Source organism: Pseudomonas sp. GW823-FHT05G12 (assembly GCF_058795575.1).
This window is the reverse complement of sequence record NZ_CM179501.1, coordinates 5,453,826-5,569,168: the sequence shown is the minus strand read 5'-3', so window position 1 is coordinate 5,569,168 and position 115,343 is coordinate 5,453,826. Positions and strand designations below refer to the sequence as shown.

Below are 115,343 nucleotides of genomic sequence, written 5' to 3'. Positions count from 1 at the left end.
GACGTTGTTGTCGCGCTGGCAGCAACAGCCCGCCCAGCGCGACGCACTGGATAACCTGCTCGACCAGATGACCACCCTGGGGCACGCCGCGCACCTGGCCGACCTGTGGCAGATGGATGACGTGTGCGAGGCGTTGCTGGACCTGTATGGCGCTGTGGAGGAGGGCAGCCTGCCTGCCGATGCCCGCTTCTTCAGCCAGGCGCAGCGGGCCCATGAAGCCTTGCTGGACATGCTGGACGAAGTGGCGGCCGGGCAGGATATTCCACCGCGCCCGGAGCTGGTCGACAGCCTGCGCAACCTGCTGGACCAGGCCTTGGCGCCAGATGCCACCGGCCTGGTGGGCATCGATACGGTCACACCACTGCACCCGGACATGGACCTGTCCGATACCTTGGGGTTGCCACGCCCGCCGTTGCAACCGCAGGTGGCCGAGCCGCTTGCCGAGGAGCCGGAAAGCCCCGGCGAAGAGCTGCTGGAAGTGTTCCTGGAAGAAAGCTCGGACATCGTCGAGAGCGCCGCGGCGGCCCTGGCGCGCTGGCAGGCCGACCCGCGCAGCAGCGTCGAGGTGGACAACCTGATGCGCGACCTGCACACCCTCAAAGGCGTGGCGCGCATGGTCGAAATCACCCCGATCGGCGACCTGGCCCACGAACTGGAGTTCCTCTACGAGCTGTTGGCTGCGGGTAGATTGCCGCCAAGCGCGCCACTGTTCGCACTGCTGCAGAACTGCCACGACCGGCTGGCGCATATGCTTGACGCCGTGCGCCTGGGGCAGCCGCTGCATGCCGCCACGGCGCTGATCGACTACATTCGCAACTTCAGCAGCGCCGCACTGACAGACACTGCCGCAGGCCAGGGGCCGCCAGAAGCTGCAACCGCCGAAGTTCCGGCAGCAGCACCAGAGCGGGCACCGGGTGACATGGTCAAGGTCGACGCCGAGCTGCTCGACGACCTGGGTAACCTGGCCGGCGAGCACTCGATCATCCGGGGGCGCATCGAGCAGCAGGTCAACGACGCGCAGTTCGCCCTCAACGAGATGGAAACCACACTCGAGCGCATGCGTGATCAGTTGCTGCGTCTGGATGTCGAGACCCAGGGGCGAATCTCCAGCCGGCAGCAGTTCGAAGGCGATGCCTATGACGACTTTGACCCGCTGGAAATGGACCGCCACTCCCAGCTGCAGCAGCTGTCACGGGCCCTCTTCGAGTCTGCCTCGGACCTGCTGGACCTGAAGGAAACCCTGGCTCAGCGTGCTCAGGAGGCCTACAGCCTGCTGCAACAGCAGGCGCGGGTGAACAGCCAGTTGCAGGAGGGCCTGACTGCCACCCTGATGGTGCCGTTCGAGCGCCTGGTGCCGCGCTTGCAGCGCGTGGTGCGGCAGGTGGCCAGCGAGCTGGGCAAGCAGGTGGAACTGGTGGTTGGCAATGCCGAGGGCGAACTGGACCGCAGCGTGCTGGAACGTATGGTGGCGCCGCTGGAGCATATGCTGCGCAACGCCGTTGACCACGGCCTGGAAAGCCGCGCAATGCGCCTGGCCGCCGGCAAGCCGGAGCAGGGTACCATTCACTTGAATTTGCTGCATGAGGGCGCCGATATCGTCATCGAAATGACGGATGATGGTGCTGGCGTGCCACTGGAAGCGGTGCGGCGCAAGGCCATCAAGCGCGGCCTGCTGGACCCGCAGGCGCAGTTGAGTGACCACGAGATCCTGCAGTTCATCCTGCGGCCAGGCTTTTCCACCGCCGAAAAGATTACACAGATTTCCGGGCGTGGGCTGGGCATGGATGTGGTGCACGAGGAGGTCAAGCAACTGGGTGGCTCGATGAGTATCGAGTCGGCGCAGGGCAAGGGGGCGCGTTTCCTGATCCGCCTGCCGTTCACCGTGTCGATCAACCGTGCGCTGATGGTGCACCTGGGCGAAGAGCAATACGCCATTCCGCTCAATACCATCGAGGGCATCGTCCGCGTGCCACCTGCCGAGCTTGCGGCGTGCTACCAGCTGGACTCGCCGCGCTATGTCTATGCCGGCCACGAATACGAGCTGCGCTACCTGGGCGAGTTGCTGCAAGGCCTGCCGCGCCCGGCGCTGCTGGGGCAAAGTGTGCCGTTGCCGGTGCTGCTGGTGCATTCCAAGGAGCAGTCGTTCGCCATCCAGGCCGACAACCTGTCGCCCAGCCGTGAGATCGTGGTGAAAAGCCTGGGGCCGCAGTTTGCCGCGGTTGCCGGGTTATCGGGGGCGACACTGCTGGGCGATGGCCGGGTGGTACTGATTCTTGACCTGCTGGGCCAGCTGCGCGGCCAGCAGCGACGGCTGGCCCGCCTGCCCGGAGGCGGTAGCCAACGCCAGTTGCTTGGCCCGGCACCGCGCCGTGCCTTGCTGGTGATGGTGGTGGACGATTCGGTAACCGTACGCAAGGTTACCAGCCGCCTGCTGGAGCGCCACGGCATGAGCGTGCTCACGGCCAAGGATGGCGTCGATGCCATGGCCCTGCTGGAAGAGCACCGGCCCGACGTGTTGTTGCTGGACATCGAAATGCCGCGCATGGACGGCTTCGAGGTGGCCACACGCATCCGCCGTGACGCACGGTTGAAAGACTTGCCGATCATCATGATCACCTCGCGTACTGGGCAGAAGCACCGGGACCGCGCCATGGCCATCGGCGTCAACGAATACCTGGGCAAGCCGTACCAGGAGTCGCTGCTGTTGCAGAGCATCGCCCATTGGAGCCAGGCCCATGCTTGAACTGATTTCCGGCCAGCGCAGCAGCCTGACCGGGCTGTTGCTACCGTTGGGGGACCGCACGCTGGTGTTGCCCAACGTGGCGGTGGCCGAGTTGAGCGGGCAGCGTAACCTGGTGTGCCAGCATGGCGACCCCGCCTGGCACCTGGGGTGGATTGACTGGCGTCAGCAACGCCTGCCGTTGATCGGTTTCGAGGCCGCGTGCGGTGGTGAGACGCCGTGCGGGGAGCGGGCTCGCGTGGTGGTGCTCAATGCTTTGGGCGATACCGGCTTGCGGTACCTGGCGCTGTTGCTGCAGGACATTCCGCGCTCGTGCAAGCTCGACAGCCAGCTGAACTACGTGGATGTGGCGCTGGGCAGGTTGGAGCTGGCGGCGGTGCAGGTGGGTGAGCAGGTGGCGCGGGTACCGGACCTGGTCGCCTTGGAAAGGCTGGTGCGTGACGCGGATCTGCAACCTGACCTTGGTTAGGATGTGAGGCGCAGGGCCTCTTCGCGGGTAAACCCGCTCCTACAATGGCTGCGCGCTCAGTTGTAGGAGCGGGTTTACCCGCGAAGGGGTCATCATCATCACAACAGGAACCCAGCCCACCTCAGGAGGTCTGTGTTTGCATGTATTACGGTGAACGCTTCAACGCCTGGACCCACCTGGTCGGTGCCGTCCTCGCTGCTATTGGTGCCATCTGGCTGATCGTGGTCGCGGGCCTGCAAGGCGACCCGTGGAAGATCGTCAGCTTCTCCATCTACGGCGGCACGCTGCTGTTGCTGTACAGCATTTCCACCCTGTACCACAGCACCCGTGGGCGGGCGAAAGTGATCATGCGCAAGCTCGACCACCTGTCGATCTATCTGCTGATTGCCGGCAGCTACACGCCGTTTTGCCTGGTCAGCCTGCGCGGCCCTTGGGGATGGAGCCTGTTCGGCGTGGTCTGGGGGCTGGCGATCATCGGCATGTTGCAAGAGATCAAGCCGCGCTCCGAGGCGCGGATCCTGTCGATCATAATCTATGCGGTAATGGGCTGGATCGTGCTGGTGGCAGTCAAGCCACTGCTGAACTCGCTGGGCACTGCAGGCTTCGCCTGGCTGGCTGCCGGCGGCGTGTTCTACACCGTCGGCATCATTTTCTTCGCCTTCGACAGCCGTTTCCGCCACTGGCATGGCATCTGGCACCTGTTCGTCATCGCTGGCAGCCTGATGCACTTCGTGGCGGTGTCGCTCTACGTGCGCTAGTTAAAAGTCGCCCCACAACTGCTGTGCCACCGACAGCGCCACCACCGGCGCGGTCTCGGTGCGCAGCACGCGCGGGCCAAGGCGTGCTGCGTGGAAGCCGGCGGCTTTGGCCTGCTCGACCTCGGCTTCGCTAAGGCCGCCTTCGGGGCCGATCACGAAGGCCAGGGTGGCGGGCTTTTCATGGCTGGTGAGCGGCTCGGCCACCGGGTGCAGGACCAGCTTCAGGTCAGCCTTGGTGCTGCTCAACCATTCGGCCAGGGTCACGGGTGGATGGATGACGGGCAAGGTAGAACGCCCGCATTGTTCACAGGCGCTGATCGCCACTTGGCGCCAGTGGGCCAGGCGCTTGTCGGCGCGCTCGTCTTTCAGGCGCACTTCGCAGCGCTCGCTGACGATCGGGGTGATTTCGTTGGCACCAAGCTCGGTGGCCTTCTGGATCGCCCAGTCCATGCGCTCGCCACGGGAAAGGCCCTGGCCCAGGTGCACATGCAGCGGTGAATCGGCCTGGCCGGCAAAGGCCTGGTCAAGGCTGACGCGGACAGTTTTCTTGCCCACCTCGAGCAACTGACCACGGTATTCCTGGCCGCTGCCATCGAACAGCTGCACGGCGTCGCCGGGTGCCATGCGCAGCACGCGGCCAATGTAATGGGCCTGGGCCTCGGGCAGGTCGTGCTCGCCAAGGCTCAGGGGGGCGTCGATGAAGAAGCGGGACAGTCTCATGGGTTTGCTCGGTAAATAGAGAGACGCAGATCCCCTGTGGGAGCGGGCGTGCCCGCGAATCAGGCGCCGCGGTGCCTGGCAAGGGCTTCGCCCTTGTTCGCGGGCTCGCCCGCTCCCACAGGAAAAGTGGTGTGGCGAATTGCCGGGCCTAGCCCGGGTCGCGGAAGTCGGGGTGGAAGTTGGCCGGTACTGCGACACTGACGCTGTCGCGGGTGGCGATATCGATGCCTTCGCTGGCCACTTCGGCAAGGAAGTCGATCTGCTCGGGGGTGATCACGTACGGCGGCAGGAAGTACACCACGCTGCCCAGCGGTCGCAGCAGGGCGCCGCGGGTCAGGGCGTGCTCGAACACCTTCAGGCCACGGCGCTCCTGCCAGGGATAGGCAAGCTTGCCTGCCTTGTCTTGCACCATTTCGATGGCCAGGGCCATGCCAGTCTGGCGTATTTCGGCAACATGAGCATGATCGGCCAAATGTGCAGTGGCTGTGGCCATGCGCGTGGCCAGGGCCTTGTTGGCCTCGATCACGTTGTCCTGCTCGAAGATATCCAGGGTCGCCAGCGCTGCAGCGCACGCCAGCGGGTTGCCGGTGTAGCTGTGCGAGTGCAGGAATGCGCGCAGTGTCGGGTAATCGTCATAGAACGCCTGGTACACCTTGTCGGTGGTCAGGCAGGCGGCCAGCGGCAGGTAGCCGCCGGTCAGGGCCTTGGACAGGCACAGGAAATCCGGGCGGATGCCGGCTTGCTCGCAGGCGAACATCGTGCCGGTGCGGCCGAAGCCCACGGCGATCTCGTCGTGGATAAGGTGCACGTCGTAACGGTCGCAGGCCTCGCGCAACAACTTGAGGTACACCGGGTGGTACATGCGCATGCCACCGGCACCCTGGATCAGCGGCTCGACGATCACGGCGCTGATCGAGGCGTGGTGTTCGGCCAGGGTCTGCTCCATGGCCTGGAACATGTTGCGCGAGTGCTCTTCCCAGCTCATGCCCTCGGGGCGCAGGTAGCAGTCAGGGCTTGGCACCTTGAGGGTGTCGAGCAGCAGCGCCTTGTAGGTTTCGGTGAACAGCGGCACATCACCCACCGACATGGCGGCAATGGTTTCGCCATGGTAGCTGTTGGTCAGGGTGACGAAGCGCTTCTTGTCCGGTTTGCCGATGTTCTGCCAGTAGTGGAAGCTCATCTTCAGCGCCACCTCGATGCACGACGAGCCATTGTCGGCATAGAACACCCGGTCGAGACCGGCCGGGGTCATGGCGACCAGGCGCTCGGACAGCTCGATCACTGGCTGATGACTGAAACCGGCCAGGATCACGTGCTCGAGCTGGTCGACCTGGTCCTTGATGCGCTGGTTGATGCGCGGGTTGGCATGGCCGAAGACGTTGACCCACCAACTGCTCACCGCATCCAGATAGCGTTTGCCCTCGAAGTCTTCCAGCCACACGCCTTCGCCGCGCTTGATCGGGATCAGCGGCAGCTGCTCGTGGTCTTTCATCTGGGTACAGGGGTGCCACAGGACCTTGAGGTCGCGTTGCATCCACTGATCATTGAGGCCCATGGGCACTTCTCCTGGCTTTGCGGCGTGGTTCGACCGCGTAAGCCTAAGCAATGCCGCAGGGCAGGACAACCGCTGCCGTTCAATGGCGGTGGGTGCCGGTCCATTCCAGCTTGCGGATATGCACGGTGCCGGCGTGCGAGGTGGAGATGGTCAGGCGCCGAAAGGGGCCGTCAATCACCTGGTAGTAGGGGTGTGTAGCGATCGGGCCCGGGCGAGCGTCCCGGAAGCCGCTACCTTCGAGGGTGAGCCAGTAAAAAATGCGAGGGGATGGCGCAACCAGGTCATAGTCGATGTTCTCGGCATCGAACAACATGTGCAGGTCTTCGCTCAGAAAGTCGCTGACTACGTAGTATTCCAGCCGCAGGGACTCGACCTCTTGAGCGAACGCAATCGAAATTTCGCTGTGTTCACCAATGACCAGCTCGGTACCGTCCTCGCCCTTGAAGGCTTCGTGAAAGCCGATCCAGGACGTGCTGCTGGCGTGGAAGCTCAGGCCTGAGGCTGTGCGAAGTGTCTGCCTGTGTAACAGAAGCTGCCGCTCCACTTGGTTGAAACGCTCCTCGAAGATCATGCGCAGCCCCCCCCTGGCGGGCTTTTGGCCATCTTCGCCAGCTTCGTCTACCACCCTGTGACATGGCTACTGGCAAAAATGTCAGTTGCCAAAAGGACTTGATGTCACTGCGCTGGCAGGGTGCTCGGACCTGACGTATTCTTAACGCATCTTCCTGGGGCATTCCTGCCTCTCCCCGTTTCTGTAACCTCTGACTCGGAGTTCGCCGACATGGCTGCTGCTTGGGTGCGCCTGTGCGCGTTGGTATTGATTGGTGTGTCCAGCGGCGCTGCGCTGGCAAAAGACAAGACGCCCACGGCGATTGTCGTGGGGGGTGGCCTGGCAGGCCTGACGGCAGCATACGAGCTGCAGAACAAAGGCTGGCAGGTGACCCTGCTGGAGGCCAAGGCGGGCATGGGCGGGCGTTCGGGCCTGGCCACCAGCGAGTGGATCGGCAACGCCAAGGCACAGCCGGTGCTCAACCAGTACCTCGACCGTTTCAAGCTTGAAACACTGCCGGCGCCCGAGTTCGTGCGTACCCCGGGTTACCTGATCGACGGCGAGTACTTCAGCGCCAGCGACCTGGCCACCAAGCAACCGGCCACTGCCGAGGCGCTCAAGCGTTACGAGAAAACCCTCGATGACCTGGCCCGCTCGATCGATGACCCGCTGAACCCGCAGGCAACCAGCACGCTGTTCGCCCTCGACCAGATCAACGTATCCACCTGGCTGGACAAACTGCAACTGCCGGCCACCGCCCGTCAGTTGATCAATCAGCAGATCCGCACCCGCTACGATGAACCGTCGCGCCTGTCGCTGCTGTACTTCGCCCAGCAGAACCGCGTCTACCGCGGCGTCAGCGACCGCGACCTGCGCGCTGCGCGCCTGCCCGGTGGCAGCCCGGTGCTGGCCCAGGCTTTCGTCAAGCAGCTGAAAACCATCAAGACCAACTCGCCGGTTACCGCCATTGTCCAGGACAAGGATAGTGTCACGGTAAAAGTCGGCAGCGTCGGCTACAAGGCGGACTATCTGGTCATGGCTGTGCCCCTGCGCGCGCTGGCCAAGATTCAGATGACCCCTGGCCTGGACAGCCAGCACCTGGCGGCGCTCAAGGGCACCAACTATGGTTGGCGCGACCAGATCATGCTCAAGTTCAAGAAACCCGTATGGGAAAGCCGTGCACGCATGTCGGGCGAAATCTACAGTAACGCCGGCCTCGGCATGCTGTGGGTCGAGCCGGCGCTCAAGGGTGGTGCCAATGTGGTGATCAACCTGTCCGGCGATAACGCTCGCCTGCTGCAGGCCTTTGGTGAAAAGCAGATGGTCGACCAGGTGCTGATCCGTCTGCATGCGTTCTACCCCCAGGCCCGTGGCGCGTTCACCGGTTACGAGGTCAAGCGATACAGTGCTGATGCTGGCACGGGTGGTGCCTACCTGGCCTACGGCCCAGGGCAGATCAGTAAATACTGGCGCCTGTGGGAACGTCCGGTGCAGCGCATGACCTTTGCCGGTGAGCACACGGATGCCCTGTACCCGGGCACCCTGGAAGGCGCCCTGCGCAGTGGCCAACGTGCGGCCAGCCAGGCACAGGACCTGTTGGCCGGCAAGTCGTTCGACCCGGCCAAGGCGCTGCCGGTTGCGGCGGCGGCAGGTGCGGCGGCCGCCAAGGAGAGCAAGGGCGGCTTCTTCTCCAATATGTTCGGCGGTTCGTCCGACAAGGGCGACAAAACTGACAAGGCGCCGGCCAAAGCTGAGCCCAAGCAGGCCGAAGAGGCCAAGCAGGACACGCAGGACAAGCCAGGCTTCTTCAAGCGCCTGTTTGGCGGGGCGCAAGCGCCAGAGGCGAAGGTTGAGCCAATTGCCAAGGCTGAGGAAGTGGCGCCTGCACCTGCGCCCGCTCCACAGGCAGCTCCGGCTCCTGCAGCACCTGCGCCTGTGGCCAAGGAAACGGCTGCCAAGCCTGCGGCAACCAAAGCCGCTCCCGCCAAGCATGCGCCCGCGCACAAGCCAGCCCACAAGCCAGCCCACAAGCCTGCCGAGACGAAGAAGGCGACAGCCAAGTCGGAGCCTGCGAAGAAGGCTGTAACCAATACCCAGGCCAAGGCGGGCTGATCGATCGACAGTGCCGGCCTGTTCGCCTGAGGGCCGGCACTGCAACCCCAACTCTCCTACTATCGTTAATGTTTTCTTAATGGTCAGCTAACAGAATAAATATCGGATTCCTCGATAATCCGAAGCAATTTTTTCCGCTTTTCTTCGATACGTTACGCGTTAGTCTGTGCATAGCTTTCACGGGGAAACACGCAACATGCAACTGCGCAATTCACCTTCTCGCTACGGCGTGGTCAGCATCATCCTGCACTGGGGCGTGGCGCTGGCAGTTTTCGGCCTGTTCGGCCTGGGCTTGTGGATGGTCGGCCTCGACTACTACAGCCCTTGGCGCAAAGCTGGCCCGGACCTGCACAAGAGCATCGGCCTGGTGCTGCTGGCGGTGATGCTGCTGCGGGTAGTCTGGCGTTTCATCAGCCCGCCACCACCGGCACCAACCAACCATGGTGCGGTCACACGCCTGGCGGCCACGCTGGGCCACCTGGCCCTGTACCTTGGGCTGTTTGCGGTGATGGTTGCCGGTTACCTGATTTCCACCGCCGACGGCGTCGGCATTCCGGTGTTCGGCCTGTTCGAAGTGCCGGCACTGATCAGCGACCTGCCTGACCAGGCAGATGTGGCGGGTGTGGTTCATTTGTGGCTGGCTTGGGGGCTGGTGATTTTTGCCGTGCTGCATGCCCTTGCCGCGCTCAAGCATCATTTCATCGACCGTGACGCGACCCTGACTCGCATGCTGGGCCGCAAAGCTTGACTCTCAACCTCAATTACACAGGAAGGAACAGGATGTTGAAAAAGACTTTTGCCGCTCTGGCGCTCGGTACCGCTCTGCTCTCTGCTGGCCAGGCCATGGCTGCCGAGTACAAGATCGACAAGGAAGGCCAGCACGCGTTCGTTGACTGGAAAATCAGCCACCTGGGCTACAGCTTCATCCACGGTACTTTCAAGGATTTCGACGGCAGCTTCACCTGGGACAGTGCCAAGCCTGAAGCCAGCAAGATCAGCGTCGACTTGAAAACTGCCAGCCTGTGGTCGAACCACGCCGAGCGTGACAAGCACATCGCCAGCGCCGACTTCCTCGACGTGAAGAAGTACCCGGACGCCAAATTCGTCTCCACCAGCGTCAAGTCGACTGGCGACAAGACGGCTGACGTGACTGGCGACCTGACCATGCACGGTGTCACCAAACCGGTGACGTTCAAGGCTACCTTCAACGGTGAAGGCAAGGACCCATGGGGTGGTGAGCGCGCAGGCTTCAACGCCACCACGACGCTGAACCTGAACGACTTCGGCATCAAAGGCCCAGGTGCTACCTCGCAGACCCTGGACCTGGATATCAGTGTCGAAGGTGTGAAGCAGAAGTAATTTCTGCCAGCTGAAAACCGAGGGGGCCGCTTTGCGGCCCTATCACGACACAAGGCCGCTCCTGCAGAGATCAAGAAATTCTCTGCAGGCGCGGCCTTGTGTCGTGATAGGGCTGCGAAGCAGCCCCCTCGGTACTTCTATCAGCCCTTGCGGGTCAGCAGCGCTGGGCGCTCACCGCGTGGGCGGCTTGGCAGGTCATCCAGTTGCTCAGGCGTCGGGAAACGGTCCAGTTTGGACTCCTTGCGAATGATCACTGGCTGTTTTTCCGGCTGACGCGGGTTGCGCACAGCCGGCTCTTGCCGGGCAGCATCGTCACGCGCAGGGCGACCACGGCCACCGCCGCCATCACGACGGGCACCGCCACCGTTGTTGGCGCGGGGCGGGCGTTTTTCTCCGCCACCACTGCGTGGCTGGCCGCCATTGCGGGCTTGGCCCTGGCCGCCAGCGTTGCTGCGTTGGCCATTGCCTTGCCCCTGACCTTGGCCAGCACCACCCGGGCGGCGGTTGCGGCCCTGGTTCTTGCCCTGGTACGGACTGACATAGTCGGCGCGGTTACCGAAGTTATCGAGCTCGTCGTCCAGGAATTCTTCCGGGTCGCGGTCTGCCGGCGGCTTCGGAACACTGTTACTGCTGGCCTGCTGCGGGCGTGGTTTCTTGTCACGCGGCTTGCGCGGTTGCTGCTTGTCGCCGCTCTTTTCCTTGTCGTCCGGCTTGGCCGCAGCTTGCTGCCTGGCTTTGCCTTTGTCCTTGCCTTTGTCCTTGCGGCCGCCGTTGCTGTCTTTAGCACCTTCGCCACGGGCTTGCTGGTTGCGGCCGCCGCGGCCGTTGTTCTGCGGGCGCTCGCGTGCTTCAGGCTTCTCGGCTTCTACCTGGCTGGCGTCGAAGCCCGTCAGGTCGCCATCCGCGATGCGCTGCTTGGTCACCCGCTCGATGCTCTTGAGCAGCTTTTCTTCATCTGGTGCGACCAGGGAAATTGCTTCGCCCGAACGACCGGCACGGCCGGTACGGCCAATGCGGTGGACGTAGTCCTCCTCGACATTCGGCAGCTCGAAGTTGACAACGTGGGGCAACTGGTCGATGTCCAGGCCGCGGGCAGCGATGTCGGTGGCGACCAGTACGCGCACGCTGTTGGCCTTGAAGTCGGCCAAAGCCTTGGTGCGGGCGTTCTGGCTCTTGTTGCCGTGGATCGCGGCGGCGGTCAGGCCTTGCTTTTCCAGGTACTCGGCCAGGCGGTTGGCACCATGCTTGGTTCGGGTGAACACCAACACCTGTTCCCAGGCGCCCAGGGTGATCAAGTGCGCCAGCAGGGCACGCTTGTGGCTGGCAGGCAGGCGATACACCCGCTGCTCGATACGCTCGACGGTGGTGTTCGGCGGGGTGACCTCGATACGCTCCGGGTTGTGCAGGAGCTTGTCGGCGAGGTCGGTGATGTCCTTGGAGAAGGTGGCCGAGAAGAGCAGGTTCTGGCGTTTGGCCGGCAGGCGGGCGAGGACCTTCTTGACGTCGTGGATGAAGCCCATGTCGAGCATGCGATCGGCTTCATCAAGTACCAGGATTTCCACGTGGGCCAGGTCGACCTTGCCTTGGCCGGCCAGGTCGAGCAGGCGGCCTGGGCAGGCGACCAGCACATCAACGCCTTTGGCAATGGCCTGGATCTGCGGGTTCATGCCGACGCCGCCGAAGATGCAGGCGCTGACCAGTGGCAGGTCACGGGCATAGACCTTGAAACTGTCATGCACCTGGGCTGCCAGTTCGCGGGTCGGTGTCAGGACCAGCACGCGAGGCTGGCGTGGGCCGTGGCGCTGCGATTTGTCGGGATGGCCGGCCGGGAACAGGCGCTCGAGAATCGGCAGGGCAAAGCCGCCGGTTTTACCCGTACCTGTCTGTGCGGCAACCATCAGGTCGCGGCCTTGCAACACGGCGGGAATTGCCCGCTGTTGCACGGGGGTCGGCTGGGTGTAGCCCGCAGCCTCGATAGCGCGGACAAGAGCCTCGGAGAGACCGAGGGAAGCAAAGGACATGGGCGATCCTGTTCTCGTGTGGGCTGGGCCCGTTGGGATGTTCTGCCTGGCGCGACGGGCATCGGTGAAATGCGATCGCGTCCGGTCCAGCTGGGCTTTCACTGCACATCCGGGAAACGGAGGCTGGACGCGAAGGGGCGTCGGTACCGATCGGGATGCCTGTTGCGAGGCCGAGCGTCCGGGCGTGAGCCGGGCGGGAAGGCCCGAGTATAACAGAGCTATCGCGCTGTGCTGCTTTCCTGCTGCTCAACGGCGTTGAGAATGTTTCCAGTGTCGCTTGTATAACGGTTGCTGATCGCTGCATAGGCCGGCTCCTGCTTGAACCGCTGCAGCTCTTCGGCAAAGGCCACGGCCAGTGCCTCGCGCCCAGGCTTGCGCACCAGGCCTAAATACTGCGCCTGGCGGCTGACTACCAGCGGCAGTTCTTCGACTTGCTGTTGCAGGCCGAGCTGGCGGAGCAGGTAATGCCCGACCCTGCGGTCGGTGATCGCCAGGTCGATACGGCCCAGCACCAGCTTGCCGAAGTTGGCTTCGTGGGTGGGTGCGGCTTCGCGCTTGAAGTGTGGGGCCTCGGTGAACGCTTTACCGTAGGCGTAGCCGGGCGATGTGCCGACGGTGAGGCCGGCGAGGTCGTCCAGGTGGGTGACGGCATGGCGGCGCGAGCGGCTTTGGAACAGGACGAATTCGACCTCCGACATGGGTTCGGAGCCATACACCATGTAGGGTTGGCGCGCGTCCGTCTGGAAGATGTCGAGAATGCCATCGGCCAGGCCCTGCTCAGCCATCGCCAAGCAGCGCTTCCAAGGCAGGAATTGCCACTCCACCTCGACGCCGAGGCGTGCGAAGACCTGGCTGGCGACTTCATAGTCGATGCCGCGCGGTTGGCCGTTGTGCTGAAACACATAAGGTGCCCAGTCGTCGGTTACCAGGCGCAAGCGTTCGCCCAGAGCCAACGGGCTCAGGCAAACGAGCAGCAGGATCCAGAACAGACGGGCGATATGTGGCATGGCCGGAGATTACGCGCTCGGCCGGTGTACGGTAAAGGCATGCATTATCGATGTGGGAGCGGGCGTGCCCGCGAACACCGGCGAAGCCGGTGTCAACGATCGGGTTGCTCTCTTCGCGGGCACGCCCGCTCCCACAAGACCGCGCAAGGCAATGAGTTTTGCGGGCACATCAGGCTTGGGTGGATCGCAGCAGATGCGCCTCGATATCCTTGCGCCGCTCGCCCAGCGATAGCCGTAGCCCCGGATGGCGCAGGCACTGACGCAGCCGCTCGGGCTCCACGTGGCCGTAGCGGTCATTGAGGTTTTCCAGGGCTTTGTCCCACCAGGCAGACGCACAGGCGCGATCGAACTCATTGGGGTAGGGGTAGCAGCCATAGAGCAATTCGCGGGCGAACTGGCGCTCGTGACTGGGCAGGGTCAGGCTCAACGCCTTGTAACCCAGGCGGTGCAGAGTGGGTGGCCGCGGCAGTTGGTCGTTGACCAGCGCAACGTCGGCCAAGGCCGAGGGGCTGAGTGGGTCGTGCTCGTGCTTGCGCAGCCAGGCCTGGATCTTGGCGCGGAACTGCGCCTTCCGGCTCCAGTAGTGATGAATGACATCGGTACACTCGGCCAGCTCCAGGTTGCGGTAGGCCGCTACTGCCAGGCAGAACTCCTCAAGGGTATAGGCCTCCCGAGCCAAGGGGTAGAATTCGTCCATCATGGCGATGGAGCGGTCCAGGGTGTCGCAGTTCTCGGCAGTGAGGCCGATAACGCCGGAATTGACGAGCGGCATCTGGCAGTCGGCCAGTCCCCGGGACTCGAGAATGGCCAGCAGGTTCTTGTACAACAGGCACTTCTGGTCAGCGCCGTAGCGCGTGCCGATGGCGTTGCACAGCAGGCGGTTGGGCGTCACACGGGCGAACAGATGCATCGGCGAAGTGCGGAAGAAGGTGTCGGTGTCGATCAGCACTGCCAGCGGGTGTTGCTGCAGTACCTGGCGCAGCAGCACATGCTTGCTGCGAAAGTGATAACCGTGCGGGGCATTCCATGCCTGGCGCGTGGCCTCGTCCAGCAGGTGGACGGTGACGGGCAGCCTGGCGTAGGGCTGCGCATTGTCGGTGTAGACCTGGATGTCCATGGCCTCGCCGGCTGCGCTGCCTAGCTGGGCGAGGGCGCTGACGATGCTGAAGCAGGCTTCCTGATGGTAGGTTGCCGGGCCAAAAGCCAGGTATACAAGCTGTGGGCGCGAAGGTTGGGTGTGCTGCATGGCAGGCAAGACCTGTTTAACCCGAAAATGAATAAGGCTTTAGTCTATGACCAAAGCCTTAATCATTTCTTAAGCAGACTTTGCCAAAAGATTTCAGCGCGGCAGCTTCAGGTTGTTCCAGATCGCCAGGCTCGGTTCGGCCTGGTTCAAGGTATAGAAGTGCAGGCCCGGCGCGCCGCCTTGCAACAGCTGTTCGCACATGCGGGTAATCACTTCTTCGCCGAACGCCTGGATGCTGGCGGTGTCGTCGGCATAGGCTTCCAGCTGCTTGCGGATCCAGCGCGGGATCTCGGCACCACAGGCATCGGAGAAGCGGGCCAGCTTGCTGTAGTTGGTGATCGGCATGATGCCCGGTACCACCGGAATCTCCACGCCCAGCTTCTGTGCACGCTCGACGAAGTAGAAGTAGCTGTCGGCGTTGAAGAAGTACTGGGTGATGGCGCTGTCGGCACCGGCCTTGACCTTGTGCACAAAGTTGGCCAGATCCGCCTCGAAGTTGCGCGCCTGCGGGTGCATTTCCGGGTAGGCAGCCACTTCCAGGTGGAAGTGATCAGCGGTTTCCTGGCGGATGAACTCGACCAGGTCACTGGCATAGCGCAGTTCACCACTGGCCATGCCCATGCCCGACGGCAGGTCACCACGCAGCGCGACAATGCGTTTGATGCCGGCGGCCTTGTACTCGGCCAGCAGGGCGCGCAATTCGGCCTTGGTGTCGCCCACGCACGACAGGTGCGGCGCGGCAGGTATCTTCACTTCGCTTTCCAGCTGCAGCACGGTATTGAGCGTGCGGTCGCGGGTCGAGCCACCGGCACCGTAGGTGCAGGAGAAGAAGTCCGGGTTATAGGTGGCCAGCTGGCGGGCGACGCCCATCAGCTTTTCGTGACCGGCATCGGTCTTGGTCGGGAAGAACTCGAAACTGTAGCGGCGTTCTTGTGACATCAGGCGTTCCTCTGGCAACAAGCGTCTGGCGGCAAGCTGCAAGTAAAAGCCAGATCGGTGATGGCCGGTCTGGCTTGGGCGTCGTTCAAGATCTGTGTTTCCGGAGCTGCAAGTGGCAACGGCACGGTATGCCTTTGCCTGCCACTTGCAGCTTCATGCTTGCCGCTTAGTAGCGGTAGGCGTGCGGCTTGAACGGGCCTTCGACGGTCACGCCGATGTAGTCGGCTTGCTGCTTGGTCAGCTGGGTGACCACGCCGCCGAAGCCGCGGACCATTTCCAGGGCCACTTCTTCGTCGAGTTTCTTCGGCAGCACTTCAACGGTCAGGCGCTCGGCTTTCTTTTCGGCCGGCAGGTCAGCGAACTTCTGCTCGAACAGGAAGATCTGTGCCAGAACCTGGTTGGCGAACGAGCCGTCCATGATGCGGCTTGGGTGGCCAGTGGCGTTGCCCAGGTTGACCAGGCGGCCTTCGGCCAGCAGGATCAGGTAGTCGTCGTTCTGCGGGTCGAAGCTGCCAGCGCCGGTACGGTGGATCTTGTGAACCTGCGGCTTGACCTCTTCCCAGGCCCAGTTCTTGCGCATGAAGGCGGTGTCGATCTCGTTGTCGAAGTGGCCGATGTTGCAGACTACGGCACGCTTTTTCAGGGCCTTGAGCATGTTGGCGTCGCAGACGTTGACGTTACCGGTGGTGGTCACGATCAGGTCGATCTTGCCCAGCAGGGCCTTGTCGATGCTGGCTTCGGTGCCATCGTTGATACCGTCGATGAACGGCGAGACCAGCTCGAAGCCGTCCATGCAGGCCTGCATGGCGCAGATCGGGTCAATTTCGGAGACCTTGACGATCATGCCTTCCTGACGCAGGGACTGGGCCGAGCCCTTGCCCACGTCACCGTAGCCGATCACCAGGGCCTGCTTGCCCGACAGCAGGTGGTCGGTACCACGCTTGATGGCATCGTTCAGGCTGTGACGGCAGCCGTACTTGTTGTCGTTCTTGCTCTTGGTGACCGAGTCGTTGACGTTGATCGCCGGGACTTTCAGCTCGCCCTTGGCCAGCATGTCCAGCAGGCGGTGTACGCCGGTGGTGGTCTCTTCGGTCACGCCGTGCACGCGTTCCAGTACCTGCGGGTACTTCTTGTGCAGCAGTTCGGTCAGGTCACCACCGTCGTCGAGGATCATGTTGGCGTCCCATGGCTGGCCATCTTTCAGGATGGTCTGCTCCAGGCACCACTCGTACTCTTCTTCGGTTTCACCTTTCCAGGCGAACACCGGGATACCGGCGGCGGCGATCGAGGCGGCGGCCTGGTCTTGAGTCGAGAAGATGTTGCAGGACGACCAGCGCACTTCGGCACCCAGGGCAACCAGGGTTTCGATCAGCACGGCGGTCTGGATGGTCATGTGGATGCAGCCCAGGATCTTCGCACCCTTGAGCGGTTGCTCGGCCAGGTACTTGCGACGCAGGCCCATCAGCGCAGGCATTTCCGATTCGGCAATGATGGTTTCGCGACGGCCCCAGGCGGCCAGGGAGATGTCGGCGACTTTGTAATCGGTAAAACCAGCAGGCATGTTTGCAGCGCTCATGAGAGCCTCCATTCGTAATGTGCGAATGGGCGCCGTTGTGCGTTAAGCGCTCGCGGGAGCGAGCAACGCCCCATCCGAGCCTGACAGGCCTAGCCTGCTGCAGCGCCCCTCGGACAGGTGGCGGGCATGGCACCGCTGTGGGCAACCATGTAAAACGGCGCAGATTATAGCTGTCCCCGCCGGCTTGCCCAAGGTTTTCCGTCGATTAATCGCGACGATAGTCGATGTTCAATGGAGCGAAGGCAGCCGCTCTGCCATCATTGCTACACGTTAGCCAAGCAGGTCAGGAGTACAGATGAACTTTCACACCCGCAAGTGGGTTAAACCCGAAGACCTCAACCCTAATGGCACCCTGTTCGGTGGCAGCCTGTTGCGCTGGATCGATGAAGAGGCGGCGATCTACGCCATCGTCCAGTTGGGCAACCAGCGTGTGGTGACCAAGTACATGTCGGAAATCAACTTCGTCAGTGCTTCGCGTCAGGGTGACATCATCGAGCTGGGCATCACCGCTACCGCGTTCGGCCGCACCTCGATCACCCTCAAGTGCGAAGTGCGTAACAAGATCACCCGCAAGAGCATTCTGACTGTCGACAAGATGGTGTTCGTCAACCTGGGCGAGGATGGCTTGCCGGCAGCCCATGGGCGCACCGAGATCAAGTACGTGCAGGACCAGTTCCCGGATTCGGCAGTCGAATAGACCCTGGTTGCCTGTGCCGGCCTCTTCGCGGGTGAACCCGCTCCTACAGGGGTACGCGCCCCCGTAGGAGCGGGTTCACCCGCGAATGGGCCGCAAAGCGGCCCCGGCATTCTCAAGGCTGGGCGCTGACCTTGCGCACCACCCGCCCAATGCTCAACCCCTGCACCAGAATCGACGACAACACCACGATGTAGGTGATCGACAGCAGCAGGTCCCGTTCATCGCCCAGCGGTAGCGACAGCGCAAGTGCCACCGACACGCCACCGCGCAGGCCGCCCCAGGTCAGCACCCGCACCGTGCCTTTGGGCACCGGGCGCCAGCGCCGCAGCAGCACGATCGCCGGGGCCACCGTCAACAGGCGCGACAGCAGCACTGCCAGCGCCAGCACGCCGCCGGCCGCCAGGTGCATCCAGTTGAACGGCAGCAGCAACAGCTCCAGGCCGATCAATGCGAACAGCAGGGCATTGAGCATGTCGTCGATCAGCTCCCAGAAACCGTCCATGTAACGGCGGGTCATGTCATTCATCGCCAGGTTGCGCCCCAGGTTGCCGATGATCAGGCCTGCCACCACCATGGCGATCGGTGCCGACACATGCAGCTCGTAGCACATCGCCGAACCACCGATTACCAGCGCCAGGGTCAGCATGACCTCCACCTGATACTGCTCGACACTCTTGATCATGCGGTAGGTGGCGTAGCCGATCAGGCCACCGAACACCACACCGCCAATGGCCTCGCGGGCGAACAGGATCGCCGTGTCGGCCATGCTCGGTGTTTCACCCAGCTGGATGATGCCCAGCAACACGGTGAATACCACGACTGCCGTGCCGTCGTTGAACAGTGACTCGCCGACGATGGTGGTTTTAAGCGGTTTGGGCGCATTGGCAGTACGCAGCGCGCCAAGCACTGCAATCGGGTCGGTCGGTGAGATCAGTGCACCGAACAGCAGGCAGTAGATCAGGGGCACCTGCCAGCCGAACAGGGCAAACACCCAATGCGCCAGGTAGCCGATGACCACGGTGGCGATCAGCACGCCCAAGGTGGCCAGCAGGCCGATCGGCCAGCGGTAGCTGCGCAGGTCGCTGAGGTTGACGTGCAGGGCGCCGGCAAACAGCAGGAACGCCAGCATCCAGTGCATGAGCAGATCGTTGAAATCGATCTGGTTCATCAGCCCTTCGACGCGCTCTTCCAGGCCGGGGAAGCCGACAAGGCTCAGGCCTTGCAATATCAGGGAAAACAACAGCGCCGTAACCATCACGCCGATAGCGGGGGGCAGGCCGATGAAGCGGTAGTTCACATAGGTCAGAAGTGTGGTGAGGCAGATAAAAGCGGCAACTAATTCAAGCATCCCGAATCCTGTAACAGTGGCTTCCAAGTCGTTACCCGAGTGACTCGGGCAGTTCTTTGATGACCTGGCACGGGGTTCGGGGCACAGGGTTTGACCGAATTAGTCCAAATCGTTCCCGTGACAGTCTGCACTGGTTACCCTGTGGGAGCGGGCGTGCCCGCGAACACCGGCAAAGCCGGTGCCATACACCGAGTTGCATTCTTCGCGGGCATGCCCGCTCCCACAAAGCCCCCCTGAACGCTATATATTCACAGCCATGAAAAGCCATAAGGACAAGAAGGCGTGTTGGCAACATCTCTGGTGCTGGTTGCCGCCCTGCTGCATGCAACCTGGAATACCTTGATCAAATTCAGTGGCGAGCGCTTGCTGGTAATTGCCAGCATGGACACGGTAGCGCTGGCCTTCGCGGTGCTGGCGGTGCCCTTCGTCGATGTTCCGCCTGCTGAAATCTGGCCCTGGTTGGTAGCTTCGGCACTGGCTGAGCAGTTGTACCGCTATCTGCTGATCAAGGCCTACCGCGTGGGCGACCTGGGGCTGGTCTATCCTCTGATGCGCGGGCTGTCACCGCTGGTGGTGCTGGGGCTGACCCTGGCCTTTGCCGGGGAATCGCTGAGCCAGCAGCAGATCATCGGTATCCTGTTGATCCCCTGTGGCATGGCCTGCCTGTTGTGGCAGGGCGGCGGCGGTGACCGGCTGCCATGGTCGATGCTGCCGGTAGTTGCCTTGATTGGCCTGTGCATTGGTTGCTACACCTGGTTCGACGGCCAGGCCGTGCGCCTGTGGGGCAAGCCGTGGGATTACCTGGTCTGGCTGACCCTGCTCAGCGCCTGGCAATTCCCGTTGTTGGCGGGCGTAGCGCGGCGGGCGCCATTCGTACTGTTCTGGCGAACCCAATGGCGCCTTGGGTTGGCGGTAGGGTTCTGCGTATTGTTCAGCTATGCCCTGGTGCTGTGGGCCATGCATCTGGGGTCAGTGGCCGAAGCGGCGGCACTGCGGGAGTTGAGCGTGATCCTGGTGGTGCTGCTGGGCATGCGCTACCTCAAAGAACCTTTTGGCGGGCCAAGACTCCTAGCTTGCGGGCTGGTGTTGGCCGGCATGCTGGTAATGAAGCTTTGAACTGAAGACTGAACAAGGAGTCCTGTCCATGACTGTTGCCCTGTGGTGCATCCTGATTGCGCTGCTGTTGAACCCGCTTTGTGCCTTGATCGCCAAGGCGAGCAGTGGCCGTTTCGGCCTTAAGGACAATCACGATCCGCGAGCCTTTCTCGATACCTTGTCGGGCCTGCCGCGGCGTGCTCATGCAGCGCAGCAGAATGGCTACGAAGCGTTTCCGGCATTTGCTGCGGCGGTGCTTGTGGCGGATATCGTGGGCAATGCAGAGCAGGTGACCCAGAATGTGCTGGGGGTGATGTATATCACCAGCCGCTTGCTTTACATCATCTGCTACCTGGCCGACTGGGCTGCCTTGCGGTCGCTGGTGTGGTTTGCCAGCCTGGCACTGATCGTGTCGTTCTTCGTGGTTTCCATCTGAAACCGGCTGGCCATCTTCGCGGGCAGCCCCCGCGAAGATAGCCACAACGATCAAGGTACCTTGGGTACCTCAGGCAGTGGCTGGCCCTTGGGCCATAGCATCCAGATCTGCCCTTGCTGCTTCATGTTCCCGGCCAGTTCGCCGGCTTCCGGCCCGGTGCCCCAGAACAGGTCGGCACGCACTTCGCCGGTAATCGCCCCGCCGGTGTCCTGCGCGCCAACCGGTCGTACCACCGGCGTGCCGTCCGGGCGTGTGGTAGACAGCCACAACAAGCTGCCCAGGGGAATCACCTTGCGGTCGATGGCCACGCTGTAGCCGGCGGTAAGCGGTACGTTCAGCGAGCCGCGCGGGCCTTCGTTGCTGTCCGGGCGGGTGCTGAAGAATACGTAGCTGGGGTTGCTGGCCAGCAGCTCTGGTACGCGCTGCGGGTTGGCCTGGGCCCAGGCATGAATGGCGCCCATGCTCACTTCTTCTTTTTTCAGCTGACCTTGCTCCACCAGCCAGCGGCCGATCGGCCGATAGGGGTGGCCGTTCTGGTCGGCGTAGCCCAGGCGCAGTTGACGGCCGTCCTCCAGTTGCACCCGGCCAGAACCCTGGATCTGCAGGAATTGCAGGTCCATCGGGTCGGTCAGCCAGGCCAGCACCGGTGCCTGGACGCCGTTACGGTTGATGACCTCGGCCGTGTCGTAGGGCTTGAGCACCCGACCCTCCAGGCGGCCGCGCAGGCGTTTGCCCTTCAGTTCGGGGTACACGCTGGCCAGGTCGACCACGATCATGTCATCAGGGATGCCGTAGACCGCCACATGGTTGGTTGCCGATTGGTTCAGGCTGCCTGGGTAGACCGGCTCGTAGTAGCCGGTAATCAGGCCGTTGGCATTGTTCTCTGCAGAGCGCAGGCCGTACACCTGCAGGTTCTGCTCAAGGAAGGTTCGCACTTGGGCGGCGCTGGCTGTGGCGCTGCCGGCCGCTTCGCAGGTGGCGGCCCACACCGCGTCGCGCTTGAGTTTTTCGCAGCCGTTGCGCCATGCATAAAAGCCTGCCAGCAGGTCTTCATCGCTGACGGCCGGCAAGTCTTTCCAAGTGGCCGGGGCATAGGTGGCGACAGCGTGGGGCTCGGGCTTGGCGCTCTCGCCGCCGTTGCAGCCGGCCAGCAAAGCCAGCACCGGCAGTGTCCAGGCCAGGTGGCGCAGGGCAGATTTCATGTGTGCATTCCTGTCATGAGCGAACATGAAGGTTCGCCCCTGTCTTTTATGTGGCTATTGGTGTTTGGCCCAGGGGCAGCGATACTGGCCGCCCATTTGCGTAGGCCGAAGTGAGCGTGATGTTGAAGCGATTGACCGTTGTTCTGCTGGCAGCACTTGCCCTGGGAGGGGCTCTGACGGGTTGTGACCGGGTTGACCCGAATTCGCCGCTGGGCAAACGCAAGGTGATCTTCAAGGACATGCTCAAGACCAGCGAGGACCTCGGCGGCATGCTGCGTGGCCGGTTGCCGTTCGACGGGGTGAAGTTTGCCGACGGTGCGCTGAAGCTGGACAGCCTGTCGCATCAGCCGTGGCAGCATTTTCCACAGGTGCGCGATGGTGGTGACAGCGCCGCCCGTGCCGAAGTGTGGGAGCGCCAGGCGCGGTTCCATGACCTGGCCCGGCAGCTTGAGGGCGTCACCGGCGAACTGGTCGATGTCACCCGCAACCAGCCACTGGATGCTGCGCAACTGAAGGCACCGATGGACAAGGTCGAGGCTGCGTGCAAGGCCTGTCATAGCGAATTTCGTAATCATTGAATGGCTGTGCTGTTTGCGCAAACCTTCGAGGCGTGTACAAATTCCACAAAGACCAGGCTTGCCGGCCAGATGCCTTAGCGGTCGAGAGCGTCGACCGCTTCCTGCAGCTCTTTACGCGACTCGGCCAGCTTGTCCTTGCGCTTGTTGATCTTCTCGGCGTCGCCTTTCTTCTCTGCCTTCTTCAAGTCCTTTTCCCGCTGCGCCACTTCGTGACGCGCATCGAGCACCTTCTGCTCACGTTCCTTGCGCAGGCTGGCGTCGGTGCAGTTGTCCACACCGCGCAGGGCTTCCTCCAGCCCTGCAACCTGGTCCCTGTTGCCGTGGTCACGGGCAATTTTCAGCTGGTTTTCGATGGCGCTGCGCTTGGCGGCGCAACCGGTCAGGCCGGCATCCGGCTGGGCAGCCTGAGCAGTGCCCGCGGCCAGGCCCAGTGTTGCGAGCAGGAAAAGAGTCGAAATACGTTTCATGAAAAGCCTCCCTAACGGGGCGGGGCAGCAAAAGTTGGGGGAAATCCTGCCTTGGTTTTGCCCATTTAGAAACCCTTGGTGAGGTTTTCTGCCGGAGTCTCGGGTTTTTCCTACGCACTATTTGGTAAAAAATCATTGCTCAATGCGCTGGGGTGGGGTCCGGAAACCTTCTATGCCGGCTTCGGCCAACTGTGCGGCAATGGCTTGCACCTCGGAGGCCGCGAAAAACTCCACAAGTTGGCGCGAGCGTTTTGCGCCGATGCCGGGCACGGTCTGCCATTGCCCGGCACTGCGTGAAGCCAGCGCCTGCCAGTCGCCAGTCAGTGGCAAATGCTTGCCAATGGGCACGCCAAGGGCGCGCAGCCACTGATCGAATGGGCGTGAGCGAGCTTCGTCGAAACTGCCCATCAGGTGTGCCGCAGTGAGCCTGCTGATACCGGGGGCCTGCTGCAGGCGCTCGGCATCGAGCTGCAGCCAGTCGGTCATGGACGTTACCAAGCCAGCTTCGACCAGCCGACGCCATGTGCCGGGCCCGGTGCGTGGCAAGGCCAGGCCCTGTTTACCGCCAAGCCAGGTGAGGCGGGCAATGAACTGCTCATCACAGCCCTCGCTGGCCTGCCAACAGCTGTGGGCATGATGCTGGTCGGGTGCTGGTGCGGTTATCGGTTGGCGCTCTACAGCGCGGTGCACGACGTGTTCGAGCCGGGGAATGGTCAGCCCGGCAAGGCTGACGGCCACCTGATCGCCGGGGCGAATATCCAGGCGTTGCCAGCGCGCCAGCGACCCAAGGCTGACTTGGGTAATGCGCCGGTCATCGAGGGTAACGGGTTGCAGGTGAAGAACGGGCGTGACCCTGCCAGTGCGGCCGACCCGAAAGCGCACGTCGCGTACTTCGGCCAAGGCTTGTGCATAGGGGTACTTCCAGGCCGCGATCCAGTAGGGCGCCTTGGCCTGCCAGCGCTCGGCAGGTGGCCGACTGCCCTGGCGCAGGATCACACCGTCGGTGGCGAAGGGCAGAGCAGAGCGATACCAGTGCTCGCGCCAGTGTGCTGCATCCTCCAGCGTATCGATGGCGATGCTGTAAAGCTGGCTATCCGGAAAACCCAGTCGTGCCAGCTGGGCGAGGCGTTCGGCCTGTTGCTCGGGGCCGTGCGGCCAGCCCCATACGAACAGGCCGATAGCGTTGCCTTGTGCGCCAGTCAGTTGCTTGCGTGCGAGCAGCCCTGCCACGGTACCCCGGGCGTTGGCGCTGCCTGCCTTGGCTTGCACATGTTCGTCCAGGCGCAGATACAGCTCACCTTGCAAGTGCAGGTCGACCGCCTCAGGCAACTGCCGGGTGACAGCGCCGAGCTGTGGGATGTGTCGGCTCCAGTCATGGCCGTGTACACCGTCCCCCCGGCTGGTCAGCTGCACCAATCGGCCCTGTTGGTAAGTGAGGGAAACTGCAACACCGTCGACCTTGGGCTGTACCCACACGCCGGTCTTGCCGGCCATCCATCGCGCCACGGCCTGGCGGTCTGCCAGCTTGTCGACGCCGGTATGCGGCACGGGGTGGGGGACCGGCCCGCGAGCACTGGCCAGGGGGGAGGGGCTGGTGCCAACCGCGAAGCACTGCTGCAGGTGGTTCAGGCGCTCGCGGCTCTGGTCGTACAGTTCGTCGGCCACCAGGGCTATGCCCTGGCGATGGTAGTGCTCGTCCCATCGGGCAAGCGTGGCGCGCAGTTGCGCAACTTCGGCCTTGGCCTGTTGCGGGTTCCAGTGTGGGCATGAGGCAGCCCTGGCCAATGGGGGGGTCAGCACAAATAGCAGGGCGAACAACAACAGGTACGGCATGGCCTGGCATCCTTGCATGGCGGGGAAGCGCTTAGCGTAGGCGGGTGGCGGGGCGGGCGGTGCGTGCAGTTGTCAGGTGATATTTCGCTGGTGTTCGTCTCCAAGCCCGAGGCGGAGCAAGAAACGAGCGCGGCGCTCGATCTGACGGGCGATGAACATGCCGTGACAGGCACAAAAAAGCCCCTGCCGATCGCTCGGCAGGGGCTTTCGTCTGGCGCTGCAGGAAGCTTACAGGCCGGCAGCGTCACGCAGCGACTGGGCGCGGTCGGTGCGCTCCCAGGTGAAGGTGGTGAAGGTGTCGTCGCCGACAGTCTTCTGATGCGGGGTACGGCCGAAGTGGCCGTAGGCAGCGGTTTCCTGATACATCGGGTGCAGCAGGTCGAGCATGGTGGTGATGGCGTACGGACGCAGGTCGAAGCACTCGCGCACCAGCTGGATGATCTTGTCGTCGGAGACCTTGCCGGTACCGAAGGTGTTGATCGAGATGGAGGTCGGCTGGGCCACGCCAATGGCGTACGACACCTGGATCTCGCAACGCTCGGCCAGGCCGGCGGCGACGATGTTCTTGGCCACGTAGCGGCCGGCGTAGGCGGCGGAACGGTCGACCTTGGACGGGTCCTTGCCGGAGAACGCGCCACCCCCGTGACGGGCCATGCCGCCGTAAGAGTCGACGATGATCTTGCGGCCAGTCAGGCCGCAGTCACCCACCGGGCCACCGATGATGAAGTTGCCGGTCGGGTTGATGTGGTACTGGGTGCCTTTGTGCAGCAGTTCGGCCGGCAGGGTGTGCTTGACGATCAGCTCCATCACGGCTTCTTGCAAGTCTTTCTGCGAAACCTCCGGGTTGTGCTGGGTCGACAGCACCACGGCGTCGATACCGACCACTTTGCCGTTCTCGTAGCGGCAGGTGACCTGCGACTTGGCATCCGGGCGCAGCCATGGCAGCAGGCCGGACTTGCGCGCCTCGGCCTGGCGTTCTACCAGACGGTGCGAGAAGCAGATCGGTGCAGGCATCAGGACTTCGGTTTCGTTGCTGGCATAGCCGAACATCAGGCCCTGGTCACCGGCGCCCTGGTCTTCTGGCTTGGAGCGGTCCACGCCCTGGGCGATGTCTACCGACTGTTTGCCGATGATGTTCATCACGGCGCAGGTGGCGCCGTCGAAGCCGACGTCGGAGCTGTTGTAGCCGATGTCGATGATGACTTTGCGCACCAGGTCTTCCAGGTCGACCCAGGCCGAAGTGGTGACTTCGCCGGCGATGATGGCGACACCGGTCTTGACCAGGGTTTCGCAGGCTACGCGGGCGTATTTGTCCTGAGCGATGATGGCATCAAGGACTGCGTCCGAAATCTGGTCGGCGATCTTGTCCGGATGCCCTTCGGACACGGACTCGGAGGTGAAAAGGGAGTATTCGCTCATCTCGAAGGTTCCTGAAATTTACCGATGGTGTATGTCGCCAGCCGTCCGCTGAAAATGGCGGACCTGGATCTGGAAACCGTTACGCAAGCCCACGTACAGGCTGTCCGCATGGGCCAGCCCGGCAGCGTTGGCCCAGCGCGCCAGGTCGTCCTGTTCGAAGCCCAGCCAGAGGTCGCCGCAGGCTTCGCGCGCCCACCCCTGGTCATGGCTGCACAGTTCGGTGACCAGCAGGCTGCCGCCTGCCTTCACCCGTTTGGCCAGCTGGCGCAAGGCCAGGGCCGGGTCGCTGAAATGGTGCAGCACCATGTTCAGCACAACGCAGTCGGCGGCCACATCCGTTGCACCCAGTGCATCGGCCAACTGCAGGTTCACGTTGTCGAGCCCTTCGCGCTGGCACACCTGGCGCGCAAGCTCGAGCATGGTAGGGCTGTTGTCCAGGGCGGTGACCTGGGCGAAGCGCCGGGCCAGGTCGGGCAGGAAGCCACCGTCGCCGGGGCCGACTTCCAGCGCGCTGGCGGCCGGGTCGAAATGCAGTTTGTCGAGCAGCGCCAGCAGGCTGTCGCGGTACTGCGGAAGGCCGGCGATCAGGTCCTGCTGGGCACGGAACTTCTCTTCCACGCGCAGGAAGAAGTCCTGGCTGGTGGCCGCCCGGCGCTGCTGGACATGGGCTATGCGCGCCTGCACATCGGGCGGCAGGGCCAGGTCGTCGACTTCTTCGAGCAGCGCCGCGTGCAGCCGGCCACCCAGGCGCAGGCCATCGGGCAGGGCACGGCGGTAGAAGATGGCGTTGCCTTCGCGGCGGGTTGCCACGAGGTCGGCCTGAGCCAGCACCTTGAGGTGATGGCTCATGCCCGACTGGCCGATGTCGAAGATCTGCGCCAGCTCCAGCACACCGAACGAGTCATTGGCCAAGGCGCGCAATACGTTCAGGCGCAACGCATCGCCACTGGCTTTGCACAGGGCGGCCAATGTTTCGCGTTGCTCGGGGATCGATTGCGCACGCAGATTCATGGGGCGGCAGTCTAGACAGGCATCGATGCCCTAGCAAGGCCAATATCAAAAAGTTTTGATATTGGCGATGAGCTGCAAGCCGAAAGCCTCAAGTTACACGCTTTGGGGCGCCCCGAGTCGCGCTCTGCTTCTTCAGTTGCGGCTTAAAGCTGGCGCTTGGCGCTTAAATGTTTGCCCCAAGCGCCCCCAGTGGGCGAAAATGGCCGCCTTTTTCGTGACACCACCTATTCAAGCCCCCTAGGAGATCAGCGATGCCCAGCCGTCGTGAACGTGCCAACGCCATTCGTGCCCTCAGCATGGATGCCGTGCAAAAGGCCAACAGCGGCCACCCAGGTGCCCCCATGGGCATGGCGGATATCGCCGAAGTGCTTTGGCGCGACTACCTGAAGCACAACCCGAGCAACCCGAGCTTCGCCGACCGTGACCGCTTCGTGCTGTCCAACGGCCACGGTTCGATGCTGATCTACTCGCTGCTGCACCTGACCGGCTACGACGTCACCATCGATGACATCAAAGGCTTCCGCCAACTGCACAGCCGCACCCCGGGCCACCCGGAATACGGCTACACCCCAGGCGTTGAAACCACCACCGGCCCGCTCGGCCAGGGTATCGCCAACGCCGTGGGCTTCGCCCTGGCCGAAAAAGTGCTGGCTGCCCAGTTCAACCGTGACGGCCACAATATCGTCGACCACAACACCTATGTGTTCCTCGGCGACGGCTGCATGATGGAAGGCATCTCCCATGAAGTCGCCTCGCTGGCCGGCACCCTGGGCCTGAACAAGCTGATCGCCTTCTACGATGACAATGGCATCTCCATCGACGGCGAAGTGCACGGCTGGTTCACCGACAACACCCCGGCGCGCTTCGAAGCCTACAACTGGCAGGTGATCCGCAACGTCGACGGCCACGATGCCGAAGAAATCAAGATGGCCATCGAGACCGCCCGCAAGAGCGATCGCCCGACCCTGATCTGCTGCAAAACCACCATCGGTTTCGGTTCGCCGAACAAGCAGGGCAAGGAAGACTGCCACGGTGCCCCGCTGGGCAACGACGAAATCGCCCTGACCCGCCAGGCCCTGAACTGGAACCACGGCCCGTTCGAAATCCCGGCCGACATCTACGCCGAGTGGGATGCCAAGGCCGCCGGTGCCAAGGTTGAAGCCGAGTGGAACCAGCGCTTCGACGCCTACGCCAAGGCCTACCCGGAGCTGGCTGCCGAGTTCAAGCGCCGTGCCAGCGGCGAGCTGCCGGCCGACTTCAGCGAAAAGGCCCAGGCCTACATCAACGAAGTGGCTGCCAAAGGCGAAACCATCGCCAGCCGCAAGGCCAGCCAGAACGCCCTGAACGCCTTCGGCCCGCTGCTGCCCGAGTTCCTCGGCGGTTCGGCTGACCTGGCAGGCTCCAACCTGACCCTGTGGAAAGGTTGCAAGGGCGTCGAAGCCAATGACGCCAGCGGCAACTACGTGTTCTACGGCGTGCGCGAGTTCGGCATGACCGCCATCATGAACGGCGTTGCCCTGCACGGTGGCCTGGTACCTTACGGCGCGACCTTCCTGATGTTCATGGAATACGCCCGCAACGCCGTGCGCATGTCGGCACTGATGAAGCAGCGCGTGATCCACGTGTACACCCACGACTCCATCGGTCTGGGCGAAGACGGCCCGACGCACCAGCCGATCGAGCAGCTGACCAGCCTGCGCAGCACCCCGAACCTGGACACCTGGCGCCCGGCCGACGCGGTGGAATCCGCTGTGTCCTGGAAAAGCGCCCTGGAGCGCAAGGACGGCCCATCGGCGCTGATCTTCTCGCGCCAGAACCTGCAGCACCAGGACCGCGATGCCCAGCAGATCGCCGACATCAGCCGCGGTGGTTATGTGCTCAAGGACTGCGCCGGCGAGCCTGAACTGATTCTGATCGCCACCGGTTCCGAAGTGGGCCTGGCTGTTCAGGCCTTCGACAAGCTGACCGAGCAAGGCCGCAAGGTGCGCGTGGTTTCCATGCCGTGCACCAGCGTGTTCGATGCCCAGGACGCTGCCTACAAGCAGTCCGTGCTGCCGCTGGAAGTCGGTGCGCGCATCGCCATCGAAGCTGCCCACGCCGACTTCTGGTACAAGTACGTCGGCCTGGAAGGTCGTATCATCGGCATGACCACCTACGGTGAGTCGGCGCCGGCTTCGGCATTGTTCGAAGAGTTTGGCTTCACCCTGGAGAACATCCTCGGTACTGCCGAAGAGCTGCTGGAAGACTGATTTAAAGATCTGCGGGCGGTGTCGCCTTCATTCGCGGGCAAGCCCGCTCCCACAGAGGTTGCATGAAACCCTGTGGGAGCGGGCTTGCCCGCGAATGCCACACCGCAAATTCCGCAGGCTGACGACAATTGAACTGTCTCGTGAGCCCCGAATGCCCCACCGTCCCTACAAAGTTGCACTCAACGGTTATGGCCGTATCGGCCGCTGTGTCCTGCGCGCGCTGTTCGAGCGGGGGGCAAAGGCCGGTTTCGAGATCGTCGCGCTGAACGATCTGGCCGATCAGGCCAGCCTCGAATACCTGACACGCTTCGACTCCACCCACGGGCGTTTTCCCGGCGAGGTCAAGGTCGACGGCGACTGTCTGCACATCAATGGCGACTGCGTGAAGGTAATGCGCAGTGCCACCCCCGAAGGCATCGACTGGGCTGCGCTGGGCATCGACTTGGTGCTGGAGTGTTCCGGTGCCTATAACACCCGTGCCGATGGCCAGCGTTTCCTCGAAGCCGGGGCGCCAAGGGTGCTGTTCTCGCAGCCCATGGCCAGCGAGGCTGACGTTGACGCCACGGTGGTCTACGGCATCAACCAGGACTGCCTAACCGGTAGCGAGCGCCTGGTGTCCAACGCCTCGTGCACCACCAACTGCGGCGTGCCGCTGCTGCGTGTGCTGGACCAGGCGTTTGGCATCGAATATGTGCAGATCACCACCATCCACTCGGCGATGAACGACCAGCCGGTGATCGATGCCTATCACCACGAAGACCTGCGCCGCACGCGTTCGGCCTTCCAGTCGGTGATCCCCGTGTCCACTGGCCTGGCGCGTGGCATCGAGCGCCTGCTTCCGGAACTTGCCGGGCGAATCCAGGCCAAAGCGGTACGTGTACCGACCGTCAACGTCTCGTGCCTGGACATCACCCTGCAGACCGCCCGCGACACCAGTGCGGCCGAAGTCAACCGAGTGCTGCGCGAGGCCGCGCTGGAAGGCCCGCTTAAAGGCTTGCTGGCCTACACCGAGCTGCCGCACGCCAGCTGTGATTTCAACCATGACCCGCATTCGGCGATCGTTGATGCCAGCCAGACGCGTGTTTCCGGGCCCCGCCTGGTAAACCTGCTGGCCTGGTTCGACAACGAATGGGGTTTTGCCAACCGTATGCTCGACGTTGCCGAACACTTTCTGCACGTCGTTCACCCAACCCGCAACAAACAGCCCTGAAGGACTGCATTCATGACCGTGTTGAAGATGACCGACCTCGACCTGCAAGGTAAGCGCGTACTGATCCGCGAAGACCTCAACGTGCCTGTGAAGGACGGTGTGGTAGCCAGCGACGCGCGTATCCTGGCAGCGCTGCCGACCATCAAGCTGGCCCTGGAGAAGGGCGCAGCGGTAATGGTCTGCTCGCACCTGGGCCGCCCGACCGAAGGCGAATTCTCTGCCGAGAACAGCCTCAAGCCGGTCGCCGATTACCTGAGCAAGGCCCTGGGCCGTGACGTGCCGCTGGTTGCCGACTACCTGGACGGTGTCGCGGTACAGGCCGGTGAACTGGTGCTGTTCGAGAACGTGCGCTTCAACAAGGGCGAGAAAAAGAACGCCGACGAGCTGGCGCAGAAATACGCAGCCCTGTGCGACGTATTCGTCATGGACGCTTTCGGCACCGCACACCGCGCCGAAGGCTCGACCCATGGCGTCGCCAAGTTCGCCAAGGTGGCCGCTGCCGGCCCACTGCTGGCAGCCGAACTGGATGCCCTGGGCAAGGCCCTGAAAGCCCCGGCCAAGCCAATGGCGGCCATCGTTGCCGGCTCCAAGGTTTCCACCAAACTGGACGTGCTGAACAGCCTGAGCAGTGTTTGCGACCAGCTGATCGTCGGTGGCGGTATTGCCAACACCTTCCTGGCCGCTGCCGGCCACCCGGTGGGCAAGTCGCTGTACGAGCCTGACCTGGTCGACACCGCCAAGGCCATTGCCGCCAAGGTCAGCGTGCCGCTGCCAGTCGACGTGGTGGTTGCCAAGGAGTTTGCTGAGAGCGCCGAAGCTACCGTCAAAGCCATTGCCGACGTAGCTGCCGACGACATGATCCTGGACATCGGCCCGCAAACCGCAGCCAACTTCGCCGAGCTGCTGAAATCGTCGAAAACCATTCTGTGGAACGGCCCGGTTGGCGTGTTCGAATTCGATCAGTTCGGCAACGGCACCAAGGTACTGGCCAAGGCCATCGCCGACAGCGCCGCGTTTTCTATCGCCGGTGGCGGTGACACCCTGGCCGCCATCGACAAATATGGCGTCAGCAAGGAAATCTCCTACATTTCTACCGGTGGTGGCGCCTTCCTCGAGTTCGTCGAGGGCAAGGTCCTGCCAGCTGTGGCAATCCTGGAAGAGCGGGCCAAGGCCTGATGACGTCGGCGCTTGGCAAAGGGAGTGGCCTGGTGGTCAAACAATTGCCTGTGATGATGCTGGCCGGTCTGCTGAGCGCTTGCGCGGGCAGCCCGGCCTCGGATACCGACCCGGCGCAGTCGCACAAGGGCGGTTGCTATCAGTCCGACTGGCAGGCCGAGACTGTGCCGGTCATCGGCAAGCGCGTGGGCCCGGAAGGCCTGGAAAAGTACGACGAAGACCACCAGCGCAAGGCGCCGGGTTGCCCTTGATCGGGTAATAGGCAACCTGAACGTTGATTTGTGGTCTTGAAGAAGGGGCCGCTGTGCGGCCCTTCGCGGGCTCGTCCGCTCCCACAGAGACTGCACTGTACCTGTGGGAGCGGGCGAGCCCGCGAAGGGCTGCACTGCAGCCCCAAATCGAGGAAACTGAATGAAAGCGCTTTTGGCCGTGACGGCCCTGGCGACACTGGCAGGATGCTCACTGCTGCAGCCGGCGCAACCGGCCCCGGCAGACAACTGGACCCGTTGGGTCTGCGACACCCAGGCTGAGGTGCTTTGGCGCTTCGCCGATGCGCAACGTGACCAGGTTGACGTGCGCCTTGGCGGCGGCGACCAGGTCTATCGGCTCAAGGCTGAACCGGGTGCCTCGGGTGCGCTGTACAGCGATGGCATGCTGGCCTTCCACACCAAGGGCGAAGAAGGCCTGGTGTACTGGGTGGCAACCAACGATCTGATTGGGCGGGGCTGCAAGGCACCGTGACTGAGGGGGCCGCGAGGGTGGCCCACACTACTTGAACAGCAACCGCCCCTGCGGCAGGCTTGCACGAAACAAACGACGCTTGTCGGGAGAGAGATACACAATGGCACTCATTAGCATGCGCCAGATGCTGGACCACGCCGCCGAGTTCGGCTACGGCGTACCAGCTTTCAACGTCAACAACCTCGAGCAGATGCGCGCCATCATGGAAGCGGCCGACAAGACCGACTCCCCCGTGATCGTCCAGGCTTCGGCCGGTGCCCGCAAATACGCTGGTGCGCCTTTCCTGCGCCACCTGATCCTGGCTGCCATCGAAGAGTTCCCGCACATTCCGGTGTGCATGCACCAGGACCACGGTACCAGCCCTGACGTCTGCCAGCGCTCGATCCAGCTGGGCTTCAGCTCGGTCATGATGGACGGCTCGCTGGGTGAAGACGGCAAGACCCCGACCGACTACGAGTACAACGTCCGCGTTACCCAGCAGACCGTTGCCATGGCTCACGCCTGCGGCGTTTCGGTTGAAGGCGAGCTGGGCTGCCTGGGTTCGCTGGAAACCGGCATGGCCGGTGAAGAAGACGGGATCGGCGCCGAAGGCGTGCTGGATCACAGCCAGATGCTGACCGACCCGGAAGAAGCCGCCGACTTCGTCAAGAAGACCCAGGTCGACGCCCTGGCGATCGCCATTGGTACCAGCCACGGTGCCTACAAGTTCACCAAGCCACCAACCGGTGACGTGCTGGCCATCGATCGCATCAAGGAAATCCACAAGCGCATCCCCAACACCCACCTGGTGATGCACGGTTCGTCCTCGGTACCGCAAGAGTGGCTGGCGATCATCAACCAGTACGGCGGCGACATCAAAGAAACCTACGGTGTACCGGTCGAAGAAATCGTTGAAGGCATCAAGCACGGCGTGCGCAAGGTCAACATCGATACCGACCTGCGTCTGGCCTCTACCGGTGCCATGCGCCGCCTGATGGCGCAGAACCCGAGCGAGTTCGACCCGCGCAAGTTCTTCGGTGAAACCATCAAGGCCATGCGCGACGTGTGCATCGCGCGTTACGAAGCCTTCGGCACCGCGGGCAATGCCTCGAAGATCAAGCCGATCTCTCTGGAAGGTATGTACCAGCGCTACCTGAAAGGTGAACTGGCCGCCAAGGTCAACTGATCGACAGGTAACCCTGAAAAACCCGCAGCGATGCGGGTTTTTTTATGGGCGATGGAAACCTGTACATAATTCCGGCAGACCGACCGTTAGTCGGCTACCGTACAGTTTGACCATTGATAGCGTTCTGATTGCATTGCGTGTTGCAGCCTCAGGTCTAGAGTACTAATGGATCCAACAGTATTTTGAAGTCGGTCACATAACAGAGAAGCAGCATGGATGGCGCTCACCCTCAACAGCAGCAGCCACTGGATGGCAGCTCAGTTCTTCTGGTGGTAGACGACTACCCCGAGAACCTCATCAGCATGCGGGCCTTGCTGGCCCGGCAGGATTGGCAAGTATTGACGGCAAGCTCTGGGATAGAAGCCTTGAGCGCGTTGCTTGAGTACGAAGTCGACCTGGTGTTGATGGATGTACAGATGCCGGAAATGGACGGCTTTGAAGTCGCCCGGCTGATGCGCGGCAATCAGCGTACCCGACTGACCCCGATCATTTTCCTCACCGCCAACGAACAGTCCGAAGCGGCCGTGCTCAAAGGCTACGCCAGCGGCGCCGTGGACTACATGTTCAAACCGTTCGACCCACAAATCCTCAAGCCCAAGGTCCAGGCGCTGCTCGACCAGCAGCGCAACCGGCGCATGCTGCAGCAGCTGAGTCGCGAGCTGGAGACGGCCAGGGCCTTCAATGCGTCCATCCTGGAAAATGCCGCCGAAGGCATTCTGGTGGTTGATGCCCAAGGCATCATCAGTTTTGCCAATCCGGCCATTTCCCGTTTGCTGGCGGCACCGGTGCAACACCTGCAGGGCACCCAATTGCTCGACGTTGTGCAACTGACCAGTACCAGCCTGTGGCGCGAGTCGGACTTCTACAAGGCCTACCAGGGGCGGCAGATCTACCGCGTACACGATGCCCAACTGCGTACCCAAGGCGGTGAGCTTGTGCCGGTGGCGCTGTCCTGTGCGCCGTTGCCGGCCGATCAACAGGCCATGGTGGTGACCGTGCTGGACATGTCGGCAGTGCGTAACTTGCACCAACAGCTGGAATACCAGGCCATTACTGACCCGCTCACCGGCCTGCTCAACCGCCGTGGTTTCTACCAGGCGGCTGAAGGTGCACTGTTGCGCAACGAGCGCTCGGACAAGGCGCAGGCGCTGATGTACATGGACCTGGATGGCTTCAAGCGCATCAACGACTCGCTCGGCCACGACGCGGGCGACCGGGTGTTGCGCTGGGTGGCCGAGCAGCTCAAGGACTGCCTTGGCAGTGAGGCCTTGCTGGCGCGTATGGGTGGTGATGAGTTCACTGCACTGTTCGACAGCTTGCCCTACCCGGAGCAGGCCGGGCGTTTTGCCGAGCGGTTGCTCGAACGTGTTTCCATCAGCCATGAGGTAGACGGGCTCGATGTGTGCCTTGGGGTCAGCATCGGCATTGCCACCTACCCGGACTGCGGCGCCAATGTCGAAGGCCTGCTGCGTTCGGCCGATGCTGCGATGTACGCCGCCAAGCAAGCGGGGCGTCAGCAATACCGCTTCTACGATCAGGAACTCAACGGACGGGCGCGCTCGCGATTGATGCTCGAGGACAGCGTGCGCACGGCCATCGAGCAGCAGGACTTTACCTTGGTGTACCAGCCACAGGTCGCCTTCCACGATGGCCGCCTGCGTGGTTTCGAGGCCTTGCTGCGCTGGCAGCACCCCAGCGTTGGCGATGTGCCGCCGGGGCTGTTCATCCCGCTGCTGGAAGAAGCGCGGCTGATCAACCGCCTGGCCAGCTGGATCTACCGCCAGGGGGCCGCCCAGCGGCAGGCCTGGTACGACAGGTTTCCGCCGGACCTTGTGCTCGGCATCAGTCTGAGCCGCGCGCAGTTCGTCATGCCTGGCCTGGTCGAAGAACTGCAACGGGTCATCCAGCTTTACCAGCTTGTCCCGACGCAGTTGGAGGTGGAAGTGGCGGAAACGTCGCTGATGTATAACATCGATGCGGCCGTCAAACAGATACACCGCTTGCGTGAGCTGGGCGTGAGGGTGGCCCTGGATGACTTCGGTGCGGGTGACTGTTCGTTGCGCATGCTGCGCGACCTGCCTATCGACACACTCAAGCTCGACCGTCATCTGGTGGCACGTCTGCCCGATTCGGCGGTAGATGCTGCGTTGGTTCGCAGCGTGATCGGCCTGTGCGCCGACTACCGTATCACGGTGATCGCCGAGGGGGTGGAGACCCCGGCGCAGGCAGCCTGGCTCAAGGCCAATGGCTGCGAATACGTTCAGGGTTTCCTGGTGGCTTATCCGATGACCGCGACTGACGCTAGCAGCTTCCCGGCAATTTTCTCCTGGCCAGGGCCGTGATTGGCTAGAATCGGCATTCGTTACGCCGAATACAGCGCCATGACCGTACTACGTTACTTGCAAGCCTACCCCCCGCACCTGCAGGAGCAGGTGCGGCAGATGATCGACAGCGACCGCCTGGGTGAATACCTGCAGCGCCGTTACCCTGACCGCCATGACGTGCAAAACGACAAGGCGCTGTATGGCTATGCCCAGGATTTGCGCCAACAGTACCTGCGAAGTGCGCCAAACCTGGACAAGGTGCTGTTCGACAGCCGCCTCGATCTGACGCATCGGGCCCTGGGCTTGAACACGGCGGTGTCGCGGGTGCAGGGCGGCAAGCTCAAGGCGAAGAAGGAAATCCGCATTGCCTCGCTGTTCAAGGAGGCCGCGCCACAGTTCTTGCGCATGATTGTTGTGCACGAGTTGGCGCACCTGCGCGAGCGAGATCACAACAAGGCGTTCTACCAGCTCTGCCAGCACATGGAGCCGGACTATCACCAACTGGAATTCGACCTGCGCGTCTACCTGACCTATCGGGAGCTGCCGGGCAACCTCTAAGGAACATGCAGCATGGAAGTGAGCAAGACCAAGAGCAGCTTCTACCGCCGCCTGTACGTGGCCTGGCTGATCGATAGCCAGACTGCGACCAGCGTGCCCGCCCTGATGGAAGCCACCGGCATGCCTCGTCGCACAGCTCAGGACACTATCGCCGCGCTGGCCGACCTGGACATCGTCTGCGAGTTCGAACAGCAGGAAGGCGCACGCAACCACGCCGGGCATTATCGCATTCATGACTGGGGGGCGATCGACAAGCAGTGGATCATCCGTCACTTGCGGCAGATCCGCGAAGTGCTGGGTTACCCCTGATGTGCAAAGCCCGCACAGGGTGGGCTCATCCCTTGCGCATTCCAATGGACGCGATGCCGTCCTCCGAAGACTCCTCGCCCACCACGGCAAACCCATGGCGGGCATAAAACGCCTGTAAATGCGCTGGAGCCGACAGATAAACCGGCACCCCCGGCCAGCAATGCTCCGCCGCTTCCAGCCCCTTGAGCAGCAAGCTTTCGTCGAGCTGCAAACCTCGCGCCTGCGGTGATGTCACCACTCGTCCGATCACCACATCCCCACCTTGTGACTGCGGATCCAGCAGGCGCAGGTAGGCCACCAGCTTGTCTTCCTGCCAGGCCATGAGGTGCAAGGTATCGCCAGTCAGGTCCTGACCATCGACTTCCTGGTAGGCGTGGCGCTGCTCCACCACGAGCACTTCAGTGCGTAGCTGCAAAATGGCATAGAGCTGCTCCTTGCCGAGGTCGGTGTGGTGCTTGCAGAGCCAGTCGATTGACATGGGCACGAACTCCTTGGATGGGGCTCGATCATCGCATGCTGCATGTGCTTCGGCCAAAATAGAGGCTAAATGACACTATTGGCCGCTGCCCTCGGCAAGCGCTTTGTGTAATCTCACTGGCAGTGTTGCCCTCCATTGCGAAAGGACGTGAGCATGCGGCCACTGCTTTGTGTTCTGGGATTGCTGACAACGATGCTGGCAACACCTGCCCCGGGTCACGACAAGCTACGCCTGGTGGCCGACAACTGGCCACCGTTCACCGATGCCAAGATGCCGGGCGGCGGCCTTGCGACCAGCATCGTTACCACCGCACTGGCCCGTGCCGGCTACGCCAGCGGCTATGAAGAGGTGCCGTGGGCGCGGGCGTTGCTGGGGGTAGGTGAAGGGCGCTACGACGTGCTGATCAATGCCTGGTACAACGACTCGCGCGCCAATATCGGGCAATTCTCCAGCGCCTACCTGAGTAATCGTATTCGCCTGCTGCAACGTAAGGGCGAGGCGTTCAGCTACACGCGTCTGTCTGACCTTTATGCCTACAGCATTGCGGTAGTGCGTGATTACGCCTATTCACCGGAATTCGACGGGGATCCGCGTCTGAACAAAGTGCCGGTGCGCAACTTTTCTTCTGCGGTACGCATGTTGGCGGCAGGGCGGGTAAGCCTGGCGGTGGAGGACGAGTACGTGGCCCGCTACAACCTGCAGCGCGAGCCGCAGGAAGTGCGTGACAGGGTGATGCTGGTGGATCCGCCGCTGGGGGAGAACACCCTGCATGTCCTGGTCAGCCTGAAGCACCCGGAGCACAAGCGGATCGTCGAGCGCTTCGAGCAGGCGATAGCGGCGATGAAGGCCGATGGCAGCTATGCCCGGCTGCTGCGTCAGTATGGCTTTTGAGCACAGGCAATAAAACGATCACGCCGGGGCATTTTCCTTGATCAGGTGTGCCGCCAGGGTCCGCAATGGCCCCAGCTGCCGGCATATCAACGCCAACTGCGTCTGCACCAACCGCTGATGCTCATCCAGATCTTCCGGCATCTGCTCCAGGGCATTGGCCAGCGCCTCTTCGGCATCACTGTGAATCGCCACCGGCAGCCGTGCGGCCAGGCCGTTGGCAATCTCGTCCAGGCTGCTGGCCAGGCTTTGCCCGGCGCCTTCGATCAACTGCTCCTGCACCTCCGCCGGCAACGCCGTGTCGCGGTGCGCGCCTAACCCCGAGAGGTAGCTGAGCAAGGTGTGCGACAGCACCAGGAAGCGAAAGCCAACGTCGGCCTCCTTACGGAAATGCCCCGGCTCCATCAGCATGTTGGCCAAGGTGGTGGACAACGCCGCGTCAGCGTTGTGGGCATTGCGCCGGGCCAGGCGGTAGGCCAGGTCGTCGCGCTTGCCGTGGGCGTACTGCTGCATGATCTGGCGCAGGTACACGCTGGCGCAGGCCAGGGTATTGGCCAGCGCCTTGTTCAGCCGTCGGCCCTGCCAGTCAGGCAGGAACAGGAACACTGCAAGAATGGCAATCAGGCTGCCCACCAGCGTATCGAACAGGCGTGGCAGGAACAGGCCGTAGCCATCGCCGATCTGGTTGAAGCAGAACAGCACCATCAGGGTGATCGCCGCAGTGGCCAGGGTGTAGCGGGTGGTGCGGTTGACGAAGAACACCACCCCGGCAACCACGGCGAACAACGACTGGATGACCGGGTTGGGGAACAGGTCGAACAAGGCCCAGCCCACGGTCAGGCCAACGGCAGTGCCGAAGATTCGCTGCACCAGCTTGCGCCGCGTGGCCCCGTAGTTGGGCTGGCAGACGAACAGCGTGGTGAGGATGATCCAGTAGCCCTGGGTCGGGTGAATCAGGTGCACCATGCCATAGCCGATCGACAACGCCAGCGGCAGGCGCAAGGCATGGCGGAACAACAGCGAAGTCGGTGTGAGCTGAGTGCGCAGGCGCGTCCACACGTCCTTCAGCGAGTGTGGCGAGCGGTCGAGCAGGCTGCTGTCGCTGGCGTCGGCCAGGCTATCCGGGTTGCTGGCGGCACTGAGCAGGCGGTCCAGCGTTGCCAGGTTGGCAGCCAGCGCCCGCAGCGACCGCAGCAGGCTGCGCCAGGCCGGGTTGCTCTGGATGCGCAGGTGCTCGAGCGAAGCGTTGAGGTCCTCGAGGGCTTCTGGATAACCGCTGGCCAGTACGAACGGTTGGCGCAGGCGGATCGAGCGGGCCAGTTCCTGGCAGGATGAACCCTGCTTACGCAACAGGCGCTGGCAGCGGAACATGACATCACTGTGGAAAAACGCCTCGGTCAGTGCGTTGTAGGGGTAGTGCGAGGCACTGACACGCTCGTGGATGTCCTGGGCCAGGAAGTACAGCTTGAGGTAGCGGCTTACCTTCGAGTTTGGCTGGCTGTTGCCCACCCGGTGCAGGATGATCTCCTTGGCTGCGTTCAGCGCGGCCACCACCTTGCCGTTCTGCTGCGCCAGTTCCAGGCGCCGTGCCTCGACGTCGAGCGTGCGGACCGGTTCAAACAGGCTGGCCTTGAGCTTCAGGTAGCTGCCCAGCTCGAAGAACAGTCTGGCCAGGCTCTGCTGTACCGGCTGGTTGGAAAACAGCGCCTGCCACAGCACCGACAACAACCCGTACCAGGCCGCACCTGCCACCAGCAGCAGCGGTTCGTGCCAGAAATCGGTGACCTGGCCGCCGCGCTGGTCCACCCCGATCATGGTGTAGACCGCAGTGATCAAGGTGGCCGAAGCGATGGCGCCGTAGCGCTCGCCCAGCGCCCCGAGCATGGTCAGGCCAAAGGCAGCCAGGGCCAGGGCAATGACGAAGATCCAGGGGTAGGGGAACAGCAACTCGACTGCCAGTGCAGCGATGGCGAAGCACACCAGGGTAACGGCCAGGGCGCTGAGGCGGCCCTGCCAGCTGTCGTCGGTTTCGGCCAGGGCGCTGGCGATGATGCCGAGGAACAGCGGAATCAGCAGGGCCATCTCGTTCTGGTACCAGCACAGGGCCAGGCTGCCGGTGAGGGCAATGGTGACCCGGATGCTGTAGCTGAACTTGTCTTGGCCCCACAGGCGACGCAGTGACTGACGGAACGAGCTCGATGACATGATGGCCTGCCAGGCGGTGATCAGAAGAATACCTTTCAGGGCCGGTTATTGGGGCCGCTTCGCGCCCCTTCGCGGGCACGCCCGCTCCCACGCATACGACACAGGGCCCTGCGGGAGCGGGCGCGTCCGCGAAGGGGCGCGCAGCGGCCCCAATAACGGCGCCAAGCACGGGCCAGCAAGAAGCGTTCCGTGCTGCTGAAAGGATTCTACTCTACACGAACTGCGCGGCGGCGTTCGCCGATGCCCAAGCCCACTGGAAGTTGAAACCGCCCAGGTGGCCGGTGACATCCAGCACTTCACCGATGAAGTACAAGCCGGGGCTTTTCAGCGATTCCATGGTCTTGGACGACACCTCGCGGGTATCCACGCCGCCCAGGGTCACTTCGGCGGTACGGTAGCCTTCGGTGCCGGCCGGTACAACTTGCCAGTTCGCCAGCTTTTCGGCGATTTGCGCCAGTTCCGCCGGGGTGTACTGCTTCATTGGCTTCGACTCGAACCACTGCTCGGCCAGCAAGTTGGCCAGCTTGCGGGTGAACACCTCGCCCAGCACGGTCTTCAGTTCGGCGTTGGCGCGTTCGGCCTGCATCTGTTGCAGCCAGGAAAGCGCATCACGGTCGGGCAACAGGTTGATCTCGACCGTGTCACCGGCTTCCCAGAACGATGAGATCTGCAAGATTGCCGGGCCGCTCAGGCCGCGGTGCGTGAACAGCAGGTTTTCGCGGAAGCTGGTGCCATTGCAGCTGGCGGTGCAGTCCAGCGAGGTGCCGGACAACTCGGTGCACATCGCCTTGAGTTGGGGCTCGGTGATGGTGAATGGCACCAGCCCAGCGCGGGTTGGCAGCAGGGTGTGGCCGAACTGGCGGGCCACCTGGTAGCCGAAACCGGTGGCGCCCAGGGTCGGGATCGACAGGCCGCCGGTGGCGATGACCAGCGACTGGCAGGCGAACTGGCCGCCGCTGGTCTGCAGCAGGTAGCCGCTTTCGGTCTTCTCGATCTGTTCGATGCTGGTGTGCATGCGGATCTCGGCACCGGCCTCGTCGCACTCGGCCAGCAGCATGTCGAGGATGTCGCTGGCCTTGTTGTCACAGAACAGCTGGCCGAGCTTCTTCTCGTGGTACGCCACGCCGTGCTTGCACACCAGCTCGATGAAGTCCCACTGGGTGTAGCGGGCCAGGGCCGACTTGCAGAAGTGCGCGTTGTGCGAAAGGAAGTTGGCCGGCTCGGTGTACAGGTTGGTGAAGTTGCAACGCCCGCCGCCGGACATGAGGATTTTCTTGCCTGGCTTGTTGGCGTGGTCGAGCAGCAGCACCCGGCGGCCGCGACGGGCGCTGAGCTGGGCGCACATCAGGCCGGCGGCGCCGGCGCCAAGGATGATCACGTCGGTGGAGTGCACGGTATGAACCTTCAGATTTGAAATGCTGAACCCTGTGGGAACGGTTTCACCCGCGAATGCGACGATGCATTTACTGCCGCGTTCGCGGGTAAACCCGCTCCTACAGGGGGCTTTGCCTGGCTTTAGATAATGCGGACTTTCAGGGCGCGACCCTTGATCTTACCGCTGTTCAGCCGCTGCATGGCCTGCTTGGCCAGCGCCCGCTCCACGGCCACAAACGCCTGGAAGTCGAAGATGGCGATCTTGCCCACTTGCTTGCCCGGGATGCCGGCATCACCGGTCAGGGCCCCCAGGATGTCGCCAGGGCGCAGCTTGTCCTTGCGGCCAGCGGCAATGCACAGTGTGGTCATCACCGGCAGCAGGGGCTCGCCGCCCTTGTTTTTCAGGCTGTCCAGCTGGTCCCAGCGCAGCGGGCTCTTCTGCAGCGCTTCGATGGCCTGGGCGCGGTGGCCTTCGGCCGGTGCCACCAGGCTGACCGCAACGCCTTTCTCGCCGGCGCGGCCGGTACGGCCCACGCGGTGCACGTGGATTTCGGCATCACGCGCCAGCTCCACGTTGATGACCATGTCCAGGCCATCGATGTCCAGGCCGCGCGCGGCCACGTCGGTAGCCACCAGCACCGAGCTACTGCGGTTGGCGAACATGGTCAGCACTTGGTCACGGTCGCGCTGCTCCAGGTCGCCGTGCAGGGCCTGGGCGACGATGCCCTTGGCGGTCAGGTGGGCGACCACGTCCTCGCATTGCTGCTTGGTGAAGCAGAACGCTACGCACGACTGCGGGCGGTAGTGGCCGAGCACGCGGGTGACGGCTTCCAGGCGTTGCTGCGGGTCAATCTCGATGAAACGCTGCTCGATCTGGTTGTCGGTGTGCAGGCTTTCGACCTTGACCTGCTGCGGGTTGCGCATGAAGTCGGCGGCCAGTTGCTTGATGCCGGCCGGGTAGGTGGCCGAGAACAGCAGGGTCTGGCGGCGCGACGGGGTCTTGCCGATGATGCTGGCGATGGCGTCGAAGAAGCCCATGTCGAGCATGCGGTCGGCTTCGTCCAGCACCAGGGTGTTCAACCCGTCCAGGACCAGAGTGCCTTTGTCCAGGTGCTGCTGGATGCGCCCTGGGGTGCCGACGATGATGTGCGCGCCGTGCTCCAGCGAAGCGATCTGTGGGCCCAGCGAAACGCCGCCGCACAGGGTCAGGATCTTGATGTTGTCCTCGGCACGGGCCAGGCGGCGCAGCTCCTTGGCCACCTGGTCGGCGAGTTCGCGGGTAGGGCAGAGCACCAACGCCTGGCAGCCGAAGTAGCGCGGGTTGATCGGGTTGAGCAGGCCGATGCCGAAGGCGGCAGTCTTGCCGCTACCGGTCTTGGCCTGGGCGATCAGGTCCTGGCCTTTCAGGATGACAGGCAGGCTCTGGGCCTGGATCGGCGTCATCGAGGCATAGCCGAGCGCCTCCAGGTTGGCCAGCATGGCAGTGGACAGCGGCAAGGTGGCAAAGGCGGTGGATTCGGTGGTCACGAGGCGGGCCTGCGGTGCGAAGCGAAAAATGCCGCATAGTCTACCAGCCTCGTGGCCATTCGCCCTACGACTCCATGTGTTGTTCCGGACGACGGGCACGCCTTCCGTCCGTCGGCGCCAGCTGCAGGAAGATCGCTGCTGCCAGCATGGCCATTACACCGATGGTGACGAAGGTCAGCTGGAACGCGCCCAGGGTGGTTTCCACGCCTTCGGCGCTGCCTGCCGCAGTAAAGCCGCCCAACAGTGCGCCGGCGCAGGCCACACCCAGGCTCAGCGACAGTTGCGCGACCACCGACAGCAGGCTGTTACCGCTGCTGGCGCTGGCGTCGTCGAGATCGATGAGCGTCACTGTGTTCATCGCAGTGAACTGCATGGAGTTCACTGCGCCCAGGAGGCCAAGCTGCACCAACAGCAGCCAATAAGGGGTCTGCTCGTCCACCAGGCCCAGGCTTGCCAGCAGGATGCCCAGCAGCAAGGTATTGCCGGTGAGGATGATGCGATAGCCGAACCGTTCGATCAGCGGTCGGGCAATGGATTTGGCCAGCATGGCCGCCGCCGCCAGCGGGATCATGCTCATGCCGGCCTGGGCGGGTGAGTAGCCCAGCGCGACCTGCAGCAGCAACGGCACCAGGAACGGCAGAGCGCCGCTGCCCAGGCGGGCGAACAGGTTGCCGAGGATGCCGATGGCGAAAGTACGCACGCGGAACAGGCTGGGCGAGAACAGCGGCTCCGGGTCGCGCCCGGCGCGCAGCCAGTACGCGGCCAGGCAGGCCATGCCGGCGAACAGCAGCAACATTACCCGCAAGTGCGGCAGGTGCAGCTCGCCCAGGCCTTCCATGGCAATGGTGATCAGTACCATCGCTGCGCCGAACAGCAGGAAACCAGGGCCGTCGAAGGTGGTGCGCTCGGCGCCGCGCAAGTCCGGGATGAACTTCCACACGGCAATGCAGCCAAGCAGGCCGACTGGCAGGTTGAGCAGGAAGATCCAGTGCCAGCTGAGGATTTCCACCAGCCAGCCACCGACCGTTGGGCCCAGCAATGGCCCGAGCAGGCCGGGGATGGTGATGAAACTCATGATCCGCACCAGCTCGCTGCGTGGGTAGGCGCGCAGCACCACCAGCCGCCCGACCGGCAGCATCAGCGCACCGCCCAGGCCCTGCACCACGCGGGCGAAGATCAGGAAGCCAAGGCTGTTGGCTGCAGCGCACAGCAGCGAGCCAAAGCTGAACAGCAAGATGGCGCTGAAGAAGATGCGCTTGGTGCCGAAACGGTCGGCGATCCAGCCTGAGGCGGGGATCAGCAGGGCCACGGTGAGCATGTAGGCAATGATCACACCCTGCATGCGCAAGGGGTCTTCGGCCAACGAGCGGGCCATGGCCGGCAGTGCGGTGTTGAGGATGGTGCCGTCCAGGGACTGCATGAAGAAGGCGATGGCCACCACCCAAGGGATCCAGCGGGCAGTGACGGGGTCCAGCGGGGTGCGTTCGGGCATGACGTCCTCGTTTGTCAGTGCCGGCCCTTTCGCGGCTAAAGCCGCTCCTACAGGGGTTACGCGTTCCTTGTAGGTGCGGCTTTAGCCGCGAAAGGGCCGGCAAGTCCAGTCACAATGTCAGGGTCAGGCCTTTGACCAGTGCCCCGGGCAAATGACTCGACCCGGTACTGCGCTGTCCATAAGTACTTGTCGACAGGATCATCTCGCGCTCCTGGGTCAGGTCCTCAAGCTGGCTGCCCAGCAAGCTGTACAGGCTGTCATCGAAGCGCATGGTACTCACCGGCCCCTGGATCTGCCCGTCTTCTACCCAGAAAGTGGCGAAGCGGGTCAGCCCGGTCATGCGCGCCGCTGGCAGGTCCGAGTAGTTCAGGTACCACAGGTTGCTGATGTACAGCCCGGTGCCAAGCCGCTGCAGGATTTGCTCGGTGGGCAAACTACCCGGCGCCAGGCTGAGCGCGCAAGGCGACTCGTAGCTGTCGGCGCCATTGGCCAGCAGCCCGAATTCGGCCGCACTGCGCGCACTGATCAGCCGTTGCAGCGCCTCTCCTTGCTGAATCAACGGCACATCCAGGCGCGGCGAGCCTTCATCGGAAAACGCCGGGCTCAACGAGCCACTGACCTGCTCGGTAAAGCTCACCAGCGGGCTAAGCCGCGCATCGCCGTTGTACAGGCGCTGCAAGGCACTGTTGCCAGTCGCCAGGGCCTGCGCGGAAAAACCGCCCCAGCACAACATGCCGGCGATCTCGTCCATCGCTGCCGGCGCCAGGAAAGCGCGGTAGCTGCCTGGCTTGAGGGTCACCGCCGGGCGCCCAAGAAAGCCCGATTGCTCCCGCGCCTGGCGCAGGCGTGCGCTGAAGTCGTCGGCGTTCCACAGCTGGCCGGCATAGTTGGCTTTCACCGCTTCGCCGTTTGGGTGGAACAAGCTCCAATCAAAGTTGAAGCTGTTGGCCTGGTGCCAGCCGAAAGCGCCGAACGAGCTGGCGAAGCCCCGGCAGACCGGGCCAGCGGCGTATATACCGACCAGGTCCAGGTCACCGGCATCACGCTCCAGCAGTGCCAGCACTTCGTTCAGGTCTGGCAGCGCCTGCGCTTGCTGGCTATGGCTGTGCCAGGGGCTCTCGTCCAGCCGCAGGTAAGGGTCGACGGCGAGTAGCGGCAGTGTCTGGCGCAGCTGCTCCAGGGCATCCGCCAGGCGTTGGCGGTCCAGCTGCGCATCGCCACTCAAGGTCACTTGCTGTTCAGCCTGGCGGCCATCGTGGATCAGCCGCAATTGCACAGTGGCCTGGTTTACTTCGCCGGCCTGGCGCACCTTGGCATGGTTGAAACGCACGAACTGCGATTGCTCGGCACTGTAACCGAGGGTGAACTGCTCGCCCGCCTGAAGGGCGGTGCGCACCTCCCCGACCAGGGTTTCGAAAGCCTGTTTCATCACGCGTCTCCTCCGAATACATCGATCTGGCGGAACACACAGGCCGGCGAGGCGTGGCCGACCCGCACCACCTGATTGGGTTCGCCCTTGCCACAGTTGGGCGTGCCCAGCACCTGGAAGGTACTGTGGTCGCCAACCGCCGACAGGTTGCGCCAGAACTGCGCGGAGATGCCGCGGTAGTTGGGGTTCTTGACGATGCCCTTGAGCTCGCCATTTTCAATCAACTGGCCCCATTCGCAGCCGAACTGGAACTTGTTGCGCGCATCGTCGATGGACCAGGAACGGTTGGTACGCATCAGGATGCCGTGCTCGATGCCTCCGATCAGTTGCTCGAAAGACTGGTCGCCCGGCTCGATGTTGAGGTTGGCCATGCGGTCGATCGGCGCGCGGTTCCAGCCGCAGGCACGGCTGTTGGCCACGCCGTCCAGGCCAGAGCGGAACTGCGACAGCGCGCCACCCAGCGGGCGCAGCAGCAGGCCGTCGCGTATCAGGAACGCTTTGCTGGCCGGGGTGCCGTCATCGTCATGACTGTAGCTGGCCAGCTCTTCGCCAATGGTCGGGTCGAAGGTCACGTTCAGCAGGCTGGAGCCGTACTGCAGGTGGCCGAAGTCGCTGGCTTTGACGAAGCTGGTGCCGGCGTAGTTGCGCTCGTCGCCGAGAATGCGGTCCATCTCCAGCGGGTGGCCGATGGATTCGTGAATCTGCAGCATCATCTGGTCCGGCATCAACAGCAGGTCGCGCGGGCCACTGGGGGTGTTCGGTGCCAGCAGCAGTTGCAGTGCTTCGTCGGCCACCCGGCTGGCCGCGCCGACCAGGCCGCAGCGCTCGATGATCTCGAAACCACCCTGTTGGCCGAAGTTGTCGCGGCCCAGGCTGCGGCTTTGGCTGTCCTGGCCGTCGCTGGCGGTCACCCCCAGGCCCGGGAACAGGAAGCGCTGGGCATGGCGCAGTTCGGCGCCGGCCGAGTTCAGGTAGGTTTGCTCGACCAGGCTCAGCCCCAGGCTGGCCTGCCAGTCCACCAAACGGCTGTCCTTGGGCACGCTGGCCGATTCGGCGGCGAGCAGGCCAAGGCAGTCGGCGAGGCTGGGTACGGGTTGGTCGAAGTTGGGCGAAACATGGTCGTGGCGTGCGCTGGTCACGGCTTGTTCGCGCAGGTCCAGCAGGCTGTGCCGGGCGATCTGCCGCGCCAGCGCCTCGGCTTGCTCAAGGGCGCGCTGCAGGCCAGCCTGGGACAGGTCGGCGGTGGCAGCGTAGGCCTCCACGCCATTGACCCGCACGGTAAGCATGGCGCCCTCATCCTGGTTGAAGAAGGGTGGTTCGGCGACGTTGCGGCGAACCGAAAGCGCCTGGTGCGACTGTTTCACATGGCGCAGGGAAAACAACTCGGCCGTACTGCGCAGCGCAGCAAAGCGCTGGCGCAGCAGGGCGCTGGAATCGAACATGCGGATGCCTCCGTGTACACGGTGGCTCCCCCTAGAACCACCCGTCTTGCATGCCGAGGCAGGTATCGTCGTGTGCCTCGAGCAATGCCAGCTCATTATGGCAGCCCGGTACTTCCCAGGTCAGGAAATAACGCGCAGCTTGCAGCTTGCCGAGGTAGAAGTCGCGATCAGCAGCCGTTCCCTTGAGCATGCCAAGCTCGGCGTGAACCGCCTGTTCCAGCCAGCGCCAGCCGATCACGCAGTGGCCGAAGGCCTTGAGGTACAAGGCAGAGTTGGCCAGGGCACCAGCGACTTTGCCTTGGGCCAGGTCGCCGAGCAGGGCCAGGGTTACGCCTTGCAGGCGGTTGGCCAGTTGCTCCAGCGGCTGACGCAGTGGGTCAAGGTTCGGGTGATGGCTGGCGCGCTCGCAGGTGGCGGCGATCAGGCGGATCAATTGCTTGAGGCCGGCACCATTGTGCTGTGCCAGCTTGCGGCCGAGCAGATCGAGCGACTGGATACCCTCCGTGCCTTCGTGGATCGGGTTCAGGCGATTGTCACGGTAGTACTGCTCCACCGGGTATTCGCGGGTGTAGCCGTGGCCGCCAAGAATCTGGATCGCCAGTTCGTTGGCTTTGAGGCAGAACGCCGAGGGCCAGGATTTGACGATCGGGGTCAGCAGGTCGAGCAGGTCCTGCGCCGGTTTGCGGGCGTTTTCGTCAGGGGCCGTATGGGTGTCGTCGAACAGGCGCGCGGCGTACAGGCCCAGATCAAAGGCGCCTTCTACGTAGGCCTTCTGCGCCAGGAGCATGCGTTTCACATCCGTGTGCTCGATGATCGGTACCGCCGGGCTGTGTGGGTCCTTGTTGTCCGGCAGCCGGCCCTGCGGCCGCTGGCGAGCGTATTCTAGGGAGTAAAGGTAGCCGGCGTAACCCAGCATCACCGCGCCCATGCCTACGCCTATCCGCGCCTCGTTCATCATCTGGAACATGCAGGCCAGGCCCTGGTGCGGCTGGCCGACCAGATAGCCGACGCACTGGCCATTGTCGCCGAAGTTCAGCGCGGTCGAGGTGGTGCCGCGCCAGCCCATCTTGTGGAACAGCCCGGCCAGCAGCACATCGTTGCGCGGGCCGCGGCTGCCGTCCGGGTTAACGTGGTACTTGGGCACGATGAACAGCGAAATGCCCTTGACCCCGGGCGGGGCGTCCGGAAGCTTGGCCAGCACCATGTGCACGATGTTTTCCGACAGTTCGTGGTCGCCGCCGGAAATGAAGATCTTGTTGCCTTTGAGCCGGTAGCTGCCGTCGCCTGCTGGTTCGGCGCGGGTGCGGATGTCGGCCAGCGACGAGCCGGCGTGGGGTTCGGTCAGCGCCATGGTGCCGAAGTAGCGGCCCTCGATCATCGGCTGCAGGAACAGGCGCTTCTGCTCTTCAGTGCCGAAGCTCTCGATCAGGTTGGCCGCGCCCATGGTCAGGAATGGGTAGGCCGTGGTGCCAGCGTTGGCGGCCTGGAAGTGGGCGAAGCAGGCTTGCGAGACCAGGCTGGGCAATTGCATGCCGCCCACTTCGAAATCGCGGTTGGCGTTGAGGAAACCGGCTTCGAGGAAGGCATCGACGGCGGGCTTCACTTCGGGGATCAGCTCGGCGCGGCCGTCCACGTAGCGTGGTTCGTTTTCGTCGGCCTTGCGGTTGTGCGGGGCGAAATACTTTTCGGCGATGGTGCGGGCGGTGGTCAGTGCCGCATCGAAGGTTTCACGGCTGTGCTCGGCGAAGCGCGGGCGCTGGGTCAGGGCTTCGGCGTCGAGGACTTCGTAGAGCTCGAAGGCAAGGTTGCGGGGGCTGAGCAAGGTCTCGGGCATGGTGGCGGTCCTGAGGCGGGATGCTGCGAGTGTAGGAGCGTGGTGAGACTGGAGACAGGTTAATAGGTTTGCGTGATATGGGTTGAGAACGCCGGGAAGCCTGCCGGTTATTGGTGAAACCAACGCAAGGTCAGGTCGTGTAATGCCTGCTCGGGACAATATAGAGACGTTTCCCACAATCCCGATCGGAAATGGACTGCTGCGGATCGAATGTCAGTTGGCCTTGAATGTGCGTTTTGGTGTTCACAAGGAAACGTTTCAGATGAGTGATGCCCACCCCGCTGACTTGGCTGAGGCCAACGGCAACCAGGTTCCCTTCTTCGTAGTCTCACCCATGAAATTTGGTGTAATGACTTTCTTTACCTTGGGCTTCTACTGGGTTTATTGCTTCTATCAAAGTTGGAGTCTGCATAGAGAGAAAACGGGAGAGCGCGTAAGTCCGCTCTGGCGAAGCGCTTTTGCAGTGTTCTTCATCTATCCATTATTGAGAAGGGCAAATGACCATATTCGCGACTCAGGTAAAACCTATCCGTGGTCCATCCTGGGGCTCACGCTGGGCTATTACGGTTTTTGCGTTGTCTGGGTGGCTGCCGGCGTCGTGTTGGAAGGCCAGCTGTGGCCGGCCTATTTTGCGGGTTTAGCCATTCAGGTAGCTTGGCTGATCATTCTGGTGTTCATGCAGAAGGGCATCAATTTCAGTGCGGGTGACAAAGAAGGGAAGGCCAACAGCCGGTTCACGCTGGCAAATTGGCTTTGGATGCTGTTGGGTATTGGGCTTATGGCAGCACAGCTGTCTGCTTTGATTGCGCTTTCACCAATGGTTTGAGCAACTTTTGGCCGGAGCTCTGTCTGAGGGGAGCTCCGGATAGTCCCCGATCCACCCCGCGCTTTCACTTGCCTTGAAGACAATACGATGCTGGGGTAGAAGCCTGCTGCAAGGCTTTTTTGATATGCCTGTCTAGGCTGGTCCTTTTCGCGGGTAAACCGTACAGCGGCCTGTGTCCAACCCCCGATGTGTGTCCACCACCAATCTGTGTAGGAGCGGGTTTACCCGCGAATACGGTGGTGGCGGCAACGGTGAACGACGGGTGAAGATTGGCCAGCAGGCCCGGCCCTTTCGCGGGTAAACCCGCTCCTACACGACGGCCTGTGTCCAGCCACCGACCTGTGTCCGCCACCGATCCGGTGTAGGAGCGGGTTTACCCGCGAATACGGTGGCGGCGGCAACGGTGAATGGCGGGTGGTAATTGGCCAGCAGGGCCGGCCCTTTCGCGGGTGAACCCGCTCCTACACGACGGCCCGTGTCCAGCCACCGACCTGTGTCCGCCAGCGATCCGGTGTAGGAGCGGGTTTACCCGCGAATACGGTGGCGGCGGCAACGGTGAATGGCGGGTGGTAATTGGCCAGCAGGGCCGGCCCTTTCGCGGGTGAACCCGCTCCTACACGACGGCCCGTGTCCAGCCACCGACCTGTGTCCGCCAGCGATCCGGTGTAGGAGCGGGTTTACCCGCGAATACGGTGGTGGCGGCAACGGTGAACGACGGGTAGAAACTGGCCGGCAGGTCCGGCCTCTTCGCGGGTGAACCCGCTCCTACACGACGGCCTGTGCATGTGTATAGGGGCGGGTTTACCCGCGAAAGGACCGGCCCAGGCAGCCGAGAATTTCCAGGGGATAAACGGTAACAACAGAAGACACCCAAGTCACCGTTGGCATGACCACGTTCTGGTGAGCACCTGTTAGTCCAGCCCCTGCTTCAGGACATGCACGCATAAAAAAGGAGAGCCGAGGCTCTCCTTCTTCTTCAACAACCCTCAGCCATTAGCCAATGGTCATCAGGCTGGCGTTACCACCCGCCGCTGCAGTGTTCACGCTCACCGCGCGCTCGATGACCAGGCGCTCCAGCGCAATCTGGTGATCCCCGCTGGACAGCCCGTGCACCCCAACGATCGCCCCGGCACGCTTGGCCACCTGCTGGCATACGCCGCGCAGCTGGTCCGAGTCGCCATGGTGGATCACGGCGTCGAACGCCACTTCATCCTTGTTCCAGTCCGCGACCAGCTTCACCTTGGCCTGCAGCTCACGCGGCAGGCGGGCGCGCAGGGCCTTGCCCGGTTCACCGTCAACCCACACCGCCGAGCTGCCAACGGCCAGTACCGCGGCGAACTGCGCCAGCAGGTCGGTTTCGTTGTCGGCCAGGCACAGCACGTGCTCACGCGGCAGAATGGTGTAGCTGTTGCGCTCGCCGGTCGGGCCTGGCAGCAGGCGAGCGATGCCGCTCTGCGACTGGCTGGCGAACTGGCTGCACAGCGCGGCCAGATCAGCCAGCTGGTTGCTCTCGGCCCAGGCATTCAGGCCGTGCAGTGGCTTGACCAGCTGTTCGTGCAGAGTGCGGTCCGGCTTGCCTTCGCCGTCCTGCTGCTGGAAGTGGCGGCCAATGGCATCGGCCGGGCGGGTCGACAGCAGGCGGTAGAGGTACAGCGGGCCGCCGGCTTTCGGGCCGGTGCCAGACAGGCCTTCACCACCGAACGGCTGCACGCCCACCACTGCACCCACAATGTTGCGGTTGACGTACATGTTGCCGGCGTTGGCGGTTTCCACCACTTTGGCGATGGTCTCGTCGATACGGGTGTGCACGCCGAGGGTCAGGCCGTAGCCGGAGTTGTTGATCTGCTCGATCAGCTGGTCCAGATTGCGGCGGTTGTAGCGCACCACGTGCAGTACGGGGCCGAAGATTTCGCGCTTCAGCTCGTCGAAGCTGTCCAGCTCGATCAGGGTTGGCATGACGAAGGTGCCGCGCTTGATCTCGGCAGCATCAGCAATGGCGACTTGGTAGACCGGGCGGCCTTTCTCGCGCATGCCCTGGATGTGCTTCTCGATGCCGGCCTTGGCTTCGGCATCGATCACCGGGCCGATGTCCACGGCCAGGCGGTCCGGGCAGCCCAGGCGGCTTTCAGCCATGGCGCCCTTGAGCATTTCGATCACGCGGTCGGCAGAGTCTTCCTGCAGGCACAGCACGCGCAGGGCCGAGCAACGCTGGCCGGCACTGTCGAAGGCCGAGGACACCACGTCGATCACGACCTGTTCGGTCAGTGCCGAGGAGTCGACGATCATCGCGTTCTGGCCGCCGGTTTCGGCGATCAGCGGGATCGGGCGGCCCTGGTTGTCCAGGCGGCCAGCGACGTTGCGCTGCAGCAGGCGGGCCACTTCAGTGGAGCCGGTGAACATCACGCCTTTGACGCGCTCGTCTCCGACCAGGCCGGCACCGACGGTTTCACCGCGGCCCGGCAGCAGCTGCAGCACGCCTTCTGGGATGCCCGCTTCCAGCAGCAGGCGCACGGCCTGGGCGGCGATCAGCGGGGTTTGCTCGGCAGGCTTGGCCAGTACCGGGTTGCCGGCAGCCAGGGCTGCGGCCACCTGGCCGGTGAAGATCGCCAGCGGGAAGTTCCACGGGCTGATGCACACCACAGGGCCCAGCGGGCGGTGGGCGTCGTTGCTGAAGTCGTTACGTGCCTGCACCGCGTAGTAGCGCAGGAAGTCCACGGCTTCACGCACTTCGGCGATGGCGTTGGCGAAGGTCTTGCCGGCCTCGCGGATGAGCAGGCCCATCAGCGGCTGGATCTCGGCCTCCATCAGGTCGGCGGTGCGCTCCAGAATGGCAGCACGTTCGGCTGGCGGGGTGGCCTGCCAGATCGGCGCGGCGTTCAGTGCGCACTGGATGGCGTTGTCCACGTCGGCAACGGTGGCCTCCTGCACATGGCCGACGACGTCGCGGTGGTCTGCCGGGTTCAGCACCGGTGCGGCAGCGCTCTCGCTGGCGGCGCAGGCCAGCAGCGGGGCAGCCTTCCAGTCATTGTGAGCGGTGGCCAGCATGGCGCAGGACAGTGATGCCAGGCGGTGTTCGTTGGCCATGTCGATGCCGGCCGAGTTGGCCCGTTCAGTGCCATACAGATCGCGCGGCAGGGGAATGCGTGGGTGCGGCAGGCCGATACTGCCTTCCTGGGTACCCATGCGCTCGATGCTGGCCACCGGGTCGGCGACCAGTTCCTGGATGGAAATCGAGTGGTCGGCGATGCGGTTGACGAACGAGGTGTTGGCGCCGTTTTCCAGCAGACGGCGCACCAGGTAGGCCAGCAGCGTTTCATGGGTGCCGACCGGTGCATACACGCGGCACGGGCGGTTCAGCTTGCCATCGGCAATCTTGCCGACCACTTGCTCGTACAGCGGCTCGCCCATGCCGTGCAGGCACTGGAACTCGTACTGGCCCGGGTAATAGTTCTGCCCGGCAATGTGGTAGATGGCCGACAGGGTGTGGGCGTTGTGGGTGGCGAACTGCGGGTAGATGGCTTCTGGCACGGCCAGCAGCTTGCGGGCGCAGGCGACGTAGGACACGTCGGTGTACACCTTGCGGGTATAGACCGGGTAGCCTTCCAGGCCTTCGACCTGGGCACGCTTGATCTCGCTGTCCCAGTAGGCGCCTTTTACCAGGCGGATCATCAGGCGGTGGCGGCTGCGCTTGGCCAGATCGATGACGTAGTCGATCACGTACGGGCAGCGCTTCTGGTAGGCCTGGATAACGAAGCCGATGCCGTTCCAGCCAGCCAGGGATGGCTCGAAGCACAGGCGTTCGAGCAGGTCCAGCGAAAGCTCCAGGCGGTCGGCTTCTTCGGCGTCGATGTTAAGGCCGATGTCGTACTGCTTGGCCAGCAGTGTCAGCGACAGCAGGCGCGGGTACAGCTCTTCCATCACGCGCTCGTACTGGGCCCGGCTGTAGCGCGGGTGCAGTGCCGACAGCTTGATCGAGATGCCTGGGCCTTCATAGATGCCACGGCCATGCGAGGCCTTGCCGATCGAGTGGATGGCCTGCTCGTAGGACGCCAGGTACTTCTGCGCGTCGTGTTCGGTCAGTGCGGCTTCGCCGAGCATGTCGTAGGAGTAACGGAAGCCTTTGGCCTCGAAACGGCTGGCGTTTGCCAGGGCTTCGGCAATGGTCTCGCCGGTGACGAACTGCTCACCCATCAGGCGCATGGCCATGTCGACGCCCTTGCGGATCATCGGTTCGCCGCTCTTGCCGATGATGCGGGTGAGCGAGGAGGTGAGGCCGGTTTCGTTATGGGTGCTGACCAGCTTGCCGGTCAGCAGCAGCCCCCAGGTGGCGGCGTTGACGAACAGTGACGGGCTGTTGCCCAGGTGCGGCTGCCAGTTGCCGGTACTGATCTTGTCGCGGATCAGCGCATCACGGGTGCCTTTGTCGGGGATACGCAGCAGGGCTTCGGCCAGGCACATCAGCGCCACGCCTTCCTGAGACGACAGCGAGAATTCCTGCAGAAGGCCCTGGACGATACCGGCACGGCCGCCGGCGCTTTTCTGGTTGCGCAGTTTTTCGGCAATGCCCGCGGCCAGCTTGTTGGTGGCTTCGGCCAGTGGCGCGCTCAGGCGCGCCTGCTCCAGCAGCATCGGCACCACTTCCTGCTCCGGTCGGCGGTAGGCAGCGGTGATCGCCGAGCGCAGTACCGACTGCGGCAAGATGCTTTCGGCAAATTCGAGGAAGCACTGGTGGCTGTGGTCAGCCTGGACTTCACCGGCATCGTCGGCCAGGTTGCTGACATGACCGTTGAGTTCGGTCAGGGTGGCGCCACCCTCGAGCTTCTCCAGGTAGTTGAAGATCGCTTGCTTGATCAACCAGTGCGGCGTGCGGTCAATGGACTGCGCAGCTGCTTTGAGTCGCTCACGGGTCGGGTCGTCGAGTTTGACCCCAAGGGTGGTAGTCGCCATTTCTTATCCTCGTTATTGCCACGGTTGTGGCCTAAGCTGGCGTCAAGAGTATCTGCAGGACAATTCGGGTGCAACCAGGTGCAACCCGATTTTTTCGTGTGAAAGGTGCAACTCGTCCGACAGCTATTCCCATACCCTGAAAAGGGGCGCTTTCGGTGCGATTTATTCTGAAAAAGCGGGTTTTTGCTCCCGAAAGGAGCAAGAAGTGGGCTTTGTCGGAAAATGCACGGGCAGGTGCAACTTGCAAAAGAAAAATGGTTGCACCTTCTTTGCGTTGTTGCATAGCATTCGCCGCCTGGGTGCAACCACCAACGCTGTGGTTGCGCATGATAAAAACAAACGCCAGGGCACACGCATGGGCAATCCACTAACGATCACCTTCGTGATCTACATCGCAGCAATGGTGCTGATCGGCTTCGCCGCCTATCGCGCTACCAACAACCTTTCCGATTACATTCTGGGTGGTCGCAGCCTGGGTAGCGTGGTTACCGCGCTGTCTGCCGGTGCCTCCGACATGAGTGGCTGGCTGCTGATGGGCCTGCCCGGTGCCATCTACTTCGCGGGCCTGTCCGAGGCCTGGATCGCCATCGGCCTGACAGTGGGTGCCTACCTGAACTGGCTGTTCGTGGCAGGCCGGCTGCGCGTGCAGACCGAACACAACGGTGACGCGCTGACCCTGCCGGACTACTTCTCCAGCCGTTTCGAAGACAATAGCGGGCTGCTGCGTATCATTTCCGCCATCGTCATCCTGGTGTTCTTCACCATCTACTGTGCCTCCGGCATCGTGGCCGGTGCCCGTCTGTTCGAGAGCACCTTCGGCATGTCGTACGAAACCGCTTTGTGGGCTGGTGCGGCGGCGACCATCGCCTACACCTTCGTTGGTGGCTTCCTGGCGGTGAGCTGGACCGATACCGTACAGGCTTCGCTGATGATCTTCGCGCTGATCCTGACCCCGGTAATCGTGCTGATCTCCACCGGTGGCTTCGACCAGACCTTCGCCGCTATCGAGGCGGTGAACCCGGCGAACTTCGACATGCTCAAGGGTGCCACCTTCATCGGCATCATCTCGCTGATGGGCTGGGGTCTGGGTTACTTCGGCCAGCCGCATATCCTGGCGCGCTTCATGGCCGCTGATTCGGTGAAGTCGATCGCCAAGGCGCGCCGCATTTCCATGACCTGGATGATCCTGTGCCTGGCGGGTACCTGTGCCGTTGGCTTCTTCGGCATTGCCTACTTCTCGGCCCATCCTGAGCTGGCAGGCCCGGTTAGCGAGAACCACGAACGTGTGTTCATCGAGCTGGCCAAGATCCTGTTCAACCCATGGATTGCGGGTGTCCTGCTGTCGGCCATCCTGGCCGCAGTCATGAGTACCCTGAGCTGCCAGCTGCTGGTGTGCTCCAGTGCCCTGACCGAAGACTTCTACAAAGCCTTCCTGCGCAAGAATGCTTCGCAGGTCGAACTGGTGTGGGTCGGCCGTCTGATGGTGCTGGCCGTGGCCCTGATCGCCATCGCCATGGCCGCCAACCCGGAAAACCGCGTGCTGGGCCTGGTGGCCTATGCCTGGGCTGGCTTCGGTGCCGCCTTCGGCCCGGTGGTGCTGATTTCGGTGCTGTGGAAAGGCATGACCCGTAACGGTGCGCTGGCCGGTATCGTGGTGGGTGCGCTGACGGTGATCCTGTGGAAGAACTTCGACACCCTCGGGTTGTACGAAATCATCCCGGGCTTCCTGTTCGCCAGCATCGCCATTGTTCTGGTGAGCAAGCTGGGCAGCCCTTCGCAGACGATGGTCAAGCGCTTCGAAGCTGCTGATGCGGCGTATCACGCCGACAAGTAACACCCGTTGAATTGGCGGCGCCTGCTTTGCGGGTGCCGCCAATCAGCAGCCAGGCCTGACTCCGCCTGCAAGGCAAGGTAAACTTGCCGCCTTCGCAGGAGTTGCCATGAACTATCGTCACGCCTTCCACGCCGGCAACCACGCCGACGTCCTCAAACACATCGTGCTGACCCGCCTCATCGCCCTGATGTCGCGCAAGGAGCAGCCGTTCGCCTATATCGATACCCACGCAGGGCTCGGCCTGTACGACCTGCAAGGCGACCAGGCAAGCCGTACCGGCGAGTACCTGGAAGGCGTAGCCCGCCTGTGGAATCGCGATGACCTGCCGGCCATGGCCGACGACTACCTGCGCATCATCAAGCGGCTGAATGCCTATGGCGAGCTGCGCTACTACCCGGGGTCGCCCGAACTGGCCCGTCGCCTGATGCGCCAGCAGGACCGCGCCCTGCTCAACGAGAAGCACCCCGAAGACGGGCCGCTCCTTAAAGAAAACATGAAAAAAGACCCGCGCGTGACCGTGCACCTGGGTGAAGGCTGGCATGTGCCGCGGGCCTTGCTGCCGGTGCAGGAAAAGCGCGCGATCATGCTGATCGATCCGCCGTTCGAGCAGGCCGATGAGCTCAAGCGCTGCACCACTGCCATGAAAGAGGCGATCGGCCGCATGCGCCAGACCGTTGCGGCCATCTGGTATCCGATCAAGGACCAGCGCTCGCTGACCCGCTACTACCAGGACCTGACAAGCACCGGCGCGCCAAAGCTGCTGCGGGTCGAGCTGTATGTGCATCACCAGGACAGCCCGCAGGGCCTGAATGGTTCGGGCCTGGCCATCGCCAACCCACCATGGGGGCTGGAGGATGAACTTAAGGAGCTGCTGCCATGGCTGGCCAAAGAGCTGGCACAGACCGCCGGCAGTTACCGCATGGACTGGCTGATCGCCGAGTAAGCCTGTAGGCGCGGGGTTGCCCGCGAACACCGGCGACGCCGGTGCCATCCACCGCGTTGCCTGCTTCGCGGGTGAACCCGCTCCTACAAGGGGGCGGTGTGCCTCCAATGTTTGCGTTATAATCCCGCCCTTTAGCCGCCATCCGCCCAAAAGGCCGCTGGCGCATTTTTACCGAATGAAGAGGCTAATCCCTTGGCATTGACGATTCTTGGCCTGTCCGGCGCCCTTAGCCATGACCCTTCCGCGGCCTTGTACATTGACGGCAAGCTGATTGCCGCCGCCGAAGAAGAGCGCTTCGTACGTGACAAGCATGCGAAGAACCGCATGCCCTACGAGTCGGCGAAGTTCTGCCTGGAACAGGCAGGCATCAAGCCGTCCGACGTCGACGTGGTAGCCATCCCGTTCGCCCCGATCAGCCTGTTCGGCAAGGCGCGGTGGCACTATGCCAAGCGCTATTGGTACGCCCCGGATCGTGCACTCGATGCCATCCTGATGGGCAACCGTCGCTACAAGCGCTATCGCAAGAAGATCGTCTGGTGCCTGGAGCAACTGGGCTTCGACCCGAAAAAGGTCAAGATCGAGCCGGTCGAGCACCACCTGGCCCACGCTTCCAGTGCTTATCATTGCTCGGGTTTCAAAGAAAAAACCGCAATCCTCGGCATTGACGGCAAGGGCGAGTACGCCACCACCTTCTTTGGTTACGGCGAGAACGGCAAGATCCACAAGATCAAGGAGTTCTTCGACCCGGACTCGCTGGGTGGCCTTTACGGTGCCATTACCGAGTTCCTGGGCTTCGAAATGCTCGATGGCGAGTTCAAGGTCATGGGCATGGCGCCTTATGGCGACGCCAGCAAGTATGATTTCTCGCGTCTGGCCAGCTTCGAAAACGGCGAGTTGGTCATCAACACCGAGTACGCCAACGTTATCGGCCTGCGCCGCTATAAAGAGAAGGGCAAGGGCTTCTACTTCTCGCCAAAGCTGATCGAATGGCTGGGCCCCAAGCGCGAAGGCGACATCGCCGACGAGCCGTACATCCATTACGCCGCCAGCATGCAGGCGCTGTTCGAGAAACTGGCGCTGCAGATGATCGACCATTACCTGGGCGACACCCTGCGTGAAACCGGCAAGCTGGCCTTCGCCGGCGGCTGTGCGCTGAACGTCAAGCTCAACCAGAAGATCATCGCCCGTCCGGACGTGAAAGAGCTGTTCGTCCAGCCGGCCTCCGGCGACGCCGGGACTGCCGTTGGCGCCGCTGCCTATGTTTCCCACGCCCGTGGCGTTCCGGTCGAGAAGATGGAGCACGTCTACCTCGGCCCGTCGTACTCCAACGAAGACGTGATCGCCGCCTGCGCCCGTCACCCGAACCAGCCGAAGTGGCGCAAACTCGAGAACATGCCGCAGCAGATCGCCCAGATCATGGTCGATGGCAACCCGGTAGCCTGGTTCCAGGGCCGCATGGAGTTCGGGCCGCGTGCCCTGGGTGGCCGATCGATCATCGGCTGCCCAAGCGTGGAAGGCGTGGCTGACCGCATCAACCACCAGATCAAGTTCCGTGAACGCTGGAGACCTTTCTGCCCGTCGATGCTCGACACTGTCGCCCCGCAGATGATCAAGGTCGACCATCCCGCGCCGTTCATGACCTTCACCTTCGAAGTCGCTGAAGAGTGGAAGACCCGCGTGCCGGAAGTGGTGCATGAGGACGGCACTTCGCGTGCCCAGGTGCTCAAGCGCGAGTACAACCCGCGCTACTACGACATGATGAAGGCACTGGAAGACCTGACTGGCAACGGCGTGTCGCTGAACACCTCGCTGAACCGTCGTGGTGAACCGATGATCTGCTCGCCGACCGATGCCCTGAACATGTTCTTCGGCTCGGACCTGCAGTACCTGATCATGGAAGACATCCTGGTTGTGAAGGACGGCGCGGCCCCGTATGACCAGCCGCTCTGAACCGCGCATCCTGCAGTTCTGCCATGGCTATGACGGGCCGTTCCTGGACTGCGCCCGTCAGTACGCCAGCCTGTTTCAGGGGCGTGGGTACCAGGTGACCACGGTATTCCTCACCGGCGCCGCCGATGCGCAGGTGGCGGCTGGCTGTGCGTCGGACGAGGTGCTCTTCCTTGAGTTCAGTTCCAAGGCCGTGCGTGGCCTGAAACTCGGCGCCATCCGCGCATTGCGGCGCATTGCGGCCGAGCGCAATTTCGCTTTCTGCATCGCCCATCGCTTCAAGCCGATCTACGTTGCCCTGCTGGGGACCGGCCTGCCGGTGATTGGTGTGCACCATGCCTTTGGCGACTACCAGCGCAAAGGCCGCCGCTTGTTCGCGAACCTGTTCAGCAAGCGTCTGAGCCTGTTGGGTGTTTCGGACGCGGTACGTGACGATATGCGCCGTTGCTTGCCGCAGTGGCCGGCCGAACGCATCCAGACCCTGTACAACCGCATCGACATTGACGCCCTGCAAGCAGCCCTGGTGCCGCGCGCTGACGCACGCCAGGCCTTGGGCCTGGATCCTCAGGCATGGATCGTCGGCAATGTCGGGCGCCTGCACCCGGACAAGGACCAGGCCACCCTGTTGCGCGGTTTTGCCCAGGCATTGCCGGGGCTGCCGGCTGGCGCCCGCCTGGCAATCCTCGGCAAGGGGCGTCTGGAGGCCAGGCTCAAGGCGTTGGCCGCCGAGCTTGGTATTGCCGGGCAAGTCGACTTTCTTGGCCAGGTACCGGATGCGCGCCGTTATTTCCAGGCTTTCGACGTGTTCGCGCTGAGTTCCGATCACGAGCCGTTCGGCATGGTCCTGCTCGAAGCGATGGTTGCCGGTGTGCCGGTGTTGGCCACGGCCTGTGGCGGTGCTCGCGAAGTGGTCGAGGGCGTTGGCGTGCTGTTCCCGCTGGGCGACGCCGCGCAGCTGGCCCAGGGCCTGCAGCACATGGCCATACTGGACGCTGGGCAGCGCCAGGCCTGTGCCAGGCACATGCTGCAGCGCCTGGGTGAGCGTTTCTCTGACCAGGCGGTGCGCGAGGCCTTCTGGCAACTCCCACAGGTGCGCGCGTTGGTGGGGCAGGCCTGATGCTCAATCGTATCCAGGCCTTCCGCGAACGCGGTTGGCAAGCTATCGATGCCAATGCTTATGCCCAGGTATGGGCGCGCTTTGGCGGCAGTGTCGCCACCCATCCGCTGGTGGTCGAGCAACTGGCGGACCTGGCACAGATCCCGGTGCGTTACCTGGGCTGGTACCAGGCTGGCGAGCTGCAAGCCGCCATCCCGGCCTGGGGGCGTCACCTGGCGCTGTCCAAGGACGTGCTGAAGCGTGCTGGCAAGAAGGCCCTGTTCGACCTCGGTAATGCCGAGATCATTCTGCCGGCGGCGTCTGATGCCGCTGCGCCGTTGCGCCATACAATGCGTTACCTGTCCGAACTGAACCAGGGCCGCTTCAGCGGCCTCAAGGCGCAGAAGGAGCAGTTGGCCATGGCCCGGGCGCCTGAAGACCTGTCGAAGAAGTTCCGCTACAACCAGCGCCGTGAACTGCGCCTGCTGGAAGAGGCGGGTGGCGTGGTACGCCCGATCAGCGACTTCAGTGCCCAGGAAATCGCCAGCATGTACTGCGACCTGTTCCTGCGCCGCTGGGGGTTCCCGGCTACCGGTGCCGAGCGTATGGCCGATGTGCTGGAGCGTCTGCGTGAGCTGCTGATCGGCTCGGTGTTGCTGCTGGACGGTAAGCCGATTGCCATCCAGCTGGTGTACCGCGTCGAAGCGCCGGAGTGGATCAGCGTCGAGTACATCAATGGCGGCGTCGACCCTGAAACCAAGGCCTTCAGCCCAGGTAGCGTGCTGAGCTTCCTCAATACCCAGGCCGCCTGGGAAGACGCCCGGTCGCGCAACAAGCCGCTGCGGTTCTCGTTCGGTCGTGCTGACCGTGAGTACAAGGACCGCTGGTGCAACCCTGTGCCGGTGTATCAAGCGTGAGCCGCAAGCAGCAGTTGCTCAAGCGCCACCGGCACAACAAACGCCTGGGGCTGCTGGCGGGCCTGGTTGCGCTGGTCGCCCTCGGTGTTTTCAGCTGGTGGTGGCTGCCACTGCTGTTGTTGCCGCTGCTCTGGGCTGCCCATGAGGCCTGGTTTGCCGACCACCTGTTCTATGCACCGGGTGAGGACTATGCCTACGACTTCGGCGATCAGGTGCAGCAGGTTCCTGCCAGCCTGCACGATGGCTGGCTCAAGGCTGATTGCACGTTGCAGGGCGACGAAACCCTGGTGCTTGAACTGCGGCTAAAAAGCAGGTGGTTGGGGCGCTTTCTCGACCCTCGGGTCGAGCTGCTGGATGGCGAACAGGCCGATCGGCAAGCGTTCGAGCGTGGCGTCGATGGCGTGCGCTTCCTTAACCTGACGGGTCTTGCTGCGCCACTGCAGGCCGGTACGTTGCGACTGCGCGGCCGGCATTGCCGGCTGCAGGGTCAGTTGCGCCTGTGGATAACCCCCTCGGTCGAGCTGCAGCGGCGCCGGGTGATGGTGATCGCGCCACATGCCGACGACGCCGAGTTGGCCGCGTATGGTTTGTACAGCCAGGCCGACGAAAGCTGGGTGGTGACCCTGACCGCCGGTGAGATAGAGGCCGAGCACTACCAGCAGATGGGCCTGGCAAAGGCCGAGGCCGCGCGCCTGAAGGGGCGCCTGCGTGCCTGGGACAGCATCGTCGTGCCGCGTTGGGCCGGCGTGCCGGAGTCGCGTTGCATACAGCTGGGCTACTTTTGCCTGCAGCTGCCTGCCATGCAGGCAGCACCCGACCAGCCGGCCGCCTCACGTGAAGCCGACCTGGCCGATATCCGCGTGTTCCGCCAGTTCAACCCGTTCCCGTTACCGGGCGACCGTGATGGCGCACCCACCTGGCACAACCTGCTGGCCGACCTGCGAGCCTTGCTGGAGCTGGCCAAACCAGAGGTGCTGGTGATGCCGCACCCGCAGCTAGACCCCCATCCGGACCATATCTGCGCTCAGGCGGCGGTATTGGAAGCCTTGCAAGGCATGGCCTGGCAGCCGCAAACCTTGCTGTGCTACGCCAACCACCTGCACGATAACGACCGCTGGCCGATGGGCGACAGTGGCGATGGCGTGGCTTTACCGCCGCAATTGAGCGCTGCCCAGGCCTGGGCACCCTGCAGCCTGGTGCTGGACTGCGCGACCCAGCGCGACAAGGCGATGGCCCTGGGCATGATGCATGACCTGCAGCCGCCGGCACCGTTCAAGCGCCGCCTGCGCCGCCTGCTGCAACGCTGGCTTGCCGGGCGACAGCCATCGCCTTATGGGGAGAACGAATTCTTCCGCAAGGCCGTGCGCCGACACGAACTGTTCTGGCGGCGTGAGCTGTAAGCACGCCCCATGGTTGACCGCGAAGGCGCAGAGCGCCCAAGGAAAGCAATGAAAGTCCTATTTCTGGTGCAGAAGGAACAGCGGGCGATTCTTGACCGCCTGTACGATGGCGTCGCGGCCAACTGCGAGTGCGACCTGCGCTGGTTGACCAGCCAGGATCAGCGCAACCTGCGCCGTTACTTCAAGCGTGAGGTGCAAGTCGAGCGCTATGACCGCATCGTGTTCTTCCTGCGTTTCAAGCAGGAGATCCGTCAGGTGGCCTTCATCCGCACTGTGCCGAACCTGGTGATTCTCGAGCACGACGCCTACCAGAACTACATCCCGTGCAAGTACACCGGCAAGTTCAGCGCTCATTACCGCCAGTTGCCATGGGCGCGGGTGATCAGCTCCGGCTACATGGTCAGCGAGCGCTTGCGCCAGGAAGGTTTCGACGCGGTGTTCGTGCCCAAGGGCTATGACGAGCAGTTGCTGGCTGACCAAGGGCGTGAGCGTGATATCGAACTGGCCTTTGTCGGCAGCGTCAACAGCGTGGCCTACAGCGGCCGCAAGGCACTGCTGGACGAGTTGGGGCAGGTCGAGAACCTGTTGGTAACCCGTACCAAGTCGGGCGAGGACTACTGCAACACGCTTAACCGTATTCGTTTCTTCGTCAGTGCCGATGTCGGCATGGGCGAATACATGATCAAGAACTTCGAAGCCATGGCCTGTGGCTGTGTGTTGCTGGCATACGATCAGGGCGAGGAAGAGAACCGTGCGCTAGGCCTGCAAGACATGCACAACGTGGTGTTCTATGACAACATCCCGACCCTTCAGGAAAAGCTCCGTCGTTTGCGCGCGAACCCCGAGCTAGCCCGGCAGATTGCAGAAAATGGCCGCCATCTGGCGGTTTCCCGTTTTAGTTTCGGCGCAGTTGGACGTAGCATCGTCGACCACATGCGCCCGGCGCTCAGGCCCCACCCGCCATTGTCTGCATGGCAGCGGCTGCGTCTGAAGCTGGGCATCTAAACAAGAGCTTTCACGCCCAGGAGCGGGTTGTTGAAGGCCGATAGTCGTAATGCGGAGGGAATCCGGTGCGCTTTTCAAATGAGAGTGACGTCACGCTCGTCGTGACCAGTTGTGGGCGGTTCGATCTGCTCAAAGACACCCTTGAGAGTTTCGATCGCTACAACACCGCGCCCATTCGCGAGGTATTCATCACCGAAGACTCTGGCGATGATGCTGTGCATGCCGCTGTGCCGGCGCACTGGAAGCCGCACTGCAAGGTGTTCGTCAACCGGCCCAAACTTGGCCAGTTGCCGTCTATCGACCTGGCCTACAGCCAGGTCAAGACGCCGTACATTTTTCACTGCGAAGACGACTGGCAATTCTATCGCCAAGGCTTTGTCGAAGACTCGCAGGCCATCCTTGATGTCAGTCCCAACATCTTGCAGGTCTGGTTGCGCAGCCATGCCCACGACCTGGCCATCCACAGCCCATACATCCACTTGGGCGATCGCCAGGTGATCGCTGGGGTGCCGTGCTATCCGCTGCTGTCCGACAAGGCCGAGTGGCAGGCGTTCTCGCTCAACCCTGGGCTGCGCCGATTGAGCGATTACCAGCGCTGTGCGCCATTTGCCGCCTATGCTGGAGAAAAGGCGCTTTCCCGCCGCTACGCTGAGTTAAATCTGACAGCGGTCACCTTGGAGGGTGACGCAGTATTGCACACTGGATTCGGCAATCACGTGACCTTGCCCATTGAAGTGGAGCGTAAGGCCAAGCGTCGTCAGCGTGATCGGTTGAAGCTGGCATTGACGCTGGTTGCGGGGGCCTTGATCGGCATGGGAATCACCATTTTTGTTCAATGAAGTCGCTGTCCCACCTGACTTGAGCGGGAGAGGGCCCATGAACATCGTCAATATGATGTGGGCGGGTGGAACGCCGTACATGTCCATCCACAAGGTGCACCGGCAGGTCTTGTCGAACGCGGGTGCCGATGCCCGGATCAGTAACTGGCTGCTGCTGGGGAGCGGGCTCTGCTGTGGGCTCGGTTCGACCCGGGAATGGCATATGCCCTCACGTGCGCTCAAAGGGCGGCACTTGTGGCGCTTGCTGCGCCCGTGGCTGCGTATGCGCTTGCGCAAGGCATTGGCCGAGGCCGGGGCAGAAGTGGTGCTGCTCGATGGTATTGGCGTCGCCCGGTTGGTGCTGCCGTTGTTGCAACGCATCGGGCACGTACGTGCCAAGGTCCTGTTCCATGGCAAGACGCGTCTGCATGCCAGCGATATCCGCTTGTTGCAGAGTTTTCCGTCCGAGCGTCTGAGTATCGCGGCGGTATCACAGACGTTGGCCGAGTCGCTGGAGCGTGACCTGGGCAGGCCGGTGCAGACGCTGCGCATGGCGCTCGACCCGCTTGCATTCGTCGAGCCTTTGCTGAACCGGGACCAGGCCAGGCAGGCGCTGAAGTTGCCTCAGGACGCCGAGGTGATGCTGGGTGCGGTAGGGCGATTGGTAGAGAGCAAAGGCTTCGAAATGCTGATCGAGGCATTCGCCAGGGCCAGTGCACGGCAACCGGGCTTGCAGCTGGCGATCATTGGCGAGGGGCCGCAGCATGCCGTGCTGCAGCAGCGTATCGACGCGTTGGGCCTGGCCGAGCGCGTTCATCTGCGCGGTCACCGCGAAGACCTGCAGCAGCTGTATCGGGCATTCGACTGGCTATTGGTACCTTCGCGTTCCGAAGGCCTGGGGTTGGTGGTGCAAGAGGCGGTGATGGCCGATGTACCGGTGGTGTGCAGCGACCTGGAAGTGTTTCGCGAGCAATTGCGCGACACGGGTGGCTACCTGCCGGTTGCCGACGAAAGCGCCTGGGCTGAGGCGATTGAGCGCTGTACGGCGCTCAGTGCATCGACGATCGCCGCGAAGCAGCGCCAGGCACTGGCACCGGAGCAGGCCTGGCAGGCGTTCTGCAGCGGCTCGCAGAGCCTGTTGCGCAGCTGACCTTCAGCGTGTCAGCAAGGCTGCCTCGAAGGCGGCAAGGGGGAACCGGTCGCCCAGGTTCTCCCGCTCGATATAGCGCACCATGTGCTGCACATTGCGTCGAATCATGCGGGCCGACAGTGGCGGGCGCAAAAAGCGCATGTCGGCCACGTCGATCAAACCCAGACGCTGGTCGGGGGTGACCACCACGTTGCCCAGGTGCAGCGAGCGGAAATAAATGCCGCTGCGGTGCAGCTGACGGATCAGTTCGATCAGGCGTGGCAGGTAAGTGTCCCAGCTGAAGCCGTCATCGCGCGACATCTGCAGCAGCGTTCGCCCGGGTAGCGGGCGATACAGCACCGCAGTGCGGCCCGGCAGGTCGAGCTTGTGCTGGCTGATCACTTCGAGGGTAGGGATGCCCAGTTGCGCCAGGCGCGCGGCGTTATCGACGAAGCGCTGCGAGTAAGGACGTAGCAGTGCAGATGAAATCAGACGCTTCCTACGAAAAACCTTGAGGAAATTTCCATCTGTGAGCAGGTAGACTTTGGCGCCATGGCTGTCTGCCTCAAGCACCTGTGCGCCGAGTGTCAGCTGATCGAAGTCGACCTGGGTGAGCCGGGAGCATTGCATGAATAGAGCCTTGTCGTCTGGCGAGCAAAATGACCGGCAATAATGCCGAAAATAATGCTGTAGCACCATGGATGGTGTTTCTGATTCATCGGGGGAAAGGATGTTGTATCAAAAAAACTGGGCACAAGCGTGGTTAGGTTTGGGCCTGGTCTGGTTCCTGGCGGCGATTGCCCTGGCACCCAGCAACAAGGTTTATCAGCAAGGTCTGGTGTTGTTCTTGTGGCTGCCAACGCTGGTATTGGCCTGGTCGGCCCGAGGTGTGCTGGTGCAAGCCTGGAGGCGGCAACCGGCGTTGTGGGGGAGTGTGCTGCTGCTGTTGGCCTGGAGCGGCCTGAGCCTGGCATGGTCGCCCGCCGAGGAGCCCATGCGCGAGCTCAAGCGCTTGCTCTACATTCTGGTGTTCCTGCTGGCGTTTCCGCTGTTGGCCCAGCTTGGCCAAGCCCGCATTCGTCAGTTATTGCTGCTTGGCAGTGCGCTGCTGGCCATCGCTGCGTTGGTCTCCATCATCAAGTTCTATGGGGTGCAGCGTGCGCCTCTGCTGTTCAGGCTGGCGGGTATCGGCGAAATATCCCACCCCATCCTGGGGGCCTATGTCATTGGTTCGGCTGTGCTCTTGATGCTCTACGAGCCTCCTCGGCGGCGTGGCTTGCAGGTGTTGTGGCTGGCGGTACTGGCTTGCCTGGGGGCCTTCGCCATGCTCAGCCAGAGCCGTGGTGCGGTTCTGGCACTGGTGATTACCGTGGTGATGGCGCCGTTGTGGTTCCGTGACCGCCACAGCCGGGTGTTCTCTGTTCTGGCACTGCTTGCCACCGGCCTGGCCTTTTGGGCCGTGTACGACGTTATCGCCCAACGGGGCTCGTCCTACCGACCGGAAATTTTCCATGCCGTTCTCCAGATGATTGCCGCGCACCCTTGGACTGGTCTTGGCCTGGGGGCTGATTACGAAGTGAGCGCCGTCGGCATGCACTTCGATCACACCCACAACATGTTCACCCATGTTGCCGTTGAAATGGGCTTGCCCGGCATGTTGCTGTGGGTAATGGTGTGGCTGTTCACGCTGGGCGAAATCGTGCGCGCCCGTGGCACCCTGTTCGGCAATGTGCTGCTGGGCTTCTGGGTCTACTCGACCCTGGCCATGCAGTTCGATGCCGCCAGCCTCACCGGTACGCCACGTGCCGAATGGTTCATCAGCTGGCTGCCAGTGGGCCTTGCCATGTTGCTGCCATGGGGGCGTGCCGAAAATGACGCCTGTGGTAAAATTGCCGGTTCAACCTGAACAGCGAGCTCGATAATGGCCGAAACACCGCGACCAGCGGAGCACACCTCCAGCCTGAAGATCTACTTCCGGCTGTTGAGCTATGTGAAACCCTATGTCGGCATTTTCCTGCTGAGCATTGTCGGTTTCGTGATCTTTGCCTCGACCCAGCCAATGCTGGCCGGCATCCTCAAGTACTTCGTCGATGGGCTGAGCAACCCCGAAGCGGTATTGTTCCCCAACGTCCCCTACCTGCGTGACCTGCAACTGCTGCAGGCGGTGCCGCTGCTGATCATCCTGATCGCTGCGTGGCAGGGCCTGGGCTCGTTCCTCGGCAACTACTTCCTGGCCAAGGTCTCTCTGAGCCTGGTGCATGACCTGCGGGTGGCATTGTTCAACAAGCTGCTGGTGTTGCCCAACCGCTACTTCGACAACCACAACTCCGGGCACCTGATTTCGCGCATTACCTTCAATGTGACCATGGTCACCGGCGCCGCTACCGACGCCATCAAGGTGGTGATCCGCGAAGGCCTGACCGTGGTGTTCCTGTTTGCCTACCTGCTTTGGATGAACTGGCACCTGACCCTGGTGATGGTCGCCATCTTGCCGGTGATCGCGGTTATGGTCAGCATCGCCAGCAAGAAATTCCGCAAGCAGAGCAAAAAGATCCAGGTAGCCATGGGCGACGTCACCCACGTTGCCTCGGAAACCATCCAGGGTTACCGCGTGGTCCGTAGCTTCGGTGGCGAGGCCTACGAACAGCAGCGATTCGGCCAGGCCAGCCAGAGCAACACCGACAAGCAACTGCGCATGACCAAGACCGGCTCGCTGTACACGCCGATGCTTCAGCTGGTGATCTACAGCGCCATGGCTGCGCTGATGTTCCTGGTGTTGTTCCTGCGCGGGGACTCTACTGCTGGTGACCTGGTGGCGTATATCACCGCTGCCGGCCTGCTGCCCAAGCCGATTCGCCAGTTGTCGGAAGTCAGCTCGACCATCCAGAAGGGCCTGGCAGGTGCCGAGAGCATCTTCGAGCAACTGGACGAAGCGCCTGAAGTGGACACTGGTACGGTCGAGAAGGAACGCGTGGAAGGGCGCCTGGAAGTGCGTAACCTGAGCTTTACCTACCCGGGTACCGAGCGTGAAGTGCTGAGCGATATCAGTTTTGTCGCCGAGCCCGGGCAGATGATCGCCCTGGTCGGCCGCTCCGGCAGTGGCAAGTCCACCCTGGCGGCGCTGATCCCGCGCTTCTATCACCACGACAAGGGGCAGATCCTGCTCGATGGCGTGGAGATCGAGCACTATCGCCTGCGTAACCTGCGTCGCCATGTTTCGCAAGTCACCCAGCATGTCACCCTGTTCAACGACACCGTGGCCAACAACATCGCTTATGGCGATCTGGCCGGCGCGCCGCGCGCAGACATCGAAGCCGCCGCGGCCGATGCCTATGCCAAGGAGTTCGTCGACCGGCTGCCAAAGGGCTTCGATACCGAAGTGGGTGAGAACGGTGTACTGCTTTCCGGTGGCCAGCGCCAGCGCCTGGCAATTGCCCGTGCGCTGCTTAAAAACGCGCCGTTGCTGATCCTCGACGAAGCGACTTCGGCGTTGGATACCGAGTCCGAGCGGCATATCCAGGCCGCCCTGGATCACGTGATGCAAGGCCGTACCACGCTGGTGATTGCTCATCGCCTGTCGACCATCGAGAAGGCCGACCAGATCCTGGTCATGGACCAGGGCCGCCTGGTCGAGCGCGGTACTCACGCCGAGCTGCTTGCGGCTAATGGCCATTATGCCCGCCTGCATGCCATGGGGCTGGATGAGCCGGCCAAGGCCGATATCACCTGAACCCTCCTTGATCGGGGCCGTCATGGCCCCGATTGTCACGGGAATTTTCCAGGGATGATCTGGCCACAAAGCCATTGACTACCCTGTGCTAATATCCTGCCCCTGTTCATTATTTCCATATGGGTTGCCCATGAAGTTGTCCATGCCGCGTTTCGATCAAGCCCCGGTACTGGTGGTCGGCGATGTCATGCTCGACCGCTACTGGCATGGCGGTACTTCGCGTATTTCGCCTGAAGCGCCAGTCCCGGTGGTCAAGGTCGATCAGATCGAGGATCGCCCCGGCGGCGCGGCCAACGTTGCCTTGAACATTGCTGCGCTGGGCGCGCCGGCTTCGCTGATCGGCGTCACCGGCCAGGATGAGGCTGCCGACAGCCTGGCCAACAGCCTGCAGGCTGCCGGTGTCCGTTCGGTGTTCCAGCGCATCGCGCACCAGCCGACTATCGTCAAGCTGCGGGTCATGAGCCGTCACCAGCAGCTGCTGCGTATCGATTTCGAAGAGCCGTTCGCCACCGACCCACTGTCGCTGGGCGCGGAGGTCGACAGCCTGCTCGAAGGCGTCAAGGTGCTGGTCCTGTCCGACTACGGCAAAGGCGCACTGAAAAATCACCAAAACCTGATCCAGGCGGCGCGGGCCAAGGGCATTCCGGTGCTGGCCGACCCCAAGGGCAAGGACTTTTCCATCTACCGTGGCGCCAGCCTGATTACCCCGAACCTCAGCGAGTTCGAGACCATCGTCGGCCGTTGCGTCGATGAGGCCGAACTGGTCGCCAAGGGCTTGCAGTTGCTGCAGGACCTGGACCTGGGCGCCCTGCTGGTCACCCGCGGTGAGCATGGCATGACCCTGCTGCGCGTTGGTCAGCCGGCGTTGCACCTGCCAGCGCGGGCACGCGAAGTGTTCGATGTGACCGGTGCCGGCGATACTGTCATTTCCACCCTTGCCGCGGCCATTGCTGCGGGTGAGGACCTGCCCCATGCGGTGGCCCTGGCCAACCTGGCGGCGGGCATTGTGGTCGGCAAGCTGGGTACGGCTGCCATCAGCGCCCCTGAGCTGCGCCGGGCCATCCAGCGTGAGGAAGGCTCCGAACGCGGCGTGCTGGGCCTTGAGCAACTGCTGCTGGCCATTGATGACGCGCGGGCACACAACGAGAAGATCGTCTTTACCAATGGCTGCTTCGACATCCTGCATGCCGGGCATGTCACTTACCTGGAGCAGGCGCGGGCCCAGGGTGATCGCCTGATCGTTGCGGTAAACGACGATGCCTCGGTAAGCCGCCTGAAGGGGCCGGGCCGGCCGATCAACAGCGTTGACCGGCGTATGGCCGTGCTGGCCGGTTTGGGCGCGGTGGACTGGGTGATCAGTTTCCCGGAAGGCACCCCGGAAAACCTGCTGAGCCAGGTCAAGCCGGATGTGTTGGTCAAGGGTGGAGACTATGGCATCGACCAGGTGGTTGGCGCTGATATCGTCAAGGGCTATGGCGGCACCGTGAAGGTGCTGGGGCTGGTCGAGAACAGCTCGACCACGGCGATTGTCGAGAAAATTCGCAAGAACTGATCTGACCTTGGGGCCGTTGTGGCGGCCCTCGGCTGGGGCGGGTTTACCCGCCCCAGCAAGCAGGCGAAAGCTCCCGGGATGTCACTTGTTCAGCGAGGTCCGCGCCCGCTCCAGCAGCGCTCGCGCCTTGTCGCCAAAGCGTTGCAAGTGCGACGCCCTTGCGGGCTTGCTTTCCACCAACCCCTGCTGCTTCACCCAATCCTTCCAGCGTACCCGTTCATCTGCCACCACCCAGCCTTCCTGCCGGGCAAAACTTTCTGCCAGGTACAGCCCACGCGTACTCGCCGGCACCAGCTCATCCTTTTTCAGCGTGTACAGCTCTGCCAGTGGCTGGCCGTCCTTCAATGGCATCAGGTACAGGTCGGGGCGTTTGCGGTTGAGCCGCGCCACCAGCTGGTCGCCCTCCAGCCGCTCGTCAACGTGGAACAAGCTGAGTTTCTTGGCGTCCCGGGGCACTTGCAGGCGCATGTCATAGATCAGCTGTAGCGAAGCGGTGGGCAAGTGCACATAGGCCCGTGGGCGCTCCAGGAGCATCAGCTTGCCGCAATGCACCGGGCGTGCGGCACCGGACTCCGGAGCCAGCACGAAGTGGGGTGTTTCGCGGTAGTGCAGGGCGGCGGCGTAGGGGATGGGCAGCCAGGTGTCGTTGAAGCGCCCGCCCAGCCAACCTTCCGGGGTTTCCAGCAGGCACTCCTCGGCCACTTCCTGTACGGCCGTGTGCAGCGGCAGGTTCAGCTCCTGCGCCGGTACATAACCGGAAATCAGTTTCAGTACCACATCGCCACGGTCTTGTCGGCGCTGACGCACCAGTACCCAGTAATCGCGGTTCTGCCAATGCAGCGTGAGGCGCACTGACACGCCCAGGTTGGCCAGTTCGACCACGAAGTGTTGTGTATCGGGTAACTGGATGGCCTTGCGCCGTTGCTGGGTCTGGGCAAAGTTCAGCGGCATGCCGATGCTTTGGTAGATCAAGCCTTCGGGCGTGGCCTCGACATGCAGTGGCAGTGTCTTGAAGTTGCTCGGGTTCTTGCGGATCAGCGTTCGCGCCACGAGGCTCCTCCTTGCGTCGGGTCAGTCTCCAGTCCCTGAATCGGGAGCCTGAGGTAACTCAATGCTGGCCCAGGATACGGGCGACGGTGGCCACGTTGTGGGCCAGGTGCAACGGGTTGATGGTGCCGACAATAGCACTGCTGACGCCCGGGTGGGCGAACAGCAGCTCGAAGCTGGCCTGCACCGGGTCGACGCCCGGGGCCAGGCAGATATGCCCGCTCGCCAAGGCCTTCTTTACCAGGATGGCCTTGCCGTGTTCGGCAGCGTAGTCCAGCACCGGGCGTTCTGCCTGTTCGTTGAGGTTGTAGGTGACCATGGCGCAGTCGCCTTGCTCCAGTGCCTTCAGGCCGCCGGCGACGGTCTTGCCGGACAGCCCGAAACCGAGGATCTTGCCCTCCTGCTTGAGTTCGGCCAGGGTCTGGTAGACCTCCTGCTGTTCGAGGATGGCCAGGTCATTGCCGTCGGAATGCACCAGCACCAGTTCGATGCGGTCGGTTTCGAGCCGGCGCAGGCTGCGCTCCACCGAGCGGCGGGTGTGGGCAGCGCTGAAGTCGAAATGCGACAGGCCTTCCTCGAACTCTTCACCGACCTTGCTGACGATTACCCATTCATCACGTTGGCCGCGCAGCAGCGGGCCCAGGCGTTCTTCGCTACGGCCGTAGGCCGGGGCGGTGTCGATCAGGTTGATGCCAAGCTCGCGGGCCTGGGCCAGTAACAGGCGGGCTTCCTCATCGCCGGGGATCGTGAAGCCACTGGGGTACTTCACGCCCTGATCGCGGCCCAGCTTGACCGTGCCGAGGCCCAGTGGGGAGACCGTGAGGCCGGTGCTGCCCAGCGGGCGATGGAATGCGTGCAGGGTTGGCAGGCTCATGGCAGCAACTGCTCCCAGGCCGGTACGCTCAGTGGAGGGCGTGGGAGGTCGGCCAGGTCGGCCTGTGCTTGTGGACGAATGCCGTCGCGCTCCAGGTGGCTGATCACCCGGTCGCTGAAGTCCGGTGCCAGTGCCAGTTTGGTCGGCCAGCCCACCAGCAGGCGCTGCTGGTCGGCAAGGAAGGCGTTGTCCGGGCGTGCCAGGCCGGATTGCGCAGGCTCTGCGCGGTCGACGCGCAGTGTGGCCCAGCGCACCAGGCTCTGATCGACCCAGGGCAGCAGGTTGGCGATTTCCTTCTGCGCTGCGGCAATCTGCGCTGCAGGCTCGCGCGCCACGCCATCGGCTTCGGCCAGGTCCCCACCGAGGTACCAGACCCACTGGCCATCGGCTGCCGGATGGGTGGTTACCGTTACCCGCGGCTTGGGCCCGCCGCCGAGGCAGTGGGCGTACAAAGGTTTGAGGTTCGGGCCCTTGGCTATGACCATGTGCAGCGGACGGGTTTGCATGGCCGGCTGATCCAGGCCCAGCGCCTGCAGCAAGCCTTCGGTGCCGGCTCCGGCACTCAATACGATGCGTTGGGCACGGATTTCCCGGTCGTCCACGCGCAGGCCGACCAACGCATTACCTTCACGCAAGGGTTCGATGCGTTCACCTGCCAGCAAGGATTCGCCGGCCAGCTCGGCCAGGTTGGCCAGCAGGCTCGGGACATCGACCACCAGTTCCGCCAGGCGGTACACCTTGCCCTTGAATGCGCGGTCCTGCAGTGCCGGTGGCAACTGGTCACCTTTGACCTGGTCGACCCGACCGCGCACGGCCTTACTGGCGAAGAAGCTTGTGAGGTTGCCGGCCAAGGTGCCCGGCGACCACAGGTAGTGGGCATCGGAGAGCAGGCGGGTACGCCCGAGGTCGAGTTCGCCGTTGCCGGCCAAGGCCTCGCGCCAGCGGCGCGGCATGTCGGCGATGGCTTCCGAGGCGCCGGTCAGGGCGCCGTGCAGGGCGTATTTGGTGCCGCCGTGGATGATGCCCTGCGACTTGATGGTCTGCTCGCCGCCAAGGCTGGCGCGCTCCACCAGCACTGTCGAGTAGCCCAGGCGGCGCAGTCGGGCATTGAGCCAGAGGCCTGCGACCCCGGCGCCGACGATCAGCACGTCAGTGGAAATGGCAGATGGCATGGCGGTACCTCGAAGACTGGGACAGCTGGCAAGTATACAGGCTATACCTGAGATGGCCCTATCGTCGGCGAGCCCCGCACACGGGCTCTCAATGCCCAGCGGTCTTCGAGAACAGCTGAATCACCACCACGCCACCCACGATCATGGCCATGCCAAGCATCGCCGGCATATCCAGCTTCTGCCCATAGATCACTAGCGCCGCCACACTGATCAGCACAATCCCCAGCCCCGACCAGATGGCGTAGGCAATCCCCACCGGAATGCTGCGGACTACCAGCGTCAGCATCCAGAACGCAATGCCATAGCCAACCACCATCAGCAGCAGTGGCAAGGGCGTGCTCAGGCCTTTCACCGCTTTCATCGAGGCGGTGGCGATGACTTCGGCGCAGATGGCAATGGCGAGGTAGGTGTAGGCATTCATGGCGGGATCCTCCGTTACTGAGCGGGCATTCTAGACGTTGCCTGGATGGGGTAAAGTCATTACCTATCAATGTGGGAGATAGGTTGATGGCCGAGCAGTGGAACCTTGAACAATTGCGTACCTTTTTGCGCGTTGCAGAACTGCGCTCGTTCTCCGCGGTGGCACGTGAGCAGCACAAAGCCCAGTCGGCGATCAGCAGTGCCATCGCGCTGCTCGAAACCGACCTAGGGGTCACCCTGTTCGAGCGCAGCAGCGGCCGGCAACCGAAATTGACTGAAAACGGCAGCGCCTTGCTGGAAGACGCCCGCGAATTGTTACGCCAGTGCGAACGCCTGGATGGCCGCGCCCTGGCCCTGATGCGCGGGCAGGAGGCCTTGCTGCGGGTCGCGCAGGACGAAGCCATGCCGTATCAGCCGGTGATCGACAGCCTCGACGAACTGGCTAGTCGCTACCCGTTCCTGGAGGTGCAACTGGCCAGCGGAGCCCAGGGCGATGTGGCGCGCAAGCTGGTGGAGCGGCGCGCCGATCTGGGCCTGTTCTTCCTCCACGAAAGCATCCCGGCTTCCTTGGAACGCCGTGCCTTGGGCAGCGTGGAGATGGTCACGGTGTGCGCGGTCGGCCACCCGCTGGCGGGCGAAGGCCGGGTCACTCGCCAACAATTGGCCCGCCACCGGCAGTTGCTGATCACGCCACAACAAAGCGGTTACCCCGGCGGCGAGGCGATCAGCCCGCAGGTATGGCGTGCCGACAGCTTCTACGCCATGGCCGAACTGCTGATGCGCGGCCTGGGCTGGGCCTGGTTACCCCGGCATGTGGTGCAGTACCCGACCTACCAGGCGCACATGGTCGAACTGGACAGCGACTGGCGGCCCCCGGCCTTGGTGGCAGAGCTGGCCTGGCGCCGCGATGAACCTCTGGGCCCGGCCGCGCAGTGGCTGGCCGAGCGCTTTGCAGTGCACCTTCGCGCGATCGGGTAGACTTAGCCGCCATGAACAGAACTCTCTATACCTTGCTGTTTCACCTGGGCCTGCCGCTGGTTGCGCTGCGCCTGTATCTGCGCGCGCGCAAGGCACCGGCCTATGGCCAGCGCATCGGCGAGCGCTTTGCTTTCAAGCTGCCGGCCATGCGCCAGGGTGGTATCTGGGTGCATGCGGTATCGGTGGGCGAGAGCATTGCTGCCGCACCCATGGTGCGTGCCTTGCTCAAGGCTTACCCGGAGCTGCCGATCACACTGACCTGCATGACCCCTACCGGCTCTGAACGCATTCGCGCCCTGTTCGCCAACGAACCACGCGTGCAGCATTGCTACCTGCCCTACGACCTGCCTTGGGCGGCGGGGCGTTTTCTCGATCATGTGCAGCCTAAGCTGGGCATCATCATGGAAACCGAGCTTTGGCCCAACCACATTCACCAGTGTGCCAGGCGCGGCATTCCGGTGGCGCTGGCCAATGCGCGCTTGTCCGAGCGTTCGGCCCGTGGTTATGGGCGCTTTGCCAGGCTGACCCGGCCGATGCTGGCCGAGATGAGCCTGATTGCCGTGCAGACCGAAACCGAGGCCCAGCGCTTCCGTGACCTGGGTGCACGCCCTGAGCGCGTGCAAGTCACCGGTTCGATCAAGTTCGACCTGACGATCGACGAACAGCTGCTGCCGCGCGCCAGGGCATTGCGTGAACAGTGGGGGGGCGGCCAGCGCCCTGTGTGGATCGCCGCCAGCACCCATGAAGGGGAAGATGCCTTGATCCTGCAGGCGCATCGGCAGTTGTTGCAGGTGCATGGCGATGCCTTGCTGATCCTGGTGCCGCGCCACCCCGAGCGCTTCAATGCAGTGCATGCGCTGTGCAGCGAGCAGTTCACCACCGTGCGCCGCTCTGCCGGTACGCTGGTCGATGCGCAAACGCGGGTATTGCTGGGCGACACCATGGGCGAACTGCTGTTCCTGTATGCCCTGGCCGACATTGCCTTCGTCGGTGGCAGCCTGGTGCCGACCGGTGGGCACAATCCGTTGGAGCCTGCGGCGCTGGCCTTGCCGGTGCTCATGGGGCCGCATGTGTTCAACTTCCTCGAAATCAGCGCGATGCTGCGCGAGGCGGGTGCGTTGCAGCAGGTGGATGATGCTGACGGGCTGGCCGGTGCGGTGCGCCGTCTGGTGGAACTGCCGCAGGACGCCCAGCGCATGGGCGAGGCGGGCAGGGCGGTGATGCGGGCCAATCAGGGGGCGCTGCAGCGATTGCTCGAGGGTCTGGGGGCCTTGATCCGCTGATAACCGACATATCCACTCAAAGACCCGGTCTAGAGTGGATATGTCTGATTCTGGTTATTTATTCCTACGGCGTAAGTTATAACTTCCTACACTGGATTTCTCGCCGTTAGGAAACTTCCTACGAATAGACTTTAAAAGTCAGAAGTGTCACACGCTTGTGTCGGAAGCTTGTAGGACGTTTGTCCTATTGCTTCGGGCTAGTATCGCCTCATGTCCGGTTTTCATAAGAGGTGGCGTGATGGCTGATTTATCTGATGGCATTGCCAACACTATTGAAAGTGGGCTGGTGTGTCTTATCACGCTGGCGCGTTACCATGGTGTTGCCGTCTCTGCCGAGCAGTTGCAGCACGATCATGCAGCAGCGGGTGAGCGTTTCTCTACCTGCACACTACTTCGGGCATTTCAGCAACTTGGCCTCAAGGCCAAACACCGCAGCGTCGATCCGGCCCGGCTGCAGCAGACGCCCTTGCCCGCTATTGCAGTGGATACCCGTGGTGAATACTTCATCATCGCGCGCGTGGAGGGCGAGCAGGTTCTGGTGCAGGACCCGCATTCCCGCGCGCCGCAAGCGCTGACCCTCGCGGAACTGGTGGTGCGCTGGTCGGGAGAACTCATTCTGGTTCGCTCCGATGCCCAGTTGCCCCTTGGGCTGTCACGCTTCGACTTTACCTGGTTCATACCTGCCCTGGTGAAGTACAGGCGGCTATTTGGCGAAGTGCTCGTGGTTTCCCTGGTCATTCAGATACTGGCTTTGCTGACGCCTTTGTTCTTTCAGGTGGTAATGGACAAAGTCCTGGTGCATCGCGGTTTGACCACGCTGGATGTTATCGCCTTGGGTTTATTGGTCGTCGTTCTATTTGAAACATTGCTGAGTGGGTTGCGTACCTATGTGGCAGCTCATACAGCGTCAAGAATCGATGTCGAACTGGGCGCAAAACTGTTCAGGCATTTGATCGATCTTCCCACCGCCTATTTTCACGCCAGGCGAGTCGGTGACTCGGTTGCCCGAGTGCGAGAACTGGAGAACATCAGAAGTTTCCTGACCAACAACAGCATCACGCTAGTGCTGGATGTGCTGTTCTCGGTGGTCTTCATCGCTGTCATGTTCCTCTATAGCGGATGGTTGACGCTGGTCGTCGTTGGCTCGCTGCCTTTCTATTTTCTCGTATCCCTGGTCGTTACTCCGCTACTGCGGGCGTTGATTGATCAAAGCTTCCAACGCGGCGCCGAGAACCAGGCTTTTTTGGTCGAGGCGGTCAACGGCATCGACACACTGAAGTCGATGGCCGTGGAACCTCAGGTGACCCGGCGCTGGAATGATCAGTTGGCCGCTTATGTATCTGCCAGTTTCAAGACCCAGAACCTTTCCAGTCTGGCCAATGAAAGCGTCGGCCTGATCGGCAAGCTGGTCACGGTAGCCACCTTGTGGCTGGGGGCCCGGCTGGTCATCGAAGGCGCACTCACGGTGGGCGAGCTGATCGCCTTCAACATGCTCGCAGGGCGCGTGTCGCAGCCCATCATCCGCCTGGCCCAACTCTGGACCAGCTTCCAGCAGACAGGGGTATCGATTCAACGCCTGGGTGACATTCTCAACACCCGTACCGAGGTCAACCAAGGCAAGGGCACGGTACTGCCCACACTTGTCGGGCAGATTGAGCTCGATCGTGTGTGTTTTCGCTATCGGCCGGACGGGGGCGAAGTGGTGCGCGATGTCAGCCTGAAGATCGCCGCCGGAGAAGTGATAGGCGTTGTAGGTCGCTCGGGGTCAGGCAAGAGCACGCTGACACGCTTGATTCAGCGGCTGTACTCACCCGAGCGGGGGCGGGTATTGCTCGACGGTGCTGACCTGGCGGTAGCCGATGTGGCGTCACTGCGTCGGCAGATCGGCGTGGTGTTGCAGGACAACGTGCTTTTTCGGCGCACCGTGCGCGAGAACATTGCCCTCGGCAACCCAGCAGCACCGCTTGAAGAAGTAATCGCCGCAGCGACGCTGGCGGGTGCTCACGAGTTCATCCTCGAATTACCGGATGGCTACGAAACCCTGATTGGTGAGCACGGCGCCAGCCTGTCGGGTGGGCAGCGACAGCGCATAGCCATCGCCCGAGCGCTGTTCGGCAACCCACGCATCCTCATTTTCGACGAAGCCACCAGTGCGCTGGACTATGAGTCCGAACGGATCATCCAGCAGAACATGGCGCGGATTTGCGCGCAGCGCACGGTCATCATCATTGCCCATCGGCTTTCGGCAGTACGCCATGCCGACCGCATCGTGGTCATGGAGCGTGGGCAGATCATCGAGCAAGGGACTCATGATGAGCTGCTGGTTTATCCACAGGGCACCTATGCCTACCTGCATCAACTGCAGCTCGGGGCCGCCGTATGAGTGTGGCGTTCAAAGACCTTGCCGAGCGCTACCGGGATGCGTGGATAACGGCATGGCGAAAGCGCCGGAGCATGGACGGCCCCGTACGTGAGTCCGACGAACTGGCCTTTTTACCTGCGGCACTGTCCTTGCAGGAAACGCCAGTGCATCCCTTGCCGCGCTACCTGCAGTGGAGCCTGCTGATGTTCATCGGGCTGGCGCTTGCCTGGGCTTGCATCGGTGAGATCGATGTCATCGCCAGTGCCGAAGGCAAGATCGTGCCCAGTGGCAGGAGCAAGTTGATACAGGCCAGCGAGGTCGCGGTGGTGCAGTCGATCCACGTCGTCGATGGCCAGCCGGTGCGCAAAGGCGATGTGCTGGTCGAGCTGGAAGGGCAGTTGACCGAGGCTGATATCAAGCGCCTAGGCAGCGAACTGCTGGCTGCGCAGATCGACCAGGCCCGCGCCAGCACACTGCTGAGTGCGCTGGACGGCGATGTGGCACCTGCCTCCCTGGCACCACTGATACCGCAGGCCACGGCCGCGCAGCAGGCAGGCGCGCAGCGCTGGCTGGAGGGGCAATACCTGGAGTTACAGGCCACGCTGGAACAGGCCGATGCCGAAATCGGTCAACGCGCTGCCGAAATCCGTTCCGCCCAGGGCCGGGCTGACGCGCTCCGGCAACTGTTGGTGATCACCCGCCAACTGACGGCGGATTACAAGCTGTTGTTCAGCGAATCGGCCGTGGCCAAGCACACCTACCTGGAAAAGGAGCAGGCCCGCCTGGAGCAGGAACGCGAACTGGCACTCCAGCGCTCGCGCATAGACGAACTGAACGCTGCACGGCTTGCTGCTCAGCACCGCCGTAGCGGTGCCATTGCCCAATTGCGCAGAGCCATGCTCGACCTTCACGGTGAGGCGCAACGGCGCATTGCAACCCTTGAGCAGGAGTTGAACAAGGCCGAGCAGCGGCATCGCCTCAAGGTACTGACATCCCCCGTTGACGGCACCGTCCAGCAGTTGGCGATCCATACACAGGGCGGGGTGGTTACACCCGCGCAGACACTGATGGTCATTGTGCCGACGGGCGAGCCGGTGGAAGTGGAAGTGAAAGTCGAGAACAAAGATATCGGCTTTGTTTTTCCGGGGCAGCACGTGGAAGTGAAGATCGAGACATTCACCTTTACCAGGTATGGCGTTGTACCGGGGGTGGTGGAGAGTATTTCCGATGATGCCATTGAGGATGATAGGCACGGTCTTTTGTATAGCGCTCGAATCAAGTTGGCCAAGGAAGCTTTGCGCGTAGGGGATAACGACTTGCCGTTGACGGCGGGCATGGCTGTGCGTGCAGAAGTGATTGTGGATAGGCGCAGGGTTATCAGTTTCTTCTTGAGTCCCCTGCAGCGGCATGCAAAGGAAAGTCTGAAGGAGCGATAAATGAAATATAAAAATGCGTGCATTGTATATAGAGCGGCTTGGAGCTTACTGCGGATCTGTAGTGCAATAATATTGGCTGGTATGGCGAGTTGCTGTGCTGTCGGTCTCGGTGGTTCAGATGCGTTTGGGGCTGGGAGCAGCATTTCCGTGTTGTACGAAAGAAATTTTGGAAAAGTTCATGCATTGTCTGAAGCGAAGTTTGCTTAGTGGCTGATATGGGCAGGCTGGCTCTAGGGAGGGGTGATGATTAGTTATAGGTATATCTTTCTCTTTGGGAAGGTGCTGTTCGGAAAGCTAATTGCGCTGTGTAGAAGATTTGGTTTGGTGCTGTGGGGTTTTAGCAAGTTGTTGTTGTTGCTAAGTGTGGTGTGGTTATTGGTCGCCATTGTTATTACTCCGACTTGGGCGCCGAAGAAGCTGAAGACCCCTAATCCAATGGTGTGTGGAAAGATCTCGGGTGTTGTTTATGAGCTCCCTAGGAAGTATGTGATCTATTGGCCTGAGTATGAGGGTAAGAGTTCTTGGGAGCCGGGATTTACAAATAACAAAAAAGGCTGTGGTGCAAACTTGGTGTCACTCTATATGGCAATGAGTTGGCCGGAGATGCAGCCCGTCTCTTACGGTGAGGCGACGTCTTTTAGTTTTGATGGAATATCGGTCGCAATTGAGCCTTGGCCGCATGGGGAAGCGGGGTTGAGAAAACAGCTCCAGCATTACCTTCGTGAAACACCTGCGCCTCTAGTTCAGGCTAGCAAGCTGAACGAAGATCTCGGTCTAAATTTTCTCGAGGGAGTTGATAGTGCATTTCCTAATCAGCGCAAGGGCTTTTTCTGGCTGGAGGCCAAGGGGCGCATGCAATATATCGGTTATTGCAACTGGGTCGAGCATAAGGCCAATTACTCGCGTTGCTATTTGGAGTTTTTGATGCCCGGAGACAACGCAATTGTAAATGTGGAGTTTTTATGGGGGCGGCTAGGGGAGTGGCATAACATTGTTTTGACGGTGGGTGAGTTTTTCATGAATGCTGTAAAATATGGAGTCGATAAATGATTAGGATAGAGCTGTCCGATGTGGATGAGGCACGTCAGGCTTTGCGTGATAAGGGGCCGGATGCAATGTATGATGTCCTGGCAAAAAAAGGAGACAAATACGCTGTCCTTGCAAATGGCGTTGCGCGCGGGGACTCTTTGTCAGGTGTTGCGGCAATAAATTATATGAAGTCGGTAGCGGCAGGTGTCGGTCGTCCGATGCAAGAAATCGATGTGGATAAGGTGAGGGTTGAAATGGCAAATAAATATATGGAGGTGTTGCTAAAGAAGATTAGTAAAGGTCCTATTGTCGGTCAGGTAAGCCAAAAAGAGGTCGCGGCATTTCATAAGGAAACTTTCGAAAGCCTTGAATATCCTGAGAGGGCATGGACGTTGAGTCCGGTGTTTGATGTGATTGCTGTCGAAAATCGAGAGGACTACTGGCGGCATGTGCTTTCCTCAGCGGGGAATCTAACGGATGAATTTACACTTTCCTTTCACACTCACCGCATGATGGCAATGGCATCAGTAGTTTCTTCCGCCGAAAACCGTTTAATTGCTAAGGAGTGGATATCCAGGGTCGAGTCACCCACTGGTGTTCCTGACCTTATCAGTGCTGCCGCAGCTTCGCTTTTCAATTCCATCAATAATGCCTTTAAAGCCGCTAGTCACTTTGATAATGCAACTGATCAAACACTGCAGATCGAAATCACCCCCACAACCGAATCCCGCCGCGACCTCCAAGGCCAGGACGATATCCGCAATGACGTCTCCAACGGCTACGTCGATCGTCGCCTGACCCACAGTATCGCATTCACCGACAGCACCCTCGACAACACCGACTTCACCTCCGCTCAGTTGGGCAGTTTGGCCACCGGTGGTGTTCGCCCTGGCGAGCTCCAGATCGACCCCAACGTGCGACCCAATCAGCATCTGGCTCAGTTCTATCGTGATGGCAATGAACAACCGGATTTCAGCCTGCGCAATGCCGTGGTACTCAACGGGTTGGCAGCAATGACCACGGTGAACACGTTTGTCGACCCGCTCTTGCTCGACCTCAGCGGCAAGGGCGTTGGTCTGACGGGTATCGAGGAAGGCGTACTGTTCGATATCGATAACAGTGGTTCACTGCGCCGCACCGGCTGGGCAGACCGGCTGACCGGCATGCTGGTGCATGACAACGGTACCGGCCAGGTGAGCAACGTCAGCCAGCTGTTCTCCGAATACTACGGCGGCAAGGCAGGCAGCGACGGCAGCTCTGGTGAAACACCGTTCAAGGATGGCTTCGCCGCCCTGGCAAGTGTTGACGCCAACGCCGATGGCGTCATCAACGTTGAAGACGCCGTCTGGGCGCAATTGAAAGTGTGGGTCGATGGCAACCACGACGGGCGTGCCGATGCCGGTGAGCTGAGGGCATTGCAGGAGCATGGCATTAGCCAGATCAAGCTCGGCCAGGTCGAGCCGGTAGGAGAGGTGCGTCAGGGTAACGAGGTCATTTCCCGAGGCGCTTTCACTGTTAATGGTGAGGACCGGGAAGTACTGGCGGTGAGGTTTCTCGCCGATACCGTCGGTAATCGGATCGAGGCCCAGGAGGGTGGCACTCTACTGACTTCGTCAAGCGGGCCCACTTCCCGAAGGGCCTACATCAGCCAGAGTGCTCAAGGCAGCACGCTGGACGCCGCAGCGCTCGGCGTACAGACGCTGTACGGCAGCGCGGGCGATGATGTCTTGACCGCGGCCCCAGAGGGCAGTTGGCTGGTTGGTGGCGGTGGCAGCAACACCTATCACGGCGGGGCGGGCGACGATGTATTCGTGATCAGTGCCAGCGACGATTGGGCGAACATGCAGGGCAATGGTGGGCGCGACACGGCACTGATCGTGGGGGAGCATGGCGTTGGGCTGAACATGGCCAAGGCCGGGCTGACCATTGCGCAAGGCGGGCGGGGTAAGGACATCATCGCCAGCGGCGGTCAACGCGGAGTTTTCATCAAGGGCGGCTCGGGCGACAGCTTGCTGATCGGTGGTGGCGGCAACGATGTGCTGGTTGGCGGTACGGGCCGTAACGACATCATTGGTGGTACCGGCAAGTCGGTGATCTATGCGGGCCCCAAGGGTGATCGCATTCAGGCCTCGGCGGGCGGAAGTATCATTTACGCCGGTGGTGGCGCTGATCGGATTACGGGCGGTGCTGCCGATGACGTGATCGAGGCCGGACGCGGCGATGCCACGATCGACGGAGGCGCGGGCACCAACCTGGTCAGTTTGCATGGTGCTCACGACGAGTACCTGATCACACGTACCGAATCGGGCCACCTGATCACCGACACCGTGGCGGGACGAGATGGCCGCCTGAGCCTGAGCAACATCCAGAAACTCAGCTTCGCCGACATTGCTGCCATCGATCTTCTCGGCCGGGGAGCCATGCCAATCGGCGACAGGCTCTCGCCTGAGCAACTGGCTACATTCGCCACCACTGACACGGCGCTGATAGTCCCTGCAACGGCGCTGCTGGGCAATGACCAGCCACTTGGCAGCAGCGGGCCATTGCGCATCGCCTCAGTCAGCGCTGGCAAGGGTGCAACAGTGCGGCTGAATGAGCAGGGTGATGTGGAGGTCACGCCGTTGCCAGGCCATGACGGTGATGTCAGTTTCCGCTACGACTTGGTCGATGCTGCCGGCAACGCCTCCATGAGTGTGACCGAGGTGGGCAGTGCTGCATCAGCACCCTTGCGGGCAACGGTAACGTTGCGCCATGAACAATCCCCCGCTGACCCGCTGTCGGGGCGGCAGTGGTATCTGGACGAGATCAATGTCGCGCCGGTATGGCGTGACTTCACGGGCAAGGGGGTGAGGATAGGGCAGTTCGAGCCGGGTGGGGAGTTTGCCGTGGCGCCGGAAATCTTCGACATCGGGCACCCCGATCTCAAGCCGAATATCGATCCCATCTGGCTGCAAACCCAACGCACCAATGGCACGCTGCCCGCTCTGGCGTCCAATCATGCCACTCAAGTGGCTGGGGTCATGGTTGGCGCGCGCAATGATCAAGGAGGGATCGGCATCGCATATGAGGCGAAGATCGGCGGGCACTACCTGGCCAACAAAGGCGATGACCTGACCAATTTGGGGCAAATGGTCAACTACGACATTGCCAACAACAGTTGGGGTTTCAAAACGGACTTCGGACTCACAAATGTTCCAGAAGGAAAAGTCGATACTGCTCTGGCGCTGGCATTCAGCACTACGCTTGCCGCCACCAACGGCCGTGGCGGGCTAGGCACCATCGTCGTCGCCTCTGGTGGCAACCAGCGCCATAAAGGCGGTAATGCACAGGGCTCGCTGACCAACAACAACCGCCACGCCATTGAAGTGGCGGCCATCAACGCAAAGGCAGACCTCTCGGTACTGCAAGCTGCCACGGCACCCTTTTCCAATCCAGGCTCCAGCTTGCTGGTCGCTGCACCGGGGAGCCATGTTTTATCCAGTGGCGTCAGCCTTGAAGCGGAGCGCGGTGCGTCGGTCGGCAGCGCCTACAGCACGACTCAGGGCACCAGCTTTGCCGCGCCGATCGTCTCAGGCGTGGTGGCGTTGATGTTGCAGGCCAACCCGGGGTTGGGTTACCGGGATGTTCAGCAGATCCTCGCACTGTCTGCGCGCAAAGTGGATGACGCATCAACCCAATGGGCTTACAACGCAGGGCGCAATTGGAATGGCGGTGGCATGCACGCCAGCCACGACTATGGCTTTGGCATGATCGACGCCCGCGCCGCGGTGCGCCTTGCCGAGTCCTGGGGGAGCCGGGCGACCAAGGCCAATGAACGGCTGCTGACAGCCAGCAGTGAACCAGTGGCTCAACAGGTTGCGGCGGGACAGGTTGCGACTTTGTCTTTGACCCTGCCGGCTGATTTGCTGGTGGAGCATGTGGAGGTCGATGTCCACTCGATGGTCGGCCGCCTTGGCGACATGACGCTCACGCTGGTGTCGCCTGGCGGCACGCGCAGCGTACTGCTCGATCGCACAGGCAAGGCGCCGGGCTCGGGTGATGACGATCTGGGCGATTCGCGTTCAGGGGCGTTCAAATATGGGTTCATGTCGACCCATCATCGCGCAGAGCGCTCGGCCGGGGAGTGGAAGCTTGAGGTGCGTAATGCTGTTGCTGGCTTACCGCTAACGCTTGATCGCTGGACGCTGCGCCTCGTCGGCAGCCCCGGCACCACCGATGATGTCTATTACTTCACCGACGACTACGCGAACCTGGTGGCAGAAAACCCAGGGCGCGCGAAGCTTGACGATGCCATCAGCGGCACCGCTGGCGGGCGCAATACGTTGAACGCGGCTGCAGTAAGTCGCAGTATCTCGGTGGATCTGGCCAGCGGCAGCGCCAGTATTGCCGGTGCGGCGCTCACCATAACCCCTGGCTCGGTGCAAAACCTTATCAGTGGTGATGGCGACGATACCTTGATTGCCGGGCCCAACGGGGCATTACTGGATGGTGGCCGTGGGTACAATCTCCTCAAGGGGGGTGAGGGTACCGACCGCTTTGTCATCCACAAGCGTGCAGGCGGTAACGATGTACTCAAGCAGTTCGAGACTTCGCGTGAGGTGATCGACCTGGTCGGCTTTGGTGGTTCAGGGTTTGCTGACTTGCAGATGCAACAGGACGGCAATTCGACTGTGCTCGACCTTGGCAGTGGGCAGAAGCTGACGATTGCGGACACTACGATTGCTGAACTGCGGTCAGCGAACTTCCGTTTCCTTGACGCTTTCACCGCTGCGCCAGGTTATTTCGAGGGCAGCCCTGAAGAGCAGACGACCCCGCCTGTCAGCGCGAATGTTCTGCTTACCGGTGGTGCAGGTGGCGTGTCGCTTGCCAGTGACGCATCCGGGCAGTTGGTGGCTTCGTTGGCAGGCACGATATATTCCCCGCCGACGGTTGCGCCCAGCGTATTTCTGGTGACAAAACAAGAAGGTGTGAGCGACTACAAGAACACCCTTCGGGGGTTCCGACACGGTATCGACAAGATTGACCTGACCCAGGTAGGCATCAGTCGCTTCGAGGATCTGCACGTCAGCAAAGTCCAGCGCTTCAAACTCAATGACTTTGCGCAGATTCACGGTGTAGCCGTTGATACCCAGGCAGTGCCGGGGCAGGAAGGTATTGTGAAGATGCTGTACCTGGATGCGCTCGAAGTTGCGCAGGTGACAGCGGAGGACTTTATCTTTGCGCAGCCGGCAATGGTCACATCTGAAGCGGTTGCCGTGCCAGAGATTTCCGCCATTTCAGCAGGGTCATCGCTGGTTGCTGTCGAGCACTCGCTACCGAGCCTGGGGAATCTTGTTGATGCAATGGCTGCGTTCGCCCCTGAACCTGCGGGGCCTGTGCTTATCGGTGATATGTCGGCGCAACGCATCGACTCGACGATTGCCGTAGCCGCCTAGGCGTTGTCGTACATGTCTGGAGTGATATTGGCGGCCTATCGCCAGCAAGCCAGCTCTCACAGGTGCATCATGCCTTCAGGCCTGGCACCGTGTGGGAGCGGGCAAGCCCGCGAAGAGTCCAGCACCTATCTCAAGGCCTGCGCTCGAAGTTCTTGGCCGCTGCTGCCGCCAGGTCCGGCGGCAGGAAGTCCTTGTCCGGGTTGTAGTCAGGTTTCAGGTAGCGCTTCAGGTCCTGCAGGTCTTGCGGGCTCAGGGTGCCGGCTGCCTGCTTCAGGCTCAGGTTGTCGAGGATGTAGTCGTAACGGCTATTGTTGTAGTCGCGCACCGAGGTGTACAGCTGGCGCTGGGCATCAAGCACGTCGACGATGTTGCGGGTACCGACCTGGTAGCCGATTTCGGTGGCTTCCAGCGCGCTCTGGTTGGAAATGATCGACTGCTTGCGCGCCTGTACCTGTTCCACATCGGTGTTCACTGCGCGGTGCAGGTTGCGGGTGTTTTCCACGACCTGGCGGCGCAGGCTTTCACGCTGTTGCTCGCTCTGGCTCAGGCGCTGGTAAGCCTCGCGTACCTGCGAGCTGGTCAGGCCGCCACTGTAGATCGGTATGTTCAGTTGCAGGCCAACGCTGGTCTGCTCGACGTCGCCGCCGTAGCGCACGTTTTGCTGCGGCGCCGGGTTGGTGAAGCCAAGGCTGTCGTTGTCACCCTTCTGGTACTTGGCCACGGCGTCCAGTGTCGGTGCATGCCCGGCCTTGCGCTGACGCAGGGTCTCTTCTGCGGCAGAAACCGCGTAGTTGGTGGCCAGCAGGTTGAGGTTCTGGCGCCCGGCGGTTTCGACCCAGGCTTTGGCATCGTTGGGCGTTGGCACTTGTACCGGCAGGCTATGCACCACGCCCTGGATAGAGGTGTACTCACGGTTGGTCAGGGTTACCAGGGCCTCGAAGGCATCCTGCACCTGGCGTTCGGCGATGATCCGGTTGGCCCGTGCAGTGTCATAACTGGCTTGGGATTGCAGCACGTCGGTCTTGTCCGAAAGGCCCACGTCGAAACGCTCGTTGGACTGGTCCAACTGGCGCTTGAAGGCGGCTTCTTCTGCCTTGGTGGCGGCCAGGTTGTCCTGGGCGCGGAGGACGGCGAAGTAGTTTTGCGCGGTTTGCAGGATCAGGTTTTGCTCGGTCGCCGACAGCTCCAGGGCTGCCTGTTCGTTGACTGCTTCGGCGGCTTGCAACTGGAACCAGCGATCAGCGCGGAAGATCGGCTGAGCCAGGGTCGCGCTCCAGGCGTTGCCGCTGCGATTGGACGTGATGGATGGCTCGTCCAGCTTGGTGCGGGTGTTCATCATCTCGGCACCGGCCGACAGGTTTGGCAGCAACCCGGCGCGGGCCTGCGGCACCACTTCGCGGCGCGCCCCGTAATCGGCGCGGGCTGCAGCCAGGTCGGCGTTGTTGTCCACTGCTTCCTGGTAGACGCTGACCAGATCGGTTTTGACTGTCGAGGGCACGTCCGCTGCCCAGACCACTCCGTTGGACGCACAAGACACGGCTATCGCCAGTGAGAGTTTGCGCAGCATAGAGGCAATCCTTGTACGAAATTTAATTACTGAACTGTTGAGTATCGAGCGATGGGCCAGTGTAGTGCCATGCGCACCCGGCAACAATCGCTCGGTGTGCCTTTCATCATCCGCGCATTTACCTGCTTGGCTTTGCTGACCACTCCAGTCTAGACTGCGCATGTTCTTGTCGGGGTGCCTTGAAGCAAAGGCTGAGATCGCAGAGGTGCGGATCCCGTTGAACCTGATCAGGTTAGCGCCTGCGTAGGGAACAAGATTGCTCGCCTTCCCGGGGAGCCTCTTGTGCCAGGTCCGGGATTGTCACAGCTGCATACAGCTTCAGGCACCCCCATGTCCGGCACTGCACCCAAAGAGGGTGCGTCCGCGCGTTTCAGGTTCACCCCGACATTCCACTGCTAGGAAGCCGTCAGGAGAGCCTGTGATGACCAAACAAGAAAAAGCGATCAACCTCAGCGAATCGGCACAAGTCGATCAGCAGTCCGTGCAACCCTTCCCGCGTTCGCGCAAGGTGTATGTCGAAGGCTCGCGCCCGGACATCCGTGTCCCCATGCGTGAAATCAGCCTGGATGACACCCCGACCGATTTCGGCGGCGAGTCCAACGCCCCGGTGCTGGTGTATGACACGTCTGGCCCGTACACCGACCCCGACGTGATCATCGACGTGCGCAAAGGCCTGGCCGATGTGCGTTCGGCGTGGATCGAAGCCCGCGGTGACACCGAGCGCCTGGAAGGCCTGAGCTCCGACTTCGGCCAGCAGCGCCTGAACGATGCAGAGCTGGCCAAGCTGCGTTTCGCCCATGTGCGCAACCCGCGTCGTGCCAAGGCCGGCGCCAACGTCTCGCAGATGCACTATGCCCGTCAGGGCATCATCACCGCCGAAATGGAATACGTGGCCATCCGCGAAAACATGAAGCTGCAGGAGGCCCGCGCCGCCGGCCTGCTGAATGAGCAACATGCCGGCCACAGCTTCGGTGCCAACATCCCGAAAGAAATCACCCCTGAATTCGTTCGCCAGGAAATCGCCCGTGGCCGCGCGATCATTCCGGCCAACATCAACCACCCGGAAGTAGAGCCGATGATCATCGGTCGCAACTTCCTGGTGAAGATCAACGGTAACATCGGCAACAGCGCCCTGGGTTCCTCGATCGAGGAAGAGGTGGCCAAGCTGACCTGGGGCATCCGCTGGGGCTCGGACACGGTCATGGACCTGTCCACCGGCAAGCACATCCACGAAACCCGCGAGTGGATCATTCGCAACTCGCCGGTGCCGATCGGTACCGTGCCGATCTACCAGGCCCTGGAAAAGGTCAACGGCGTGGCAGAGGACCTGACCTGGGAACTGTTCCGCGACACCCTGATCGAGCAGGCCGAACAGGGCGTGGACTACTTCACCATTCACGCCGGTGTGCTGCTGCGCTATGTGCCCCTGACCGCCAAGCGGGTCACCGGCATCGTCAGCCGCGGTGGCTCGATCATGGCCAAGTGGTGCCTGGCGCACCACAAGGAAAACTTCCTGTACACCCACTTCGACGAAATCTGCGAAATCATGAAGGCCTACGACGTCAGCTTCTCGCTGGGCGACGGCCTGCGCCCTGGCTCGATTGCCGACGCCAACGACGCCGCGCAATTCGGTGAGCTGGAAACCCTCGGCGAGCTGACCAAGATTGCCTGGAAGCACGACGTGCAATGCATGATCGAAGGCCCCGGCCACGTGCCGATGCAATTGATCAAAGAGAACATGGACAAGCAGCTGGAGTGCTGCGACGAGGCGCCGTTCTACACCCTCGGCCCACTGACTACCGACATCGCGCCGGGTTACGACCACATCACCTCGGGCATTGGTGCGGCGATGATCGGCTGGTTCGGTTGCGCCATGCTCTGCTACGTCACGCCGAAGGAGCACCTGGGCCTGCCGAACAAGGACGACGTCAAGACCGGCATCATCACCTACAAGATCGCCGCGCATGCCGCCGACCTTGCCAAGGGCCACCCGGGTGCACAGATTCGCGACAACGCCTTGTCCAAGGCGCGTTTCGAGTTCCGTTGGGAAGACCAGTTCAACCTGGGCCTCGACCCGGACACCGCCCGTGCTTTCCACGACGAGACCCTGCCGAAGGAATCGGCCAAGGTCGCGCACTTCTGCTCGATGTGCGGGCCGAAGTTCTGCTCGATGAAGATCACCCAGGAAGTGCGTGAGTACGCTGCCAAGATCGAGGCCGTGGATGTGACGGTCGAGCAAGGCATGCGTGAGCAGGCCGAGCGGTTCCGCCAGGAAGGCAGCCAGCTGTACCACAAAGTCTAAACCGCAGCACCTTACCCTGTGGGAGCGGGCTTGCCCGCGAAGCAAGCATTGCGGTGCATGGCACCGGCTTTGCCGGTGTTCGCGGGCAAGCCCGCTCCCACAGGGTGGTGTATGCCACTTAACATCACTCCTGCGGACATGACCATGACATCACCCAGCCAGTTCTCTCCCGACCATCCAATCCCCATCCAGCAGCGCATCTTCGGTGCTCGCGACCTGTTTTCACTGTGGTTTTCCCTCGGCATCGGCCTGATGGTGCTGCAGGTCGGCGCTATGCTGGCACCAGGCCTGGGCCTTGCTGGCGCGGTGCTGGCCATCGCCCTGGGCACCGGTGTCGGTGTGCTGTTGCTGGGTGCGGCGGGGGTTATCGGCAGCGACACCGGGCTGTCCGCCATGGGCACCCTGAAACTCAGCCTGGGCAGCCATGGCGCGCGCTTGCCGGCGCTGCTCAACTTGCTGCAACTGGTGGGTTGGGGCGCTTTCGAGATCATCGTCATGCGCGATGCTGCCAGCTTGCTGGGTGCGCGAGCGTTCGGTGAGGACAGTGCCTGGAACAGCCCCATGCTCTGGACGCTGTGCTTCGGTGCCCTGGCCACCCTGCTGGCTGTCAGCGGGCCACTGGCCTTCGTGCGCAAGGTGCTGCGCGCCTGGGGCATCTGGTTGTTGCTGGGCGCCTGTCTGTGGCTGACCTGGAACCTGTTCGCCAAGGCCGACCTGGCGGAGCTGTGGAACCGTGCCGGGGATGGTTCGATGTCGCTGGCGGTTGGCTTCGATATCGTCATCGCCATGCCGCTGTCCTGGCTGCCGCTGATCGCGGACTACTCGCGCTTTGCCCGCAATGGCAGGCATGTGTTCGGCGGTACGGTAGTGGGCTACTTCATCGGCAACACCTGGCTGATGAGCCTGGGCGTGGCGTACACGCTGGCGTTCGCCGCCAGTGGCGAAGTCAATGCCTTGCTGCTGGCCCTGGCGGGCGCCGGCATGGGGATTCCGCTGCTGCTTATTCTGCTGGACGAGTCGGAAAAGGCCTTCGCCGACATCCACTCGGCGGCGGTTTCCACCGGTGTGCTGCTACCGCTGAAGGTCGAGCACCTGGCGTTGGCCATCGGCGTTTTGTGCACCCTGATCGCCCTGTTGGCGCCACTGGCACAGTACGAAAACTTCCTGTTGCTGATCGGCTCGGTGTTCGCACCGCTGTTCGGTGTGGTGCTGATGGACCACTACGTGGTCCGTCGACGCCGTCTGCCAGCGCAGGTCAATGGCTTGCACTGGCAGGCGTTGGTGGCCTGGTTTGCCGGGGCGGTGGCCTATCACCTGATTGCCGCCAAGGCGCCGGAACTGGGCGCTACCCTGCCCGCATTGCTGCTGGCAGGTGTGCTGCATGGGCTGCTAAGCCTCAGCCGCGGCCGGGAAACAGTTCAGGCTTGAGTACGCCATTCAGGCGCGGGTAGGGGATCTTCAGTTCCACGTGGCCCATGGAATAGGGCGCGATGGCATAGACCTCGTACTTGACCACTACCGCGCCGTACGTCAGGGCGACGTGCGGCGATTTCTTGAACGGCCAGGTCTTGACGAACTCGGCATCCTTGTCCATTCCCACACTCATCAGCCAGGCACGGTGCGATTCTTCGACGGTTTTCCAGAAGGTGTCTTCCTGGCCGGGCACCAGCATGTCCTGCAGGGTCAGCACCTTGTCCAGCTTGCGTGAATAGTTGATGAAGCCGCGCCCGGGCATGCCGTGGGCGCCACCGCTGTCCAGGTAGCTGGACAACTCGATGATCACCAGCCCGTCATGCTGCTCGCGTACCTTGGCTTGCAAGTAGCTGCTGTTACGTTTGTCGGCACTGGCCAGATATTGCTGTTCGTAGGCCTGCAGGGTGGCTGGTGCGGTGCCATGCTGATTGTCTTCGGTCAGTTGCAGCAGGCGTTTTTCGACGATGCCGTCGAGCTTGGGCAGGGCCGGGAAGTGGATCATGTCGATGTTCACCAGCGGGCAGTCGCTCTCGCTGCAGCCGGGTTTGACATGCTCCCAGGCGTCGCGCTTGACCTCGAGCGGGGCCCGGTAGTTGGGCGTGAACAGGCTCTGGCAGGCGCCCAGAGCGAGTGCCAGCACGGCCACGGAAGTCAGTTTGACAAGTGTCATGATGATCCTTGCAGAACAGGGAAAAGTCGGCCTTTGACCGTCTGCGCGGCCTTCAGTTCGCCACTAAGCTAACAGAGTGAAGGGCTGCTGTCCCAAGTGCGCCAGCGGTTGCTGGAAAGGGGTGAAACCAACAGGCGTGCGGAGTAGGATGGCGCGAAGCAGTATTCGAGGTAATGAGGATTTCCATGTCAGACGCGTTGAACGCTGTGCCCAAGGGCTTCGAAATCATCGAGCGGGCCAATTGCTTCCAGGGCTTTTACAAGCTCGACAAGTTACGCCTGCGCCACGAGCTATTTGCCGGGGGCATGGGGCGCGAGATCAGTCGCGAACTGTTTGTGCGCCACGATGCGGTATGCGTGCTGCCGTACGACCCTGCGCGCGATGAAGTGGTGCTGATCGAACAGTTTCGCGTGGGCGCACTGGACAAGGTCGCCAACCCCTGGCTGATCGAGATGGTTGCCGGGCTGATCGACAAAGACGAGCAGCCCGAGGAAGTCGCCCATCGCGAGGCTGAAGAAGAAGCCGGCCTGACCTTCAGCGCCCTGTGGCCGATGACCCGCTACTTCCCGTCGCCTGGCGGCAGTGACGAATACGTTCACCTGTTCCTCGGCCGTTGCAGCAGCGAGGGCGCGGGAGGGCTGCATGGCCTGGAGGAAGAGGGCGAAGACATTCGCGTACGCGTGTGGGCGTTCGAGGATGCCCTGCAGGCGGTGCGCGACGGGCGCATCTGCAATGCGGCCACCATCATTGGCCTGCAATGGCTGGCGCTGAACCGTGACGAAGTAAGAGGTATGTGGAAGTGAACCTGCTGCGCGAGCGCTATCGAGTCGACCTGGTCGGGCTGCAGGCAGCCTGCGAGGCCAACTATGCCCGGCTGATGCGCTTGTTGCCCGACATGCGCACCACCCAGAGCTCGCGCCGCATCGGCATGACCCAGGGTGACCAGATGCTTGGCGTGCTGGTGCTCGACGTGGTGCTGGCCTGCCCGTATACCACCACCCTGCATGTGCGCCAGGAACACAGCCTGCCGTGGTTGCCAGTGCCACACCTGGAAGTGCAGGTGTATCACGATGCGCGCATGGCCGAAGTGGTCAGCGCCGAACACACCCGGCGCCTGCGCAGCATCTACCCGTATCCGAACGACGCCATGCACCAGCCGGACGAAAAGGCCCAGCTCAACCTGTTCCTGGGTGAATGGCTCAGCCACTGCCTGGCCTGCGGCCACGAACTGGCAAGTGTTCGCTGAATTGTGACGTGAGTCGGTTGCGGGTGTTTGCTCGTCACCGTCGCACAGCCATAATTCCCGCTGAATCCATTCGAGGAGATGGCCGTTGTCGCCGCCAGACCAATCCCGCCCCGTGCATGTGGTGCAACTGACCGATGCCCACCTGTTCGCCGACCCGGCTGGCAGCATGCTGGGCCTCAAGACCCGAGACAGCCTGCGCCACGTGGTGGCCCAGGTACGGCGCGAGCAGCCGCTTGTCGACTTGCTGCTGTGCACGGGCGACCTGTCCCAGGATGCCAGCGTGGCATCCTATGAAGCGTTTCGTGAGCTGACCGCACCGTTTGCCGTACCCACTCGCTGGCTGCCGGGCAACCATGACGAGGCTCAGGTGATGGCGCAGGTGGCGCCGGAACTGGTGCAGGCGGTGACCGATATCGGCGCGTGGCGGGTGGTCATGCTCAACACCGCCGTGCAGGGTGCTACCCACGGGTTTTTGCAAGATGACCAGCTGGCCGTACTGGAAGCCGCCTTGAAAGAGGCCGGCGAGCGGCATTGCCTGGTGTGCTTCCACCATCAGCCAGTGGATATCGGCTGCGCCTGGATCGCGCCGATCGGCTTGCGCAATGCCCAGGCGCTGTTCGATATCGTTGAAGGATATCCACAGGTACGGGCTTTGTTATGGGGGCATGTGCATCAGGAATGGGATGAGGTCCGAGAGGGGCGGCGCCTGCTGGCCACGCCGTCGACCTGCATTCAGTTCGCGGCGCGCAGCGAAGACTTCCAGGTGAGCGAAGAGCATCCGGGGTACCGCTGGTTGCGCCTGCATGCCGACGGGCGGCTGGAGACCGGGGTGGAGCGGGCGCTGGATTTCGAGGTGCAGCTCGACTTCGACAGCCCAGGGTATTGAGCAGGCCACGTCAGCCTGCCGGAAATGTATTGCGAAATCCGTGGCACTGCGTCAAAACCCGGCGAACGCGCTACACTGCGCGTCCCTGCGCCCGCATTATCAGGCGCGAAGCCACAGATTCCGGGGGCAGCATGTCGGGTTCCATCCTCTATATCCATGGCTTCAACAGCTCGCCGCTTTCGACCAAGGCGCGTCAGCTGGAGGCAGTCATGCAGCAGCTCGGCCTGGCCGACCAGTTGCGAGTGCCGGCCCTGCACCACCACCCACGGCAAGCCATGGTCCAGCTCGAAGCGGCCATCGCCGAACTGGGGGCGCCACTGCTGGTGGGCAGTTCGCTCGGCGGCTACTATGCCACCCACCTGGCCGAGCGCCATGGCCTCAAGGCCCTGCTGGTCAACCCGGCGGTAACCCCGCACAAGCATTTCGACGGTTACCTGGGCACCCAGCGCAATCATTACAGCGGTGAAACCTGGGAGCTGACCCACGATCACGTGCAGGCCCTGGCCGAGCTGGAAGTCGCGGCCCCGGCCGATGCCGACCGCTATCAAGTGTGGCTGCAGACCGCCGATGAAACCCTGGACTATCGACACGCCGAGCGCTATTACCGTGCTTGTGCCCTGCGTATCCAGGCCGGTGGCGACCACAGCTTCCAGGGCTTCGCCGAGCGCCTGCCGGCACTGCTGGCGTTCGCAGGCATTGCCCGTGGGCAGTATGCGGCGCTCGATTTTTCTGTATTTTGACTTTTTTGCATTCACCAGACTGACGACGAGACCCTATGGCCAATCCCAGCGCTAGCGCCTATAACGCAGACGCCATCGAAGTCCTCTCGGGCCTTGATCCGGTCCGCAAGCGGCCGGGCATGTACACCGATACCAGCCGCCCCAACCACCTGGCCCAGGAAGTCATCGACAACAGTGTCGACGAAGCACTGGCCGGCCACGCGCGTTCGGTGCAGGTCATCCTGCATGCCGACCATTCGCTGGAAGTCAGCGACGACGGCCGCGGCATGCCGGTGGACATCCATCCGGAAGAGGGCGTGTCCGGGGTCGAGCTGATCCTCACAAAGCTGCACGCCGGCGGCAAGTTCTCCAACAAGAACTATCAGTTTTCCGGCGGCCTGCACGGGGTGGGTATCTCGGTGGTCAACGCCCTGTCGACGCAGGTGCGCGTGCGCGTCAAACGTGACGGTAACGAATACCAGATGACCTTTGCCGATGGCTTCAAGGCCAGCGAGCTGGAAGTGGTCGGCTCGGTCGGCAAGCGCAACACCGGCACCAGTGTGTACTTCAGCCCCGACCCGAAGTACTTCGACTCGCCCAAGTTCTCCATCAGCCGCCTCAAGCACGTGCTCAAGGCCAAGGCGGTACTGTGCCCGGGGCTGCTGGTCAGCTTCGAGGACAAGGCCAGCGGCGAAAAGGTGGAATGGCACTACGAGGATGGCCTGCGCTCCTACCTGGTCGACTCGGTCAACGAATTCCAGCGCCTGCCCGACGAGCCGTTCTGTGGCAGCCTGGCGGGTAACAAGGAAGCGGTTGACTGGGCTTTGCTGTGGCTGCCCGAAGGCGGTGACAGCATTCAGGAAAGCTACGTCAACCTGATCCCCACCGCCCAGGGCGGCACCCACGTCAACGGCCTGCGCCAGGGCCTGCTGGATGCCATGCGTGAGTTCTGCGAGTTCCGCAACTTGCTGCCGCGCGGGGTAAAGCTGGCGCCGGAAGACGTTTGGGAGCGCATCACCTTCGTACTGTCGATGAAGATGCAGGACCCGCAGTTCTCCGGGCAGACCAAAGAGCGCCTGTCATCACGCGAGGCGGCCGCGTTCGTCTCCGGTGTGGTCAAGGATGCTTTCAGCCTGTGGCTCAACGCCCACCCCGAGCTGGGCATGCAACTGGCAGAACTGGCCATCAGCAACGCCGGGCGCCGCCTCAAGGCCAGCAAGAAGGTCGAGCGCAAGCGCATCACCCAGGGCCCGGCATTGCCCGGCAAGCTGGCCGATTGTGCAGGCCAGGACCCGATGCGTGCCGAGTTGTTCCTCGTCGAGGGTGACTCGGCCGGTGGTTCGGCCAAGCAGGCGCGGGACAAGGAATTCCAGGCTATCCTGCCGCTGCGCGGCAAGATCCTCAACACCTGGGAAGTGGACGGGGGCGAAGTCCTGGCCAGCCAGGAAGTGCACAACATTGCCGTGGCCATTGGCGTCGATCCGGGTGCAACCGACCTTGCACAGCTGCGCTATGGCAAGATCTGCATCCTCGCCGACGCTGACTCCGATGGTCTGCACATCGCCACATTGCTGTGTGCGCTGTTCGTTCAACACTTCCGGACACTGGTCGAGGCTGGGCATGTTTACGTGGCCATGCCGCCCCTGTACCGCATCGACCTGGGCAAGGAAATCTACTACGCCCTCGACGAAGCCGAGCGTGACGGCATCCTCGACCGCCTGGTGGCCGAGAAGAAGCGCGGCAAGCCGCAGGTAACACGCTTCAAGGGCCTGGGCGAGATGAACCCGCCGCAGTTGCGCGAAACCACCATGGACCCGAACACCCGGCGCCTGGTGCAGCTGACCCTGGACGACGTAGAGGCCACCTGCGAGCTGATGGACAAGCTGCTGGCCAAAAAGCGCGCCGGTGACCGCAAGAGTTGGCTGGAAACCAAGGGCAACCTGGCCGAGGTCATGGTTTGATTCGGCAAGTACTTGCCGTTTGCCTGGCGCTGGTTGCCCTGCCTTGTCTGGCGGGCAACTGGCCAGAGCTGAAGATGACAGCCGAGCACCCGATCGACGGTATGCGCGGTGGCAACCTGTCGGGGCTGGTAGAATGCCGGGGTGGGTTGTGGGGCGTGTCCGATCGTGACGACGACCGTATCTACCGCTTCGATCAGCAGAACCCGACCTGGCGCGCGCAGCCGCTTACCTTCACCCCGCCGGCTGTCCCGGAAAGCGGCCTGCCATGGGGGTTGAAGTCGCGCAACTGGGCGGCATCGTACATTCGCGGTGGCGAGCTGGATTTCGAAGGTATCACCTGTGATCAGGCGGGTAACCTCTATCTGGTCAGCGAGGCGCATGCCGCGGTGCTGCAATTGCCGCTGGAAGGCGAGCCGGACTGGTTGAGGATCGACTCGGCCATGGTGCGCCAGGCCCGGGCAAGCGGCATGCTGCTGAACTTCAATGCCCTGTTCGAAGGCCTGGCGATCAACCCGGCGGGTGACCGCCTGTGGCTGGCTGCCGAGCGTGAGCGCCGTGGCCTGCTGGCTATCGAGCGCCAGCAGTCGGTCTGGACCTGCGGGCGTGGTTGCGTGCTGCTGAGCGAGGCGGGGGTCGAAATGCAACCCGCGCAGATGCCCAATGCCAGGGCCCTGTCGCGCGACTTCGCTGACCTGGCCTGGTTCGAGGGCAAGCTGTTTACCCTCGAACGTAACGCTTACCGGGTGTGCCGACGTGATGTCGACAGTGGCAAGGTCGAGCGTTGCTGGTCGTTCGCTGCTGATGCGCTGGTCGAGTCACGGCGCTACGCGCAGCCGTTTGGCCTGGCCGAAGCACTGGTGATCGATGCCAAGGGCGCCTGGATTGGCCTGGACAACAACAACGGCGCCCGTGCCGATGGTGAAACCCGGCCGCTCGTCTGGCGCTTCGACGCACCGGAAGGCGGCTGGAGCGCCAAACCATGAGCCAGGCGCCGGGCAAGCGCGCGGGCAAGTTACTGATGATCGTCGCCTGGGCGGCGGCGCTGTTTCTTGCCACGCGCTTTTTCGGCCAGTGGGAAGACAGCCAGCGTAACCCCAACCGCCAGGTGCAATCCGAGCATGGTCAAGGCTTTATCGAAGTTCGCCTGCTGAGTAATGGCCAGGGCCACTTCGTGGTGGATGGTGCCATCAACGGCCAGGTGGTGCATTTCATGCTCGACACCGGCGCCACCGACGTGGCGATCCCGGAGGCGTTGGCTCATGAACTGAGCCTGGAGCGCGGTAGCCCGGTGCTACTGAGCACCGCCAACGGCCGCACCGAAGGCTACCGCACGCGCCTGACCAGCCTGCAACTGGGCGATATCCGCCTGCAGAACGTACGCGCCATCGTGGTGCCGGGCCTTGATGGGTCCACCGTACTGCTGGGCATGAGTGCCCTGCAACAACTTGAATTTACCCAGCGCGGTGGCACCATGCTGCTGCGCCAGAACCTGAAATAATGACGAGGCCCGCATGAGCGACTCACTGGAACTCAGCCTGGACGGCGTCGAACGCCGCTCGCTGGCTGACTTCACCGAACAGGCCTACCTCAACTACTCCATGTACGTGATCATGGACCGTGCCTTGCCGCATATCGGCGACGGCCTGAAGCCGGTGCAGCGACGCATCGTCTACGCCATGAGCGAGTTGGGGCTCGATGCCGATGCCAAGCACAAGAAGTCGGCACGTACCGTCGGTGACGTGCTCGGCAAGTTCCATCCCCATGGCGATTCGGCCTGCTACGAGGCCATGGTGCTGATGGCGCAGCCGTTCAGCTACCGCTATACCCTGGTCGATGGCCAGGGCAACTGGGGTGCGCCGGATGATCCTAAGTCGTTCGCCGCCATGCGCTACACCGAGGCGCGGCTGTCGCGCTACGCTGAAGTGCTGCTCAGCGAAGTCGGCCAGGGCACCGTGGACTGGGTGCCGAACTTCGATGGCACGTTGCAGGAACCGGCCGTGCTGCCTGCGCGCCTGCCCAACATCCTGCTCAACGGTACCACCGGTATCGCCGTGGGCATGGCCACCGACGTGCCGCCGCACAACCTGCGAGAGGTGGCCAGTGCCTGTGTGCGACTGCTCGATGAGCCCAAGGCAACCATCGAGCAGTTGTGCGAGCACATCCAGGGGCCGGATTACCCGACCGAGGCAGAGATCGTCACGCCGCGGGCTGAAATTCTCAAGATGTACGAAAGCGGCCGCGGCTCGATCCGCATGCGCGCCGTGTACCGCGTCGAGGATGGCGACATCGTCGTCACTGCGCTGCCGCACCAGGTCTCCGGGGCCAAAGTGCTGGAGCAGATTGCCGCGCAGATGCAGGCCAAGAAGCTGCCGATGGTCGCCGACCTGCGCGACGAGTCGGACCACGAGAACCCGTGCCGTATCGTCATCATCCCGCGTTCCAACCGCGTCGATGTCGACGAGCTGATGCAGCACCTGTTCGCTACCACCGACCTGGAAAGCACCTACCGGGTCAACGTGAATATCATCGGCCTGGACGGCCGGCCGCAGTTGAAAAACCTGCGAACCCTATTGGTGGAGTGGCTGGAATTCCGCACCAATACCGTTCGTCGCCGCCTGCAGCATCGTCTGGATAAGGTCGAGAAGCGTCTGCACCTGTTGGACGGTTTGCTCACTGCATTCCTCAACCTGGATGAAGTGATCCACATCATCCGTACCGAGGAATACCCCAAGCAGGCCCTGATCGAACGTTTCGAGCTGACCGAGATACAGGCCGACTACATCCTCGAGACCCGCCTGCGGCAGTTGGCGCGCCTGGAAGAGATGAAGATCCGCGGTGAGCAGGATGAGTTGCTGAAGGAGCAAGCCAAGCTGCAGGCCTTGCTGGGGAGCGAGGCCAAACTGCGCAAGCTGGTGCGCAGCGAGCTGATCAAGGATGCCGAAACCTATGGCGATGATCGTCGTTCGCCGATCGTAGCGCGTGCCGAAGCCAAGGCACTGTCGGAAAACGAGCTGATGCCGACCGAGCCCGTCACCGTGGTGCTGTCGGAGAAGGGCTGGGTGCGCTGCGCCAAGGGCCACGATATCGACGCCACTGGCCTTTCCTACAAGGCCGGCGACGGCTTCAAGGCTGCTGCGGCCGGGCGTTCCAACCAGTTTGCCGTGCTTATCGATTCCACCGGTCGCAGCTACTCGCTGGCCGCCCACAGCCTGCCATCGGCGCGTGGCCAGGGCGAGCCGCTGACTGGCCGTCTGACGCCGCCACCGGGGGCGACTTTCGAATGTGTGTTGTTGCCTGACGACGATGCGCTGTACGTGGTGGCTTCGGATGCCGGTTACGGCTTCGTGGTCAAGGGTGAAGACCTGCAGGCCAAGAACAAGGCCGGCAAAGGCCTGCTCAGCTTGCCCAACGGGGCCAAGGTCATGACCCCGCGCCCGGTGGCCGATCGCGAGCAGGACTGGTTGGCGGCAGTGACCACCGAAGGCCGCCTGCTGGTGTTCAAGGTCAGCGACTTGCCACAGCTGGGTAAAGGCAAGGGCAACAAGATCATTGGCGTGCCGGGTGACCGGGTGGCCAGCCGTGAAGAATTTGTTACCGATCTGGCCGTGATTCCCGAAGGCGCGACCCTTGTATTGCAGGCCGGCAAGCGTACCCTGTCTTTGAAGGCGGACGACCTGGAGCACTACAAGGGCGAGCGCGGTCGGCGCGGCAGCAAGCTGCCACGCGGGTTCCAGCGTGTCGATGGGTTGCAGGTGGAAGTGCCGACATAACCGGTTGTAATGTCTGGAACGGCAATTTCAACGCCGTTTCGGGCAGAAATGCTGGAGTCGGACGGTTATTTCGCGGATGATATGCCCCTTGCGGTGCCGGCGTGGCCGTGTGCCCGTTTGAATCTACATGTATCACTGCGGTGTGCCTTGTGGCAGCCGCCTGGATGGGATGATGAAATTTCTGCGCCTTCCATTTGCGCTGTTGATGACTGGCCTGCTGGGCCTTGGCGGGTGCACCATGCATCAGCCGGTTGCCCTGTATCAGCTCGACAGTGGTGATCCTGGCCAGCCGTCGCAGAGTGCGGGCATGGCCGTGGTACTCGGCCCGGTATCGGTGGCCGATTACCTTCAGCGTGAGACATTCCTGCAGCGTCAACCTGATGGCAGCCTGAGCGCGGCGACCGACGGTCGTTGGGCTGGCAGCCTTTCATCGGATATCGACCAGCTGCTGGTGCGTCAACTGGCCTGGCGCCTGGACAGCCAACGCGTAGTACTGGCCCCGGCGACCGCAGGCTTCAGCCCGGACGTACAAGTGCTGTTGTCGATCACACGCCTGGATTCTGGCAAGAACCAGCCGGCCATCCTGGATGCCCAGTGGCGTCTGCTTGACCGCCGTGGCCATGTGCGTGACAACCGTATCATCCACCTCGAGCAGCAGCACGAGGGCAGTGAGTCGTCGCAGGTGCAGGCTCAGGGCCAACTGCTGCAGAAGCTGGCCGAACAGCTGAGCACGGCGGTGAAGCCGCTGGCCAACCAGCCGGCGATTGCCGAAGAGGCACCGAAAAAGCCCGCTGCACCGACGCAGGTGAAGAAGGGGCCGGAGAAGCCCAAAATCCCGATGGCCTCGCCGATTCGCACCGATATGGAAGTTTATCGGTTCTGATCAAACGGCCAGATACGACAAAGCCCGCATTCGCTGCGGGCTTTTTTGTATCTGCCGGTCTTCGTAGGAGCGGGTTTACCCGCGAAAGGGCCGGCCCTGCTGGCCAATTACCCCCGCCGTTCACCGTTGCCGCCGCTACCGTATTCGCGGGTAAACCCGCTCCTACGCAGATTGGTGGTGGACACACATCGGGGGTTGGACACAGGCCGCCGTGTAGGAGCGGGTTTACCCGCGAAGAGGCCGGGCCTGCTGGCCAATTTCTACCCGCCGTTCACCGTTGCCGCCGCCACCGTATTCGCGGGTAAACCCGCTCCTACCGGGGGTTTGCGCTATTGGCTGGATCTTGATGTCGCGTCTACCTGTCAGGCGCGGTGCTCATGCATGCGGGCCAGTTGCCGTTCCAGCATTGACGGGTAGGGCTCCATCAGTCGCTCCACACAGCAGGCGCCTTCGGGGCTGGCGATCGGGCGAATACGTGCACGCTGGCGGATCAGGGCGTCATCGTTGATCTGCCGCTCCACCAGCAACAGGTTGCGGCTGTGCTGCGACAACGCCAGGGCATCCTGGACCTTCTCGGCCATCAGCAGGTCAACCAGTTCCAGCCCATGCAGGTCGTTGCCCAAGACCAGGCCTAGCTGCAGTTGCAGGGTAATGCCGCTGTCAGCTACCTCGATCTGCAGGGCGTGGCCCAGGGCGCGCAACAGTTCGCCACAGCAAATGGCGTTGGTCAGGTAATCCTCGCCACACTCGCGGCTGTGGAACAGCACCAGGGTGCTGCCGTCGTTCAGCGTGTGCGTTTCGCCGTCGTAGAGCGAGGCCGCGTGCTCCAGGCAATCACGGTAGCGCTCGGTCAGCTCGGCCAGGCGTGTGCGTGGCAGGCGACGCAGTTGCTCCTGCGAGCCCAGTTGCACGGCAAGCACGGCGCTGTACTGCGGCTCGTCGGACTCGACCTCTGCGGCGGCTTTGGGGGCAGTGTCGTCGTCCAGCAGGCCGGCGAAGGCTTCGTCGTCATCCTCGTCTTCCAGGGCAACCTTGGCGCGCGGTGCGGCCTTGGGTGCCGGGGCAACTGCGGGCAGGTCGTCGAACTGCTCGTCGTCTTCTTCCTCGGGCTCCGGCTCCGGGGGCGGAGGCGGGGCCAGGCGTGCATGCAGCTGGCGGGCGATGTCGCCAATCTCGTCCTGGCGGTCGGTGGCCGGGGTATAGGGCTGCGGGTCGCGCAGCCATACCCGCAGTTGCAGCAGTGGCAGGGTGATGAAACGACCCTGACGCAAGCTGAGGGCCAAGGCCAGGGTAAGCAGGATGGCGGCCAGAATGCCCATGCTCTGCAGGCTGATCAGCATCGGCTGCTGGAACTGGCTCATGTCCAGACTTATGCGCAGCTGCCCGGCCGTCACGTCCTGGAACGTGATTTTGGTCTGGTACAGGCCTTCGGCCTCGCCCAGCAGGCTGTTGCGCGGGCGCTGGCCTGCTTCGGCGAGGATGCGGTTATCCACGCTGTAGATTGCCGCATGGGCCACCAGCGGGTTTTTAACCAGGTTGCCCAGTAGCACGTTGAGGCTGAGGATGTCGTTGGACACCAGCAGCTCGGTGGCCGATGTTGCAGTCTGGGTGGTCAGGCTCTGGCCCAAGGCATCGGCCTGCTCATGCATGGCCTGCTTGAACTGCAGGCCCATCACGCAGGCGTAGATCACCAGCGCCAGCGCCACCAGGAAAATGTTGGTGCAGGCGATGCGCAGTGCCAGCGGCACGCGACGTTGACTCAGGGCGCGATAGATCATCAGGAAGAAATTGTCTGGTTTGACTGGCGTGGGCCGGTTCACAGAGCTCGGCTCTTAATGGCATGAAAGTGGGGGGAGTATAGCGAGCCGGGTTTTGTCGGCAAAGTATCGTTGGCGCCCGATGGTCATGGAAAATCGGTAGAATGCGCATTTTTCATCGAAGTCGGAGCCAGGTTGTGCGCGAAATCGTCCTGATCAACATCACCGGTGAGGACCGTCCCGGTCTCACTGCGGCTATCACCGGCGTCCTGCTACAGGGCGGTGTGAGTATCCTCGACATCGGCCTGGCGGTCATGCACGGCACCTTGTCGTTTGGCATCCTGGTCGACATACCGGACAACGAAGTGGCTACCGCGCTGTTGCAAAGCGTGCAGGCCAAAGCCCACGAACTGAACCTGCAGGCCCGTTACACGCCGATTTCCGAGGCGGACTACCAGCATTGGGCCGATGGGCATGGCGAAGCGCGACACATCGTTACCCTGCTCAGCCGCAAGATCACACCCGAGCAGCTGCAGCGGGTGAGTGCGGTGATCAGCCAGTACGGCCTGACCATCGAGCGTATCGAGCGCCTGTCGGCCCGGGTGGCACTGGATGCCGAAATCGACAAGGGCAAGGCAGCCGTCGAGATCTCCGTGCGCGGCGTGCCGAGCGATGCCCAGGCCCTGCGTGCCGACTTCTTTGCCCTGGCTGAAGAGCTGAGCGTCGACATCGCCTTCCAGAAGGACGATCTGTTCCGCCGCAACCGCCGCCTGGCGGTGTTCGACATGGACTCCACGCTGATCGAGGCCGAAGTCATCGACGAACTGGCCAAGGCGGCGGGTGTGGGGGAGCAGGTGGCGGCGATCACCGAGCGCGCCATGCGCGGTGAACTGGACTTCCGCGCCAGCTTCAAAGAGCGCATGGCACTGCTCAAGGGCCTGGATGTGGGGGTGCTGGACGAGATCGGGGCATCGCTGCGCCTGACCGAGGGTGCCGAGAACCTGTTTGCCGAGCTCAAGCGCCTGGGATACAAGACCGCGATTCTGTCCGGTGGCTTTACCTACTTCGCCCGTCAGGTGCAGGCGCGCCTGGGTATCGACTATGTGTTCGCCAACGAACTTGAAGTGGTCGATGGCAAGGTGACGGGCGTGGCTGTTGAGCCGATTGTCGATGCCCAGCGCAAGGCCGATTTGTTGAAGAAGCTGGCCAGTGACGAAGGCTTGCAACTGGAGCAGACCATCGCCGTGGGCGATGGCGCCAATGACCTGCCGATGCTGTCGCTGGCCGGGTTGGGCGTGGCGTTTCGTGCCAAGCCGCTGGTGCGCCAGTCGGCCAAGCAGGCGATTTCCACCTTGGGGCTGGACGGGGTGCTGTACCTGCTGGGCCTGCGTGACCGCGACGCCCGCGGCTGATCCGTGAATCCGGGGCCGCAAGGCGGCCCAACGAAAAAGGCCCTGCATATGCAGGGCCTTTTCATATGGCTCGAATCAAGCCTGCGCAGGCGCCGCCAGCTGCTGCCCCATGCGAACTGCAGAGCCCGCACCCAGGCTCTCAGCCCACTTCACCTGCTCCGGCCCGAACAGCACGATGGCGGTCGAACCCAGCTTGAAGCGGCCTAGTTCGGCACCTTTCTCCAGGTGGATCGGCGTGCGGCTGGCTTCGTCGTAACGGAAAGTCTTCAGCTCACGTTTGGGCGGTGTGACCAGCCCGGCCCATACCGTTTCGATCGAGGCGACGATCATCGCGCCGACCAGTACCACAGCCATTGGCCCACGTTCTGTATCGAACAGGCAGACCACGCGCTCGTTGCGAGCGAACAGCTCGGGAACATTCTCTGCGGTGGTCTGGTTGACCGAGAACAGGCGGCCCGGCACATAGACCATTTCGCGCAGGGTGCCGGCCAGCGGCATGTGCACGCGGTGGTAGTCCTTGGGCGACAGGTAGATGGTGGCAAACTCACCGCCCATGAACGGCGCGGCCATGGCCGGATCACCGCCCAGCAGCTCTTGCGCGCTGAAACCGTGGCCTTTGGCCTGGAAGATACGGCCGTGCTCGATCGGGCCGAGCTGGCTGACCGCGCCGTCGGCCGGGCACAGGATGGCGCCCGGGGTTTCGTCCAGCGGACGGGCACCAGGTTTCAGGGCGCGGGTGAAGAACGCATTGAAGTGCTCGTAAGCGCTCAGGTCTTCGACCAGAGCCTCGCTCATGTTGACCTGGTAGCGCTTGGCGAACCATGCGGTGAAGGCGTTCTTGAACCAGCGCACGCGGCACTCGGCGATGCAGCCGGCCAGCCGCGACAGCAGGTGGTGCGGCAGCAGGTACTGGCTGATGATGAACAGACGGGATTTCATGCAGGTTCCTTAGACTTCTACAGGCGTGTCCGGGTGGTTGCCCCATTCGCTCCACGAGCCGGCGTAGGCCTTGACGCGTGGGTAGCCGAGGGCCTTGGCCACCAGGTAAGTGAAACCGGAGCGGCGGTGGGTCTGGCAGTGGGTGATCACCTCCTTGTCAGGGGTGATGCCCAGTTGCTCGAGGACTTGTTTGATGTCCTGGCGAATGCGCAGGTGGTCATTGAGGTCCATGCCGGCGGTCCACTCGAAGTTGATCGCGCCGGGGATGTGGCCGCCTTTGGCTGCCAGCACTTTTTCGCCGCTGAATTCCTGCGGGCCGCGTGCGTCCCAGATGACCAGGTCATCGGCGCCCAGGCGGCTTTGCAGGTACTCGCGGGTGGCAGTGGGTGCGCTGTCTATGTGCAGGTGCACCGGGGCGTTGCCAATGGCAGGCACTTCGGTGGACAGTTTGTCTGCCGGCCAGGCCTGGATACCGCCATTGAGGTAGTGGTAGCGCTTGTGGCCGATGACATCGAGCAGCCAGATGAAGCGCCCGGCCCAGCCGCCGCCTTCATCGTCGTACACCACATACACGGCATCGGCGCGGTGGCCGAGTTCGCTGAACAGTTTTTCGAGCTCGCCCAGGGCTGGCAGCAGGCCGGGCGCCGGGGGCTGGCCGAGCTGGGTGCGCTTGCCTTCGACAAAGCGCGCGCCGGGGATATGCCCGCTGACATAGCGGTTGGCGCTGCTCAGGTCGACCAGGATCAGTTGCGGCGAATCCAGGCGTGGCAGCAGGTCTGCAGCTTCGATCACCAGGGGCAGGCCGGAAAAGTCGGTCATCCACGGTCTCCAGTGTGGAAAGAGGGGCGATTGTAGCGCAAGGCTCAACCCTTGCGGTTGGTAAACACCGACAAGGCCCGCTCGATGCATTGCGCGGTCTTGCCGAAGGCTTGCACGCTGATATCGGCCAAAGGCCGGCAGCCCTGGTCGGCCACCAGCAGCATCAGCACCTGGTCGTTCGCAGCCAGCGAGCGAAGCAGTACATGTTCGCTGCGGAACAAGGTGCGCAGCGGGGCGGGCAACAGCGCCGAGAACTGGCTGTGGTTTTCCGGTGTGATGCGCAGCTGCCCGGCCTGACTCAGCAGCTTTTGCAGCAGCTTGTTCTGCGATACCTGCAGGGCCAGGGCACCGGCCTCCTTGGGCAGGCCGGCAATTTGCTGCACGCGCAGGTAGTCGCTGGCCTTGTCCAGGCTAAGCAGCATGATGCGTTGCATGCCGCAGGCCAGCAGGGCTTCTTGGGCCTGGGTGGCCAGGTGCACGGCGTTGGTGAACGGGCTGGGTTGGGCCAGCAGGTGCTGGCACAATGTGCGCCAGCGTGCCAGGTCGTCGCTGCTGGGCGGTGGCGGGGCCAGCATGTCCGGGTGAGGGCGGCGTTGGTGCCACGGCCAGATCAAGGCCTCGGCCGGGTGGAACAGGGCGTGCCGGGCGTGGCGGCGGGCGCTGGCGGCCGCCTGCTGGTGCACCTGCTGCTGCACGTCTTCCAGCGAGGTTTGCAGGTACAGCGCGGTCAGCAGTTGCCAGCGCAGCAGGTGCGGGTTGTCCCAGCCGACCTGTGCCGCCAGGGCCAGGTTGTTGGCCAGCAGTACGGTATTGGCCGGCTGATTGAACCAGCGCCGCAGGCCGGGCTCGGCATCCATGCGGTGTTGCTGGCTGAGCAGGTCTTCGTCGCGGGCGATATTCAGCACCTGGGCCAGTTGCTCGCGCTCTTCCAGCAGCAGGCGATAACCCTGGGTGACCCACTGGGGCAGGCGCCAATACTCGGCCATGGTCTGGCACAGCGCCATGATGCGCACGCCAAACAGTTCTTCCTCGACGTGGGCGGCGTCTTCACCTTTGTGGATAACCCGCAGCTCCCAGGTGTCGAGCAGTTTGGGGTAGGCCAGTGCCAGTGGCCAGAGTGGCGACAGGAACAGCAGGCTGCCCCAGTGAATCTCTTGCCACAGCCGTGCCAGACGGCTGGCGAACAGGCCGCTGGCCTGCTGTGCCGCATGCTGGCTGATCATCTGGAACTGGCACAATACCGGCGGAATTTCCTCCACGGGCAGTGCCGGCAGGCGTTTGAGAAGCTGCTCGCTGCGCTCCAGGCCCAGGCGGTTGAGGGCGACTTCCAGGCTTTCGGCGGGTTCGGCGAGGCTGGCATTGGTGGGGTGATTGGCTTCGCGCATCACTGACAGCACCAGTGCCGGGCTATCCTGCATCAGTTCGGCGATATCGCGCAGCGAGCGGCGGCTATCGTGGATGGCAGCCATGACCCGGTCGTAGCTGTGCTTCGGCACGGGGATGCGAACACTCTCGAGCAGCTTTACCCAGGCCTCTAGCGTACGCGGGGCCTGAGTGGGCACCTTGGTTTCAATTGGCATTTTGACATCAGTCCGAACTGGCTTTTCGCATTGAGTGGCTATAGTCTGGCGCAGTTCTGCCGATAAGTAGAAGAAGAGTTTTAAAGCTCCCGTCTCTTCCCCTGACCACGACAGCAAGTGCTTTGAACCTATGGCTAAAATTATCGGCATCATCGTCGTATTCGCGAGCGTGCTCGGCGGCTACGTGCTCTCCCACGGCAAGATCGCAGCGCTGATCCAGCCGTTCGAAGTACTGATCATCGGCGGTGCGGCCTTTGGTGCATTCCTGCAGGCCAACCCTGGCCACATGACCATGCACGTCATCAAGAAGTCGATGAAGATGTTCGGCTCGCGCTTCAGCCATGCCTTCTACCTGGAGGTGCTGGGCCTCGTTTACGAAATCCTCAACAAGAGCCGTCGCGAAGGCATGATGGCCATCGAGGCTGACATCGAGGACGCCGCTGCCAGCCCGATCTTCGCCAAGTACCCGACGGTACTGGCCGATGAGCGCATGACCGCGTTCGTCTGCGACTACCTGCGCATCATGTCCACAGGCAACATGGCCCCGCACGAGCTCGAGGGCCTGTTCGACATGGAACTGCTGAGCATGAAGGAAGAGCTGGAGCACCCGTCCCACGCGGTGACCGGCATCGCCGACGGTATGCCCGGCTTCGGTATCGTTGCGGCGGTACTGGGTATCGTGGTGACCATGGCCTCGCTGGGCGATGGCGACCAGGCGGCCATCGGCATGCACGTAGGTGCGGCGCTGGTGGGTACCTTCTTCGGTATTCTGGCGGCTTACGGTTTCTTCGGCCCTTTGGCCAAGTGCCTGGAGCACGATGCCAAGGAAGAACTGAATCTCTACGAATCGATCAAGGCTTCGCTGGTGGCCTCGGCGTCGGGCATGCCACCTTCGCTGGCGGTCGAGTTCGGGCGCAAGGTGCTGTACCCCAAGCACCGCCCAAGCTTCGCCGAACTGGAACAAGCGGTTCGCGGTCGCTGAGTCATGGAGAACAATCAGCCCATCATCGTCAAGCGCGTCAAGCGCTTTGGCGGCGGCCACCATGGTGGCGCCTGGAAAATCGCCTTTGCCGACTTCGCCACGGCGATGATGGCGTTCTTCCTGGTGCTGTGGCTGTTGTCCACGGCCACGCCTGAGCAGAAGATCGCCATTGCCGGCTACTTCCAGGACCCTATCGGTTTCTCCGAGAGTGGCACGCCTTATGTCATCGACCTGGGTGGTTCACCGGAGATGGCGCCGGACAAAACCATCAATCCGGAAGTGAAGACCGAGCCGACGCAGCAGTCCCCCACTCAGCTGAGCAAGGACCAGGTCGAGACCATGGCCGAGCAGGTCGAGCGCGAGCGTCTGGAGCTGCTGCTGCAGGAACTGCAGAACAAGGTGGAAGAGAACCCGCAGCTGCAGAAGTTCAAGGACCAGATCCTGTTCGAGATCACTCAGGACGGCCTGCGTATCCAGATCATGGATGCCGAGAACCGACCGATGTTCGACATCGGTAGCGCGCGCCTGCAGCCCTACTTCGAAGATATCCTGCTGGCCATGGCCGACACCATCAAGGCGGTGCCGAACAAGATCAGCATCAGCGGCCATACCGATGCCAAGCCGTATGCCGGCACTGGCGAGTACGGTAACTGGGAGCTGTCGGCCAACCGCGCCAACGCCGCGCGGCGCGCCCTGGTGGCGGGTGGTTACCCGGACGGCCAGGTGGCACGGGTGGTGGGGTACGCCTCGTCGTCACTGTTCGACCGCAAGGACCCGTTCAACCCGGTCAACCGCCGTATCGACATCATCGTGCTGACCAAGAAAGCCCAGCGCAATATCGAAGGTGAGCAGGGTGCGCCGGAAACACCGCCAGATGCGCCAACTGCTCCTGCAGCGCCAGCCAGTGGTGCAGCGCCAGGGGCTTCGGCACCGGCTGCCCCAGAGGCAACTGAACAGCCACCGATGCAACCGCGCGAGCTGCGCCAGAAGCTGAACATCTTTGAAGATGGCACGCTGAAGATGGATGAAGCCAAGGAGCAGTAAGCGGCTTTTCTGTGTGGGCACCTGTGCTACCCAACACCTGAACGTTGGCGCGATCACTGTAGGAGCGGGTTTACCTGCGAAGCCTCCAGCGCGGTGAATGGCACCGGCGTTGCCGGTGTTCGCGGCTAAAGCCGCTCCTACATACGCATCGGTGATTGGGCGCAGGCCGTCGTAGGAGCGGGTTCACCCGCGAAAGGGCCGGACCTGCTGGCCAATTTCCACCTGCCGTTCACCGTTGCAGTCGCCACCGTATTCGCGGGTAAACCCGCTCCTACAAGGGATCGCGGCAACTTTCAATTCGAGCGTTTCAGTAGCTGTCTTCTGCCAGGCTGGCGATGATCGAGCGGTAGCTGTTCATGCGCTGCGGCTTGATGCGCCCCTCTTCCAGTGCCTTGAGCAGCGCGCAGCCCGGTTCGCGGTCATGCTTGCAGTCGCGGAAGCGGCAGGTGCCGAACAGGTCGCGGAACTCGATGAAGCCATCCTCCACGTCGTCGCGGCTGACATGGCCAAGGCCGAACTCGCGGATACCCGGCGAGTCGATCAGGTCGCCGCCGTTCGGGAAGTGGTACAGCCGCGCCGTGGTGGTGGTGTGGGTACCCTGGCCTGACCATTCCGACAAGTCGCCGACGCGGGTGCCGGCGTCTGGCAGCAGGCTGTTGACCAGCGACGACTTGCCCACCCCCGACTGGCCGACGAACACGCTGATATGGCCGTCGAGTTGCTGCTGCAGGCGCTGCATGCCGTCGCCCTGGTGAGCCGATACTTCCAGCAGCGGGTAGCCCAGTTCGCGGTAGATCTCCAGCAGCGCATGCAGGCCGGGGCCGTTCTCGTCGTTGATCAGGTCGGCCTTGTTCAACAGCAGCAGCGGGCGCAGGCCGGCGTGCTCGGCCGCTACCAGATAGCGGTCGATCAGGTTCGGGTGCGGCTCCGGCGCCGGGGCGAACACGATCACGATCAGGTCGACGTTGGCTGCCACCGGCTTGAGTTGACCATGGTTGTTCGGCCGGCACAGCTCGGTGCTGCGCGGCATCTGCGCCACGATCACGCCGATGCCCTGGTTACCCGCACGCCACACGACACGGTCGCCGGTGACCAGTGCTGGCAGGTTGGCGCGCAAATGGCAGCGGAACACCTGGCCTGCGGTTTCGCCATCCTGAGCTTCAACTTCTACCTGCACGCCGAAGTGCGCGATCACCAGGCCCAGTTGTTCCGGCCCCAGGTCGCCACCTTCCAGTTCCTGCAGTGCATGCTGCTCGCGTTTGGCCGCGCGAGCGGCGCGCTCGCCCTGGATTTTTTCGATCCGCCAGTTTTGGCGGCGATTGAGCTGGCGTTTGGCCATGAAGGTACCGTAAGAGAGGCCCGGCGTGGGGCATTGAAAACGGCAGGCAGTTTAGCACGCCCGCCGCTGGACTATTCTGCTCACCTTTGTGCCGTGAATGGGCGTGCCTTGGCCACTAGGCTAATATGACCGCCTATATGAGGAGCCCCTGCATGCAAAACCCACAGAACCTGATCTGGATCGACCTGGAAATGACCGGCCTGGATCCGGACAGCGACGTCATCATCGAAATGGCCACCATCGTCACCGACAGCGAGCTCAATACCTTGGCCGAAGGGCCGGTGATCGCCATCCACCACAGTGACGAAGTGCTGGCGCGCATGGACGAGTGGAACACCCGCACCCATGGTGCTTCGGGGCTGACCCAGCGCGTACGCGAGAGCAAGGTCAGCATGGCCGAAGCCGAGGCACAGACCATCGCCTTCCTCGAGCAGTGGGTGCCTAAAGGCAAGTCGCCGATCTGCGGCAACAGCATCTGCCAGGATCGTCGTTTCCTCTACCGCCACATGCGCAACCTGGAAAACTACTTCCACTACCGCAACCTGGATGTCTCCACCCTCAAGGAACTGGCCGCGCGCTGGGCGCCGGACGTGCGTGACAGCTTCAAGAAGGGCAATACCCACCTGGCGCTGGACGATATCCGCGAATCGATCGCCGAACTGCGTCACTATCGCGAGCACTTCATCAAGCTGTGAGTCGAATTGGCGCAGATATTGTATCTGCGCCCCCTTTTGGTGCCCCGGGCAACTGGTTAGACTGCGCGCCTTTCCTGCACGGACCCGCACCATGTTGTTGATGCTCTACCTTATCGCCATTACCGCCGAAGCCATGACTGGCGCGCTGTCTGCCGGGCGTCGCGGCATGGACTGGTTTGGCGTGGTGCTGATCGCCTGCGTCACTGCGCTTGGGGGCGGCTCGGTGCGTGATGTGCTGCTCGGGCATTATCCGCTGACCTGGGTGAAGCACCCTGAGTACCTGGTGCTGACCAGTTTTGCGGCGCTGCTGACCATTTTCATCGCGCCAATGATGCGCCGCCTTCGCTCGCTGTTCCTGGTGCTCGATGCCCTGGGGTTGGTGGCGTTTACCCTGATAGGTTGCATGACGGCGCTGGAGATGGGGCAGGGCATGCTGGTGGCGTCGATCAGCGGGGTGATCACCGGGGTGTTCGGCGGGATCCTGCGGGATATCTTCTGCAACGACATCCCGCTGGTGTTTCGCCGTGAGCTGTATGCCAGCGTGTCATTTGCGGCGGCCTGGTTCTATCTGGGATGCGTGTATTTCAAGGTGCCGGCGGAGCAGGCGATGTTGCTAACTCTGTTTGGCGGCTTCCTGTTGCGCCTGCTGGCGATACGCTTCCACTGGGAAATGCCTAAGTTCCACTACAACGACCAGCAGTGACGCAATTTACAAGCGCAACAGGGCCCTTGTGGGAGCGGGCGTGCCCGCGAACACCGGCGAAGCCGGTGCCATTCCCTGTGTCGCCTGCTTCGCGGGCGCGCCCGCTCCCACAAGGATGGCGCATGCTCTGAGCCTGGTCGCTATTGAGCTCCGTGTCGGGCCAGCGCCCACTCCACATGCTCGCGCACCAATTCCGATTCATCGTCACGCCGGGCCTTCAGCGCCTCGATCACCGGAATCGTGGAGGGCGCATTGCCCAACCCCACCGCCAGGTTGCGCAAGAACCGCTCGTACCCCGCCCGCCGCAAAGGCCCGCCCTCGGTCTTGCGCAGGAAGGTGCGTTCATCCCATAGGAACATCGCCGCCAGGTCGGTATTTTCCAGCCCGTGCCGTGGCTGGAAGTCCTGCTCCTGGCTGTGCTTGGCAAAGCGGTTCCAGGGGCAGACGATCTGGCAGTCGTCGCAACCGAATACCCGGTTGCCCATCTTTGCGCGTAACTCGACAGGGATCGCGCCCTTCAGCTCGATGGTCAGGTACGAGATGCAGCGTCGCGCATCCAGCACATAGGGCCCGACAAACGCTTGTGTCGGGCAGATGTCCAGGCAGGCCTGGCAACGCCCGCAGTGCTCGCTGGTGGTGGCTTCGTCCACCGGCAACGGCAGGTCGACGAACAGTTCGGCAAGGAAGAAGTAGCTGCCCGCCTTGCGGTTGAGCAGCAGCGTATTCTTGCCGATCCAACCCAGCCCGGCCTGTTCGGCCAAGGCTTTTTCCAGTACCGGGGCGCTGTCCACGAAGGCGCGGTAGCCGAACGGGCCGATGGCTTCCTGGATGCGGTCGGCGAGGAACTGCACGCGCTTGCGCACCAGCTTGTGGTAAT

The 115,343-nt window shown here is 62.6% G+C and carries 91 protein-coding genes and 2 riboswitches (2 of these 93 cut by a window edge); of the genes, 55 read left to right on the top strand and 36 right to left on the bottom strand.

Features of this window, described 5'->3' with window-relative positions; genetic code table 11:
• The 3 genes from AC3RCM_RS25360 to trhA form a co-directional block, all read left to right on the top strand.
• A protein-coding gene (locus tag AC3RCM_RS25360) for a hybrid sensor histidine kinase/response regulator (RefSeq protein ID WP_492629248.1) crosses the window boundary here: on the top strand, nucleotides 1-2,743 show its 3' portion. Its footprint begins 2,198 nt before the window's first position; 2,743 of the gene's 4,941 nt are visible here — the last part of the coding sequence; its start codon lies off the left edge, out of view; its stop codon occupies nucleotides 2,741-2,743.
• Nucleotides 2,736-3,209, top strand: coding sequence for a chemotaxis protein CheW (locus AC3RCM_RS25355; RefSeq protein ID WP_003249336.1), 474 nt, complete (start codon nucleotides 2,736-2,738; stop codon nucleotides 3,207-3,209). The genes AC3RCM_RS25360 and AC3RCM_RS25355 overlap by 8 nt, the downstream gene beginning before the upstream one ends.
• 140 nt (nucleotides 3,210-3,349) lie before the next feature.
• A complete protein-coding gene (trhA, locus tag AC3RCM_RS25350; protein ID WP_019436736.1) occupies nucleotides 3,350-3,967 on the top strand; it encodes a PAQR family membrane homeostasis protein TrhA in 618 nt (205 codons plus the stop codon).
• Here the strand turns inward: trhA and AC3RCM_RS25345 are convergent, their stop codons facing one another.
• From AC3RCM_RS25345 to AC3RCM_RS25335, 3 genes are all read right to left on the bottom strand, one after another.
• Nucleotides 3,968-4,687 carry a 16S rRNA (uracil(1498)-N(3))-methyltransferase gene (locus AC3RCM_RS25345; protein ID WP_019436737.1) on the bottom strand — a complete coding sequence of 240 codons (720 nt, stop codon included), beginning with the start codon at nucleotides 4,685-4,687 and terminating at the stop codon, nucleotides 3,968-3,970.
• A gap of 148 nt (nucleotides 4,688-4,835) precedes the next feature.
• Entirely contained in the window at nucleotides 4,836-6,242 is a 1,407-nt protein-coding gene (locus AC3RCM_RS25340) for an adenosylmethionine--8-amino-7-oxononanoate transaminase (protein WP_010955554.1), read from the bottom strand.
• Nucleotides 6,243-6,321: 79 nt separating this feature from the next.
• Complete coding sequence (locus tag AC3RCM_RS25335) at nucleotides 6,322-6,813, bottom strand: hypothetical protein (protein ID WP_003249344.1); 492 nt, start codon at nucleotides 6,811-6,813, stop codon at nucleotides 6,322-6,324.
• A gap of 210 nt (nucleotides 6,814-7,023) precedes the next feature.
• Between AC3RCM_RS25335 and AC3RCM_RS25330 the strand changes: the two genes are divergently transcribed.
• From AC3RCM_RS25330 to AC3RCM_RS25320, 3 genes are all read left to right on the top strand, one after another.
• Nucleotides 7,024-8,904, top strand: a complete 1,881-nt coding sequence (locus AC3RCM_RS25330) for a flavin monoamine oxidase family protein (RefSeq protein WP_492629247.1) — start codon at nucleotides 7,024-7,026, stop codon at nucleotides 8,902-8,904.
• A 196-nt stretch (nucleotides 8,905-9,100) separates the two neighbouring features.
• A complete protein-coding gene (locus tag AC3RCM_RS25325; RefSeq protein WP_104962680.1) occupies nucleotides 9,101-9,652 on the top strand; it encodes a cytochrome b in 552 nt (183 codons plus the stop codon).
• A 32-nt stretch (nucleotides 9,653-9,684) separates the two neighbouring features.
• On the top strand, nucleotides 9,685-10,263 hold the full coding sequence (locus tag AC3RCM_RS25320; protein WP_020191536.1) for a YceI family protein: 579 nt from the start codon (nucleotides 9,685-9,687) through the stop codon (nucleotides 10,261-10,263).
• A 140-nt stretch (nucleotides 10,264-10,403) separates the two neighbouring features.
• On the opposite strand, the gene rhlE2 is transcribed toward AC3RCM_RS25320, so the two are convergent.
• The 5 genes from rhlE2 to ahcY all read right to left on the bottom strand — a co-directional run bounded on the left by rhlE2 (nucleotide 10,404) and on the right by ahcY (nucleotide 17,052).
• A complete protein-coding gene (gene rhlE2, locus AC3RCM_RS25315; protein WP_492629246.1) occupies nucleotides 10,404-12,284 on the bottom strand; it encodes an RNA helicase RhlE2 in 1,881 nt (626 codons plus the stop codon).
• Between the two features lie 218 nt (nucleotides 12,285-12,502).
• A complete protein-coding gene (locus AC3RCM_RS25310) occupies nucleotides 12,503-13,291 on the bottom strand; it encodes a substrate-binding periplasmic protein (protein ID WP_012053904.1) in 789 nt (262 codons plus the stop codon).
• A 169-nt stretch (nucleotides 13,292-13,460) separates the two neighbouring features.
• Nucleotides 13,461-14,537, bottom strand: coding sequence for a hypothetical protein (locus tag AC3RCM_RS25305; RefSeq protein WP_198747159.1), 1,077 nt, complete (start codon nucleotides 14,535-14,537; stop codon nucleotides 13,461-13,463).
• 93 nt (nucleotides 14,538-14,630) lie between these two features.
• Complete coding sequence (gene metF, locus AC3RCM_RS25300) at nucleotides 14,631-15,476, bottom strand: methylenetetrahydrofolate reductase [NAD(P)H] (protein ID WP_020191829.1); 846 nt, start codon at nucleotides 15,474-15,476, stop codon at nucleotides 14,631-14,633.
• Between the two features lie 166 nt (nucleotides 15,477-15,642).
• Nucleotides 15,643-17,052, bottom strand: coding sequence for an adenosylhomocysteinase (gene ahcY / locus AC3RCM_RS25295; RefSeq protein WP_020191828.1), 1,410 nt, complete (start codon nucleotides 17,050-17,052; stop codon nucleotides 15,643-15,645).
• Between the two features lie 20 nt (nucleotides 17,053-17,072).
• Nucleotides 17,073-17,169, bottom strand: a riboswitch (S-adenosyl-L-homocysteine riboswitch).
• 178 nt (nucleotides 17,170-17,347) lie between these two features.
• Here ahcY and AC3RCM_RS25290 point away from each other — a divergent pair.
• Nucleotides 17,348-17,749: an acyl-CoA thioesterase gene (locus tag AC3RCM_RS25290; protein WP_003249362.1), complete on the top strand. Its 402-nt coding sequence runs from the start codon at nucleotides 17,348-17,350 to the stop codon at nucleotides 17,747-17,749.
• A gap of 112 nt (nucleotides 17,750-17,861) precedes the next feature.
• On the opposite strand, the gene AC3RCM_RS25285 is transcribed toward AC3RCM_RS25290, so the two are convergent.
• Complete coding sequence (locus tag AC3RCM_RS25285) at nucleotides 17,862-19,097, bottom strand: cation:proton antiporter (RefSeq protein ID WP_064492987.1); 1,236 nt, start codon at nucleotides 19,095-19,097, stop codon at nucleotides 17,862-17,864.
• A 282-nt stretch (nucleotides 19,098-19,379) separates the two neighbouring features.
• On the opposite strand from AC3RCM_RS25285, the gene AC3RCM_RS25280 reads away from it, so the two are divergent.
• Together AC3RCM_RS25280 and AC3RCM_RS25275 are read left to right on the top strand one after the other, a co-directional pair.
• The gene (locus AC3RCM_RS25280; protein WP_020191826.1) at nucleotides 19,380-20,213 is read left to right on the top strand and encodes a DMT family transporter; all 834 of its coding nucleotides are present in this window, start codon (nucleotides 19,380-19,382) and stop codon (nucleotides 20,211-20,213) included.
• Nucleotides 20,214-20,241: 28 nt separating this feature from the next.
• A complete protein-coding gene (locus tag AC3RCM_RS25275) occupies nucleotides 20,242-20,628 on the top strand; it encodes an MAPEG family protein (protein WP_492629245.1) in 387 nt (128 codons plus the stop codon).
• 50 nt (nucleotides 20,629-20,678) lie between these two features.
• Here AC3RCM_RS25275 and mltA read toward each other — a convergent pair whose 3' ends face one another.
• The gene (gene mltA, locus AC3RCM_RS25270; RefSeq protein WP_457252262.1) at nucleotides 20,679-21,830 is read right to left on the bottom strand and encodes a murein transglycosylase A; all 1,152 of its coding nucleotides are present in this window, start codon (nucleotides 21,828-21,830) and stop codon (nucleotides 20,679-20,681) included.
• Between the two features lie 119 nt (nucleotides 21,831-21,949).
• Between mltA and AC3RCM_RS25265 the strand changes: the two genes are divergently transcribed.
• Nucleotides 21,950-22,408 carry a c-type cytochrome gene (locus tag AC3RCM_RS25265; protein ID WP_021783774.1) on the top strand — a complete coding sequence of 153 codons (459 nt, stop codon included), beginning with the start codon at nucleotides 21,950-21,952 and terminating at the stop codon, nucleotides 22,406-22,408.
• Between the two features lie 74 nt (nucleotides 22,409-22,482).
• Here AC3RCM_RS25265 and AC3RCM_RS25260 read toward each other — a convergent pair whose 3' ends face one another.
• The 4 genes from AC3RCM_RS25260 to AC3RCM_RS25245 all read right to left on the bottom strand — a co-directional run bounded on the left by AC3RCM_RS25260 (nucleotide 22,483) and on the right by AC3RCM_RS25245 (nucleotide 27,138).
• Complete coding sequence (locus tag AC3RCM_RS25260; RefSeq protein WP_104886971.1) at nucleotides 22,483-22,875, bottom strand: DUF1090 domain-containing protein; 393 nt, start codon at nucleotides 22,873-22,875, stop codon at nucleotides 22,483-22,485.
• Nucleotides 22,876-23,007: 132 nt separating this feature from the next.
• The gene (ligB, locus tag AC3RCM_RS25255) at nucleotides 23,008-24,708 is read right to left on the bottom strand and encodes an NAD-dependent DNA ligase LigB (RefSeq protein ID WP_492629244.1); all 1,701 of its coding nucleotides are present in this window, start codon (nucleotides 24,706-24,708) and stop codon (nucleotides 23,008-23,010) included.
• A 228-nt stretch (nucleotides 24,709-24,936) separates the two neighbouring features.
• Nucleotides 24,937-26,127, bottom strand: coding sequence for a methionine adenosyltransferase (gene metK / locus AC3RCM_RS25250; RefSeq protein WP_492629243.1), 1,191 nt, complete (start codon nucleotides 26,125-26,127; stop codon nucleotides 24,937-24,939).
• 18 nt (nucleotides 26,128-26,145) lie between these two features.
• On the bottom strand, nucleotides 26,146-27,138 hold the full coding sequence (locus AC3RCM_RS25245) for an ArsR/SmtB family transcription factor (RefSeq protein ID WP_003249377.1): 993 nt from the start codon (nucleotides 27,136-27,138) through the stop codon (nucleotides 26,146-26,148).
• 251 nt (nucleotides 27,139-27,389) lie between these two features.
• Here AC3RCM_RS25245 and tkt point away from each other — a divergent pair, with 251 nt between their 5' ends.
• The 9 genes from tkt (at nucleotide 27,390) to AC3RCM_RS25200 (ending at nucleotide 36,870) form a co-directional block, all read left to right on the top strand.
• Nucleotides 27,390-29,387 (top strand): transketolase, encoded by a 1,998-nt coding sequence (gene tkt, locus AC3RCM_RS25240; protein WP_020191821.1) that lies wholly within the window; start codon nucleotides 27,390-27,392, stop codon nucleotides 29,385-29,387.
• Nucleotides 29,388-29,538: 151 nt separating this feature from the next.
• A complete protein-coding gene (epd, locus tag AC3RCM_RS25235; RefSeq protein ID WP_064492596.1) occupies nucleotides 29,539-30,597 on the top strand; it encodes an erythrose-4-phosphate dehydrogenase in 1,059 nt (352 codons plus the stop codon).
• A 12-nt stretch (nucleotides 30,598-30,609) separates the two neighbouring features.
• Nucleotides 30,610-31,773: a phosphoglycerate kinase gene (locus AC3RCM_RS25230; RefSeq protein WP_010955537.1), complete on the top strand. Its 1,164-nt coding sequence runs from the start codon at nucleotides 30,610-30,612 to the stop codon at nucleotides 31,771-31,773.
• Nucleotides 31,773-32,024 (top strand): hypothetical protein, encoded by a 252-nt coding sequence (locus tag AC3RCM_RS25225; protein WP_020193575.1) that lies wholly within the window; start codon nucleotides 31,773-31,775, stop codon nucleotides 32,022-32,024. The genes AC3RCM_RS25230 and AC3RCM_RS25225 overlap by 1 nt, the downstream gene beginning before the upstream one ends.
• 160 nt (nucleotides 32,025-32,184) lie before the next feature.
• Complete coding sequence (locus AC3RCM_RS25220; RefSeq protein ID WP_004576614.1) at nucleotides 32,185-32,514, top strand: MliC family protein; 330 nt, start codon at nucleotides 32,185-32,187, stop codon at nucleotides 32,512-32,514.
• A 100-nt stretch (nucleotides 32,515-32,614) separates the two neighbouring features.
• Entirely contained in the window at nucleotides 32,615-33,679 is a 1,065-nt protein-coding gene (fba, locus tag AC3RCM_RS25215) for a class II fructose-bisphosphate aldolase (protein ID WP_010955535.1), read from the top strand.
• Between the two features lie 212 nt (nucleotides 33,680-33,891).
• Nucleotides 33,892-36,021, top strand: coding sequence for a putative bifunctional diguanylate cyclase/phosphodiesterase (locus tag AC3RCM_RS25210; RefSeq protein WP_064492595.1), 2,130 nt, complete (start codon nucleotides 33,892-33,894; stop codon nucleotides 36,019-36,021).
• 39 nt (nucleotides 36,022-36,060) lie between these two features.
• The gene (locus AC3RCM_RS25205) at nucleotides 36,061-36,561 is read left to right on the top strand and encodes a M48 metallopeptidase family protein (protein WP_054889349.1); all 501 of its coding nucleotides are present in this window, start codon (nucleotides 36,061-36,063) and stop codon (nucleotides 36,559-36,561) included.
• A gap of 12 nt (nucleotides 36,562-36,573) precedes the next feature.
• Nucleotides 36,574-36,870: a winged helix-turn-helix domain-containing protein gene (locus AC3RCM_RS25200; protein WP_003249396.1), complete on the top strand. Its 297-nt coding sequence runs from the start codon at nucleotides 36,574-36,576 to the stop codon at nucleotides 36,868-36,870.
• Between the two features lie 25 nt (nucleotides 36,871-36,895).
• Here AC3RCM_RS25200 and AC3RCM_RS25195 read toward each other — a convergent pair whose 3' ends face one another.
• A complete protein-coding gene (locus AC3RCM_RS25195; RefSeq protein ID WP_064492594.1) occupies nucleotides 36,896-37,348 on the bottom strand; it encodes a GNAT family N-acetyltransferase in 453 nt (150 codons plus the stop codon).
• A gap of 153 nt (nucleotides 37,349-37,501) precedes the next feature.
• Here AC3RCM_RS25195 and AC3RCM_RS25190 point away from each other — a divergent pair, with 153 nt between their 5' ends.
• Nucleotides 37,502-38,239 (top strand): substrate-binding periplasmic protein, encoded by a 738-nt coding sequence (locus tag AC3RCM_RS25190; RefSeq protein ID WP_020192742.1) that lies wholly within the window; start codon nucleotides 37,502-37,504, stop codon nucleotides 38,237-38,239.
• An 18-nt stretch (nucleotides 38,240-38,257) separates the two neighbouring features.
• Here AC3RCM_RS25190 and yccS read toward each other — a convergent pair whose 3' ends face one another.
• From yccS to AC3RCM_RS25155, 7 genes are all read right to left on the bottom strand, one after another.
• Nucleotides 38,258-40,441 (bottom strand): YccS family putative transporter, encoded by a 2,184-nt coding sequence (gene yccS, locus AC3RCM_RS25185; RefSeq protein WP_020192743.1) that lies wholly within the window; start codon nucleotides 40,439-40,441, stop codon nucleotides 38,258-38,260.
• Nucleotides 40,442-40,652: 211 nt separating this feature from the next.
• Nucleotides 40,653-41,834 (bottom strand): BaiN/RdsA family NAD(P)/FAD-dependent oxidoreductase, encoded by a 1,182-nt coding sequence (locus tag AC3RCM_RS25180; protein ID WP_020190675.1) that lies wholly within the window; start codon nucleotides 41,832-41,834, stop codon nucleotides 40,653-40,655.
• 122 nt (nucleotides 41,835-41,956) lie between these two features.
• Nucleotides 41,957-43,294 (bottom strand): ATP-dependent RNA helicase DbpA, encoded by a 1,338-nt coding sequence (gene dbpA, locus AC3RCM_RS25175; RefSeq protein WP_230065385.1) that lies wholly within the window; start codon nucleotides 43,292-43,294, stop codon nucleotides 41,957-41,959.
• Nucleotides 43,295-43,406: 112 nt separating this feature from the next.
• Nucleotides 43,407-44,834 carry a multidrug transporter subunit MdtD gene (gene mdtD / locus AC3RCM_RS25170; RefSeq protein WP_003249408.1) on the bottom strand — a complete coding sequence of 476 codons (1,428 nt, stop codon included), beginning with the start codon at nucleotides 44,832-44,834 and terminating at the stop codon, nucleotides 43,407-43,409.
• A gap of 109 nt (nucleotides 44,835-44,943) precedes the next feature.
• Complete coding sequence (locus tag AC3RCM_RS25165) at nucleotides 44,944-46,263, bottom strand: TldD/PmbA family protein (RefSeq protein WP_492629242.1); 1,320 nt, start codon at nucleotides 46,261-46,263, stop codon at nucleotides 44,944-44,946.
• Nucleotides 46,263-47,705 carry a TldD/PmbA family protein gene (locus AC3RCM_RS25160; protein ID WP_198748373.1) on the bottom strand — a complete coding sequence of 481 codons (1,443 nt, stop codon included), beginning with the start codon at nucleotides 47,703-47,705 and terminating at the stop codon, nucleotides 46,263-46,265. The genes AC3RCM_RS25165 and AC3RCM_RS25160 overlap by 1 nt, the downstream gene beginning before the upstream one ends.
• A gap of 31 nt (nucleotides 47,706-47,736) precedes the next feature.
• Nucleotides 47,737-49,539, bottom strand: a complete 1,803-nt coding sequence (locus tag AC3RCM_RS25155; RefSeq protein WP_409313630.1) for an acyl-CoA dehydrogenase — start codon at nucleotides 49,537-49,539, stop codon at nucleotides 47,737-47,739.
• Nucleotides 49,540-49,681: 142 nt separating this feature from the next.
• On the opposite strand from AC3RCM_RS25155, the gene AC3RCM_RS25150 reads away from it, so the two are divergent.
• Nucleotides 49,682-50,365: a hypothetical protein gene (locus AC3RCM_RS25150; protein ID WP_492629241.1), complete on the top strand. Its 684-nt coding sequence runs from the start codon at nucleotides 49,682-49,684 to the stop codon at nucleotides 50,363-50,365.
• A gap of 993 nt (nucleotides 50,366-51,358) precedes the next feature.
• Here the strand turns inward: AC3RCM_RS25150 and putA are convergent.
• Nucleotides 51,359-55,312, bottom strand: a complete 3,954-nt coding sequence (gene putA, locus AC3RCM_RS25145; RefSeq protein WP_492629240.1) for a trifunctional transcriptional regulator/proline dehydrogenase/L-glutamate gamma-semialdehyde dehydrogenase — start codon at nucleotides 55,310-55,312, stop codon at nucleotides 51,359-51,361.
• A gap of 355 nt (nucleotides 55,313-55,667) precedes the next feature.
• On the opposite strand from putA, the gene putP reads away from it, so the two are divergent.
• From putP to AC3RCM_RS25100, 9 genes are all read left to right on the top strand, one after another.
• Entirely contained in the window at nucleotides 55,668-57,146 is a 1,479-nt protein-coding gene (putP, locus tag AC3RCM_RS25140; RefSeq protein WP_041167205.1) for a sodium/proline symporter PutP, read from the top strand.
• A 106-nt stretch (nucleotides 57,147-57,252) separates the two neighbouring features.
• Nucleotides 57,253-58,089 (top strand): 23S rRNA (adenine(2030)-N(6))-methyltransferase RlmJ, encoded by an 837-nt coding sequence (locus AC3RCM_RS25135; protein WP_492629239.1) that lies wholly within the window; start codon nucleotides 57,253-57,255, stop codon nucleotides 58,087-58,089.
• A gap of 192 nt (nucleotides 58,090-58,281) precedes the next feature.
• Nucleotides 58,282-60,039, top strand: a complete 1,758-nt coding sequence (locus AC3RCM_RS25130) for a carbamoyltransferase family protein (protein ID WP_003249431.1) — start codon at nucleotides 58,282-58,284, stop codon at nucleotides 60,037-60,039.
• Nucleotides 60,023-61,153, top strand: a complete 1,131-nt coding sequence (locus tag AC3RCM_RS25125) for a glycosyltransferase (RefSeq protein WP_064492589.1) — start codon at nucleotides 60,023-60,025, stop codon at nucleotides 61,151-61,153. Before AC3RCM_RS25130 ends, AC3RCM_RS25125 begins: the two co-directional genes overlap by 17 nt.
• Nucleotides 61,153-62,049 (top strand): antimicrobial resistance protein Mig-14, encoded by an 897-nt coding sequence (locus tag AC3RCM_RS25120; protein ID WP_064492588.1) that lies wholly within the window; start codon nucleotides 61,153-61,155, stop codon nucleotides 62,047-62,049. Before AC3RCM_RS25125 ends, AC3RCM_RS25120 begins: the two co-directional genes overlap by 1 nt.
• Nucleotides 62,046-63,449, top strand: coding sequence for a PIG-L deacetylase family protein (locus AC3RCM_RS25115; protein WP_064492587.1), 1,404 nt, complete (start codon nucleotides 62,046-62,048; stop codon nucleotides 63,447-63,449). Before AC3RCM_RS25120 ends, AC3RCM_RS25115 begins: the two co-directional genes overlap by 4 nt.
• A 48-nt stretch (nucleotides 63,450-63,497) precedes the next feature.
• Nucleotides 63,498-64,454 carry a glycosyltransferase family protein gene (locus AC3RCM_RS25110; RefSeq protein ID WP_003249439.1) on the top strand — a complete coding sequence of 319 codons (957 nt, stop codon included), beginning with the start codon at nucleotides 63,498-63,500 and terminating at the stop codon, nucleotides 64,452-64,454.
• A 65-nt stretch (nucleotides 64,455-64,519) separates the two neighbouring features.
• Nucleotides 64,520-65,293 carry a glycosyltransferase family 2 protein gene (locus AC3RCM_RS25105; protein WP_010955517.1) on the top strand — a complete coding sequence of 258 codons (774 nt, stop codon included), beginning with the start codon at nucleotides 64,520-64,522 and terminating at the stop codon, nucleotides 65,291-65,293.
• Nucleotides 65,294-65,330: 37 nt separating this feature from the next.
• Complete coding sequence (locus AC3RCM_RS25100; protein ID WP_020191476.1) at nucleotides 65,331-66,422, top strand: glycosyltransferase; 1,092 nt, start codon at nucleotides 65,331-65,333, stop codon at nucleotides 66,420-66,422.
• Between the two features lie 3 nt (nucleotides 66,423-66,425).
• Here AC3RCM_RS25100 and AC3RCM_RS25095 read toward each other — a convergent pair whose 3' ends face one another.
• Nucleotides 66,426-67,031, bottom strand: a complete 606-nt coding sequence (locus AC3RCM_RS25095; protein ID WP_020191475.1) for a BUD32 family EKC/KEOPS complex subunit — start codon at nucleotides 67,029-67,031, stop codon at nucleotides 66,426-66,428.
• 100 nt (nucleotides 67,032-67,131) lie between these two features.
• On the opposite strand from AC3RCM_RS25095, the gene AC3RCM_RS25090 reads away from it, so the two are divergent.
• From AC3RCM_RS25090 to hldE, 3 genes are all read left to right on the top strand, one after another.
• Nucleotides 67,132-68,307, top strand: coding sequence for an O-antigen ligase family protein (locus tag AC3RCM_RS25090; RefSeq protein WP_064492586.1), 1,176 nt, complete (start codon nucleotides 67,132-67,134; stop codon nucleotides 68,305-68,307).
• 15 nt (nucleotides 68,308-68,322) lie between these two features.
• Nucleotides 68,323-70,131 carry a lipid A export permease/ATP-binding protein MsbA gene (gene msbA, locus AC3RCM_RS25085; protein ID WP_064492585.1) on the top strand — a complete coding sequence of 603 codons (1,809 nt, stop codon included), beginning with the start codon at nucleotides 68,323-68,325 and terminating at the stop codon, nucleotides 70,129-70,131.
• A 130-nt stretch (nucleotides 70,132-70,261) separates the two neighbouring features.
• On the top strand, nucleotides 70,262-71,683 hold the full coding sequence (gene hldE, locus AC3RCM_RS25080) for a bifunctional D-glycero-beta-D-manno-heptose-7-phosphate kinase/D-glycero-beta-D-manno-heptose 1-phosphate adenylyltransferase HldE (RefSeq protein WP_003249449.1): 1,422 nt from the start codon (nucleotides 70,262-70,264) through the stop codon (nucleotides 71,681-71,683).
• An 81-nt stretch (nucleotides 71,684-71,764) separates the two neighbouring features.
• On the opposite strand, the gene AC3RCM_RS25075 is transcribed toward hldE, so the two are convergent.
• The 4 genes from AC3RCM_RS25075 to AC3RCM_RS25060 form a co-directional block, all read right to left on the bottom strand.
• The gene (locus AC3RCM_RS25075) at nucleotides 71,765-72,733 is read right to left on the bottom strand and encodes a hypothetical protein (protein ID WP_003249451.1); all 969 of its coding nucleotides are present in this window, start codon (nucleotides 72,731-72,733) and stop codon (nucleotides 71,765-71,767) included.
• A 58-nt stretch (nucleotides 72,734-72,791) separates the two neighbouring features.
• On the bottom strand, nucleotides 72,792-73,604 hold the full coding sequence (locus AC3RCM_RS25070; RefSeq protein ID WP_064492584.1) for an aldo/keto reductase: 813 nt from the start codon (nucleotides 73,602-73,604) through the stop codon (nucleotides 72,792-72,794).
• Nucleotides 73,601-74,776: an NAD(P)/FAD-dependent oxidoreductase gene (locus AC3RCM_RS25065; RefSeq protein ID WP_064492583.1), complete on the bottom strand. Its 1,176-nt coding sequence runs from the start codon at nucleotides 74,774-74,776 to the stop codon at nucleotides 73,601-73,603. Before AC3RCM_RS25065 ends, AC3RCM_RS25070 begins: the two co-directional genes overlap by 4 nt.
• Before the next feature lie 88 nt (nucleotides 74,777-74,864).
• Complete coding sequence (locus AC3RCM_RS25060) at nucleotides 74,865-75,197, bottom strand: DMT family transporter (RefSeq protein ID WP_004577390.1); 333 nt, start codon at nucleotides 75,195-75,197, stop codon at nucleotides 74,865-74,867.
• 86 nt (nucleotides 75,198-75,283) lie between these two features.
• On the opposite strand from AC3RCM_RS25060, the gene AC3RCM_RS25055 reads away from it, so the two are divergent.
• The 6 genes from AC3RCM_RS25055 (at nucleotide 75,284) to AC3RCM_RS25030 (ending at nucleotide 87,719) form a co-directional block, all read left to right on the top strand.
• Nucleotides 75,284-76,174, top strand: a complete 891-nt coding sequence (locus AC3RCM_RS25055) for a LysR family transcriptional regulator (RefSeq protein ID WP_003249460.1) — start codon at nucleotides 75,284-75,286, stop codon at nucleotides 76,172-76,174.
• Between the two features lie 11 nt (nucleotides 76,175-76,185).
• On the top strand, nucleotides 76,186-77,457 hold the full coding sequence (gene waaA, locus AC3RCM_RS25050) for a lipid IV(A) 3-deoxy-D-manno-octulosonic acid transferase (protein WP_003249462.1): 1,272 nt from the start codon (nucleotides 76,186-76,188) through the stop codon (nucleotides 77,455-77,457).
• A gap of 238 nt (nucleotides 77,458-77,695) precedes the next feature.
• Nucleotides 77,696-79,840: a type I secretion system permease/ATPase gene (locus AC3RCM_RS25045; protein ID WP_492629238.1), complete on the top strand. Its 2,145-nt coding sequence runs from the start codon at nucleotides 77,696-77,698 to the stop codon at nucleotides 79,838-79,840.
• The gene (locus AC3RCM_RS25040; protein ID WP_104886981.1) at nucleotides 79,837-81,255 is read left to right on the top strand and encodes an HlyD family type I secretion periplasmic adaptor subunit; all 1,419 of its coding nucleotides are present in this window, start codon (nucleotides 79,837-79,839) and stop codon (nucleotides 81,253-81,255) included. The genes AC3RCM_RS25045 and AC3RCM_RS25040 overlap by 4 nt, the downstream gene beginning before the upstream one ends.
• A gap of 243 nt (nucleotides 81,256-81,498) precedes the next feature.
• Nucleotides 81,499-82,305, top strand: coding sequence for a hypothetical protein (locus AC3RCM_RS25035; RefSeq protein WP_049587468.1), 807 nt, complete (start codon nucleotides 81,499-81,501; stop codon nucleotides 82,303-82,305).
• Complete coding sequence (locus tag AC3RCM_RS25030) at nucleotides 82,302-87,719, top strand: SPM autocatalytic domain-containing protein (RefSeq protein ID WP_492629237.1); 5,418 nt, start codon at nucleotides 82,302-82,304, stop codon at nucleotides 87,717-87,719. The genes AC3RCM_RS25035 and AC3RCM_RS25030 overlap by 4 nt, the downstream gene beginning before the upstream one ends.
• A 130-nt stretch (nucleotides 87,720-87,849) precedes the next feature.
• Here the strand turns inward: AC3RCM_RS25030 and AC3RCM_RS25025 are convergent, their stop codons facing one another.
• The gene (locus AC3RCM_RS25025; protein WP_064492577.1) at nucleotides 87,850-89,286 is read right to left on the bottom strand and encodes a TolC family outer membrane protein; all 1,437 of its coding nucleotides are present in this window, start codon (nucleotides 89,284-89,286) and stop codon (nucleotides 87,850-87,852) included.
• A gap of 160 nt (nucleotides 89,287-89,446) precedes the next feature.
• Nucleotides 89,447-89,553, top strand: a riboswitch (TPP riboswitch).
• 154 nt (nucleotides 89,554-89,707) lie between these two features.
• Here AC3RCM_RS25025 and thiC point away from each other — a divergent pair.
• On the top strand, nucleotides 89,708-91,588 hold the full coding sequence (gene thiC / locus AC3RCM_RS25020; RefSeq protein ID WP_003249473.1) for a phosphomethylpyrimidine synthase ThiC: 1,881 nt from the start codon (nucleotides 89,708-89,710) through the stop codon (nucleotides 91,586-91,588).
• Nucleotides 91,589-91,732: 144 nt separating this feature from the next.
• On the top strand, nucleotides 91,733-93,016 hold the full coding sequence (gene cytX / locus AC3RCM_RS25015; protein WP_409262562.1) for a putative hydroxymethylpyrimidine transporter CytX: 1,284 nt from the start codon (nucleotides 91,733-91,735) through the stop codon (nucleotides 93,014-93,016).
• Here cytX and AC3RCM_RS25010 read toward each other — a convergent pair.
• Nucleotides 92,985-93,731 (bottom strand): RsiV family protein, encoded by a 747-nt coding sequence (locus tag AC3RCM_RS25010; protein ID WP_003249476.1) that lies wholly within the window; start codon nucleotides 93,729-93,731, stop codon nucleotides 92,985-92,987. The two genes, cytX and AC3RCM_RS25010, sit on opposite strands and share 32 nt — an antisense overlap.
• A gap of 185 nt (nucleotides 93,732-93,916) precedes the next feature.
• Between AC3RCM_RS25010 and AC3RCM_RS25005 the strand changes: the two genes are divergently transcribed.
• The 9 genes from AC3RCM_RS25005 (at nucleotide 93,917) to AC3RCM_RS24965 (ending at nucleotide 103,196) form a co-directional block, all read left to right on the top strand.
• Complete coding sequence (locus tag AC3RCM_RS25005) at nucleotides 93,917-94,534, top strand: NUDIX domain-containing protein (protein WP_003249478.1); 618 nt, start codon at nucleotides 93,917-93,919, stop codon at nucleotides 94,532-94,534.
• Nucleotides 94,525-94,977 (top strand): DUF1249 domain-containing protein, encoded by a 453-nt coding sequence (locus AC3RCM_RS25000; RefSeq protein ID WP_003249480.1) that lies wholly within the window; start codon nucleotides 94,525-94,527, stop codon nucleotides 94,975-94,977. Before AC3RCM_RS25005 ends, AC3RCM_RS25000 begins: the two co-directional genes overlap by 10 nt.
• A gap of 85 nt (nucleotides 94,978-95,062) precedes the next feature.
• Nucleotides 95,063-95,863: a 3',5'-cyclic-AMP phosphodiesterase gene (cpdA, locus tag AC3RCM_RS24995; RefSeq protein WP_014859643.1), complete on the top strand. Its 801-nt coding sequence runs from the start codon at nucleotides 95,063-95,065 to the stop codon at nucleotides 95,861-95,863.
• Nucleotides 95,864-95,994: 131 nt separating this feature from the next.
• On the top strand, nucleotides 95,995-96,603 hold the full coding sequence (locus AC3RCM_RS24990) for a YqiA/YcfP family alpha/beta fold hydrolase (protein WP_003249484.1): 609 nt from the start codon (nucleotides 95,995-95,997) through the stop codon (nucleotides 96,601-96,603).
• A 35-nt stretch (nucleotides 96,604-96,638) separates the two neighbouring features.
• A complete protein-coding gene (parE, locus tag AC3RCM_RS24985) occupies nucleotides 96,639-98,543 on the top strand; it encodes a DNA topoisomerase IV subunit B (RefSeq protein WP_010955497.1) in 1,905 nt (634 codons plus the stop codon).
• Entirely contained in the window at nucleotides 98,540-99,526 is a 987-nt protein-coding gene (locus AC3RCM_RS24980) for an esterase-like activity of phytase family protein (RefSeq protein ID WP_064492576.1), read from the top strand. Before parE ends, AC3RCM_RS24980 begins: the two co-directional genes overlap by 4 nt.
• Nucleotides 99,523-100,041, top strand: coding sequence for a retropepsin-like aspartic protease family protein (locus tag AC3RCM_RS24975; RefSeq protein ID WP_010955495.1), 519 nt, complete (start codon nucleotides 99,523-99,525; stop codon nucleotides 100,039-100,041). The genes AC3RCM_RS24980 and AC3RCM_RS24975 overlap by 4 nt, the downstream gene beginning before the upstream one ends.
• Nucleotides 100,042-100,054: 13 nt before the next feature.
• Entirely contained in the window at nucleotides 100,055-102,313 is a 2,259-nt protein-coding gene (gene parC, locus AC3RCM_RS24970) for a DNA topoisomerase IV subunit A (protein WP_010955494.1), read from the top strand.
• Between the two features lie 172 nt (nucleotides 102,314-102,485).
• Nucleotides 102,486-103,196, top strand: coding sequence for a PqiC family protein (locus AC3RCM_RS24965; protein ID WP_019437569.1), 711 nt, complete (start codon nucleotides 102,486-102,488; stop codon nucleotides 103,194-103,196).
• 362 nt (nucleotides 103,197-103,558) lie between these two features.
• On the opposite strand, the gene AC3RCM_RS24960 is transcribed toward AC3RCM_RS24965, so the two are convergent.
• Entirely contained in the window at nucleotides 103,559-105,016 is a 1,458-nt protein-coding gene (locus AC3RCM_RS24960) for an AhpA/YtjB family protein (protein WP_064491489.1), read from the bottom strand.
• A 134-nt stretch (nucleotides 105,017-105,150) separates the two neighbouring features.
• On the opposite strand from AC3RCM_RS24960, the gene serB reads away from it, so the two are divergent.
• Nucleotides 105,151-106,365 carry a phosphoserine phosphatase SerB gene (gene serB / locus AC3RCM_RS24955; RefSeq protein ID WP_019437570.1) on the top strand — a complete coding sequence of 405 codons (1,215 nt, stop codon included), beginning with the start codon at nucleotides 105,151-105,153 and terminating at the stop codon, nucleotides 106,363-106,365.
• Between the two features lie 75 nt (nucleotides 106,366-106,440).
• Here serB and asd read toward each other — a convergent pair whose 3' ends face one another.
• Genes asd through AC3RCM_RS24940 form a run of 3 tightly spaced genes read right to left on the bottom strand, consistent with a single transcriptional unit; the run spans nucleotide 106,441 to nucleotide 109,703 of the window.
• Nucleotides 106,441-107,304: an archaetidylserine decarboxylase gene (asd, locus tag AC3RCM_RS24950; RefSeq protein ID WP_010955490.1), complete on the bottom strand. Its 864-nt coding sequence runs from the start codon at nucleotides 107,302-107,304 to the stop codon at nucleotides 106,441-106,443.
• A 9-nt stretch (nucleotides 107,305-107,313) separates the two neighbouring features.
• Nucleotides 107,314-108,123, bottom strand: a complete 810-nt coding sequence (locus AC3RCM_RS24945) for a rhodanese-like domain-containing protein (protein ID WP_064491490.1) — start codon at nucleotides 108,121-108,123, stop codon at nucleotides 107,314-107,316.
• A 44-nt stretch (nucleotides 108,124-108,167) separates the two neighbouring features.
• Nucleotides 108,168-109,703, bottom strand: a complete 1,536-nt coding sequence (locus AC3RCM_RS24940) for an HDOD domain-containing protein (RefSeq protein WP_010955488.1) — start codon at nucleotides 109,701-109,703, stop codon at nucleotides 108,168-108,170.
• Nucleotides 109,704-109,833: 130 nt separating this feature from the next.
• Here AC3RCM_RS24940 and motA point away from each other — a divergent pair, with 130 nt between their 5' ends.
• Both motA and motB read left to right on the top strand, forming a co-directional pair.
• Nucleotides 109,834-110,685: a flagellar motor stator protein MotA gene (motA, locus tag AC3RCM_RS24935; protein WP_003249507.1), complete on the top strand. Its 852-nt coding sequence runs from the start codon at nucleotides 109,834-109,836 to the stop codon at nucleotides 110,683-110,685.
• A gap of 3 nt (nucleotides 110,686-110,688) precedes the next feature.
• Complete coding sequence (gene motB, locus AC3RCM_RS24930; protein ID WP_064491492.1) at nucleotides 110,689-111,729, top strand: flagellar motor protein MotB; 1,041 nt, start codon at nucleotides 110,689-110,691, stop codon at nucleotides 111,727-111,729.
• A 307-nt stretch (nucleotides 111,730-112,036) separates the two neighbouring features.
• On the opposite strand, the gene rsgA is transcribed toward motB, so the two are convergent.
• Entirely contained in the window at nucleotides 112,037-113,068 is a 1,032-nt protein-coding gene (gene rsgA, locus AC3RCM_RS24925; protein WP_064492375.1) for a small ribosomal subunit biogenesis GTPase RsgA, read from the bottom strand.
• 152 nt (nucleotides 113,069-113,220) lie between these two features.
• Here rsgA and orn point away from each other — a divergent pair, with 152 nt between their 5' ends.
• Nucleotides 113,221-113,763, top strand: coding sequence for an oligoribonuclease (gene orn, locus AC3RCM_RS24920; protein WP_003249514.1), 543 nt, complete (start codon nucleotides 113,221-113,223; stop codon nucleotides 113,761-113,763).
• 91 nt (nucleotides 113,764-113,854) lie between these two features.
• Complete coding sequence (locus AC3RCM_RS24915) at nucleotides 113,855-114,466, top strand: trimeric intracellular cation channel family protein (RefSeq protein WP_020193322.1); 612 nt, start codon at nucleotides 113,855-113,857, stop codon at nucleotides 114,464-114,466.
• Nucleotides 114,467-114,606: 140 nt separating this feature from the next.
• On the opposite strand, the gene queG is transcribed toward AC3RCM_RS24915, so the two are convergent.
• On the bottom strand, nucleotides 114,607-115,343 hold the 3' portion of the coding sequence (gene queG, locus AC3RCM_RS24910) for a tRNA epoxyqueuosine(34) reductase QueG (RefSeq protein WP_492629236.1). 328 nt of this gene lie beyond the right edge of the window; only the last 737 of its 1,065 coding nucleotides appear in the window; its start codon lies off the right edge, out of view; its stop codon occupies nucleotides 114,607-114,609.

Coding starts and splice junctions, on each gene's coding strand:
- AC3RCM_RS25275 (WP_492629245.1), top strand. CDS start 20,242: ATGACTGTTGCCCTGTGGTGCATCCTGATTGCGCTGCTGTTGAACCCG.
- parE (WP_010955497.1), top strand. CDS start 96,639: ATGGCCAATCCCAGCGCTAGCGCCTATAACGCAGACGCCATCGAAGTC.
- AC3RCM_RS25070 (WP_064492584.1), bottom strand. CDS start 73,604: ATGAGCCTGCCAACCCTGCACGCATTCCATCGCCCGCTGGGCAGCACC.
- thiC (WP_003249473.1), top strand. CDS start 89,708: ATGACCAAACAAGAAAAAGCGATCAACCTCAGCGAATCGGCACAAGTC.
- AC3RCM_RS25065 (WP_064492583.1), bottom strand. CDS start 74,776: ATGCCATCTGCCATTTCCACTGACGTGCTGATCGTCGGCGCCGGGGTC.
- AC3RCM_RS25125 (WP_064492589.1), top strand. CDS start 60,023: ATGACCAGCCGCTCTGAACCGCGCATCCTGCAGTTCTGCCATGGCTAT.
- AC3RCM_RS25100 (WP_020191476.1), top strand. CDS start 65,331: ATGAACATCGTCAATATGATGTGGGCGGGTGGAACGCCGTACATGTCC.
- AC3RCM_RS25055 (WP_003249460.1), top strand. CDS start 75,284: ATGGCCGAGCAGTGGAACCTTGAACAATTGCGTACCTTTTTGCGCGTT.
- AC3RCM_RS25335 (WP_003249344.1), bottom strand. CDS start 6,813: ATGATCTTCGAGGAGCGTTTCAACCAAGTGGAGCGGCAGCTTCTGTTA.
- AC3RCM_RS25290 (WP_003249362.1), top strand. CDS start 17,348: ATGAACTTTCACACCCGCAAGTGGGTTAAACCCGAAGACCTCAACCCT.
- epd (WP_064492596.1), top strand. CDS start 29,539: ATGCCCCACCGTCCCTACAAAGTTGCACTCAACGGTTATGGCCGTATC.
- motA (WP_003249507.1), top strand. CDS start 109,834: ATGGCTAAAATTATCGGCATCATCGTCGTATTCGCGAGCGTGCTCGGC.
- orn (WP_003249514.1), top strand. CDS start 113,221: ATGCAAAACCCACAGAACCTGATCTGGATCGACCTGGAAATGACCGGC.
- AC3RCM_RS24915 (WP_020193322.1), top strand. CDS start 113,855: ATGTTGTTGATGCTCTACCTTATCGCCATTACCGCCGAAGCCATGACT.
- putA (WP_492629240.1), bottom strand. CDS start 55,312: ATGGCGACTACCACCCTTGGGGTCAAACTCGACGACCCGACCCGTGAG.
- AC3RCM_RS24975 (WP_010955495.1), top strand. CDS start 99,523: ATGAGCCAGGCGCCGGGCAAGCGCGCGGGCAAGTTACTGATGATCGTC.
- AC3RCM_RS25230 (WP_010955537.1), top strand. CDS start 30,610: ATGACCGTGTTGAAGATGACCGACCTCGACCTGCAAGGTAAGCGCGTA.
- metK (WP_492629243.1), bottom strand. CDS start 26,127: ATGAGCGAATACTCCCTTTTCACCTCCGAGTCCGTGTCCGAAGGGCAT.
- AC3RCM_RS25030 (WP_492629237.1), top strand. CDS start 82,302: ATGATTAGGATAGAGCTGTCCGATGTGGATGAGGCACGTCAGGCTTTG.
- dbpA (WP_230065385.1), bottom strand. CDS start 43,294: ATGCTGGCCAACCTGGAGGCGCTCGGCTATGCCTCGATGACGCCGATC.
- AC3RCM_RS25090 (WP_064492586.1), top strand. CDS start 67,132: ATGTTGTATCAAAAAAACTGGGCACAAGCGTGGTTAGGTTTGGGCCTG.
- mltA (WP_457252262.1), bottom strand. CDS start 21,830: ATGAAATCTGCCCTGCGCCACCTGGCCTGGACACTGCCGGTGCTGGCT.
- mdtD (WP_003249408.1), bottom strand. CDS start 44,834: ATGCCCGAACGCACCCCGCTGGACCCCGTCACTGCCCGCTGGATCCCT.
- AC3RCM_RS25135 (WP_492629239.1), top strand. CDS start 57,253: ATGAACTATCGTCACGCCTTCCACGCCGGCAACCACGCCGACGTCCTC.
- AC3RCM_RS25040 (WP_104886981.1), top strand. CDS start 79,837: ATGAGTGTGGCGTTCAAAGACCTTGCCGAGCGCTACCGGGATGCGTGG.
- AC3RCM_RS25110 (WP_003249439.1), top strand. CDS start 63,498: ATGAAAGTCCTATTTCTGGTGCAGAAGGAACAGCGGGCGATTCTTGAC.
- AC3RCM_RS25045 (WP_492629238.1), top strand. CDS start 77,696: ATGGCTGATTTATCTGATGGCATTGCCAACACTATTGAAAGTGGGCTG.
- tkt (WP_020191821.1), top strand. CDS start 27,390: ATGCCCAGCCGTCGTGAACGTGCCAACGCCATTCGTGCCCTCAGCATG.
- AC3RCM_RS25200 (WP_003249396.1), top strand. CDS start 36,574: ATGGAAGTGAGCAAGACCAAGAGCAGCTTCTACCGCCGCCTGTACGTG.
- AC3RCM_RS25325 (WP_104962680.1), top strand. CDS start 9,101: ATGCAACTGCGCAATTCACCTTCTCGCTACGGCGTGGTCAGCATCATC.
- AC3RCM_RS24945 (WP_064491490.1), bottom strand. CDS start 108,123: ATGACCGACTTTTCCGGCCTGCCCCTGGTGATCGAAGCTGCAGACCTG.
- AC3RCM_RS24990 (WP_003249484.1), top strand. CDS start 95,995: ATGTCGGGTTCCATCCTCTATATCCATGGCTTCAACAGCTCGCCGCTT.
- AC3RCM_RS25355 (WP_003249336.1), top strand. CDS start 2,736: ATGCTTGAACTGATTTCCGGCCAGCGCAGCAGCCTGACCGGGCTGTTG.
- yccS (WP_020192743.1), bottom strand. CDS start 40,441: ATGTCATCGAGCTCGTTCCGTCAGTCACTGCGTCGCCTGTGGGGCCAA.
- AC3RCM_RS25155 (WP_409313630.1), bottom strand. CDS start 49,539: ATGCCCGAGACCTTGCTCAGCCCCCGCAACCTTGCCTTCGAGCTCTAC.
- AC3RCM_RS25220 (WP_004576614.1), top strand. CDS start 32,185: ATGAAAGCGCTTTTGGCCGTGACGGCCCTGGCGACACTGGCAGGATGC.
- AC3RCM_RS25160 (WP_198748373.1), bottom strand. CDS start 47,705: ATGTTCGATTCCAGCGCCCTGCTGCGCCAGCGCTTTGCTGCGCTGCGC.
- AC3RCM_RS25060 (WP_004577390.1), bottom strand. CDS start 75,197: ATGAATGCCTACACCTACCTCGCCATTGCCATCTGCGCCGAAGTCATC.
- AC3RCM_RS24940 (WP_010955488.1), bottom strand. CDS start 109,703: ATGCCAATTGAAACCAAGGTGCCCACTCAGGCCCCGCGTACGCTAGAG.
- rsgA (WP_064492375.1), bottom strand. CDS start 113,068: ATGGCCAAACGCCAGCTCAATCGCCGCCAAAACTGGCGGATCGAAAAA.
- AC3RCM_RS25340 (WP_010955554.1), bottom strand. CDS start 6,242: ATGGGCCTCAATGATCAGTGGATGCAACGCGACCTCAAGGTCCTGTGG.
- AC3RCM_RS25345 (WP_019436737.1), bottom strand. CDS start 4,687: ATGAGACTGTCCCGCTTCTTCATCGACGCCCCCCTGAGCCTTGGCGAG.
- ligB (WP_492629244.1), bottom strand. CDS start 24,708: ATGCCGTACCTGTTGTTGTTCGCCCTGCTATTTGTGCTGACCCCCCCA.
- hldE (WP_003249449.1), top strand. CDS start 70,262: ATGAAGTTGTCCATGCCGCGTTTCGATCAAGCCCCGGTACTGGTGGTC.
- AC3RCM_RS25025 (WP_064492577.1), bottom strand. CDS start 89,286: ATGCTGCGCAAACTCTCACTGGCGATAGCCGTGTCTTGTGCGTCCAAC.
- AC3RCM_RS25330 (WP_492629247.1), top strand. CDS start 7,024: ATGGCTGCTGCTTGGGTGCGCCTGTGCGCGTTGGTATTGATTGGTGTG.
- AC3RCM_RS24965 (WP_019437569.1), top strand. CDS start 102,486: ATGAAATTTCTGCGCCTTCCATTTGCGCTGTTGATGACTGGCCTGCTG.
- AC3RCM_RS25320 (WP_020191536.1), top strand. CDS start 9,685: ATGTTGAAAAAGACTTTTGCCGCTCTGGCGCTCGGTACCGCTCTGCTC.
- AC3RCM_RS25205 (WP_054889349.1), top strand. CDS start 36,061: ATGACCGTACTACGTTACTTGCAAGCCTACCCCCCGCACCTGCAGGAG.
- msbA (WP_064492585.1), top strand. CDS start 68,323: ATGGCCGAAACACCGCGACCAGCGGAGCACACCTCCAGCCTGAAGATC.
- AC3RCM_RS25195 (WP_064492594.1), bottom strand. CDS start 37,348: ATGTCAATCGACTGGCTCTGCAAGCACCACACCGACCTCGGCAAGGAG.
- ahcY (WP_020191828.1), bottom strand. CDS start 17,052: ATGAGCGCTGCAAACATGCCTGCTGGTTTTACCGATTACAAAGTCGCC.
- AC3RCM_RS25260 (WP_104886971.1), bottom strand. CDS start 22,875: ATGAAACGTATTTCGACTCTTTTCCTGCTCGCAACACTGGGCCTGGCC.
- AC3RCM_RS25010 (WP_003249476.1), bottom strand. CDS start 93,731: ATGACACTTGTCAAACTGACTTCCGTGGCCGTGCTGGCACTCGCTCTG.
- AC3RCM_RS25190 (WP_020192742.1), top strand. CDS start 37,502: ATGCGGCCACTGCTTTGTGTTCTGGGATTGCTGACAACGATGCTGGCA.
- waaA (WP_003249462.1), top strand. CDS start 76,186: ATGAACAGAACTCTCTATACCTTGCTGTTTCACCTGGGCCTGCCGCTG.
- trhA (WP_019436736.1), top strand. CDS start 3,350: ATGTATTACGGTGAACGCTTCAACGCCTGGACCCACCTGGTCGGTGCC.
- AC3RCM_RS25165 (WP_492629242.1), bottom strand. CDS start 46,263: ATGAAACAGGCTTTCGAAACCCTGGTCGGGGAGGTGCGCACCGCCCTT.
- rhlE2 (WP_492629246.1), bottom strand. CDS start 12,284: ATGTCCTTTGCTTCCCTCGGTCTCTCCGAGGCTCTTGTCCGCGCTATC.
- parC (WP_010955494.1), top strand. CDS start 100,055: ATGAGCGACTCACTGGAACTCAGCCTGGACGGCGTCGAACGCCGCTCG.
- AC3RCM_RS25265 (WP_021783774.1), top strand. CDS start 21,950: ATGTTGAAGCGATTGACCGTTGTTCTGCTGGCAGCACTTGCCCTGGGA.
- AC3RCM_RS25120 (WP_064492588.1), top strand. CDS start 61,153: ATGCTCAATCGTATCCAGGCCTTCCGCGAACGCGGTTGGCAAGCTATC.
- AC3RCM_RS25305 (WP_198747159.1), bottom strand. CDS start 14,537: ATGCAGCACACCCAACCTTCGCGCCCACAGCTTGTATACCTGGCTTTT.
- AC3RCM_RS25225 (WP_020193575.1), top strand. CDS start 31,773: ATGACGTCGGCGCTTGGCAAAGGGAGTGGCCTGGTGGTCAAACAATTG.
- AC3RCM_RS25245 (WP_003249377.1), bottom strand. CDS start 27,138: ATGAATCTGCGTGCGCAATCGATCCCCGAGCAACGCGAAACATTGGCC.
- AC3RCM_RS25285 (WP_064492987.1), bottom strand. CDS start 19,097: ATGCTTGAATTAGTTGCCGCTTTTATCTGCCTCACCACACTTCTGACC.
- asd (WP_010955490.1), bottom strand. CDS start 107,304: ATGAAATCCCGTCTGTTCATCATCAGCCAGTACCTGCTGCCGCACCAC.
- fba (WP_010955535.1), top strand. CDS start 32,615: ATGGCACTCATTAGCATGCGCCAGATGCTGGACCACGCCGCCGAGTTC.
- AC3RCM_RS25150 (WP_492629241.1), top strand. CDS start 49,682: ATGCCTGCTCGGGACAATATAGAGACGTTTCCCACAATCCCGATCGGA.
- metF (WP_020191829.1), bottom strand. CDS start 15,476: ATGTCACAAGAACGCCGCTACAGTTTCGAGTTCTTCCCGACCAAGACC.
- AC3RCM_RS25035 (WP_049587468.1), top strand. CDS start 81,499: ATGATTAGTTATAGGTATATCTTTCTCTTTGGGAAGGTGCTGTTCGGA.
- cytX (WP_409262562.1), top strand. CDS start 91,733: ATGACATCACCCAGCCAGTTCTCTCCCGACCATCCAATCCCCATCCAG.
- AC3RCM_RS25210 (WP_064492595.1), top strand. CDS start 33,892: ATGGATGGCGCTCACCCTCAACAGCAGCAGCCACTGGATGGCAGCTCA.
- putP (WP_041167205.1), top strand. CDS start 55,668: ATGGGCAATCCACTAACGATCACCTTCGTGATCTACATCGCAGCAATG.
- AC3RCM_RS25005 (WP_003249478.1), top strand. CDS start 93,917: ATGTCAGACGCGTTGAACGCTGTGCCCAAGGGCTTCGAAATCATCGAG.
- AC3RCM_RS25310 (WP_012053904.1), bottom strand. CDS start 13,291: ATGCCACATATCGCCCGTCTGTTCTGGATCCTGCTGCTCGTTTGCCTG.
- motB (WP_064491492.1), top strand. CDS start 110,689: ATGGAGAACAATCAGCCCATCATCGTCAAGCGCGTCAAGCGCTTTGGC.
- AC3RCM_RS25095 (WP_020191475.1), bottom strand. CDS start 67,031: ATGCAATGCTCCCGGCTCACCCAGGTCGACTTCGATCAGCTGACACTC.